Origin of the sequence: Novosphingobium sp. SG751A (genome assembly GCF_013149295.1) — a bacterium.
In the GTDB taxonomy this organism is placed as follows: domain Bacteria; phylum Pseudomonadota; class Alphaproteobacteria; order Sphingomonadales; family Sphingomonadaceae; genus Novosphingobium.
Window position 1 is genome coordinate 285,868 of record NZ_JABGCB010000003.1, and the last position, 81,656, is coordinate 367,523.

Here is an 81,656-nt window from a genome sequence, read left to right on the forward strand (position 1 = left end):
GCCAATACCTGTCGTTCCTAGCCCTTCGAGCGGGCAATCGTGACCGCTGACAAATCTGCCGTACGTCGTCCCGATTATCTTCGCCGATAGCTTGCCGGTCATTCACGTCGTCAAGAAGTGGCCTGATCGTCTGGCCGTGGGGGGGCAACGGGTGGCCGGTTGGCTCGCTTGCTGGAGGATTGGTGCCCGCCCTCGGAAGGCTATCACCTGTACAACCCAAGCCGGCGTCAGACCCTGCCAGCGCCACGCGTGATCGTGGCTGCCCTGCGCTATCGTACCTCGACTGTGCCCTGACGGTCAGCTCCGCGTGGCTGAAACCTTGCTCGGCAGCATCAGCGCGACCACCGGCACGGCCAGCACGGTGGTCACGGCGCTGGCGATGAACACGCTGCGCAATCCGGCCAAGCCCGCCAAGGCGCCCAGCGCCGGACTTCCAAGACCCAGGGTGACATCGAGAAAGGCATTGTAGACACCCATTGCCATGCCCTTGCTGTCCTCGGGCGCGCGGCGCACCGCCTCGCGCCCCAGACCGGGGAAGATGAGCGAGAAGCCACCCCCGCACAGCCCGGCCCCGGCGATCGCAACCCATCCCTGTCCGGCCAGCGCGATCATCAGCAGCCCGGCTGTCTGGACGACCATGCAGACCAGTGCGGTCTGCGCGCCCCCCATCCGGTCGGGCAGATCGCCCCACAGGAAGCGCACCAGGATCAGCGCGGCGGCAAAGCCGGTGAAGGCCAGCGCGCCATGGGTCCATCCCGCCTGCGCGAAATAAAGCGTGAGGAAGGAGGTGACAGCGCCAAAGGTGATGCCCGAGAGGGCAAAGGCGATCCCCGGCAGGATCACGGCGCCCAAAACGGCTCGGACGGACCCTTGCGGCCGGGCCTTGGGCACCAGGGCAGGCTCACGCCAGACCAGCGCGGCCGCCATCGCTGGCAAGAGCAGTGCTGATACAGCGATCCCGCTAAATCCGGCATGGCGATAGACGAGATCTCCCACCGGCGAGCCCACGGCCATGGCCGCGAACATCGCCATGCCGACCCAGGCGATGGCCTTGCCCGCCATGTTGGCCGGCAACAACGCCAGCGCCCAGCTGATCCCGCCGGTGATGATGAGGCTTTCCGCCCCGCCCAGCAGGATGCGCCCGATCAGGATCACCGACACCGCCAGCACCGGCTGTTGGGGGAAGAGCAGGGAGAGGAGGTAGCATCCCCCCCCGCCGATGGCCGCGCACAGCCCCACCAGGACCGCATGGCGGCTGCCTCGCGTGTCGGCCAGATGTCCGGCCCACAGGCGCGAGGCCAGCGCGGCCAGAAACTGCCCGCCCGAGACCAGCCCGACGACAAAGGGGCCAAAGCCCAGATCGTCATGCACATGCAGCGGCAAAACCGGCAGCGCCATGCCCACCACCAGATAGCCGACGAAGACGGCGGCCATCACCGGAAAGGCCGGCGCTAGCGGGTGGCGGGCAGGTGCTTGGCTCACGGGCGCAGGATTGCCTTGATCGCGCGCCGCTCATCCATGGCGCGATAGGCTTCGGCCACCTGCGCCAGTGGCAGGTCGAGATCGAACACCAGGCCGGGGTTGATCTGCTTGTCCCAGACCTTGGCGATGAGGTCGGGCAGGAAGCGCCGCACCGGAGCCGGGCCGCCATGCAGATGGACATGGTAGAAGAACAGCTCCTCGCCGCGCAGCTCCACCCCATGCGGCACGCCCACAAAGGAGGTAAAACCGCCCGGCCGTACCACCTTGAGCGCCTGATCCATCGATTGGGCCGTGCCCACGCATTCCAGCACGCTGTCGGCGCCGACGCCCTTGGTGAGGTCTCGGATGCGGGCAATGCCGTCCTGCCCACGCTCCTCGACGATGTCCGTCGCGCCCAGTTGCCGAGCGATAGCCTGCCGGTCGGGATGGCGACTCATGGCGATGATCCGCTCAGCACCCATCAATTTGGCCGAGAGCACGGCGAGCAGCCCCACCGCGCCATCGCCCACCACCACGGCGGTGGCACCGGGCTGGACATTGGCGGCATCGGCGGCGAACCAGCCCGTGCCCATCACATCGGAGACGGCCAGCAGGCTGGGAATGAGGTCGGCGGAGGGGGTTTCAGGCGTGGCGACAAGCGTGCCATCGGCCAGTGGCACGCGCAGCATCGGCGCCTGCGCCCCGCCGACGAACTCTCGGTTCTCGCACGAACTCTGGTAGCCGTGCTGGCAGTGAGGACAGGTGTTGTCCGAAGCGAAGAAGGAGCCGATGACGAACTGGCCGGGGCGGATCGTCTTGACCGCGTTGCCGACTTCCTCGACGATACCGCAATATTCATGGCCCATCGGCATCGGCGCATCGTGGGGCTGGAGGCCGCGATAGGGCCACAGGTCCGATCCGCACACGCAGGCCGCTGTCACGCGGATCACCGCATCGGTGGGGTGCAGAATGGTGGGCTGCGCGACATCCTCGAAGCGGATGTCATTGGGGCCGTAGAGCATGGTGCCCAGCATGGAAGTCTCCTGTCTGGCTGGCGGCATCGATGGAATGCTGCGAGAATGACGAAGAAGGGGTCAGGCGTCGGGCCCGTAGCCGGGTTGTTTGGTCAGGGTTGCCGGCTTGCCCGCAATGTCGGGCGTGTAGACCGTGTCCATCCAGGCATCAGGGGCGATCTCTTCGACCGCCACCGAGACCAGCGCCTCATCCACCCCCAGCACATCGGTCACGTCACGCACAATGAGATCGGTGAGGCATCGCAGTTGCTCGGGGCTCTTGGCTGAAACCATTTTCACTATGACATGGGGCATCAGAGGCCTTTCACTGTCGGTTGCCGCAAAGCGCTTGCGCTGGACTTACAGGCCCAGCGGCGTCAATTCGCGGATGAGGTCGATGAGCAGGCGCAGCGGCACGGGCAGCTGCCTGCGACTGGGGTAATAGATGTGCATGCCCGGGCCCATCGAGGCCCAGTCGTCCAGCACGATCCGCAGTTCGCCGCGCGCCACCAGATCGGCGATGCCTGGCTGCGCGGCGTAGATCAGCGCCGTGCCGTGGCGGGCCATGGCGATGGCGGTCTCGCCATCGTCGATGGTGATCGCGCCCGGCACGGCCAGTTCCAGCGTTTCCGCGCCCCGGTCGAAGTCCCAGCGGTAGATGCGTTCATCACCCAGCTTGATCTGGATGCAACGGTGGGAGAGCAAATCTTCCGGGTGGTTGGGCACGCCGAAGCGTTCGAGATAGGCGGGCGATCCGGCCACCACCCAGCGGATGTCGGCGGACAGCCGCTGGGCGATCATGTCTTCGGGCACAGTGCCACCATAGCGGATGCCAGCATCAAAGCCGCCATCGACGACATCGACCAGACTGTTGGTGACGGCAAGGTCGATCTCGACATCGGGATAACGGTCGAGAAACACCGGCATCACCGGCGCCAGCAGATGCGTCGCCGCCTGATCGAGCACATTGAGCCGGATGCGCCCCGTGGGCGAGGCGCGGAAACGGTTGAGCACATCGACCGCATTGTCGATCCGCGCGAAAGGCTCGGCGATGTTGGCCAGCAATTCCTCGCCCGCCACGGTCAGCGTCACGCTGCGATTGGTGCGGTTGAGCAGGCGCACGCCGAGGCGCTCCTCCAGCCCGCGCATCGCATGGCTGAGCGCCGAGGTGCTGATCCCCAGCTCCAGCCCCGCCAGACGGAAGTTGCGATGGCGCTCGATCGCCAAGAAATAGCCCAGATTGGCGATGTCCGATCGGTTGAACTTCATGGCGCTATCCTGTGGGGCGGGGCACTCACTTTACCCCCAGCCCCTTGGCGTAATCGGCATCGCTGACCTTTTCCAGCCATTCGACATTCTTGCCGTCCACCGCTTCCTGCACGGAAAGCTGCACCAGCCCGGTGGTCGCCGAGGCGCCATGCCAGTGCTTGACGCCCGGCGGGCACCAGACAACATCGCCGGGGCGGATCTCGACGATGGGCTGGCCTTCCTCCTGCGTCCAGCCCACGCCGGACAGGACGATCAGATACTGGCCCTTGGGGTGGCGATGCCAGGCGCTGTGCGCGCCGGGCTGGAAGGTGACCGTACCGGCCGAGGCCGTGCTGGGCGCATGGGGATCGAACACCGGCTGAACGGTGACCTTGCCGGTGAAACGCTCCGCCGGACCTGCCACGGCAGGGCGGGAGCCCGCGCGAAAGACCTCCAAATGGGCGGTCTGCGCCCACGCTGGCGTGGCGACCAGCGCGGCCAAGGCGAGCAGCACCTTCATTGCCCATGCCTCTTGGCAAACACGTCCTTGGCGACGGGCAAGGCCGACATGGCATTGGGCCAACCGGCATAGAAGGCCAGATGGGTGATGACCTCGGCGGCCTGTGTTTCGGTCAGGCCGTTGTCCATCGCGCGGTTGAGGTGGTAGGGGATCTGCGCCGTCTGCCCGGCGGCAATCAGCGCCGCCATGGTGATCAGGCTGCGGTCGCTCGGGGCCAGATCGGGGCGCAGCCACAGGTCCTTGAACAGATAGTCGGTGGTGTAGTCCACTAGCCCGGGCGCCGTTGCTGCAAAGCTGTCACCCGCCAGCTTGGCGCGGGCGGCCTCGGCCTTTTCGTCTATCGGCAGGAGCGATGGCGCGATGGCGGGCAGTTGATCCGCCCCGATGTGGTGCCGGGCGAACACATCGCCCACCGGCGCAATGGCCGCCATCGCATTGGGCCAGCCCACATAATAGGCCAGATGGGTGATTGTCTCGGAAATCTCAGCGGGTTTCACCCCGTTGTCGAGCGCCTTCTCGGTGTAATAGCCCAGCGCAAAACTCTGCCCGCGCGCGACCAGCGCGGCGATGGTGACGAGGCAACGGTCACGGGTGGAGAGGCCGGGGCGCTTCCACACGGTGCCCTCCAGCCGCTCTTGCGCATAGTGGTCGAGCGCGGGGGCGACCGAGCGCACCTGCTCGCGGGTGACGGGGCGCGCTGCGTCCAGCGGGGTCTGGGCGTGAACTTCGGTCATACTGGCACATCCTGCAAGGACGAGAAGGGAGAGACGGCCCAAGGCCCGCGCGCGACGCATCACGCGGCTCAATGCGTGGTGAAGCCGCCGTCGACCGGCAGCGCCACACCCACGACAAAGCTGGCGCCCGGGCTGCACAGCCACAGCACGCTGGCGGCGATTTCCTCAGCCAGACCAAGGCGGCCGATGGGTTGCAGCTTGAGGAACTCGTCCATGGCTTCCTTCTGGGTTTCCAGCATGTCGGCCACCATCGGCGTGTTGATGACGCCGGGGCAGATCGCGTTGATCCGCACCCCGCGCGGGGCATATTCCAGCGCGGCACTCTTGGTCAGACCGATGACGCCGTGCTTGCTGGCATGATAGGCGGCGCGTTCCGGCAAGCCGACTAGGCCACCCAGCGACGAGCAATTGACGATGGCGCCGCTGCCCTGCTGGCGCATGACCTTCAGCTCATGCTTCATGAAGGTCCAGACGCCGCGCAGGTTGACGCCGTTGACGCGGTCGAAATCCTCGGCCGTTTCGTCGGCGGCGTCGGTCGGCGGCACCTGAATGCCCGCGTTGTTGAACGCCATGTCGAGGCGCCCGAAGGCAGCGACTGTCTGCGCAACAGCGGCGGCGGCCTGCGCTTCATCGGACACATCGCAACCGATGCCGATGGCGCGGTGCCCGGCTGCGACAAGTTTCGCGGCCTCGGCCTGTGCTGCCGCCACGTTGCGGTCGACGATCGCCACGGCGGTCCCTGCCTGCGCAAAGGCCTTGGCCGTGGCCAGCCCCATGCCCGAGGCACCGCCGGTCACCAGCGCCACCTGCCCGGTGAAATCATAGGACACGCTCATGCCTGCAACTCCGAGAGATAGTCCTCGTCGCTCACCTTCTCCATCCACACCACATTAACGCCGTCGAGCGCTTCCTGAACGGCGATATGGGTCATGGCGGTGGTGGCGATCGCGCCGTGCCAGTGCTTGTGGCCGGGCGGGCACCAGATGACATCACCGGCGCGGATCTCGACCTTCTGCTCCCCCTCGCACTGGGTCCAGCCACAACCGGCGGTCACGATCAGCGTCTGGCCCAGCGGATGGGTGTGCCAAGCGCTACGCGCGCCCGGCTCGAAGGTGACCGCAGCGCAGGACACGCGCGCCGGGGCGGGCGGAGCGTTGAGCGGATCGATACGGACGGTCCCGGTGAACCAGTCCTCGGGGCCTTTCATCGAAGGCTGGCTACCTGCGCGTTTCAGTTCCATACATTCCTCACAATGGTCCCGATCTCTGGGACGGGAAGGTCAGGGGCAACGGATAGGGCCGCGTGCCCGCCGACGGGGATATGGACATGTACGCTCGAACAGTGCTTTCGGGGCCATGAGAAAGGCCCAACGGCGCGTTGAATAAAATTCAAGAAGGGCTAACGGATCATACCTTGGCGACGGTCCGGGCGAGCTGCGGTGCGGGAGCCCGATGGCGCACGGGTGCCTGACGCGCGACTGGCAGGCCAGCGACACCACACGTTCGCAAAGCGATGCTTTCGCCCAGCAGATATATGACCAGACTGGGCAACATAACAGCGCGGTGGCCGAGGCCGTCGGTAGTTTGGCGGAGAGCAACGCGGCATCGCGTGCTTGCAGGTGGCCCTGGCGTGGCTGTTGACCAAACCCGCCGCCATCACTGCCCTTAGGCGAATGACCGCTTTCGGCATAGTCAGACACTCCGAGCAGCGGCGGCCACTGGCGGAAATGTCCCAGCCCTCGTCATTCATGAGCCGCGCGGCAACGGTGAACGAACGACTGGTTCCGACGCCCCAATCCGGGGCGCTGAGCGTCGGCTCTGTCAGCGGCAATTCCCATAACGACGAACCGGAAGCAGCCGACCAAATTACGCCGCTACCGGTTTCGGCCAGAGCGTCCATTTCTGGGGCGTAACCGGACGATCTCAGTAGGGGCGCCGACCGGCGGGTTTGTCCCAGACCCGGGCATTCGGCAGCGCTGCCGCCAGCGTGAATGTAAGGCCGGTTTCTCCGTCCCGATCACGAGCTCGGAATGTCGCCTTTTGGGGCGCAAGCGCCCGCCACGAGGCCGAGTGGTGGCGATCTGGCCGTCAAAACTGCGCCATGATGCGATAATCACGCAATTCTCGTGATTGCTCCGTGATTACTTTTGCAAAATTCCTTGTTAATTTTTTCCAATAAATTTATTTATAATCAGTTTATTAAATAGATTCATACCTCAAAGTCTGGTATTTCCGTTATCGGCGTAAGGGCTGATTTCCTTCTAAATCGACGTGTTACAGGCCGCCTCAACTCCGCCGAGTTGGGGCGGTTTTTGCATGCTCGGTCTATAAATTTCATAAAACGTGCATAAATGTGTATTTACAAGCGAAATCGTGCATCGCATGGATCGTTCATGGACAACAACCTGCCCCTTGGCCGCCGCGAGGTGATCGCCCGCCGACTCGATGACGGACAGGCGGTGGTGGCCAATGTGCTGGCCGCCGAATTCGATGTTTCCGAGGATGTGATCCGGCGCGACCTGCGCAACCTTGCCGCCGAAGGGCGGTGCCGCAGGGTCTATGGCGGCGCACTGCCGCTATCGGCCCCATCAACCCCGATCAACCAGCGCATTGGCCAGAGCGATGAGCGCAAGCACGCGTTGGCCGCCGCCGCCGTGGGGCTGATCGAACCGGGCGAGATGATCTTTATCGACAGCGGCAGCACCAATCTGGCGCTGGTCCCCTTGCTGCCCGATGGCATCTCGGTGGTGACCAATTCGGTGGTGATCGCCGGGGCGCTTCAGGCGCGCGGCACCATCGCCACCTATATGATCGGCGGCAAGGTGGACGCGCAGGTGGGTGGCTGCGTCGATGCGGGCGCGGTGCAGGCGCTGGGGCAATTCAACATCGACCGGGCTTTTCTGGGCGCCTGCGCCGTATCGGGCGAGGAGGGCATCGCCGCCTTTTACGCCGATGACGCGGCCTTCAAACGCGCCGCCATCGAAGCCAGCCGCCACAGTGTGGTTATGGCGACCAGCGACAAGCTGGAGAGCCGCACCCATTTCCGCATCGCGCCGCTCGACCGGATCACGCATCTGGTGCTCGAACCGGACGCCGCCGTGCTGGCGCCCGCCCTGATGGCGCAAATCGGGCAAAGGGCCATCCTCGCCCGCGCGCCCATCTGATATTCGGAGTTTCCCCCCCGTGTCTGACATGTCTGACAGCCCTGCGGCGCGGTTTGCCACGCGCCTGTCCTTTCTGGTCGCCGGTTTCGGGATCGCCTGCTGGGCGCCGATGGTGCCCTTTGCCAAATTGCGGCTGGGGGTGGATGAAGGGGGGCTGGGGGCGCTGCTGCTCTGCCTTGGCGCGGGGTCGGTGCTGGCGATGCTGGCCACAGGGGCGCTCAGCAGCCGGTTCGGCACGCGCCCGGTCATTCTGTTCAGCGGCTTTGGGCTTTGCGCGGTGCTGCCTTTGCTGGCGGTGTTGCCCACGGTGGCGACGCTCGGGGCGGCGCTGCTGGTGTTTGGGGCTTCGCTGGGGTCGCTGGATGTGGCGATGAACATCCATGCGGTCGAGGTGGAAAAACACGCCGGACGTCCGCTGATGTCGGGCTTCCATGCCTTGTTCAGCATCGGCGGCTTTGCCGGATCGCTGATGATGGCGCTGTTGCTTTCGCTGGGGGGCAGCGCGCTGACCGGGGCCTTGCTGGGGTCCTTGCTGATGGCGCTGGCGCTGATGATGGCCGCGCCGCGCCTGTTGCGCACGCGGGCGGCGGAGGACGGCCCGCATTTCGCGCTGCCGCATGGCATCGTGCTGTTGCTGACCGAGGGCGGGCTGGTCGATGTGAAGCGGGCCGGGTTCGGCTATATGTTCTTTGCCATTGCCATGACGCTGGGGCGGTTGACGGGCGATGTGCTGACGGTGCGGATCGGTGATCGGGCGGCGCTGCTGTGGGGAGGGATCATGGCGGTGGCGGGCTTTGGCGTGCTGACCGGCGCGCCGGTGGCGGCGGTGGCATGGACGGGGTTTGTGCTGATCGGGTTGGGGGCGGCCAATATCGTGCCGGTCCTGTTCCGCCAGGCCGCATCCCAGAACCAGATGCCCGCCGCGCTGGCTATCGCTTCGATTTCCACCACCGGCTATGCTGGCGTGCTGCTGGGGCCGGCGGCGATTGGGCTGGTGGCCAAATATGCCGGTCTTTCCATGTCCTTTGTCATGCTGGCCGGGCTGGTGTGCCTTGTGCCGCTTTGTTCGGGGCTGGTGGCGAGGGGGAGGGCCTCCGCGTAAATCCCCCTAGGCAATGTCCTTGATTCAATAGGGTTATGTCGAAGAGGATTCTACATCAATTTGTGGCACACGCCGCGCTCGGAAAAAGGGTGGTGCGCTGTGACCGCATATTTTGACCAATCCCCCGATGGTGGATCGCGCGACGTGACGGGGGCTTCCGCCTGGCTTGATCGTCTGCGGGGCGGCATGGGGGCAGGGCGCAAGGACATGACGCTTTGCGACACGTTGCTGGGCCTGTTGCTGCTCTCGCTGATGACGGTGCTTTACGAGCTGGACCGCCATGGCATGAGCCCGATAATTGCCCCGGCCGACCTGCTGATCTCGCGCTTCGTGACGATCGCGGCCATCGCGCTGCTGCTGGGCCTGATCGTATTCAGCCGTCGGCGCATCATGGCCTCGCTGGACACGCTGGAACAGGCGCAGGAGGCGCGTCATCAGGCCGACGAATTGTTCAACCTGACCGATATGCTGCAAAGCGCCGACAGCTATGAGGACGCCACCGCCGTCCTTCAGGTCACCACGCAGCAGATCCTGCCCGACCTTGGCACGGCGCTGTATATTTTCAATCAGGCGGGCGATCAGCTCGAACTGAATGGTGCATGGAACCTGCCGCAGGGCTGCGAACCTTCGCCAACGCTGGCGCCCAACAATTGCTGGGCCCTGAAACGCGGGCGCAGCCATTTGAACGATCCGCTCCATGGCTCGGTCTGTTGCAGCCATCATACAGGCGACACGGTCACGCTGGAATTTCCGATGCAGGCGCGCGGCAGCGTGTTCGGCCTGATCAAATTTATCGGCGAGGGGCAGGAGGGCTGCGTCAAATTGCGCCATGCCGAAAGGATCGGGCGGGCGATTGCCGAATCGATATCGCTGGCCCTGTCCAATATTCAATTGCGCGAAACCCTGCGCCATCAATCACTGCGCGATCCGCTGACGGGCCTGTATAATCGGGGTTATCTGGATGAAACGCTCGACCGGCTCCAGCGGCTGGCCCAGCGCACCCAGTCCCATCTCAGTCTGGTGATGATCGACCTCGATAATTTCAAGGCTTTGAACGACAGCTATGGCCATGCCAAGGGTGATGCGGTGCTCAGCGATGTGGCCCATGTGATTCAGGGCAATCTGCGTTCATCGGATCTGGCGTGCCGCTATGGCGGCGAGGAACTGGTGCTGATCCTGCCTGACTGCTCGCTCGATCAGGCGCTGGCCAAGGCCGAGCAATGCCGGGGGCGGATCGAGGCGCTGTCCAGCCTGCATCATGTTCCGATTTCCGCCTCTTTTGGCGTGGCCACCTATCCGGAAACCAGCAAGAGCTGTGAGGGCCTGATGGGCAGCGCGGATGCGGCGATGTATCAGGCCAAGGCTTTGGGGCGAAACCGGGTGGAATGGACGGCCTGCCCGGCCTAGGGGGTGGGCGCGTCCGACAGCAATTTCTGCATAAAGACCAGATCGAGCCAGCGCCCGAATTTATGCCCGACCTGCGGCATATGCCCGACCTGCGCAAAGCCCATGGCCTGATGCAGGGCAATGGAGCCGGTGTTGCTGGCGTCGATCCCGGCGACCATGGCGTGAAATCCGGCCTCCTTTGCCCGTGCGATCAGCGCATTGAGCAAGGCCCGCCCGATCCCGCGCCGATGCGCGGGCGGGGCGACATAGATCGAATGTTCGACAGTTTGCGAATAGCCCGGAAAGGGCCGAAAATCGCCATAGGAGGCAAAGCCCAGCACCGCATCATCCGCAACCGCCACCAGCACCGGAAAGCCGCGCTGATGCTTGGCATCGAACCAGAGGTGGCGTTCTTCGATGGTGCCCGGCGTTTCGTTCCACACCGCCGTGGTGTGCAGGACGGCATGGTTATAGATCGCCAGAATCGCGGCCAGATCATCCCGGCCCGCATCGCGGATCATCATCGGGCGCATCTCCGGGATGGCCGGCGCGAGGATGATCCCCGCGCCGGCCTCCTTGACTGGATTACCCGGTGATACCAGCCGCCGCCAGCACCGCCAGCGTCAGCACATCAGGCGCAATCGCGGTCATGGGCACGATCTGCACCGGCTTTTCCATGCCGATCTGGATCGGGCCGATGGCCGTATTGCCGCCCAGTTCGCGCAGCAGCTTGGCCGCGATATTGGCCGATTGCAGACCCGGGAAGATCAGCACATTGGCGGGCGCGGTCAGGCGGCTGAAGGGATAATGCTTCATCACCGCCGGGTTGAGCGCAGCGTCGGGCGTCATTTCGCCCTCATATTCAAAGTTCTGCGGCTCTGAATCGAGGATCGAGATGGCGCCGCGAATGGGCTCCAGCCACTTGCCCGTGGGATTGCCAAAGGTCGAGAAGGACAGGAATGCCACGCGCGGTTCATGACCCAGACGACGCGCCACATTGGCGGTTTCCTTGGCGATCACCGCCAGCTCTTCCGAACTCGGACGCTCGTTGCAGGTCGTGTCGGCTAGGAAGGTGGTGTTGTTCTTGCCCACCATCACATGGATGCCAAACGAGAGATGGCCCGGCTTGGGGTCCAGCACATGGCGCACTTCGCGCATGGTCTGGCCAAAGGGGCGGGTCGCGCCCGTCACCATCGCATCGCCCACGCCCATTTTCAGCAGCGCGGCGGCAAAGCCGTTGCGGTCCTGATTGACCATGCGCTTGATGTCGCGTTCCAGATAGCCGCGGCGTTGCAGACGCTCATACAGCATCAGGCCCATGGCGGCGACATGCTCGCTGTCGGCGGCATTGTGGATTTCATAGGAATCCGGCTTGCCCACGCCCAGCTCGATCAGCTTGTCGCGCACGGCCTGCGTGCGGCCCACCAGAACCGGCGTGCCATAGCCGAAATCCTTGAACTGGATGGCCGCGCGCAGCACCACCTCATTCTCGGCTTCGGCAAAGATCACGCGTTTGGGGTTGGCCTTGACCTGTTCATACACATTGGTCAGCACCGAGGTCGTCGGGTTGAGACGGCCCTTGAGCTGATGACGATAGGCGTTGAAATCCTCGATCGGCTTTTGCGCAACACCGCTGTCCATCGCGGCCTTGGCCACCGCCATCGACACCACTTCCATCAGGCGCGGGTCAAACGGGGCGGGGATGATGTAATCGCGGCCAAAGCTATGGTTCTTGCCATAGGCCAGCGCGACTTCCTCGGGCACCTGCTCACGCGCCAGTTCGGCGATGGCGTGAGCAGCGGCGATCTTCATCTCTTCGTTGATCGCGGTGGCGCGCACGTCCAGCGCCCCGCGAAAGATGAAGGGGAAGCCCAGCACATTGTTCACCTGATTCGGGAAATCCGAACGGCCGGTGGCGATGATGCAGTCGGGGCGCGCGGCCTTGGCCTCGGGCGGGGTGATTTCGGGCACCGGGTTGGCCATGGCAAAGATGATCGGCTCAGGCGCCATTTCCTTGACATAGGCTGCAGGCAAAGCACCCGCCGCCGACAGGCCAAGGAACACATCCGCACCCTTCAGCGCTTCTTCGAGCGAACGCGCATCGGTATCGACCGCATGGGCGCTCTGCCACTGGTTCACCGGCTTTTCGCGGCCGCGATAGATCGGGCCGTCGCGGTCGCACACGATCACGTTTTCGTGGCGCACGCCCATCGACTTGATCAGCGAGGTGCAGGCCAGCGCCGCTGCGCCCGCGCCATTGACCACCAGCTTGATGTCTTCGAGCTTGCGGTTGGTAATCATGCAGGCGTTGATGAGGCCGGCGGCGGAAATGATCGCGGTGCCGTGCTGGTCGTCATGCATGACCGGGATCTTCATCCGTTCACGCAGGGCCTGTTCGATCACGAAACATTCGGGGGCCTTGATATCCTCAAGGTTGATCCCGCCAAAGCTGGGCTCCATCAGCGCGATGGCTTCGATCAGCGCGTCGGGATCTTCGGAATTCAGCTCGATGTCGATCGAATCCACATCGGCAAAGCGCTTGAAGAGGACCGCCTTGCCCTCCATCACCGGCTTCGAGGCCAGTGCGCCCAGATTGCCAAGGCCCAGAATGGCCGTGCCGTTGGAAATCACCGCGACCAGATTGCCCTTGGCGGTGTAATCATAGGCGGCGGCGGGATCCTTGGCGATGGCTTCGACCGGAACCGCGACGCCGGGCGAATAGGCCAGGCTCAGGTCTCGCTGCGTGGCCATCGGCTTGGATGCGATGATCTCGATTTTGCCGGGACGGATCGTGTTGTGGTAGAACAGCGCTTCGCGCTCGGTAAACCGGACGTTGGCTTGCTCGGGGCTTTCCTCGGACACCGAAACTTTCTCCTTCTTGCAAGGCTGCCCTAACCAAAGAGAACGCGCCGCGATAGGGGAAAGCGTGGGATGGGGGCATTCCATCGTATCGATTCTGCGGCTAACCCATCAGCATGAGTGAGAAATCCGCCCCCCCAGCCGCAACGCCCATGATGACGCAATACCTTGGTCTAAAGGATAAGGCCGATGGTTGTATGCTGTTCTATCGCATGGGTGATTTCTTCGAGCTGTTTTTCGAGGATGCGAAACAGGCGTCGCAGATCCTCGACATCGCGCTGACCAGCCGGGGCGAACATGGCGGGGCGCCGATCCCGATGTGCGGCGTGCCGGTTCATGCCGCCGAATCCTATCTGGCCCGCCTGATCAAGGCCGGATGCCGCGTGGCAATCGCCGAACAGGTTGAAACCCCCGAACAGGCCAAAAAACGCGGCGGATACAAGGCGCTGGTGATGCGCGACATTGTGCGATTCGTCACCGCCGGAACCTTGACCGAGGAGGCCCTGCTCGAACCGCGCCGGGCCAATGTGCTGGCGGCGGCATGCTTGCTGCGCGACAAGGTGGGTGTGGCGGCGGTGGACATTTCGACCGGCCGCATGGAGCTGGAGGAATGCGCGCCGGACGATATGGGCGCGGCGCTGGCCCGGCTGGGTGCGAGCGAGACGATTGCGCCGGACAATTGGGGCGAGGCGCCTTTCGATTCGATCCCGCGCGGGGCCCATGAATTTTCCAGCGAGGGCGGGGCGGAGCGCCTTTGCGGCATTCACGGCGTGGCCACGCTCGACGGCTTTGGCACATTTACGCGGCCCATGCTGGCGGCGGCCTGCGGCCTGCTGGCCTATCTCGACCATGTTGGCCGGGGCAAATTGCCGCTGCTGCTGCCCCCCGTTGCCCGCCACGGCGAGGCCCATATGGCGATGGACGAGGCCACGCGCGGCAGTCTGGAAATTCTGCGCTCCTCGACTGGTGGCCGTTCGGGCAGCCTGATCGAGGCGGTGGACCGCTGCGTCACGGGGGCCGGCGCGCGGCAATTGGCCGAGGATCTTTCGGCCCCCTTGCTGAATCGCGCGGCCATCGAGGAACGGCTCGAACTGGTGCAATGGCTCTATGATGACGCACTGCTGCGCGAGGATTTGCGGGCGCAATTGCGCAGCCTGCCCGACGCCGGGCGCGCGCTGGGGCGGGTTGTGGCGGGGCGCGGATCTCCGCGCGATCTGGGGCAATTGCGCGATGGACTGGCGGGCGCGGCGCGGCTGGCCGGACGGCTGGCGCGGGTCGAAGGTCGCCCTGCGATGCTTGATGCCCTGCTGCCCGCGCTGGTCGGCCATGACAGGGTGATCGACCTGTTCTCGCGCGCGCTGGTGGCCACCCCGCCGACCGAACGCTCGCAGGGCGGTTTCATTGCCGAGGGTTATGATGCCGATCTTGACGAATTGCGCAGCACGTCCAAGGACGCCCGCGACGCCATTTCCAAGCTTGAGGCCAAATATCGCGATCAGACCGGCATTGCCGCGCTGAAGATCAAATATAATGGCGTGTTGGGCTATTTCATCGAAGTGCCCGCCCGCTTTGGCGATCAGTTGATGGCGCCCGACAGCGGCTTTACCCATCGCCAGACCATGGCGGGCGCAATGCGTTTCAACGCGCTGGCGCTGCATGAGGAAGCGAGCCGGATTGCCGAGGCAGGGGGCCATGCTCTGGCCGCCGAGGAGGCCCATTTTGAGGAGTTGACCGCCGCCGCGATTGCCGCGCGAAATGAAATCGCCCGCACCGCCGCCGCCCTTGCCCGCATCGACGTGGCCGCAGGGCAGGCCGAGCGCGCCGCCGAGGGCAATTGGTGCCGCCCCTCGATCAGTGAGAAATGTGAACTCGCCATCGTCGAGGGCCGCCATCCGGTGGTCGAAAACGCGCTGGGCGCGCAGGGTGAGCGTTTCGTCGCCAATGACTGCACGCTCAGCCAGTTCGATCGGCTCTGGCTCTTGGGCGGGCCGAACATGGGCGGTAAATCGACATTCCTGCGCCAGAATGCGCTGATCGTCCTGTTGGCGCAGGCGGGCGGCTTTGTGCCCGCCCGCGCGGCCACCATCGGCTTGGTCGACCGCATGTTCAGCCGTGTCGGTGCCTCGGACAATCTGGCGCGGGGGCGTTCGACCTTTATGGTCGAAATGGTCGAAACCGCCGCCATCCTGCAACAGGCAACGCCGCGCAGCTTCGTCATCCTCGACGAGGTGGGGCGCGGCACCAGCACCTATGACGGCCTCGCGCTGGCATGGGCGGTGGCCGAGGCGGTGCATGGGGTCAACCGCTGTCGCTGCCTGTTCGCCACGCATTACCATGAACTCGCGCGGCTGGCCGATACGTGCGAGGCGCTGACGCTCCACCATGTTCGCGCGCGCGAATGGAAGGGCGATCTCGTGCTCCTTCATGAAGTGACGACCGGCCCTGCGGAAAGCTCTTTCGGTCTGGCCGTGGCGCGATTGGCGGGCGTTCCGGGGCCGGTGGTTTCCCGCGCCAAATCGGTGCTGGCCAAGCTGGAAAAGGGGCGGGCGGAAACCGGGGGGATTGCCGCAGGCCTTGGCGATCTGCCGCTCTTTGCCAATGTGGTCGAAGAGGCGCCCAAGGGCGACCCCTTGCGCGAAAAGCTGGCGGCGCTCGATATTGACGCGCTTTCCCCGCGCGATGCGCTGGGCTGGCTTTATGAACTGAAGCGCCAGATCGGTTAACCATCCTTGGCGGCGCAAGGTTTACCGAGCCCGGTATAGACCTTGCGCCATGCTTCCCTTCGGCCCCCGCCTGACCACCGTTTTCGCCAGCCGCTGGAAGGCTTTGTTCTGGGCCGCGGGGGTGATGGTGACGGCCTATTTCACGGCCAGCGAAGCCAGGCATGACGGTCCGGCCGACAGCAATGCCGCCCCGACGGTGCAATCTTCGCCCAGCGGCAGCCCGTCCTCGCCCTGGGCCAAATAAAGCCTATTCCTGCGCAGCGGCCGGGCCCAGCGATTCTTCTTCGTCATCGTCATTGCGTTCGCCGCGATAGGCATCCATGTCGATGCGGCCTGATGCCTCCATGTCGCGCATGTGGTCGACCAGATCCTGAACATCGTCGCCGACATCACCGCTGACCGGCTTGCTGCTGTCCCCCAGCACGAATTTCTCACTGTCGAGCTGCTGTGCCGCCTTGCCATAGGTCTGGGCCTGCGTCGGCTCGTCTTCCTGAGACCGGTTGACGGTTTCGGGCGGCGGATCGTCGGTCAGATCGGGCAGGCCGGGGCCGGGCTGCGGCGGAGGGGGCACCTGCGGCTCGATGGCGGGGGGAATGTCGGGCGTCGGTATTTGCGGGACGGGGTTTTCCGGGACGGGTTGGTTTGGTGTGCTGGCCATGGGGCTCTCCTGTCGCGCCCGAAAGGACGCTGCCAACAGGAAAGCCGCCGGGCCGGCCTCAGGTTCCCTTGTCCTTGCGCGTTTCAGCGCGTGGGCACAGGCGTTTCGCCGCTGTAATCGTAAAAGCCGCGGCCCGTCTTGCGGCCCAGCCAGCCCGCCTCGACATATTTGGCCAGCAGCGGGGCGGGGCGATATTTGCTGTCGCCCGTGCTGTTCAAAAGGATGCGGGTGATTTCGAGGCATGTGTCCAGCCCGATGAAATCGGCCAGTTCGAGCGGCCCCATCGGATGATTGAGGCCCAGCTTTGCCCCCGTATCGATGTCCACCACATTGGCCGTGCCCGCGCCAAGGGTGAACACCGCCTCGTTGATCATCGGCATCAGGATGCGGTTGACAATAAAGCCCGGCTCGTCCTGAGAAAGCACCACCGTCTTGCCGAGGTCTGTGGCGAAACTGCGCGTGGCGGCAATCGTTTCGGGGCTCGTGGCAAGGCCGGGGATGATCTCGATCAGTTGCATCACCGGCACCGGATTGAAGAAATGCAGCCCGATGAAGCGCGCCGGATCGGGCGATTGCCGCGCCATGCGGGTGATGGGGATGGATGACGTGTTGCTGGCCAGAATCGCCTCTGAGCCCAGCACCTTGCCCGCCGCCTCATAGATGCGGGCCTTGATGTCCTCGCGCTCGGTGGCGGCCTCGATGATAAAGCCGGCATCGGCCATGGCGGCGTAATCGCCCACCGGGGTGATGCGGGCCAGGGTTTCCTCGGCGGCCTGCGCCGCGATCTTTTCCTTGGCGACGAGGCGTTCCAGCCCCTTGCCGATCTTGGCCTTAGCCTTTTCGGCCAGCTCCACCGACACATCGGCCAGCAAAACCTCATGGCCGAACGCGGCAGAAGTCTGCGCAATGCCCGAACCCATCTGGCCCGCGCCGATCACCCCAACAGTCGTCATTTGCATCAACCCCTTAGTATTCAGGCTCCCCGGCTTGCGCCCGGCACCCATAGTATGTCGTCGGCGCCATTGTTATTGAGCGCGCGCGCCAGCACAAACAGATAATCCGATAAACGGTTGATATAGGCCAGCGCCGCCGGATTGACCGGCTCATCCTGAGCCAGCGCCACGCAGGCGCGTTCGGCCCGGCGCGCGGAGGCGCGGGCGATGTGGGTGCGCGCGGCGCCTTCCGATCCGCCGGGCAGGATGAAGCTGGTGAGGGGATTGAGATCTTCATTCACCGCGTCGATGGCGTTTTCCAGCCAGTCCACCTGCGCGGGCACGATGCGCAGGCTCATCGGGCCGGGCGCAAAATCATCGCCGGGCGTGGCCAGATCCGCGCCCAGATCGAACAGATCGTTCTGGATCCGCAGCAGCGCCGCCCGATGCGCGCCATCGACCGCCAGAACCGCCAGCCCCAGCGCGCTGTTGGCCTCGTCCACGCTGCCGATGGCTTCCATTCGCGCGGCATTTTTGCCCACGCGCGATCCATCGACCAGCCCGGTGGTGCCATTGTCGCCGGTGCGGGTGTAAATCTTGTTCAGCTTGACCAAGGTTATGTCCTGTTCGCCATTATCTAGACGCGGCCAATAGCACCGCCACCACGATCACCGCCAGCGCCTGATATTTGATGCGGGCGAACATCATCTCGTTCTGCTTCAACTGCATCGGGCTGGGGCCTTGGCCGCCGCCGCTTTCCAGATCGTCGCGCGTGGTTTGCAGAAAGGCGATGATCCCCTTGGCCAGACTGACCACGACAAAGCCCATGGCCACCACGATCACCGGAATGAGGATATATTTCAGCATCGCCCGTCTCCCAATTTCTTATGGCCAATCTTTTTTAGGAAACGCAGCCTATGCCCGTTATCAGCGAAAGGCCAGCGGGCAAACGACCATGCCGCAAGTCATCCGCCAGTGCCCGCCCATCCGCTCCACCGCGGCGCATGTCGGCCAGTGACGGGCTGCCCCGCCGCTTGGCCAGTTTGCGCCCGTCGGTCTCGACAATCAGCCCATGATGATGCCAGCGCGGCACGGGCAGGTCGAGCAGGGCCTGAAGCAGGCGATGCACATGGCTGGCCGCAAACAGATCGGCGCCGCGCGTGACCAGCGTGATGCCATCGGCGGCATCGTCCAATGTCGCGGCCAGATGATAGGAGGCGGGCGCCTCCTTGCGCAGAAGCACGATGTCGCCAAAGATCTCGGGCGTGGCGGCCTGCGGCCCGGCCAGCGCATCCTCCCACACCAGCGGCCCGGCGATCTCCACCGCGCGCGCCATATTCAGCCGCCATGCCGCCCCGGCCGAATCAATGTTGCGCCCGCGACAGGTGCCGGGATAGAGCAGGCCATCCGGGCCATGACTTGTCGCCGCCGCCGCGATCTGGGCGCGGGTGCAGCAGCAGGGATAGAGCAGGCCCATCGCCCGCAGCCGATCCGCCGCCGCGCCATAGGAATCCAGCCGCGAGGATTGCCAGACCACCGGCCCATCCCAGCTCAGGCCCAGCCATTGCAGATCGGCCATCATCGCCTCGGCCAGCTCGGGGCGCGAGCGCGTGCCATCGATATCCTCAATCCGCAGCAGGAACTCGCCGCCATGTTGCCGTGCCAGATCATGCGCGACAATGGCCGCATAGGCATGGCCCAGATGCAGCAGGCCGTTGGGGCTGGGGGCGAAACGGGTTCGGATCATCGCATTTTGCCCTCTGGCACCCCTTGACCTTGGCAGCAAGTCAGTGTTGATTGCGCTTATGAATTGTCGCCAAACCGTCATTCCCGCTTGTTATCAGGAGCCATGCTCAAGGCGGAGCTGATAGAGCGCGCGGCCCGGTTCCGCAGCGCCGGGGAGGATCCCTCCCGCCATTTGAGCGATTGTCCGGCATTGGTGCTGAACGCGGACTTTACTCCGCTCTCCTATTACCCGCTCAGTCTCTGGCCATGGCAGACCGCGATCAAGGCGGTCTTTCTGGAAAGAGTCGATATTATCGCCAGTTACGAGCGCGAGGTGCATTCGCAAAGCTGGGCGATGCGGTTGCCTTCGGTGATCGCGCTGCGCCAATATGTGAAGCCTTCGGAGTTTCCCGCCTTCACGCGCTTCAACGTGTTCCTGCGCGACCGGTTCTCCTGCCAATATTGCGGCAATCCGCATCAATTGACCTTTGACCATGTGCTGCCGCGCCGCCTTGGCGGGCGGACAAGCTGGGAAAATATCGTCGCGGCCTGTTCGCCCTGCAATCTGAAAAAGGGCGGGCGCACCCCGCGTGAGGCGCATATGCCGCTTCTGACCCATCCGATCCGGCCGACAAGCTGGCAGTTGCAGGAGCGGGGCCGCGCCTTTCCGCCCAATTATCTTCACGAAACATGGCGCGACTGGCTCTATTGGGATGTCGAGCTGGAGGCCTAGGCCCCCAGCTCGCGGTTGGTCAGCGCGGGATCATCCAGCGGATCGCATTGCTGTAGCTGCCTGCCATCGGCTGGCCGCTTTCGTCCTGCGCCGGGTTGAACCGGGCCCGTTTCGTCACCAGCGTGCAGGTGGCCGCATCCAGTCCCGGCCATCCGCTGGTTTGCACCACGGTGCAGGAGGAGACGCGGCCGTCGCTGCCGATGGACAGTTGAAAGCGCACCACGCCCTCATGGTTCATACGCAGTTCCATCGCGGGATAATCATCCTCATTGGCCCATTCGCCTGGACGCGTGCGCGGGCTGGCGACCTTGGGCTGGCCATGAGGGCGGGCCGGTTCGGGGGTGAAGCGCGGCTCCGGCGTGGCGGTGGGGGTGATCTCGGCCCCCAGCGCGGGCATGGGATCGACCGTGAGTTGCGGCATGGGGGCGAGCGGCAGGGTAATCACGGTTTCGGGTGCCAGAACCGGCTTGGCATCGGCCTTCTGACTGGGCTTGACCTCTGGCTGGGGCAGGGGCGCCAGCGGCATATTGACCGCGTCGGTATGATGCTCGGGCGCGATCACGCGATAGGCGGCAAGGCCTGAGACCAGCACCACCGCCGCGCCGACATGGAGCAGCGCGACCGCACCGAGCGAGGCCATACGGGACTTAAGACTTGTCTGTGCAGTATATGTCATGACAGATCTCCCCTTCTGTCACCCGATCCGGTCCACCCTGTTTTGTTACGTCCGTCAATGCTGACCTGATCGGGTGATGGTGTATCGTAACATAAATTTCATGCCGTCCCAGCGCTAATTTCACGCTTGCGGATTCGGTGCGGCGCGCGCAAATCTGGGCCTATGAACGCTTTTTCCACCCCCATTCTTGCTGTGATGACCGGCCGCGCCGTCCGTTTCCGTGATGCCGACGAACATAGCGCGATTGCCAAGCAGCCTGTTGAAGGCTCCGTGCGCGTCGGCTTTCTGGGCATTGAGGGCGACGAGCAGGCTGACCGCAAGCATCATGGCGGGCCGGACAAGGCGATCCACCACTATGCCTTTGACCATTATCCCACTTGGAAGGACGATCTGGGCGACCACCCCTTGCTGGCCGCGCCGGGCGGCTTTGGCGAGAATATTTCGACGCTGGGCCTGACCGAAGACAATGTCCTGCTGGGCGACCGGTTCCGGCTGGGCAGCGCGCTGATCGAGGTCAGCCATGGGCGTCAGCCCTGCTGGAAACTGGGGCATCGGTTTGGCCATGCGCCGCTGGCCGCGCGGATCGTTAAAAACCGGCGGTCGGGATGGTATTACCGCGTTATCGAGGAAGGCGCGGTGCAGGCCGGCGATGCGCTCGAACTGGTCGAACGGGGCCATGCCGACTGGCCGGTGTCGCGCCTGTTCCATGTGCTGATCGGGGGCGGGCACAAGGCGGACAGGGGCGTGCTGCCCGATCTGGCCGCGATGCCCGTACTAGCGCACGCCTGGCGCCAGCGGGCCGAGGAACTGGCGGCCTAACGTTTCCCGCTCAGCGCTTTCTGGCGGCGGCGCTGCACCGAGGAGCCAAGCCCGATCGCCTCGCGATATTTGGCCACGGTGCGCCGGGCCAGTTCAAAGCCCTTGGCTTTGAGCAGATCGACCAGCGTATCGTCGGAGAGGATCTTTTTGGGGTCCTCATTGTCGATCAATTGCTTGATCGCGGCCTTGACCGCCTCGGCCGAAACGCCTTCGCCATCGGCGCCGGACACGCCGCTGGTGAAGAAATATTTGAGTTCAAACGTGCCGCGATCACAGAGCAGATATTTGTTGCTGGTGACGCGGCTGACGGTGGATTCGTGCAATCCCACCGTTTCGGCCACCGCGCGCAGGGTCAGCGGCTTCAACTGGCTGACGCCGTGGCGGAAAAAGCCTTCCTGTTGGCGCACCAGTTCGCTGGCCACTTTCAGGATGGTCTTTTGCCGCTGGTCCAGCGCCTTGACCAACCAGTTGGCATCGGCCAGCTTTTCCGACAACCAGCCGCGATCCTCTTTGGCCGCGCTTTTCTTGCCCGCACAGGCCCCCCGCATTTCCAGATAATAGCTGCGGTTGAGGATCAGCTTGGGCAGAGTCGCCTGATTGAGCGCGACATTCCAGCCGCCATCGGCGCGCGCCGAAATCAGAATGTCGGGCACCACGGGCGCGGCCGCCCCGCCGCCATAGCGCAGCCCCGGCTTGGGATCATAACCGCGCAATTCGGCCAGCATGTCGGCGAAATCTTCCTCATCCACGCCGCACATCCGGCGCAGGCGGGGCAGTTCGCCGCGCGCGATCATGTCCAGGTTGTCGATCAGCCGGGCCATCGCCGGATCGTAACGGTCCGCTTCCCTGGCCTGCAAAGCGATACATTCCGACAGGCTGCGCGCGCCGACGCCTGTGGGATCGAGCGATTGCACCAGCGCCAGCGCGGCTTCGACCTCGGCGGGCGTGACTTGCAGATCCATGGCGATTTCGCGCAGAGAAACGGCCAGATAGCCCGCATCATCCAATTGATCGATCAGAAAGCGCGCGATGAAGCCCAGCTTGGCGTCGCGCGCCACCGCGCCGATCTGATCGTGCAGATGCTGGGCCAGCGTCTCGTCAAAGGCGCCGTAATCTTCCATCGCCGGGGCCTCGCCCCCACCGGATATGACTGCTTCACCTTCAAAGACGGCCTCGTGTCGTTCAGGCGCATCCCCCGTGTCGTGATCGACGTCCAGCGTCTCGGTGCTGATGTCCAGAGGGCGGTCCTCGCCGCCCATGCCTTCGCCGATCAGTTGGTCGCAGGGGCTGCTTTCAAGGCTGGTGCGACGCACCTCGATTTCCATCGACTCGGCGGGCGCAGCCTCGCCCAGTTCGAGCAGAGGGTTGGCGTCCAGCGCATCGCCGATGAACGCCTCGATTTCCAGATTGGACAGCGTGAGCAGCTTGATCGCCTGCTGCAACTGCGGCGTCATCACCAGCGATTGCGTCTGGCGTAGATCGAGGCGCGGCCCCAGCGCCATAATCCTTTATGCCGCTCCCATTGGCATCACAGCGTAAAGCCCTCGCCAAGATAAAGGCGGCGCACGTTTTCATCGGCCACCAGCGCCTCGGGGGTGCCCGCGAACAAGACCTGTCCACCATAGATGATGCAGCCGCGGTCGCAGATTTCCAGCGTTTCGCGCACATTGTGGTCGGTGATCAGCACGCCGATGCCGCGCTGTTTCAGATCATGCACCAGATGGCGAATATCCGCGATCGACAAGGGATCGATGCCCGCAAAAGGCTCGTCCAGCAGCATGATCGAAGGCTTGGCCGCCAGCGCGCGGGCGATTTCGGCGCGCCGCCGCTCGCCGCCTGACAGCGCCATCGACGGGCTGGCGCGCAGCCGCGTAAGGCCGAATTCCTCCAGCAGCCGCTCCAGTTCGCCCGCGCGCGTCGCCGGATCGGGTTCGACCAGTTCGAGCACCGTGGCGATGTTCTGTTCCACCGTCAGCCCGCGAAAGATCGAGGTTTCCTGCGGCAGATAGCCAAGGCCCAGAATCGCGCGGCGATACATAGGCAGATTGGTAATATCGATCCCGTCGAGCAGGATGCGGCCCGAATCCGGCCGCACCAGCCCCATGATCGAATAGAAGCACGTAGTTTTGCCCGCGCCATTGGGGCCGAGCAGGCCCATGACCTCGCCCTTGGCCACCTCCAGCGAGATGTCGGTCAGGACCGCGCGCTTGTCATAGCTCTTGGCGATGGACACGACCTGAAGCCCGGAAAACGAGCCATTGGGATCGGACTGGCGGCTGGCGTGGCCGGCTTCGGGGGCGATTGTCTGGGTCATCTGAGCCCATTTTAGGCATCGCGGCCGCATTGGGCAAGGGCGATGCGCCCGATTGGCAGGTTTCATGCATGGCTGGGACAAAACGCCCAAGGCGCGCGGCCGATTGCGCTTGATCGCGGCGGGCATCAATGTTTTACTCATACCAAAGGCCAATAGGGCCAAAGGCCAACAGGCCGGGATAGGGGAAGAGGGTTCATGGCCAAGGCACGCCTTGATGCGCATGCCGATGCGTTTGCCGATGCGGCGGTGCATAAATCGCGCCCGCATGCGGATCATGTATGGGCCCCTCGCAAACAGGGGGGCATTTTGCTGGATTGGCGCAAGCGGATCAGCGATCACATCGCCTATGCCTTGCTGGTTTACACCGGCCTGCAGATCTTCGTGACCATTGCCGCCCTGCGCGAGGGCAGCGCTTCGGTGCTGCCGGGGCTGGCGCTGGTGGTGCTGGTGGGGGCGATCATCCCGGCCTGCCGGATGATGGAGCGGCGCTGGACAAGGCTGAGCGATGCCGAGGCGGGCGATCCGGCGCGCGCGGGGGCCTTTTACAAGGACCGGGCGATCGTCTGGGCCGCGGCCATCGGCCTGCCCTTTATCGTCACAGGCGGTTTTCGGCTGGTCGCGATGATGATGGGGTGATTGCTCTTGGCGGGGCGGGGCGTTAGAGCCTGCCCCCTTACCAAGGCTTCAGGAGTTGCCCAGACCGCCATGCTTACCACGCTTCAGGCACAGGAACGGGCGCAGGCCCTGATCGAACGCGCGCGCAAGGCTGGGGCGGACGCCGCCGATGCGGTCTATATCGCCGATGCTTCGGAAAGCGTGTCGGTGCGGCTGGGCAAGCTGGAGGATGTGGAGCGCTCGGAAAGCGAGCATATCGGGCTGCGGGTGTTTGTCGGGCGGCGCTCGGCCTCGATTGGTTCCTCCGATCTTTCCGATGATGCGCTGGCCGAACTGGCCGCGCGCGCGCTGGCCATGGCGCAGGGCGCGCCCGAAGATCCCTATGCGGGCCTCGCGCCCGAAGAACTGCTGTTCATGGGGCCGTTTCCCGACCTCGATCTGGTCGACAGCGGCGAGCCCAGCCCGCAGGAATTGCGCAGCTTGGCCGAAGAGGCCGAGGATGCCGCGCGCGCTATTGCGGGCGTGACCAACAGCGAGGGTGCGGGCGCATCGAGCGGCGGGGCCGTGATGGCGCTGGCCACCAGCCATGGTTTTGCCGGGGCCTATGCCGCCACCAGCCGCTCGATTTCGGCCAGCGTGGTGGCGGGTGAAGGCGGTACGATGCAGCGCGACTATGCGCACCGCATGGCCCGCCACCGCGAAGATCTGATTCCGCCCGCCGAGATCGGCCGACAGGCGGGTGAGCGCGCCGTGGCCCGGCTCAATCCGGGGCGGATGAAGAGCGGCCCTGCACCGGTGGTGCTTGACCCGCGCGTGGGCGGCTCGCTGGTGGGCCATTTGCTAGGCGCGATGTCGGGGGCCTCTATTGCGCGCCGCTCCAGTTTCCTGATCGGGCGGCTTGAGGAGCAATTGTTCGACAGCGCGGTGCGGATTGTTGATGATCCGCTGCGCCTGCGCGGCTTTCGTTCGCGCCCCTTTGATGGCGAGGGTTTGCAGACGCTCCCTCGCGATCTGGTGCGCGATGGGCGGATCACGGGATGGTTGATGGAATGCGCTTCGGCGCGGCAGCTGGGCCTTGCGCCCACCGGCCATGCCGGGCGCGGCGGCGGTGGAGCGCCGGGGGTTGCGCCGGGCAATCTGCATCTGGAGGCAGGCAGCGCCTCTGTGGCCGAGCTGATCGCGGATATTGAAGATGGCGTTTATGTCACCGAGCTGATCGGGCATGGCGTCAATGGCGTGACGGGCGATTACAGCCGGGGCGCCTCGGGCTATCGCATTGTGAAGGGTGAGATCGCCGGGCCGGTGGCCGAATTTACCGTGGCGGGCAATCTGATCGATATGTTTCGCGCCATGACGCCCGCCAACGATCTGGAATGGTATCGCACGATCAACGTGCCGACCATCCGCGTCGACGGCATGACTATTGCGGGGGATTGAGCGCGGGGGATTGAGACGCCCCGCGCTGCGCTCCGGCCAGAGCCTTCATCAGGAATTTGCGGGCCGGTTTCTCGATCAGCAGAAAGACCGCGACCGAAAGAGCGACGGTGAAAACCGGACTGACCACGCGGTCGTAGGGCGAGGGCACCAGCGCCCGGCACAGATTTCTGGCCGGGCCTTGCAGGATATAGAGCGCATAGCTGGCCCCGCCCAGCAGGCCCAGCACCCGCCCGCCCAGCAGGCGCGACAAAAGGCCGCGCCCATAGGCCAGCACCAGCAGCAGCAGGCCCACCAGAATCGCGAAAAGCCCGCTCGCCTGCGGATCGAGATCGCGCGTCAGCAGCCCCAGCGTGGCCAGCGCCAAAAGCCCCTCTACCACCGTTGACTGCACCGCCGAGAGCGGGTTGCGCAGAACCAGAAACAGGCGGCATAGGCCCATGCCATAGATGAATTCGGGCAACCGCAGCACGGGTATCCATGGCGCCACGGAAAATCCGCCCAGAGAAATGGGCAAAGGAGCCGCCGCGCCCAGCGGGGTGCCCAGGCCATAAATCAGCGCGCAGGCAACCAGCATGGCGGCCATGGTCGCCGCCAGATTGAAGCAGCGGCTGATCGGCAGGATCACCGGGAAAAGCGCATAGAAGAACCATTCGACGGACAGCGACCATGCCTGAAATATCCAGTCGTGATCGTGGGTGTCGCCGGGAAGCTGCCATGATTGCACCAGCAGCAGCGATTTTACCACCACCGCCCCCGGCAGGGGATTGGGCAGCACGGGCAGCGCCATCAGCAGGGCGAAGAGATAGACCGGATAGATGCGGGCCAGTCGCGCCACATAGAAGCGGACAATGAAGGCCCGGTCGATCCGCTCATCCTCATGGGCATAGCTCAGGATAAAGCCGGAAAGGATGAAGAACAGGGGCACGCCAAGGCTGCCATTATGCAGGATATTGGCGATGGCCACGGGCGCACCATGGCTTTGGACAAAGGACGAGCCGTAGTGGAAGAGCAGAACGGCAAAGGCTGCAAAGAATCGAATGCCGGTAAGAGCCGGAAGATTGCTTCTGAGGCTGGGGCTTTGCACCTTGAACCTTTGCATTCTAGCCTTTGCATTCATGGCGCGCGCGCGATCACGGCGCCAAAAAAGGGGCGGAAATGATCCCGCCCCTTCTTGCCTCAAGCCTTCTTGCCGGCCTGATAGCGTTCGATCGCTTCGATCACGATCTGGCGTGCGTCGGCCGCATTGCCCCAGGTGCCCACGCGCACCCACTTTTCGGATTCCAGATCCTTGTAGTGGGTGAAGAAGTGTTCGACCTGCTGCGCGATGATGTCGGGCAGATCTTCCTTTTCCTTTACGTTGGCATAGTAAGGGAAGGTCTTGTCATCGGGGACGCAGAGCAGCTTTTCATCGCCGCCGGCTTCGTCTTCAAGGTTGAGCACCGCGATCGGGCGGCAGCGCACCACCGAACCGGGCACGAAGGGCGAACGGGCCACCACCAGCGCATCGAGCGGATCGCCATCGGGCGAGAGCGTGTGCGGCACAAAGCCATAGTTGGCGGGATAGCGCATCGGCGTGTGCAGGATACGGTCCACGAACAGAGCGCCCGAGTCCTTGTCGAACTCATACTTCACAGGTTCACCGCCAGTGGGAACCTCGATGATGACGTTCAGGTTGTCAGGCGGGCTCTTGCCGACCGAAATTTTGCTGATGTCCATGGCACCGTCATTTTTATATGTGAGCGACACCGCCCCTTGCGGGTGCCGCGCAGGAATCTGCGGGGAAAGCCCTAGCCTTGGCCGTATTGCATTGCAACAGCGGTGCGGTCTTAATACCTGCACCGAATTGGTGAAGTGATTAACTGCCCGCCGTGACGTTGATGGTAAAAGCCAGCACCACCAGATTGTAGAAAAACGCCAGCGCACCATGGACCGTTGCCACCCGGCGCAGACGCGGGCTGGTGATTTCCACATCCGATGTGGCAAAGGCCATGCCGATGGTCAGCGCGAAATAGAAAAAGTCCCAGAAATTAGGACAATGCGATGATGCAGGGGCCGATCCGTCTTGGTCCGGCACGGGAAAGCGCAGCCCCCCTTCGTGTTCTGCGCCATAATAGATATGGGCGTAATGTAGGGCGTAGATCAGGTTTGAAAAAAGCCATGCCAGAACCAAACTGGCGAGGATCAGCACCAGCGCCACCCCCTTGGCATAGCCATTATCACTGCGCGCATGGGGCAGATCGACGAAAAGCGCGGTAACGATCACCAGCATGATCATCGTGCTGATCACCAGTACGGCAAAGCGGTTGGCGTCATTCTGGCGGGCATGCAGCCGCATCTGGCCGGGCGTATTGTCGCGTGAGAGCGGCCAGAGCGAGGTGATGAACACCAGCGCCCCCAGATCGAACCCGCCCAGCACCGCCTGACCCCAGCGCAGTCCGTTAAAACCCAGCAGCCCGGTGCCCAGCGCGAACAGGGCCAGAAACAGCGAAAAGCGCGCAGGCAAGGGCCAGCGCAAACCTGCGCGCTTTTTCATTTACTTGCTCGCCGTGCGTTTGGGCGCCAGCAGCAGGTCGAGCCCGTTGGGTTCCTTGCCGTCGCCCACCCGTTCGAGCGAGGGGTAGCGCAGGCCGTCGTGATAATTGAGCGATACGGTCTGCACCTTCTCGCCGCGCTGGGTAACCAGCGTGATGGGTTTGTCGCTGCTGCGGGCGGAGATGATGGCGGTTTTCATCACATCCTCGTTGTAGGTCGCGCCATTGACGGCGACGATCTTGGTGCCGGTCACCAGCGAGGCCTCGAAGGCCGGGCTGTTCCACAAGGTGCTGGTGATCACGCCTTCGCGGTTCACCACGATGCCCAGCGAATGGGCAAGGCTGAGCACCTTGGCGGCGGCAAAGCGGCCCTTGTCATAGGGATTGGGCGTGTCGCGCCAGACGAGCTTGTAGCCGCCCTTTTCGATGCCTGCCAAAGGCGCAGGTTGACCGGGCTGGTTCATATGCTTGTCAAGAAAGGCTTCCCAATCATAGGCATAGATGCCATTCAACGCGGCTGCCACATCCTTGAAATTATAGGTAACCTCGCCCCAGTCGCCATTCCTGATGCCAAAGAACGCGCGGGCGAAATCGTCGAGGCCCTTCTTGCCCTTGGTGCCTTCGCGGATGATCTGGTCCGCCTCCAGCCACATCAGCGCGCCCTCGGTGTAATAATCCTCGTTGCGGTTGATGCTGGCATAGGGCTTGGCGCGGCGGCCCGAGATGACCGGATCGAAGCCGGTGTCCTCGACGCTGCGCCATTCGCGGCCGGGCCATTGGGTGAACATGGCGGCATTGGCGGCAATCGCGCCCAAAATCGCCTCCTTGCTCTGGATGCCCGAACGCGCGGCCAGCACATAGCCCCAGAACTGCGTCTGCCCTTCATAGACCCAGAGCAGATTGCCCTGCATCGGCTGGCGATAATCGGGGGTCCACAATTTGTCCGGGCGGCGGAATTTGCCGTCCCAGCTATGGGTGAATTCATGGCTGATCACATTGCGCGCCCAGTCCATCTCCTTCCAGTCGGTCCAGGCCTTGGGCATCATCGCGTTTTCCGAAGAGCGGTGATGCTCCAGGCCGATGCCGCCCATCCGCTCGGTCAACGCCAGCAGGAAATCGTAATGGTCGAAATGCTGCGCGCCAAAAGTGGCCCATGCCTCCTCGACCAGAGCCTTGTAAGTGCTGAGATTTTCCGAGCGGATGTCGAGCAGTTCGGGTTTGTCGGCCACGACATTCATCGCCACCCCGCGCCCAAGGTCGAAGCGCTTGAAATGCGCCCCGGCAAAGATCGGCGAATCGACCAGCGCCTCATAATCGATGACATCCCATGTCACCTTGTTGCCGCTCACCTGCTTGCCATCCAGAGCGGTGGCGACCTGCCATCCTTCGGGGAAGGTGACTGTCGGTTTATACTTGATCTGGCGGGTGTAATAGCCGGCCGGATAAAGGCTCATCTGGTTCCATTGCAGGTTGAGCATTTCGGGCGTCATCGTGATGCGCCCCTCGCTGCTCTGCAGGGGCGAGGTGTGGACGAATTTGGCCACCACCGCTTTGGCGCCTGCGGGCACATCAATGTGAAAGGCAAAGACTTCGACCGGATCGCGCCACCAATGCAGCGGCTTGCCATCGGCATAGAATTTGACATCGACGAGTTGGTCGATCGAGCCGCGCGGATTGTGGCCGCCCGGAATCCATTGCGGCAATTGCAGGATCAGGCTTTTCGCGCCCGCCGCCACCGGCACGGTCTGGACCACGCGGAACAGGCCGCGCGCAATGTCGGTCGCGTCAATATCCAGCGTGATCGCCCCGCCCGGATAGGGCGTGTCCTTGGCATCGGGCACGCCCTGCACCACGGGAATGGCGGCGGGCGTCGATCTCTCGGCCAGCGCGGGGGTGGAAAACAGCAGGGCGGCGGAAAGGCCCAAAGCGATACGGGCGCGTGAATTCGTAGGTTTTGTCATGACGACTTCATGACGCGAAGCAAAGCCGCCAGCAAGAGGGCTGAACAGGATATTTACCGTATTGTCAGCAAGGCCGGTTTTCGCCCCGGTTCATCAGGGGGGCTTCACCTTGGACGCGCCTGCGTATAGGGGGCAAATCCATGAGCAAGCCCCAGATCGAAACGCCGCAGGCCATCCGCGGCACCCAGGACATTTTCGGCGCCGATGCCGACGCTTTCGCCTTTGTGGTGGAGACGTTCGAGCGTGTGCGCAAATTGTACCGTTTCCGCCGGGTGGAAATGCCGGTCTTTGAAAAGACCACGGTGTTTTCGCGCAGCCTTGGCGAAACGACCGATGTGGTGTCGAAGGAAATGTATTCCTTTGAGGATCGCGGCGGGGAATCGCTGACTTTGCGCCCGGAATTTACCGCAGGTCTGGCGCGCGCCTATCTGACCAACGGCTGGAAGCAATATGCGCCGGTCAAGCTGGCGACGCACGGGCCCTTGTTCCGCTATGAACGCCCGCAAAAGGGCCGCTATCGCCAGTTTCACCAGATCGACGCCGAGGTGATCGGCGCGGCTGAACCCACCGCCGACGTGGAACTGCTGGTGATGGCCGATCAGTTGCTGAAGGAACTGGGCATTGCCGAGGGCGTGACCTTGACGCTCAACACGCTGGGCGATGGGGAAAGCCGCGAGGCTTGGCGCGCGGCTTTGATCGAATATTTCCGCGCGGTGAAGGGTGAACTTTCGGAAGATTCGCAGGAGCGACTGGAAAAGAACCCTCTGCGTATCCTCGATTCCAAGGACCCGCGCGACAAGGCCTTCCTGCCGAACGCTCCGCGCATTGACGATTATCTTTCGGCTGAGGCGCAGGATTTCTTCGCCGCCGTCACGGGCGGTCTGGACGCGGCGGGCGTGGCTTGGACGCGCAACGGTGCGCTGGTTCGCGGGCTGGATTACTATCGCCACACTGCGTTCGAATTTGTGACGGATCGTCTGGGCGCGCAGGGCACTGTCCTTGGCGGCGGGCGCTATGATGGGTTGATGGAAAGCCTTGGCGGCGCGCCGACCCCGGCGGTCGGCTGGGCGGCTGGCGTTGAGCGTCTGGCGATGCTGGTGTCGGGCGAGGGGAAGGTTTGTGAAACTTTGACTGATGTTGCGATCGTTCTGGAAAACGACGAACTATTGTCAGTTGGCATTAAGGCGAGCCGGATATTCCGAGGAGCGGGGGTGTCCGTTGAATTGGTGGCGTCGGGTTCACCCCGAAAGCGTTTTGATAAAACCAAAAAACAAAATCCGCACTTCATCCTTTCCCTGTCGGCGGTGAATAATGCGCCGAATGGTGAATTCGTTGTTCGCTTGGCTCCGATAGCCTCCAATATGCCGCTTAACGTACTGCTTGAAGATCGTCTGTTCTGTAAACTTAAGCAGTTGGTTGAGGCCGAATGGGAAACCCTCGACAGCGAAGGTTTTATGCCGCTGCAAGCGACGATGTTGCGGTTCCGAGCCTAAATGACCATCCCTTCCACCCGTCTTGCGCAAATCTCGGCGCGTTTTGCCGAACTGGAGGCGCGTCTGGCCTCCGGCACGCTGGAGGGGGCTGATTTCGTGGCTGCCTCGCGCGATTATGCCGAGCTGGAGCCGGTGGCCCGCGCCGCCGGGGAAGTGGCGACGATGCGCGGCGAACTGGAAAGCCTTGCCGCGCTGGATGATCCGGACATGCGCGAACTGGCCGAAGAAGAAATCGCCCGCATCCGCGGTGCGCTGCCCGAGGCCGAGCGGGCGCTTTCCATCGCCATGCTGCCGCGTGATGCCGCCGACAGCCGCCCGGCCATGCTCGAAATCCGCGCCGGAACCGGGGGCGACGAGGCGGCCCTGTTCGCCGCCGACCTGTTCCGCATGTACGAACGCTTCGCCGCCGAACAGGGCTGGCGGGTCGAAATGGTCAGCGCCAATGCCAGCGAGATCGGCGGGTTCAAGGAAGTTGTTGCCCATGTCAGCGGGCAGGGCGTTTTCGCCAAGCTGAAATTCGAATCCGGGGTTCATCGGGTTCAGCGCGTGCCGGTGACGGAAAGCGGCGGGCGCATCCATACCAGCGCCGCCACGGTGGCCATCCTGCCCGAACCCGACGAGGTGGATGTGCAGATCGAGGACAAGGACCTTAAGATCGACGTCTACCGGGCGAGCGGAGCGGGCGGGCAGCACGTCAACACTACCGATTCGGCCGTGCGCATCACCCACCTGCCGACCGGCACCGTCGTCACCTGCCAGGATGCGCGCAGCCAGCACAAGAATAAGGACAAGGCGATGCAAGTCCTGCGCGCGCGCCTGTTCGAAGCCCAGCGCGATGCGGCCCAGGGCGAGGAAGCCGAGGCCCGCAAGGCCATGGTCGGCAGCGGGGACCGCAGCGAACGTATCCGCACTTATAATTTCCCCCAGGGCCGCGTCACCGATCACCGGATCAACCTGACGCTTCATCGCCTGCCCGAAATCCTCGAAGGGCCGGGGCTTGGCGAACTGGTGTCGGCGCTGATCCATGAGGATCAGGCCAAAAGGCTGGCGGCATTGGGTGAGTAATGTTGCGGCCATGACGGTTGCTCAGGCCATTCACGCTGCGGCGCAGCGCCTGAGCGCCACCAGCGACACCGCGCGGCTCGATGCTGAGGTGTTGATGGCCCATGCGCTGCAATGCAGCCGCACCGATCTGTTGCTGCGCCATATGGGCGTTCCCGCGCCCGATGGTTTCGATGCTCTGATCGAGCGGCGCGCGCGCCATGAGCCGGTCGCCCATATCACCGGCCATCAGGAATTCTGGGGCCTGCCCTTTCGCGTCACGTCCGCCACGCTGATCCCGCGCGGCGACAGCGAGACGATTGTCGAAGCTGCGCTCGATGCCTGCGCCGCACCAGCCCGCGTGCTGGATTGCGGCACGGGGACGGGGGCCTTGCTGCTCTCGGTCCTGCATGAACGGTCCGGGGCGCAAGGCGTGGGCATCGATGCCTCGAGCGATGCGCTGGCCGTGGCGCAGGGCAATGCCGAGGCGTTGGGGCTGGGCGCAAGGGCGCAGATGGTGCTGGCCGATTGGACACAGGGGGGCTGGGCCGATGGGCTGGGGCGTTTCGATCTCATTCTGGCCAATCCGCCCTATGTGGAATCCTCTGCCGCGCTCGATCCCAGCGTGCGCGATTATGAACCGGCCAGCGCGCTGTTTGCCGGGGCCGAAGGGCTCGATGATTATCGCATCCTGATTCCCCAATTGCCCGAATTGCTCCATCCGGGCGGGGTGGCTGTCATCGAAATCGGCTATCAACAGGCGCAGGCGGTTGGACAAATCGCCACACAGGCCGGTTTTGCCGTAAAATTGCGGCTTGATCTGGCCGATCGGCCCCGCGCGCTGGTCCTTTCGCAGGAAAGACAGGCGATGGTGTAAGATTCCGCTTGGCTTTTGCGGGCGGGGCTTTTAATTGAACAACAGGACCGCCGAGGGATGGGATCTTCCCCTCTGGCTGGTGCTACTCCAGCATCTTCGTCAGGATAAGCCGATTAAGGCTGGACCCGACGAAACAGGGCCACGCCGCGATTTCGCGGTGAGGCGTAAGACAGGACGAGGAGCACGCCGGCAAAGAGGCCGAGCGGCGATCCGGGGTTAAGGAATACTCACCCTTGAACAACAATCGTGGGAATAACCGCCGCCGTGGCCGGGGCAACAACAATGGTCGGCCGCAAAATGGTGGTCAGCAGCTTAACCGGATCGATAGCCGGGCGCGGGGCAATGCTCCGCAATTGCTGGAAAAATATCGCAAGCTGGCACAGGACGCCCATCTTAATGGCGACCGTGTTCAGGCCGAATATTATCTGCAATTCGCGGACCATTACTTTCGCGTGATCGCCGATACGCGCCTGCGTCAGGAAGAATCGCGCGCACGGCGCGATGATCGCTGGCAGGACAATGGCGATGCCGGTCGCGACGATGGCGACGATCAGGGCGACTTTGGCGTGGACAGCGATTTCCCCGCTTTCGACGCGCCGCCGGTCTATACTCGCCGCGAACGTGAAGAGCGACCCGAACCTCGTCAGGAAGCGCCGCGCCGCGCCGAGGAACCTGCGCAGGAAGCCAGCGAAGAGCAGGCCGAGGACGCAGGCGAAGCCGGTGGCGAGACGACCGCCGATGCGCAGGGCAATATTTATGAGCCGGCGGAAAATCCGTTCCTGCGCGAAAATCGCAGCCCGCGCGCGCCGCGTGGTCGCCGCGAGGAACGCCGCCCTCGCCGCGATGATCGCCCGCGCGAAGAACGCGCGCCGCGTGATGATCGTGCGCCCCGTGAGGAACGCGCGCCCCGCGAAGAACGTGCGCCGCGTGAGGAACGTGCTCCCCGCGAAGAACGTGCTCCCCGTGAGGAGCGTGCTCCGCGCGCGCCGCGCGCCGTGGTGGAAAAGCCTGCCGTTTCGGTGGATGGTTCGGGGCTGGAAGCCTCTCTGCCGCCCGCCATTTCGAGCAGTCCTCGCAAGGCCGCCGAGCCCAAGGCGCCCAAGGCTGAAGCTGCGGCTCCCGTGGTTGAAGCTCCGGTTGCCGTTGAGGCCGAAGCCGCCCCGGCGCCCAAGCGCCGCGCGCCGCGCCGCAAGGTGGCCGCGCCCAGCGAGAGCGCAGAGTAATCTGCGCCAATGATGCCAAGGCGGGGTGACGGCATAGGCCGCCCCCGCTAAAGCATGCCGCCATGGATGATGCGGCAAAGCCTTGGCACGACAAATATTTCGGTAAATACAAGCGCAAGGCGAAGCTTTTCGCGCGCGCCTGCTGGCATTGGGGCTGGCGCGGCGCGGCTTTGGCCGCCGTCGGCGCGGTTGGCGCGCTTGGTTTTCAGCCGCTTGGCCTCTGGCCGCTCACCTTGCTCAGCCTCGGCGTCCTGTTGTGGATTGCCGCGCGTCTGCCCCATGCGGGCTGGGCGGCGCTGGCGGGCGGGCTGTGGGGTGTGGGCCACTTCACGCTGGGGCTGAACTGGATTGCCACGGCTTTCACCTATCAGGCCAAGATGCCGCCATGGCTGGGCGGGCTGGCGGTGTTTCTGCTCTCGCTCTATCTGGCGTTGTTTCCGGCCATGGCGATGGCGGGGGGATGGTTCCTGCGTGGAAAAGGCGTCTCGCGGGTGCTGGGCTTTGCCGGATGCTGGATACTGGCCGAGGCTTTGCGTGGGTTTCTGTTTACCGGCTTTCCTTGGAATCCGTTGGGTGCGGCGCTGCTGGGCGGCGATGCGCGGCCCGGTCTGGCGCTGTTGGCGCCATGGCTGGGTACATATGGCCTGTCGGGGCTGGTGGTGGCCATGGCGGGCGTGGTGGCCGAGGGGCGGATGCTGTGGTTTGCGGGCCAGCGGCGAGGCGGCGGGGCGATGATGGCGGGGCCATTCGCTGCGGGCCTGCTGGCCATGGTCCTGCCCGGCCCGGCCACGCCGCAGGGCCATGTCGCCTACACGTTGATCCAGCCCAATATCGCCCAGGAGGACTTGGACGATCCCACCCATTTCGAGGCGCAATATGTCGCCTCGGCCAAATTGTCCGCGCCGCGCGCGCCGGGGCAGAAGCGGCTGGTGCTGTGGCCCGAATCGGGGGTGCCCGATTATGTCCGCGATGGCTATCCGGCGTGGTACTATCAGTTCACCTTTGGCGGCGATCCATGGCTGGCGCGCTGGCGTCTGGCGCGCACGATCGGGGCGGGGGGGCTGCTGCTGACCGGCACGGTCGATCTGGACCTGAATGGCGTGAATGCCACCGGGGGCCAGAATGTCATCGCCGGGATCGACGATCATGGCCGGATCACCGCGCATTACGCCAAGGCGCATCTGGTGCCTTTTGGCGAATATCTCCCGCAACGCGACTGGCTGAAACAGATCGGGCTGGAGCGGCTGGTGCCGGGCGATTTCGATTTCAGGCCGGGGCCGGGGCCGGAAACGCTCGATCTGGGCGCGCTGGGCAAGGCGGGAATGCAGATCTGTTATGAGATCATCTTTCCCGGCGCGGTGGTCGACCGGGCGCATCGGCCCGATTATATCTTCAACCCCTCCAATGACGGCTGGTTCGGCAGTTGGGGCCCGCCCCAGCATCTGGCTCAGGCGCGTCTGCGCGCGATTGAGGAGGGGCTGCCGGTGCTGCGTTCGACCACCAACGGCGTGAGCGCGGTGGTCGATGGGCATGGCGTGATCCGCCAGAAGGCTCTGCGCGGGCAGGCGGCGCGGCTGGACGGAATGGTGCCGCCCGCGCTGGCGCCCACGCTGTTTGCGCGTTGGGGCAACATGCTTTCGATTGGGATCGGATTAGTTCTTCTTATGCTGGCCGCCCTTGTGTTGCGGCGCACTCGAGGCTAGTAGGGGGCTCGCATAAAGAAACCTTTATATGGCAGGATTTCCATGTCCGATAACGTGCGCAGCGATTACCTCTTCACCTCCGAAAGCGTTTCGGAAGGCCATCCCGACAAGGTGGCGGACCAGATTTCGGACGCCATCGTCGATCTGTTCCTGTCCAAGGACCCCGAGGCGCGCATCGCCTGCGAAACGCTGACCACCACGCAATTGGTGGTGCTGGCCGGTGAAATCCGCTGCAAGGGCGTGTATGAGAATGGCGCATGGGCGCCGGGCGCGCAGGCCGAAATCGAAAAGGCCGTGCGCGATACGGTCAAGCGCATCGGCTATGAACAGGATGGTTTCCACTGGGAACAGCTTGAATTCATCAACCGCCTGCATGGCCAGTCGGCGCATATCGCGCAGGGCGTGGACGCGGGCGACAACAAGGACGAGGGTGCGGGCGACCAGGGCATCATGTTCGGTTACGCTTGCGATGAAACCCCCGACCTGATGCCTGCCACGCTGTATTACAGCCACAAGATTCTGGAACAGCTTGCCGCTGACCGCCACTCGGGCGCGGCGCCTTTCCTTGAGCCTGACGCCAAGAGCCAGGTCACGCTGCGCTATCACCATGGCAAGCCGGTGGGCGCGACCGCCATCGTCGTTTCGACCCAGCACAAGGCGGGCTATGACGAAGGCGCGAAGAAGGCCGAACTGGAAGCCTATGTGAAGCAGGCCGTTGGCGCGATCCTGCCCGAAGGCTTCATCACCGGCGAGACGGTGTGGCACATCAACCCCACCGGCAGCTTTGAAATCGGCGGCCCGGATGGCGACGCGGGTCTGACAGGCCGCAAGATCATCGTGGACACCTATGGCGGCGCGGCCCCCCATGGCGGCGGCGCGTTCAGCGGCAAGGACCCGACCAAGGTTGACCGCTCGGCCGCCTATGTCTCGCGTTATCTGGCCAAGAATGTCGTGGCTGCCGGTCTCGCCTCGCGCGTGACGATCCAGCTTTCCTACGCCATCGGCGTGGCGCGCCCGCTGTCGCTCTATGTCGATACGGACGGCACCGGCACTGTGACCGATGCCGCGCTGGAGGCCGCGATTGCCAAGGTGGCCGAAGACAAGCTGGGCGGGCTGACGCCGCGCGGCATTCGTCTGGGTCTGGGCCTGAACAAGCCGATCTATGGCCCCAGCGCTGCCTATGGCCACTTTGGCCGCACGCCCGATGGCGACTTCTTCCCGTGGGAACGCGCCGATCTGGCCGATGCGCTGAAAGCCGCTCTGGTCTGAGCGTCTGACAGGTGAAAATTGAAGGCGGCGGTGCATCGCGCATCGCCGCCTTTTTTCATGGCGCCTCTATTGGATGCGGCGGCTTGACCTGAGTCATGGTAGGTTACTTTTGCGGGAGTATTGTGGCCCTCACGGATGGGACACGGTCCATAGAAAAAGGGAGACCGAATATGCGCTCTATTCTGGTTTATGCCGACCAAACCGAGGAAACCCCCGCAAGGCTGGAGACGGCGCTCTCGCTGGCGCGCACCACGGGCGGCCATGTCAGTGTTCTGATCGATACACCGGTGGCCCGGTTCATGGCGATGGATGCGCTGGGCGGCGGCTATCTGGCAGCGGACGCGGTGCGCGAGGCGGTCAAGCGCGACGATGAATTCGCCGAGGAACTGGCCGAGCGGCTGCGCGGCGAGGATGTGCCTTTCGACATCCTGCGCGGCGAGGAGGAGCCGGTCGATGCGATGACCGAGGCTTCGCTGCTGTCCGACGTGATCGTGCTGTCGCGCGGGTGTGAATTTGCCGGGCAACTGGCGGTGGATGGCAAGGCGCCGATTCTGGTCGTGGATCAGGACCGTCCGTTGACCACGCCGGTCAATTGCGTGGCGGTGGCCTGGGATGGTTCGCATGAGGCGGCGGTGGCGCTGCGCGGGGCCTTGCCTTTGTTGCGGCTTGCCGAATCGGTGCATGTCTTGACCGTGGGCGACAAGGCGGGCGTGTTTCCGCCGCTGGACGCGGTGCAATATCTTTCGCGCCATGGCGTGAAGGCGGAGATCGATTCGCTGGTCCGAGTCGGTTCGATCGAGGAAACTCTGGCGGCGGCGGTGGCCCGGTTGCAGGCCGAATTGCTGGTGATGGGGGCCTTTGGCCACAGCCGGTTGCGCGAATTCCTGTTGGGCGGGGTGACGCGCTATTTCCTCGACCTCAAGGAAGGGCCGAGTCTGCTGTTTGCCCATTGATGATGAGCATCGTTAACATTGGGGGCCGGAGCATGTGGGGGCATGCTTCGGCCTTTGATTTGTCTTGCATACGTATTGCAAAATAATGCATCGTGACGGGCGATTGGTAACGCGATGATTTACCTAAGGAAATCACTGAAAGTTTGATTGTTGCGATTCTCGCAATCGGCCATGATGAATGTGCATTTGCTGCAAAGCACCACGATAGGCATAGAGACGAGGCCTTTCAGGCATCCTCTCCCAAAACTTCCACGGCCCGACCGGCAACGGTCGGGCCTTTTTTTGCGCCATCGCTTTTGCGGTGCAGCGTGGGGATGCGCAACGCATCCGTGGGCCATAAAATTGCAGATTCCCGCCATTTTCTAAGATTGCACTATTTGCAACAAGCATCCCGCATTTCGCACTTGCACAAAAGCGGGGCTGAGGTCATAAAGAACATGCCTTTCAGGCATCCTCTCCCAAACTTCCAAGCCCGGCTTCGGCCGGGTTTTTCTTTGCCCGCGTTCCGCGCAACTACGGCGGAGCAAATGATTGCGCGCAGATGCTCTGCGCGCAATCAGGTTTCTGTGCAAAGCGCATCGGGCGCGTTAACCCGCAGCCATTCCAGCATCACCTCGCGCAAACCGCTGCGCAAAGCGCCAAGGTCGGCCGGGTTGGCGGCGCTCACCAGCAGTTTGAGTTCAACCGAGCCAACGCGCGACTCTGACACCACCAGATCGCCGGTGCGCCGGTCCCATGCCTCCATCTCGTCAATCGCGGCGCGAAAGGCCTGACGGATCGGCTCGATGGCAAAGCCGGGGCGAATCGGCAGCACCACCGAACCTGTAATCCCGCCCACGCGGGTCCAGTTCTGAAAGGTGGCGTCGAGGAATTTGACCGTGGGCACGATGAGGCGCCGCTCGTCGCCGGTGCGCACCACGACATAGGACAGGCGAATGTCCTCGACGCGGCCCTGCTCGCCTTCGACCACCACGAAATCGCCGATGCGAATCGGTTCGGTCAGCGCGATCTGCAAACCGGCAATCAGCGATTTGAGCGCTGGCTGGGCCGCGGCGCCGACCGCCAGACCCATCAAACCGGCAGAAGCGATCAGTGTTGCGCCAATATGACGCACCGCCGGCACCCCCAGCAGCATCAGCGCCACGGTGATAAAGACGATGACAAAGGCCATCGAGCGCGAGATCAGCGCGATTCGCGTGGTGCGGCTGCGCGCGGTCAATTCGTCGCCCGACGTGATCGCGCGGCGGGCCATCAATTCCGCGCCGGTCTTGACCAGCGCGTATAGCACCCAGCCGGTGAGCGCCGGGACGACAAAACCCTCGATCCCGCTCCACAGCTTGCCGATCAGCTTGTTGCCGCCCGCCGCCGAGGCCATGCCGCCCGCCAGAAAGGCCCAGCGGAAGGCATGGTACAATTGCGCGGCGGCGACTGCCTCGGCAGGGTTTTCGCTGCGCCGCGCCATGCGCCGCAGGAAAGCGAAGCAGGCCAGATGCAGAACCAGCGCCACGCCCAGCCCGATGCCCAGCACGACGGCGGCATGGGTCATCCGGCTGGACCAATGCATCACCTCGTCGATCGAGGGCCATTGGTCGGGATCAAGCGCATCGGCGGGCAGCGTCAGCGGCAATTTGCCCTTGGTAAGGTTGGTGATGGTGATCATCAGTGCGCCGCGCCCCAACTGGCCCCCACGCCGATTTCCACGCCCAGCGGCACGGAAATCGCCACGGACGGCCCGGCTGCCTCCTCCATGACAGCGCGGATGACGGCTTTGGCGGCCTCGACATCGCCCTCGGGCAATTCGAAGACCAATTCGTCATGCACCTGAAGCAGCATCCGCACATGGGGCAGGCCGGCCGCGACCAGCGCGGGCTGCATCCGGGCCATGGCGCGCTTGATGATGTCGGCGCAGGTGCCCTGAATCGGGGCGTTGATCGCGGCGCGCTCGCTGCCCTGCCTTTCGGCCTGATTCTTCGAATTGATTCGCGGGAACCAGCATTTGCGGCCAAACAGCGTTTCGGAATAGCCCCGCTCGCGCACGGTCGAGAGCGTTTCGTGGATATAGCGCTGAATGCCGGGGAAGCGGGCGAAATAGGTGTCGATCATTGCCTGCGCCTCATCGGAGGTCACCCCCAGACGCGGGGCAAGGCCCCAGCGCGAGATGCCGTAGAGGATGGCGAAATTGATCGTCTTGGCCCGCCCGCGCGTCTCGCGGTTGACCTCTCCGAACAATTCCTGCGCGGTGGCGGCGTGAATGTCGGCGCCGCTGGCAAAGGCTTCCTTCAGGGCGGGCACATCGGCCATATGCGCGGCAAGGCGCAATTCGATCTGGCTGTAGTCGGCGGCCATCAGGACGTTGCCCGGTTCGGCCACAAAGCAATCGCGGATCTGGCGGCCGATTTCGGTGCGGATCGGAATGTTCTGCAAATTCGGCTCCGTCGAGGAAAGACGGCCCGTCTGTGCCCCAACAAGGCTGTAGCTGGTGTGAACGCGGCCCGTGACCGGGCTGATCGCGGCCTGAAGCGCCTCGGTATAGGTCGAGCGCAATTTGGCGAGCTGGCGCCATTCCAGCACCTTGCGCGCGATGGGTACGCCTTCGCCCTCCAGCTTTTCCAGCACCGAGAGGTCGGTCGAATATTGGCCCGACTTGCCCTTCTTGCCGCCTTTCAGCCCCATCTGGTCAAACAGGATCTCGCCCAACTGCTTGGGGCTGCCGATGGTGAAGGGGGTGCCCGCCAGCGCGTGGATTTCCGCTTCCAGCGCGGCGATGGCCTCGGCAAACTGGTGCGAGAGGCCCGCAAGGCGCTCGCGGTCGACCTTGATGCCATGGCGCTCCATCTGGGCCACCACGGGCACCAGCGGGCGATCGACGCGCTCATAGATCCGGCTGGCGCCCTCGGCGGCCAGGCGGGGTTTCAGCAGGCGATGCAGGCGCCAAGTGACATCGGCGTCTTCGGCGGCATAATGCGTGGCGCGCTCCAGCGCGACTTCGGCAAAGCTGATCTGCTTCTTGCCGGTGCCGCACACCTCCTTGAAGGCGATGCAGGTGTGGCCAAGGTGGCGCTGGGCCAGCTCGTCCATGCCATGGCCGCCGCCGATGCCTTCCTCGCTGCGCCCTGCGTCCATATCAAAGCTGATGACCATCGTATCATCGATGGGTGAAACGGTGATGCCGAAACGCGCCATGACATTGAGGTCATATTTGATGTTCTGGCCAACCTTGAGCACGGCATCGGATTCGAGCAGCGGCTTCAGGCGGGCCAGCGCCTCTTCCCGGTCGATCTGCTCGGGTTTTTCGGCAAACATATCGCTGCCCCGATGGCCCAGAGGGATATAGCAGGACTGATTCGGTCCGACCGACAGGCTGATGCCCACCAGATCGGCACCAATCGCGTCCAGCGCGCTGGTTTCGGTGTCAAACGCCACCAGCCGCGCGGCAAAGCCCCACTCGATCCAGCGGTCCAGCGCCTCAAGGCTTTGCACGCATTCATAGGCGGCAAGGTCGATCGCGGGCATTGCCGCGGTGTCCTGCCGCGCGGCGCCGGTGGCGGGCGTATTGCCCGCCGTGACGGCCTTGGGGGGATGCAACTGGGTGGCCCGCTCCGGGCTGCCCCGCCCGCCATCGAGGCGCTTGAGCAGGCTGGTAAAGCCATGTTCGCCAAGGAAGGCCGCCAGAGGCTCCGGCGGGATCGCGCCCAGCTCGAAAGCGTCCAGAGGCAGAGGGAGAGTGCAATCTTCCTTCAAGGCCACCAAAATCCGGCTCAGACGAGCCATATCGGCATGTTCGATCAGGTTCTCGCGCAGCTTGCTGGGTTTCATCGTGGCCGCAGCCGCCAGCGCATTATCCAGATTGCCATGTTCCTGGATCAGCTTGGTCGCTGTTTTGGGACCAATGCCGCGAATGCCGGGCACATTGTCCACCGCATCGCCCATCAGCGCCAGCACGTCGCCCACCAGATCGGGCGTCACGCCGAATTTCTCGCCCACCTCGGGGATGAAGATGCGCTGGTTCTTCATCGTGTCGAGCATATCGACTCGCGAACCATCCGGGCCATCGCCCACCAGCTGCATCAGATCCTTGTCCGAGGAAACGATGGTCACATCCCAGCCCTGCGCCTGCGCCGCGCGGGCGTAGGAGGCGATCAGATCGTCGGCCTCCAGCCCCGCTTCCTCGATGCAGGGCAGCGAAAAGGCGCGCGTGGCATCGCGAATCAGGGGAAATTGCGGAATCAGGTCCTCGGGCGCGGGAGGGCGGTTCGCTTTATAGGCGGGAAAGATGTCATTGCGGAAACTTTTGCCCGCCTTGTCGAGAATCACCGCAAGGTGAGTCGGCCCATCGGCCTTGTGCAGATCCTCGGCCAGTTTCCACAGCATCGTGGTATAGCCAAACACCGCGCCAACCGGGGTCCCTGCCGGATTCGTCAGGGGGGGAAGCCGGTGATAGGCGCGGAAAATATAGGCCGAACCATCGACCAGATAGAGATGGGGGCGGCGCGGTGTCGTGTTTTCCATCGCCCATTCATAGGGGTAAGGCGCGCTCACGAAAAGGCGCAGGGCAGCCGGATTCGGGGGGAAAATGACCCGAGCCAACCCGGTTATCTTTATGCAAATGCGATGGGATGCACAGGTAAATGCGACTAGAGCTTGCATCGAATGAACAAGCCGTTTATTTGGCGCGTGAAGTCTACTCCTGCGGTAGGCTTTCCGCACGGCGCGACCACCCCGGTGGACAGTGTCGCGCGTGGTCCACTCGCTGTTCAAGGATACACACATGCGCAAGATCATTCTCGCCGCTGCCGTTGCTGGCGCTGCTCTGTCGCTCGCCGCTTGCTCGAAGACCGAAGAAGCCGCTACCTCGGCTGAATCGGTTGCTTCGGACGCTGCTTCGGTTGCTGACTCGGCTGCTTCGGTTGCTGACTCGGCTGCTTCGGAAGTTGCTTCGGCTGCTTCGTCGAACTAATTCTTCTGCGCGAAAGCGCGAAGTTTTAGAGGTCAGGGCGCGTGGGGTTTCCTGCGCGCCTTTTCCTTTGCCTGAAAACGGCAGATTGGCTCCGAACAGGGCATAGGCGCCGATCCGCGCCCCAAAGGCCGGGACAGGCCATAAAAAAGGCGCCGGGCGATAAATCGCCGGCGCCTTTTTTCTAACTTGTGCGATGCGCCCTAGCGCGAGCCCCCGATCATCGCCAGATCGCTGGCCATCGGTTCGGCCTGATAGCCGTCATAGATCGCGCGGGTGATGCTGGCGATGCGCTGATCGCGACCAGGCTTACCGCCCTGACCCGTCACATAGATTGCCACGGCAATCGTGCGGCCATCAGTGCTGCGGATCAGGCCAACGTCGCTCGACGTATTCGACAGCGTGCCGGTCTTGTGGCCCACCATCGCATCGCCGGGCAGGGCGGCGCGCATCCGGTGAACGCCCGTGCGGCAACGCGCCATCGCGCCCAACAGCACTTCGCGGCTCTGCGCGCTCAACCACTGGCCCTGATACAGGCCCGCCAGCAGCACGGCCATGGCCTGAGGTGTGGTCGAATCGCGCAGGTCGATCTTGCGGGCGGGATCAACTTCGCCATCGTCGCGCACCATCGTGGCAATATCGCGGTCCAGCCGGATGCCGTTGATGCCATTGCGGCGCAGCCAGCGCGTCACCACCTGCGGCCCGCCCATCGCGGCCAGAAGCGCATCGGTGGCGTGATTGTCGCTGCGGGTAATGGCCAGTTCGATCAATTGTTCGGCCGAAAGCATCGCGCCGGGGCGCACGGGGGCCACGGCGGTCGAGAATCGGGCCGAGGGCACCGGCATCATCAGCGGGAATCGGTCGGACAGCTTGTAGCGCCCCTGATCCACCCCTTCGAGGAAGGTGGCAACCACGGCGATCTTGCCCGTGCTGGCCAGCGGGAAGGGCTGATCGCCCATCACCGAGACGCCGCGCCCGGAGGAAAGGTCCACCGCCGCCACGCCGATCCGGCCCTGCGAAGCGCCCGCCAATTGGGCCAGACGTGCTTCGAAGCCGCTGATGCTGGTGGGGTTTTGCCGGGGCAGCAGGGGCGCCGGTTGAGGCGGTCGTGTGACATTGCCGCTGAACACACGGTCGAAAGCCTGTTCAAGACCATCGACATCGCCTTTGGCCAGCACAGGGGGAGCGGCAATTGCCACGGTGAGCGCCAAAGCGCCGAGAATCGCGTTCTGAGCTTTTAGCATGTTCTGGAAATAGGCCCGTTTAAGCTAATTTCCCGTAAACTCCAATTTCTGTCCAATGTCATCCCGCCTGTCGATGAAGCGCCCCGTGCCTGCGATAGACCTAGGGAACCTCCCTAAACATAAGGAAAAACCCGAGGGGATCGCTCCCCCCGGGTTCCTCATTTTGCCTTGGATAAAGCGTGGACTTAGAAGTCCATGCCACCCATGCCGCCGCCCGGCATCGCGGGCATGGCAGGCTTGTCTTCAGGCTTTTCCACGATACCGGCTTCGGTCGTGATCAGCAGGCCCGCCACCGACGAAGCGTTCTGCAGAGCGGTGCGGACAACCTTGGTCGGGTCGATCACGCCGGCAGCCAGCAGGTTTTCGTAGGTTTCGGTCGCAGCGTTGAAGCCCAGCGTTTCGTCGGCCTGATCCAGCAGCTTGCCGGCCACGAGGACGCCATCGACGCCGGCGTTTTCAGCGATCTGCTTGATCGGAGCGGTGATCGCCTTGCGGACGATGTCGATGCCGCGGGTCTGGTCTTCGTTCGCGCCCTTCAGGCCTTCAAGAGCCTTGGTGGCATAGAGCAGAGCCGTGCCGCCGCCGGGGACGATGCCTTCTTCGACAGCCGCGCGCGTGGCGTGCAGAGCGTCGTCAACGCGATCCTTGCGTTCCTTGACTTCCACTTCGGTCGAACCGCCGACCTTGATGACGGCCACGCCGCCGGCCAGCTTGGCCAGACGTTCCTGCAGCTTTTCGCGGTCGTAGTCGCTGGTGGTGACTTCGATCTGCGCCTTGATCTGTTCAACGCGACCCTTGATGTCGTCAGCCGAACCCAGACCGTCGACGATCGTGGTGTTGTCCTTGTCGATCGTGACCTTCTTGGCCTGACCCAGCATGCCAAGGGTAACGGTTTCCAGCTTGATGCCCAGGTCTTCCGAGATCATTTCGCCGGCGGTCAGCGTGGCGATATCGCCCAGCATGGCCTTGCGGCGGTCGCCGAAGCCGGGAGCCTTGACGGCAGCGATCTTGAGGCCGCCGCGCAGCTTGTTGACCACCAGCGTGGCCAGCGCTTCGCCTTCGATGTCTTCGGCGATGATGAGCAGCGGACGGCCCGACTGCACCACGGCTTCAAGGATCGGCAGCAGCGTCTGAAGCGACGAGAGCTTCTTTTCGTGGATCAGGATATAGGGATTATCCAGTTCCACGATCATCTTTTCGGGGTTGGTGACGAAGTAGGGCGACAGGTAACCACGGTCGAACTGCATGCCTTCGACGACATCGAGTTCGAACTCGAGGCCCTTGGCTTCCTCGACGGTGATCACGCCTTCCTTGCCGACCTTTTCCATCGCTTCGGCAATCTTCTGGCCGACTTCGGTGTCGCCATTGGCCGAAATGATGCCGACCTGAGCGATCTGGGCCGAATCGGTGACGGGCTTGGAACGAGCGGCCAGATCGGCAACCACAGCGGCCGAGGCGGTGTCGATGCCGCGCTTCAAGTCCATCGGGTTGATCCCGGCGGCAACAGCCTTGAGGCCTTCGCGCACGATGGCCTGAGCCAGAACAGTCGCGGTGGTGGTGCCGTCACCGGCCTTGTCATTGGCCTTGCTGGCCACTTCGCGCAGCATCTGCGCGCCCAGGTTTTCGAACTTGTCCTTCAGTTCGATTTCCTTGGCGACCGAAACGCCGTCCTTGGTGATGCGCGGAGCGCCGAACGACTTTTCGATGACGACGTTGCGGCCCTTGGGGCCCAAGGTCACCTTGACGGCGTCGGCAAGCGTGTCCACGCCCTTGAGAATGCGTTCGCGAACGTCGCGACCAAATTTCACGTCCTTAGCGGCCATGATATAATCCTTTAAAATGAGGTTGTTAAAAGACGCGTATCAACTCAGCCGATGATGCCGAGGATATCGCTTTCCTTCATGATCAGCAGGTCTTCGCCGCCAACCTTGACTTCGGTGCCGGCCCACTTGCCGAACAGCACGCGATCGCCGGCCTTGACTTCCAGCGGGGTCACAACACCGGCTTCGTTGCGGGCGCCGGTGCCGGCCGAAACGATGATGCCTTCAGCGGGCTTTTCTTTGGCGCTGTCGGGGATGATGATGCCACCGGCGGTCTTTTCTTCGGCTTCGACGCGGCGGACCAGCACGCGATCGTGCAGAGGACGGAACGACATGGGAGTGTTACCTCTCTCAAGTTGAAAATGCTTCTTGGCACTCCCACCCTGAGAGTGCCAACGCGCTGGATATGGGTGCAGGGCAAAGGGGCGTCAAGGCGCCCTTCGATAAAAAATTTAGCCCCGCGTGTGCAGCAGCCCCAGCGCTTCACGCCGGTTCCAGCGCCACAGCAGCATCGCGGCCACCACGGCAAGGCCCGTGGCAAGGCCAATCCACACGCCAAACCCGCGCAGCCCCGTGCCCAGGCCTAGCATCACCGAAACCCCAAACCCCGGCACCCAATAGCCCAGCAGCGCAATCGCCATCGGCACCTTGGTGTCCTGCAATCCGCGCAACGCCCCCGCCAGAATGACCTGCGTGGCATCGACCAACTGAAACGCGGCGGCCACCACCAGATAGCGCACCGCCAGCGCCACCATCACCGCGCGCTCGGCCGCGTTTACGTCAATATAGGCCGAGAGCAGCAGGCGCGGTGCCACCACCATCAGCGAGGAGGAGAACATAGCGATGCACAGGCCGATCTGCAGCGAGGTCCAGCCGGCACGCCCCATCGCCGCCCGGTCGCCCGCGCCGTAATGGTATCCCACGCGGATGGTCGCGGCCTGGCCGATGCCCATAGGGATTTGAAACGTGAAGGCGGCAATCTGAAGCGCCACCGTATGCGCGGCCAGTTCCGCCTCGCCAATCCGGCCCATCAGGAAAGCGGCCGCCCCGAACAGGCCCGCCTCGGCCAGCACCTGAAAGAAGATCGGTGCGCCAATCGCGGCAATTTCGCGCAAGCGCTGCCAGTCGGGCCGCCAGAGATGGCCGAACAGATAATGCCGCCGCAGCCGCCGATTGGCGAAAATCGCCCCCGTATAGGCCAGCGCCGTCACGCATCCGGTAATCACGCTGGACAGCGCCGAACCTTGCAGCCCCAGCGCGGGCATGCCCCAATGGCCGAACACCAGCGCATAATTGCCCGCCGCATTCACTGCGATGGCCAGCGCCGTGATGAAAGTGGCAAACACCGGCCGCCCCAGCGCCGAAACCACCGAGCGCAGCACATTGGCGATCAGCATCGGCACCATCGCCCATTTCAGCACATGCAGAAACCCTCCCGACAGATCCGCCACTTCGCGCGCCTGTCCGGTCAGCAGCAGGATCTCGCGCCCGAAACTGCACAGCACCATAGCCAAAGCCCCGGTGCCCACCGCCAGCCACAGGCCCATGCGCGTAGACCGTCGCACCGAACGCACAGCATGATTGCGTGCGCCCAGTTCGGCCGCCACCAGCGCCGAAACCGCGCCCGTCAGGCCCGACAGGCTCCACGCCAGCAGGCCGAACAGGCTGACCGAGAGGGAAGATGCGGCCAGCGGGGTCTGGCCCAGCCGGGCGACAAAGATCACGTCAATGGCGTAAACCGCCATTTGCAACAGATTGGCTGCCGCCAGCGGCACCGCCAGTCGCAGCGTGGCCAGCGCTTCGCCGCGCCAGAGTCCCGTGTTCGCCCCCGTCGTCATCACGCGCGGGCATAGGCGCGCTTTGTTGCGGGACAAAGCAATTTCGTGTTGCTGAAAAGAAAAGGGGCGCCCCGGCTGAGCGCCCCTTCGCATTATTTCTGGCCGGTTCCGCCGCCCAGCGATTGGTAGAGCGCGACGGTATCAACCAGCCGTGCCGCGCGGGCCTGAACCCATGTGCTGCGCGCCTCGGCCCTTGCGGCCAGAACCGGCAGCAGGGTGAAAGTGCCCACCGCGCCCAACTCATACTGGCGGCGGGTAAAGTTCAGACTGTCGGCCGAGGCGCGATTGCCCCGGTCGGCGGCGGCCAGCGCGTCGCCATCGGTCTTGATCGCGGTCAGCGCGTTCGAGACATCGGCAAACGCCTGAAGCGCGGTCGAGCGGTACTGCGCCTGTGCGGCCTCCAGCGCGGCCCTGGCGGCGTGGCTCTGGTGCAGCAGGCTGCCCGCATGGAAGATCGGCGCCGATACCCCGCCCAGCAGCGTCCAGAACGGATTGCCGCTGGCGAACATATCGGCAAAGCGGTTGGCCGTGCCGCCATATTCGGCGCTGAGCGTGAAGGAGGGCAGGCGGGCGGCGACCGCTGCCTTCACGTCGGCGGATGCGCCTTCCATGATCGCGGCGGCGCTGCGCACATCGGGGCGATGGGCAACGACCTGCGCGGGCAGGCTCAAGGGCAATTGCGCGGGCAGGGTCAGTTCATCCATGCGCGGCACGGGGGGCAGGGGCGAGCCCGGCGCTACCCCAATCAGTACGGCGATCTGGGCCTCCTGTGCCTTGCGCGCGCGTTCCAGCCCCGGCAATTGCCCCTCGATCGCGGCCAGCGCGGTTTCCTGCGCCGCCACATCCGATGCGCCCACCGCGCCGATCTTTTGACGCAGCTTGATCAGCGCCAGCACATCGCGATAGGCGGTGACCGCATCGCGCGTGGCCTCGATTTCCTCGCCCAAGGCGGCATATTGGATCGCGGACTGGACCAGATTGGCCACCACCGTCGAACGCGCCGCATCGGCCCGTGCTGCCTGCGCCGTGGCCGCCGCCCGCGCCGAGCGTACCCGCGCCCGCCCGCCGCCGAACACATCGGGCGACCATGACAGGCTGACCTGTGCGGTGTGGAGCGAATAGAGCATCACGCTTTGATCAGCCAGCGGCGGGGCGATGGTGTTGCTGGCCCGCAGGCGCGAGGCCTGATAGCCCGCATCGACCTGAGGCAGCAGCCCGCCCACCGAGGCGCGCGCCAGTTCCTGCGCCTGACGCAGCGTGGCATCGGCTGCGGCAATATCGGGATTGGCCTTGAGGCCGCGCTCGACCAGCGCATTGAGCGCGTCATTGCCGAATTCGCGCCACCATTGCGCGGGGACCGGGGCCCCCACGGCGATGGCCTGCGCCGGGCCGCCCTCGGGGGCGACCGGGGCGCTCAGCACCGAGGCGGGCGCATTGCCCGCAGGCGTCGGGGGCAAAGGCAGAGCCGGCACCGTTGCTGCCAGCAAAAGGGCGGTCATGCTCATGCCGTTTCTCCCTCATGATGATGGGGCAGATCACGCTCATCCTTGCCATGGGCCACCGCATATCGATTGGGCACATGCTTGGAATAGCGCCCGATCAGCAGCGGCAGCACCAGCAGGATCAGCACAGGGGCTAGCGTCATGCCGCCCACCACCACCAGAGCCAGCGGCTTTTGCACCTGAGAGCCGATACCGGTGGCAACGGCGGCAGGCAGCAGGCCGATAGCCGCCACAAGGCAAGTCATCAGCACAGGGCGCAGCGAATTGCGCGTTGTGGTTGTGAGCGCATCCTCGCGGCTTTGTCCTTCGTTAAGCGCGGTGTTGAAATTGTTGACCACCAAAATCCCGTCCATCACCGCAATGCCGAACAAGGCAACAAAGCCGATGGCGGCCGAAATCGAGAAGGACGTGCCCGTCAGCACCAGCGCCAGCACGCCCCCGATGATCGCCATCGGAATGGAGGAGAGCGCAAGGCAGGCATCGCGAATATTGCCGAAATTGGCATAAAGCAGGGCAAAGATGATCAGCAGGCTGATCGGCACCACCACTTCAAGCCGCGCCACGGCATTCTTCAGGTTCGACATTTCGCCCGCCCATTCCAGCGTATAGCCGGGCGGCAGCGTGATCTTCTGGGCGATGCGCGACTGTGCCTCGGCCACGGCGCTGCCCAGATCGCGGTCGCGCACGCTGAACTTGATCGGGACATAGCGGGTCTGATGCTCGCGATAGATGAAGCTGGCGCCCGAAACGAGGCGGATGCTGGCCACCTCGGACAGGGGAACCTGCGTCACACCGCCGGTGGCATTGGGCGTGGCCACGGTGATGTGGCTGATCGTATCGATGCTGTCGCGCTGTTCGGGGCGGAAGCGCACGATGATCGGGAAGTGCCGGTCGGTGTGCGGTTCGTACAATTCGCCCGGCGATGCGCCGCCCACGGCTGCCGCCACGGTCTGGTTGATGTCATCCGGGGTCAGGCCATAGCGGCCCGCCTTTTCTCGGTCGACATCGATGCGCACCGTGGGCTGGCCCAGCGACTGGAACACGCCAAGATCGGCAATGCCCTGAATTTTGGACATTTCATCCTTGATCTGGTTGGCGATCTTTTGCAGCGTTTCCAGATCAGGCCCAAACAGCTTGACCGAATTGGCGCCCTTCACCCCGCTCGCCGCCTCGGACACGTTGTCCTCGATGATCTGCGAGAAGGAGAAATCGACGCCGGGGAAATGATCGGCCAGATCCTTGCTCATCGTGGCGACGAGCTTGTCCTTGTCCATCCCGGCGGGCCATTCCTTCTGCGGCTTCAAAGGCACGAAGAATTCGGCGTTGAAGAAGCCGGTCGGGTCGGTGCCGTCATCCGGGCGGCCTTGCGTCGAAAGCACATTCTGCGTTTCGGGATAGGAGGCGATGCGGCGCCGGATCGCATTGGTGGTGGGCAGGCCGGCCTCCAGCGAGATCGAAGTCGGCAATTCGCCGCGGATGAACAGGTTGCCTTCCTCCAGATGCGGCAGGAATTCGACGCCCAGCGTGCGCACCCCCACCATGGCCGCGCCAAACAGCAGCAGGCCGCCACCCAGCGTCACCACCGGATTGGCCAGCGCAAAGCTGGAGGCCGGTTCATAAACCCGGCGCAAACGCTGGACGATCCAGGTTTCCACCTCCGACAATTTATCGGGCAGCAGCAGCGCCGACATCACCGGCGCCACGGTAAAGGTGGCGATCAACCCGCCCGCGATGGCATAGGCATAGGTCTTGGCCATCGGGCCGAAGATATGGCCTTCCACGCCCGTCAGGGTGAAGAGCGGCAGGAAGGAGGCGATGATGATCGCGGCGGCAAAGAAGATGCCGCGGCTCACTTCGCTGCTGGCATGCAGGATCGAGCCAAGGCGCGTGGCGAAGGAGAAGTGACTCTCGCCCCGCTCCACATGTTCGGATCTCTCGACCATGTGGCGGAAGATATTTTCCACCATGATAACCGTGGCGTCCACCACAAGGCCAAAGTCGAGCGCGCCCACCGAGAGCAGGTTGGCGCTCTCGCCCTGAAGCGTCAGGATCAGCACCGCAAAGGCCAGCGCGAAGGGAATGGTGGTGGCCACGATAATCGCGCTGCGCAGATTGCCGAGCAGGCCCCATTGCAGCGCAAAGATCAGCGCAATGCCGACCACCAGATTTTCCATCACGGTATGCGTGGTGACATCGATCAGCTTGGAACGGTCATAGTTCGAAACCAGCGTCACGCCCGGAGGCAGGATGCCGCCCGCATTGATCTTCTCGACCTCTTCCTTGACCGCGTTGATCGTGGGCATGGACTGCGAACCGCGACGCATCAGCACGATGCCCTCGACGATATCGTCCTCATTGCCAAGGCCCGCCACGCCAAAGCGCGGCTGGTTGCCCACCTGAACGCTGGCGACATCGCGGATATAGACCGGCACGCCCGCATTGTTCGTCACCAGCGTGTTCTCGATCTGGCTGGGCGACTGGATCAGCGCCACGCCGCGCACGATGGCGGCCTGAGGGCCAAAGTTGATCGTCTGCCCGCCGACATTGGCGTCGCCCTTGCCCAGAGCGGCAATTACGGCCGCCACGCTGGTCTGATGTGCGGTCAGCTTGGCCGAATCGACCACCACCTCATAGGCGCGCTCCTTGCCGCCCCAGCCGGTGACGTCGATCACGCCGGGAATGGCCTTGAAGCGCCGTTCCAGAATCCAGTTCTGGAGTGTTTTGAGGTCCATTACCGAATAGCCCTTGGGGGCCTTGATGCGATAGCGATAGATTTCGCCGATCGGGCTGGTGGGCGAGAGTTCAGGCACCACGCCGCCGGGCAGGGTGCCCAATTGCGACAGGCGGTTGATCACCTGCTGCTGGGCTTGTTCAAAGGTGAAATCGTAGGTGAACTGCACCTTCACGTCGGACAGGCCGAACAGGCTGATGGTGCGGATCGCCGTCATATGCGGCAGGCCCGCGAGCTGCACCTCGATGGGAATGGTGACGCCGCGTTCCATTTCCTCGGCGCTGGAGCCGGGGGACTGGGTGATGATTTCCACCATCGGCGGAACGGGGTCGGGATAGGCCTCGATGTTCAGGTTGTAAAAGGCAATGCCACCGGCCACCAGCATCCCTGCCAGCAGCCCCATGATCAGCATGCGCGAACGCAGCGCAAAACGGACAAGACTGTTCACGCGCCAAATCCCGCTTCGTTCACAAAGATCGCGCCCGAGGTGACGACCTTTTCGCCGCCCTTGAGGCCCGAGGTCACATCGACCCGGCCATTATGGCTTTCGCCCAGCGTGACATCGACACAGCGGAAGCGGTTGGCCGAAATCTGGATCCACACGCGGGCATTGTCGCTTTCGCGGATTACGGCCTGCGCGGGAACCGACATCACCGGGCGGCCATTTGCGGGGGCGCTGTCCTGATGGCGGATGGTGAAATTGGCGAACATCTGGGGCTTCAAAGCGCCGTCCGGATTGGCAATCGTGGCGCGCACCGGCAGGCGGTGACTTTGCGGATCAAGCGCGCTGGCGATATTGTCGACCACGGCCTGAAACACGCGGCCGGGGAAGGCCGAAACGGTCACGTCCACCCGGTCGCCCATATGCACATGGGGCGCATCGCTTTCGGCCAGCTGCGCCACCAGCCACACCCGGCCCGGATTGGCGATGGTCAGCACGGGCGTGGTGCCGCCCACCTGAACGAACTGGCCCGGGCTGACCGCGCGGCTGGCGATCACGCCGCCGATGGGCGCGCGGAACGTGGTTTCGGGGTGATAGCCGTTGACGTCATGCGCGCCTTCAAGGCGGGCGATCTCGCCCTGGCTCTTGCCATAGATTTCCAGCTTGTCACGCGCGGCGCCAAGGGCAGCCTCTGCGCTGCGCAGCGCGGCCTGTGCGGCGACGGCGTCATTGCGGGCCTGCTCATAATCGCGCAGCGCACCGCCGGCGGTGCGGTAGATCTGTTCCTGACGCTTGAGGTTTTCCTCGGCCAGCTTGGCCGCAGCAAAGGCGCTGGACCGGCTGGCCGCCGCGCCGAACAGCGCGTTGCGCGCGTCCACCACATCGCTGGTGCGCAAGGTCAGCAGGGGCTGGCCCTGAACCACCGTGGCGCCCTGCTGGACCATGACCTGCGTGACCTGTCCCGAATAGGGCAGAAAAATCGGCGTGGCGCGGGTTTCATCCACCGCGATCATGCCGGTGGCCGACGTCTGCAGCCAGCCATCGCCCCCGCCCACGGCCTCGACCTTGAGCGTGGCCAGTTGCGAAGGCGACATTTCGACAATGCCTTCGGGCAACGGCGCGGGCGCCACCGGCTCTTTATACGTGAAATGGCGATAGGCCAGCACCAGAAGCGCAACCGCCCCCACTGCCAGCACCGCCTTGAGCAAAAGGCCAAGCTGATGCTTGACCGAAAGCGTGCCACCCGCTTGATTATCCGTCACTTTTATTCCTCGCCTGCATCGTGCCGCCAATCCCTATCAGCCCCTAGCACGCCCAGCTCTTCGAGTTTGCTCCAAGCACGGGGGGCGCTGAATTGAGGATGAACGGATATAAATTTTTTATATAAACACAAGGGCAACCCCTTAGGCTGCCACCGAAACCTCGCCTACCATCTGATTTCCAAGCTTCTCTCGGTCATTGCCCATTCACTCTTTTGCGCTAGAAAGGTCAATTGGAAGAGATAAGAGCAGAAGATGACCGAAGAAGAAAAACGACTGTCTCGCCGTTTTTATAAGGCCGAGCAGGAAGCAGGCTTTGTCGAAAAGCACGCAACCCGCACCGCCCAGACCCAAAGCGCAAGCTACAAGCTGGCTTTTCGCGACACCGAATTTCTGCTGCGCGAGGAATTGCGCCCGGTGCGCTTTCAGCTCGAACTGCTGAAAACCGAAATGCTGCTGGACGAGGCCGGGATCGGCTCGACGCTGGTGTGCTATGGCTCGGCGCGTATTCCGGCGCCTGAAAAGGTCGAGGAACGCATCGCGGCCGCCACCACGCCCGAGGAAAAGGCGATTGCCGAGCGTCTGGCGGCCAATGCCCGCTATTATGACGAGGCGCGCAAACTGGCCCGTATCGCCAGCCAGTGTGCGATCGTCGAAAAGGGCATGAGGCAATTCGTGATCTGTTCGGGCGGCGGCCCCTCGATCATGGAAGCGGCCAATCGCGGCGCATCCGAGGTGGGGGCTGAAACCATCGGGCTCAACATCGTGCTGCCCCATGAACAGGCGCCCAATCCCTATGTCACGCCGCGCCTTGCGTTTCAGTTCCACTATTTCGCGCTGCGCAAGATGCATTTCCTGCTGCGCGCGCGGGCGGTGGCGGTGTTTCCGGGCGGGTTTGGCACGTTCGATGAATTTTTCGAACTGCTCACCCTCATTCAGACCGGCAAGATGAAGCCGATCCCGATCCTGCTGTTCGGCGGCGAATTCTGGAACCGCGTGGTCAATTTCGAGGCTCTGGTCGAGGAAGGCGTGGTCAACCGGCGCGATCTGGAACTGTTCACGCCGGTCGAAACCGCCGAGGATGCGTGGGAACACATCACCGGCTATTACGGGATCGACTGTTTCCCCAAATTTGCCGAATGATCAGAGCCTGACGGCCTGATGCAAGCCTGATGCCCCAGCGGCCCATGGCCCGCGCCGAAACCCGGCGCGGCCAAAAGGGCGGCATGAACGAAATTGCCTGCGCGGGCCACTGCTTCGACCATGCTCATCCCTTGCCCCAGCCCGGTGGCAATCGCGCTGGCCAGAGTGCAGCCGGTGCCATGGGTGTGGCGGGTGTCGATACGCTCGCTGGTGAATATGAACTCGCCATCGGGAGTGTGCAGGCGGTTTTCGATTACCGCTCCCTCGCCATGGCCGCCTTTTATCAGCAAGGCTTGCGTTTTGGCCCACACCGCTTCCTCACCGCCCAGCGCGGCCAGTTCGGGCAGATTGGGCGTGGTCAGCGCGGCCAGCGCCATCATCCGGTCAAAGGCTGCCACGGTATCGCTATCGGCCAGCAGGCCGCCGCTGGTCGCAACCATCACCGGGTCGAACACCACCGGTGCGGCGATCCTCTCCAGTCGGTCGGCCACGATATGCGTGATCGCTGCGCTGCCCAACATGCCGATCTTGACCGCATCAACGCCAATGTCATCGATGCAGGCGTCGATCTGCGCCGCCACCATTTCGGGCGAGAGCGGCTCGACGGCAAACACGCCGAGCGTGTTCTGGGCGGTGATCGCGGTGATCGCACTCATGCCATAGCCGCCCAGCATGGTGATGGTTTTCAGATCCGCCTGAAGCCCCGCGCCGCCGCTGCAATCCGAACCGGCGATGGTGAGAATCCGAGCTGGCTTCATCCCTTATAGTGCCGCACCGTCGAGGGCGGGTTCTTGGCATGGTGCTTTTTCGCGCGGGTGGGGCGGTCCATCAATTCGCCGCTGCAATTGGGGCACAGATCGTCCAGCGCCTCGGTACATTCCGCGCAAAAGGTGCATTCAAACGAGCAGATAAAGGCGCCGGGGGCCTCGGCCGGGAGATCACAGCCGCATTTTTCGCAATCGGGGCGCATTTCGAGCATTGTGGAGATCCAGTGGAAAATTGAGAATGCGAGGGTCTAGACCCTCGCGCTCCCCTTACTGTCATTGTTGCGTCACGGGTTCAACCTTGGCGCAACGCCGCCGCGCCGCAGGCCTTATAAACCGCTTCGCAGATCGCGCCTTCCGGCCGACTATCCAGTACCCAATTAAAGGGATTGCAAAGGGTCGAGACCCTTTGCCCGCCGGAGGCAAACTTACTGCCTTATGCCGCAGCCGCCTTCACCGCCTCGCAAATGGCATCCACCACCTGCTCGACCTCGGCCGCATCATCGCCCTCGGCCATCACGCGGATGACGGGTTCGGTGCCCGAAGGCCGGATCACCAGACGCCCGCGCCCCGCCAGTTGCGCCTCGGCGTCCGCGATCACCTGCTTGACGCTTTCGGCCTCCAGCGGCTTGCCGCCCGAGAAACGCACGTTTTTCAGCAATTGCGGCACGGGGTCGAACAGGTGGAGCAATTCGCTTGCCTTCTTGCCCGATTGCACCAGCGCCGAGAGCACCTGAAGCGCGGCCACTGTGCCGTCGCCGGTCGTGCCATGGTCAAGCATGATCATATGGCCCGACTGTTCGCCGCCGACGTTGAAACCACCTTCCTTCATGCGCTCCAGCACATAGCGGTCGCCCACCTTGGTGCGCTCCAACGTCAGGCCCAGTCCGTTCAGATAGCGCTCCAGCCCCAGGTTCGACATCACCGTGGCCACCACGCCCCCGCCGCGCAATTCGCCACGCTGGTGCAACTGCGTGCCGATCAGCGCCATCAACTGGTCACCATCGACCGTCTGGCCCATTTCATCGACCACGATCAAACGGTCCGCATCGCCATCGAGCGCAATGCCGATGTCCGCGCCCGAGGCCACCACGGTTTCCTTGATCAGGTCAAGGTGGGTTGAGCCGCATTTGTCGTTGATGTTCTTGCCATTGGGCGACACGCCGACCGCGATCACCTCTGCGCCCAATTCCCAGACCGCCGAAGGGGCCACCTGATAGGCCGCGCCATTGGCGCAATCGACCACAATCTTCAGGCCATCAAGGCGGATATTGTGCGGCACCGAACCCTTGACCGCGTGAATATAGCGCCCGCGTGCGTCCTCGATGCGCCGCGCCCGCCCGATCTGGGGGCTGTCGGCCAGAGGCAGCGCCTGCCCCAGCATCGATTCGATGGCCAACTCGTCCTCGTCCGAGAGCTTGAAACCATCGGGGCCGAACAGCTTGATGCCATTGTCCTCATAGGGGTTGTGGCTGGCCGAAATCATCACGCCCACGTCGGCGCGCAATTCGCGCGTCAGCAGCGCCACGGCAGGCGTCGGCATCGGGCCCAACAGCACCACATCCATGCCCACGCTGGTGAATCCGGCCACCATCGCGTTTTCCAGCATATAGCCTGAAAGCCGCGTATCCTTGCCGATCACCACGCGATGGCGATGCTTGCCGCGCAGGAAATGCGTACCGGCGGCCTGTCCCACCTTCATCGCGATTTCGGCTGTCATCACCCCGGCATTGGTCCGTCCGCGAATGCCATCGGTGCCGAAAAACTGTCGTCCCATTCGTCTGTCCCCAAACCGATCCGTCTTTTTGCGCATCGCTCATACTGTTCCGGGCATGGCACACGCAGCTTGCCTTGCTATGTGACGCGGCGAAGTTAATGTCACGCAAACAATGGTAAACCACAGGGGCATTCGTTGACGGATCAGGTTGAGCAGGCGGAAAAGGGCGGTTTCAACCTGCCGGAAATCCGGGTGGCCTCGCTGGGCGCTTTGGTGGCGCTGGGGGCCGGGCTGGTGTGCGGGCTGGTGCTGTCGCGCTTTCCCGCCGCGCTGCCGGTGGTGCGGGTGATCGAGCCTTTGGGCACCTTGTGGCTCAAAGGTTTGCAGATGACGATCCTGCCGCTGGTAGTGGCGCTGCTGGTGTTGGGGCTGGTCCAGACGGCCGCCGCCGCGCGGGCAGGGGCCATGGCGCGGCGTGCGATCTTCTGGATTCTGGGCTTCTATCTGGTCAGCGGGGCGGTGGCCGTGGTGGTCATGCCGCTCTGGCTGGACATGTGGCCGATCCCCGGCGCGGCGGCGGGCGCCTTGGCGGGCAGCGCGGCGCAGAATGCCGGGCCGGTGCCGGGCCTGTCGGAATTTCTGCTGGCGGTGCTGCCCTCCAATATCGCCTCGGCGGCGGCGGGGGGCGAGATGCTGCCGGTGGTGGTGTTCTTTGCCGTTTTCGCGCTGGCCATGGGCAAATTGCCCGAGGGGCCGCGCCGCCACATGATCGGTTTTTTTGAAGCGCTGGCGGGCATCATGATGGTGATGATCGGCTGGGTGCTCTCGATCGCGCCGATCGGGGTCTTTGCGCTGGCGCTGGGGCTGGCGGTGAAGACCGGCACGGCGGCGCTGGGCGCGCTGGCGCATTATGTGATGCTGGTGGCCGGGATCGGCGGCCTGGTGCTGCTTTCGGCGCCGGTGATCGCGGTGGTGGCGGGGCGTCTGGCGCTGGGTCATTATCTGCGCTCGATGCTGCCGGTTTCGGTGGTGGCGGCGTCCACGCAAAGCTCGCTGGCCAGCCTGCCCGCGATGCTTTCGGCCTGTTCGCGCCTTGGCATCCGTTCCTCCAGCGCGGAATTCAGCCTGCCTTTGTGCGTGGCGCTGTTCCGCGCGACGGGGCCGGCGATGAATCTGGCGGTGGTGATCTATGTCGCCCATCTGACGGGCACGCCGCTGGGCGTTTCGGCCATGCTGGCGGGGATCGCGGTGGCCGCGCTGACCGAGCTTGGCACGCCCTCGCTGCCCGGCTCGATCAGCTTTGTGCTGTCCATCGGCCCGGTGGCGATTGCCATGGGCGTGCCGGTGGGGCCGCTGGCGCTGTTGGTGGCGGTGGAAATGCTGCCCGATCTGATGCGCACGCTGGGCAATGTGTTCATGGACGTGGCCGTGACCAGCAGTGTGGACAGGGCCGGGCCTCAGGATTAATCCTTGGGCGTGATCCGGTCGAGTTCGGCCATCAGCGCGCGGCTGCTCTCGCTGGCATTGCCGCGCGTGGGGATGCGGCCTTCCTCGATCATCGCGGTTAATTGCGCGCGGCCACGGCCCACCCGGCTCTTGATTGTGCCCACCGCGCATCCGCAGATCGCGGCGGCTTCTTCATAGGAAAAGCCGCCCGCGCCCACCAGCAGCAGCGCCTCGCGCCTTTCGGCGGGCAATTCCATCAGCGCGCGCGACAGATCGGCCAGATGCAGCGGCGCCTCCTGCCCCGCGGGCGAGGTCAGGATGCGGTCGGCCACGGCCTCGTCATAATCGGCGCGAAAGCGGTTTCGCCGCATTTCGGTAAACCATGCATTGCGCAGGATCGTGAAGGTCCAGGCCCGGATCGAGGTGCCCGCCACAAAGCGCTCACGCGCCGCCCATGCGCGCAGCAGCGTGTCCTGCACCAGATCGTCGGCCAGATCGGGGCGCCCGCAAAGCCCGCGCGCAAAGGCGCGCAGATGCGGCACGACCTGAGTCAGCTCACGCTTGAAATCGGGCTGTTGGGTCTGGGACGCGCTCATTCGTCGTCGCGGTCGAGCCGGGACAGCAGGTCGGACAGGAAATCGGGCAGGGGTTCTTCGACCACCTGCTGATACATATCGCGCAGCGGCGCGGCCCATGGCGGCGCTTCGTCGGAGCCGCCATCTTTCTGATCGTGTTCCCTGATTTCATCCTCGATTTCGGGCGTCGCGCCGGTTTCGTCGGAAACGACCGCCTTGGCCAGATCTTCGCCCGAACCGGGCGATCGGGCAACAACATCGCCCGTTAAATCAGCATTGCGTGGCTTTTGCTCGCGATTCACATCAACCTGCCCAATTTGAGCGCCCCGCCCAATTCGCCAATCTCACATAAACTAACTGGCACGGGAACGAAGCTTGCCCAGCTTGGTTCCCACGCGCAACCGTTTGTTGCATGATAGCGTTGCAAACTGGCACAATTGGCGGGGCAAGGGGCGGATTTTGGATCGAATCATCGCACATAGGGTTGGCACGCAAGGCTGGTATGAACGCATGCCGCGCGCGTTGCCGATAGCCGGTTTTGTGCTCGCGATGCTGGCTACTCTGCTCTACGCCTATACCACCGAACGCACCGAAAATCGTCAGCGCCGACAACAGGCCCGCGCCGCAGCCAGTGTGGTGGGGGCCTCGCTGGGGCGGCGGGTCAATGCGCATACGGCCTATCTGCGCGCGACGGCGCTGTTGCTGGAAAAGCGCAATGATATGACGCAGGCCGCATTTATCGCGCTGTCGCAGGAATTGTCGGGTGACGATGAATATCGCGGTTCCGAGGGTATCAGTTGGGCCGAGGCGATCACGCCGGGCCAGATCCCCGCCTTTGAGGCCGCGCGCCGCGCGGAGGGGATGACGAATTTCACCGTCCATCCCGCCCCCGCGCCGGGCGCGCGGGTTTTGATGCCGGTCACCTATCTGGGCGATCCCACGCCGCGTCGTCGCCTGTCCTATGGCTATGACATGTATTCCGAAATCCAGCGCCGCACCGCCATCGACCGGGCCGAGCATGAAAAGCGGCCCATCGCCACCGGCCCGATCCGGCTGGAAATGGACCGGGGGCGGCCTGCATGGCCCGGTTTTCTGATCTATATGCCGCTGTTTGATAAAGGGACGGGGCGGATACGCGGCGTTCTGGGCGCGCCTTTCAATGCTCAGGTCTTTTTGCAATCGGTGATCGAACTGGAGCCGGTGAATGATTTTGCCGTGTCGCTCTATGATGGTGCGGTGCGGCCCGATCGCCTGTTGGCGCAGGTGGGGCCGGCGAGGGGCGGGGACGGGGCCAAGGATGGGCAGGTGCAGATGCCGGTGATGGTGGCGCATCGCCCGATGGTGCTGGTGGTCAGCCCGCCTGCGGCGCCCGGCCTGTCCAAGGTGGCGATCATCACGCTGGCGCTGGGGTCGGTGGTGGCCGGGCTGCTGGCGGGGATGGCATGGCTGGTCGCGCGGCAGGCTTCTGAGGATCGCGCCTCTTTGGCATGGCTGCGCGAACAGGCCTCGATCCGCGGTGTTTTGAGCCGCGAGTTGAACCACCGGGTCAAGAACACGCTGGCCAATGTGCTCTCGATCATCGCCCTGACTCGGCGGCGGAATCGTGATCCGTCATCGCCTGCGCTCAATGAATTTGCCGACGCGCTGGAAGGGCGCATCAGGGCGCTTTCGGCAACGCATGATCTGCTGATCGCCAGCAATTGGGGCACTACCCCCTTGCGCGGCGTGATCGAGGCGGAACTGGCGCCCTATGCGCGGGGGGATACGGTGATGCTCGAAGGGCCGGACGTTGAACTGGCACCCAATGATGCGCTCTCGTTGGGGCTGGCGATGCATGAATTGGCCACCAATGCCAGCAAATATGGCGCGCTATCGGTGGAAGGGGCGTGTGTCTGTATTCGCTGGGCGCTCTATGGCGCAGACCGGGTTCGGGTCAATTGGGAGGAGTGCGGCGGCCCGCCGGTGCCGCAGCAGCGCCAGCGCGGCTTTGGCACCGAATTGATCGAGCGCATTCTGGCCCATGAGCTGGGCGAGCGGTTCGAACTGGTCTTTGCCCGCGAGGGGGTGCGCTGCGAGATGCTGCTGCCCTTGCGTTCGCCCGCCATGTTCAAGATGCGGGCGAAACGTGGGGAAGGCGCCGATCAGCTCTGACGGAAGAACAGCGCCTGCGCCATGGCCGCCTGTACGGCATCCTCGCGAAAGGGTTTGGTGATCAGCCAGGTCGGCTCCGGCCCGTTGCCGGTCAGCAGTCTTTCGGGAAAGGCGGTGATGAAGATCACCGGCACATCGGCCACGGCCAGCAGATCGGCCACGGCATCCAGCCCGGATGATCCGTCGGCCAGTTGAATGTCGGCCAGCACCAGTCCCGGCACGCCCTGCGCCACCAGTTTCTGCGCCTGTGTGCGCGTGGCGGCTGTGCCGAAAATACTGTGGCCCATGCTGGTGACCAGCGTTTCAAGCTGCATCGCGATCAGCGGTTCATCCTCGATCACCAGCACGCTGGTCGCGCTGTCGCGAGCGATGTCGGCCACCGCACCGCGCGCGAGATCGGCGGTTTCCTCGGGCGTCAGGCCAAGAATTTGCGCAGCCTGCGATGGGGTGAAATCCTCGATCGTGGTCAGCAACAGCGCCTGACGGGCCAGTGGGGCGATCCGGCCCAGCCGCAGATCGGCGGGTGCGCGTGCAGGGGAAAGCGCGGGGGCGTCCTGGGTGATGAACAGATCGGAAAAGGCGCGATAGAGCGGCAGGCGTCCCCCACCCAGCCGCGCGCGCAAGTCGGGCTCGGCCAGCGCGCTTTCCAGCAGGCGGCGCACCAGACCATCGCCCGTCTGCTGATCCCCGGTCAGCGCGCGCGCATAGCGCCGGAGAAAGGGCAAATGCGATGCGATTTCAGTTCCCAAAGGCATATTGACCCTCAACCAGCGGCAGGTGCCCGTCTTTTCCAATACATAGAGCGGATTGGACAGCCTTGCATCCTAGCAATTGCGATCATTTGCGCCATGGCGAAAATAATTTTCAAAAAGGCGGGAACCAAATTTTGCGACGTGAGTTTTCCCTTTGTCACCGTTGCAGACCCCCCTCCCGTCCTAGCGCGGCGGTGGCGCGATCCCGTGAAGGCCCTTGCTCCCCCCAGAGCAAGGGCCTTCTAATTTCTGCCGGGTCACAGGTCCTTTTGATAGATCTGATATTCCTTGTTCACCGTCGAATGGATTTCGCGAGCAATGGAATTCATCCCCTGATTATCGTCCAGAATCCAGCCGATTTCGCCCCGGCTGGCGCCGTAATTGGCCACCGAATTGCGGCGGATATATTCGATCATCATAAAGGCCAACTGGCTGGCCATACGGCTCGATTGCAGCCGTTTGCGCACGCCCATCAAAGGCACGCGCATCGTGCGGACGCGCGGGCGCCAGATCCACAGCAACAGGCGGATCCAGCCCAGCGGCGAGGGCTTGGGCCCGATCTTTTTCAGGATCTCGTTCATATCGGGCAGGGTCATCATGAAGGCGACCGGTTCGCCGTCATATTCGGCAATCTGCACCAGATCGGATTTTACCAGCGGCTTCAGCTTCTTGCCCGTATAGGCCACTTCGCTGTCGGTGATCGGAACAAAGCCCCAATTGTCGCTCCACGCATCGTTGAGGATGTCGAGGATGATGGCGGCTTCCTTGTCGAATTCCTTCAGATTGACGCCGCGAATGTTGATACGCGGGTTCTTCTCGCCCGATTTGACGATGCGCTGGATCAGCGGCGGGAACTCCTGCGTGATGTCCAGCTCATAGGTGTTGAGCATCTTGGCGGGCGTATAACCGGCGGCTTCGATCCAGGGCTGGAACTTGGCGTTCTGGTGGCCCATCATGACTGTTGGCGGATGGTCATGGCCCTTGACCAGCAGGCCCGGCTCTTCCCAAACCGACAGGTTCATCGGCGCCAGCACCCGGTGCATGCCCTTCACCCGCAGCCAGTCCTCGGCGCTGGCGATCAGGATATTGGCGATTTCCTGCGTCTCGGCCTCCAGCGCGCCCCAATTGCCGGTACCCGGGCCCATGCCTTGTTCAACCGGCTGGCTGGTGGCCTGATGGTCGATGATCGCGGCGATGCGGCCCACGATCCGCCCGCCGCGCCGCGCCAGCAGCAATTGGCAATCGGCATGTTCATGGAACGGATTGCCGCCTGCAGTAACCTTCTCGATTTCCTCCATCCGCAATTGCGGCACGAAATTGGGATCGCCTGCATTGGCCACATAGACGTAATCCACCCATTGCGCGCGCTCGGCCTTGGTGTTGGCGGGCGTGATGGTGATGGCGGTCATCTGGCGGTTCTCCCTTGATCTGCGGTGCGATGTGTAGCGGGGCGTGCTGGGAATAAAAGAAAAATGCGAGGGCGGTCAGGCCCTCGCATCATCAACTTTGTATCAGGCCAAGGCTTGGAGCCGGTGTTTCAGGCCTCGGTGTCCATGCCCACCGCTTCGGCGGCATGGGCCAGAATCTGTTCCTCGGTGGGGGCTTCGGCCTGCGCGGCCAGTTTCTTGGCATTGGCGATGGCGCGGCGGCGGGGATGGTCGCTGGCGATGCCGCCCGACAAGTCCTTCACCCAAGGATATTTCTTCGCCACTTCCTCGGTATAGCCAAGGTTGAACACGGTGGGGCTGCGGCCCGGGCGATCCTTCTTTTCGTAATAGGTGCCCAGCACGTGATCCCAGAAATAATTGGTGATCCCGAAATTGCCGTCCTCGTCCACATAGTGGTGTTCGTTGTGGCGCTGCTTCATGTGCTGCACCCATTTCCACTTCGGTTTGAAGGCCAGATGCTGGATGCAATGCATGAATTCATAATAGCAGGTGGTCAGGATGCCGATCGAGAAGGCGAGCGCCGCCCCGCCGATACGATGTCCGTCCTCGGCAATCAGCGCGCCGACCGGGGCCGTGGCGATGAAGATCGTGGGCACGGTGGTGTGCAGCGCGCCGAACAGAACCTCCAGATGGTTGGGGTCCTGATGGTGGTCATAGTGGATGCGCTTCCACGTGCTGGCCAGCAGCTTGAACTTATAGGGCCACTGACCATGCAGAATATATTGGTGCAGCAGATGCCAGACCAGCGGATAGACCGCCGTTGCCGCCGCCACGATGGCAATTGCGCGCCACAGGCCGGTGGGGTTCCACCCAAACACGGCAAAGCCCGCCACGGCCAGCGCCAGATAGGCGATAATCGTGTAATGCTGGAAATAGGCGAACACCAGGTCGCGCAAATTCATGCGGTCGAGATAGTGCGAACGCTTCCAGAAGGGCAGCTTGGCTTCGTCCAATGCGGCGTTGTTGATGGCCACGTGATCGGTTCCTCGAAAGTCTTGGCGCATATTTAAAGGTCGGAGGCGGGCGGGGCAAGGGCCTCTGCCTTTATGGGAAGCAGGGCGCGCTCGTCTCTTGCGCGCCCTAGACCATGCAATTGGGGCATAAACGGGGCAAGGCGGGGGGTGGGGCGTTTTATGCCAACGCCTTTGACCGGCCTATTCCTCGGTGCGCACCAGCACGGTTTCGCCCACCAGCAGGAACAGGATGAACGGCGCCCATGCCGCCACCAGCGGCGGATAACCGCCAAAATTGCCGACTGCGAGGCTGAGATTGTCGACCACGAAATAGGTAAAGCCCAGCGCCATGCCCAGAATCGCGCGGATGAACAATTGCCCCGAACGTGCCAGCCCAAAGGCCGCCACCGAACCAAGCAGCGGCATCAGCAGCGCCGACAAAGGCCCCGAAATCTTGTGCCACCATTTGCTTTCCAGATCCGAAGTCCGCCGCCCGCCCGCGCGCAGCGCCTGGATGGTCCGGTGCAACTGGAACAGGTTCATGCGGTCGGCGTCGGCCTGAGTGATGTCGATCTGGGCCGGGGTGATGCCCTTGGCCACCACCATCGGGCCGGGGCGGGTCAGCACCGCGCTGGCAACATCGAAGCTTTCGGGCTTGTCCAGCCGCCAGCCCGGCGCGGCATAGGTGGCCAGCGGCGCGATCACGCGGCGGGTGATCAATCCCTGAGGGTCGCGTTCATACCATGTCACCCCGTGCAGGCGGATCGCCTTGCCGCTGCCGTTCATCGTATCGGCGCCAAGGATGTTGTGCCCATCGGCCAGATAGAGATTGGTGCGTTCAGCCGGCTCGTCGGGAATTTCGCCAAATTGCACATTCTGCCACGCTTTGAGATCGGCGGTGGCGCGGGTGACGACCATCTCGTTGAACATAAAGCTGACGCCCGAGACGACCAGCGCGGTGGCCAGCATCGGGGCGAGAATCTGATGCGCGGACAGGCCCGCCGCGCGCATCGCGATCACCTCGCTGTTCTGGTTGAGCGGAAAGAAGGTGAAAAGTGTGGCCAGCAGCACCGAATAAGGCAGGAAGCGCGCCACCAACTGGGGGCTGCGCAGCGTGACATAATGCCAGATCTGCGCTTGGCCATTGCCGGGATGGGCCAGAATATTGCCGCTTTCCGAGAGCAGGTCCAGCACTTGCAGCACCAGCACCAGCATCACCAGCACGCCCAGAATGCGCGTGATGAACAGGCGCGACAAATAGAGTGTGAGCGTGCGCGAGGGGAACAGGTCCATCATGCGTCGGCCTCGCTCTTGCGGGTGCCTTTTTGCGCCGCGGTGCGGTCCAGCAGGCGCGTGATCGCCTTGCCCAGCGTGGCGGCAAAGCGTTCGAGTGCGCCGATCGGCTGCCCCCCCGGCACATAGGCCAGCGTGTAATACATCCACGCAATCATTCCGGCAAAGACCGTAAAGGGCACCCACAGCGCCAGCGCCGGATCGATCCGGCCCAGTTCGGCCACCGATTGTCCATATTCATTGACCTTGTGATAGGCCACGACCATCACAATCGAGACAAACACCCCCAGCGAGGAGGATGAACGCTTGGGAGGCACCGCCAGCGCCACGGCCAGCAAGGGCAGCATCAGGATCATCACCACCTCGACCAGACGATAGTTGAGGCTGGCCTTGACCACGGTCTTGTCATGCTCGCTGCTGCCCTTGTCCCAGCCGATTTTCAGCAATTCGGGCAGCACATATTCGCGCTCGCGCCCGCCGCGCTTGCGGAATTTTTCCAATGCAGGCAGGTCGATAGGCAGGTCATGCGTGCTGAAGCTGAGCACGCGGGGGGTCAATCCCTTGGGGCTCTGCACGATCTGGCCATCGGTCAGGCGCAGGATCACCGTATCGAGATTCTCCTGAAGCGCGAGGAAGCGGCCCCGGCGCGCGCTGATCGAGAGAACCTCGCCATTAGCCTCGGTGACGCGCGCGAAAATGCCGACCAGTTCATGGCCATCTTCGCGGCTCTGCTCGATGCGCAGGCTCATTCGGTCCTTCAGCGTGTTGAATTCGCCCACCTTGATCGAGGCGCCCAGCGCCCCGGTGCGCAGTTCGAAATCGAGCTGTTCATAATAATAGCGCGCCATCGGCTGGACATAGCCGACGATGACCAGATTGATCGCAGCCATCAGCAGCGCCATCAGAAACGGCACGCGCAGCAGGCGCGTATAGGACAGCCCGACCGCGCGCATCACGTCCAATTCGCTCGACATGGCCAATTTGCGGAACGCGAGCAAAACCCCCAGCATCAGGCCCAGCGGAATCGCCAGGCTGGCATATTCGGGCATCAGATTGGCCAGCATCTTGAACACCACGCTGACCGGTCCGCCTTCGGTGGAGACGAATTCGAACAGGCGCAGCATCTTGTCGACCATCAGCAGCGAGGCCGCGATGACAAACACCGCCAGCATCGGCATCAGCACCAGCCGGAAGATATAGCGGTCGGCCGCCGTAAAGAATTTCATGCGCGCCCCGCAGCGGCGGTCTGGCGACAGAGGGGCGGGCGGGATTTCACGCGATGGGGGCTCTCTTCACACAGCGGGCCGGGCGCGCCAATGCAAAGGCGCACCGCAACCCGAGTTTTGCGGTTCAGTTAAGCGGGGGAGCGGCCCGGCGCAAGGGGGCGCGAGGTCGCCTGTCGCAAATCGGCTGCGAGGTGTGGCCTTAGGCCTTTTCCAACGTGCATTGCAGCGGGTGCTGGTTCTGCCTTGCGCAATCCATCACCTGATTCACCTTCGTTTCGGCGATTTCATAGGGAAAAATGCCGCAGACGCCCACGCCGCGCTGATGCACATGCAGCATCACACGGGTGGCCTGTTCCAGATCCATGTTGAAGAAACGCTTGAGCACCATGACGACGAATTCCATCGGCGTATAATCGTCATTCAGCATCAAAACTTTGAACTGGCTGGGCTTTTTGGGCCGCGCGCGGGTGCGCGTGGCAAGGCCGATCTGTCCCTGACCGCCGCGATCATCATCCTCACCGGCAAAGATGGGGCGCGCATCGGCGGCATGATGGGGATGCGCGGCATCCAAGCATGGGGCCGCCAAGCCACATGTGGCCGAGATAGGGGAACGGGAGAGAATCATCCGGCCCAAATACCGCGAATCAGGGGGGCAGGACAAGCGCTTCTATGCGCCAATCTGTCGCATATTAGGTCAAAACCATAACTGACGTTCACAAAGTTGGCGCATTATCGCGCGTCATGCAAACGGAAAGTCGGCCTGCGCAGATCGCAAAAAGCCCGGCAATCCGGTGAGAGGGCGGAAAAGCCGGGCTTTGCAGGCAAGGGCGGCGCAGGGCCGCCCCGCATTAATGGATCAGGCGGCAGCCTTGATCTTTTCGACCGCCAGCGTCACGCGGGTCGAGATCGGCTGAGCCGCTTCGTTGGCCAGCTTGACCAGCGCTTCGGAATGCTTCGAAGCGGCGGCGACGGCGTCGTCGAAGTGCTTCTTGGCCAGATCGTTCTGCAGCTTGAGGAAATCGGTCGGGCTCTTGGCAGCGGCCAGTTCCTTGACTTCAGCGGTCAGCGTTTCAAAGCCGGCGCGGCCTTCCGAAACATAGGCCGAGGTCAGTTCCTGAAGGCCGGCGGCCAGGATCTTGCTCGATTCAACCAGAGCTTCGACGTTGCCCTTGGCGAATTCGCTGTAATCGCCAAACACCGAATTGCCCTTTTCATAAGCAGCCTTGGCCTTTTCCTGGAAGTCGGAAAAAGCGGTCTGGAAGGGGGCGGCGAAATCGAAGCTGGGGAACGTGGACATGGCAAACTCCTTGGCGAAGATATTGGGCCAGCGCGGCGGCTGTGCGGCGGTTTCGGTCGGCTGCGGGGCTTGGGCGCTCACCTCCACGGTGGGAGCTTCAACCTCGGGAACAGAGGTGGGGGATACGGTTTCGGCCTTGGCTGCAACCTTGCGCGGGGCAGGCTTGCGGACGGGCTTGGCCACCGGTTCTTCGGCGACGATGGGCGCAACCGGCGCCTCGATCTTGGCCTCGGGCTCGGCAGCAGGTGTTTCTTCGAAGGGAGCTTCGACAGCGGTCGTTTGGGGAGCGGCCTCGACTGGTGCTTCCTCGGCAGCGGGTGCTTCTTCAACCGGCGCGGCTTCTTCGGCCACCGGCGTCACTTCGATCTCAGGCTCAACGGCTGCGGTTTCGATGGCAGGCGATGTCTCAACAGGGACCTCAACAGCGGTTTCCGGAGTGATGGACGGCGCGGCGGGCTTGGCAATGGGTGCGCGCGTGGTGCGAAAGGTAGCCTTGGTAGTGGGCTTCTTGCTCATTGGACCTGCTTCCCGTTCAACCGACTGTTGAATTGGTGCATAATCCCAGTGCGTCCGATATGATCGGGCCTGCCGAGATCCTCACCTTTGTTGCGATGCACAATGATGATTCGGAGCCTCGGAGTCAAGCGCTTTTTGTGCGTCGCAGCATATGATTACCCCGTATCGGAGACGATTTCGCCCAAGTTTGATGAAAATCAAACAAATAAGGCGTTTTCGTAATAGATTTGCGGCGCGAAAAGCTCATCAGGCTCGCGGGTAAAAATCCAGCATTTCGCACTTGCAGCATAGAAAGGGCTGGCAGCCCCTCCTATCGTGCCCTTACGTAATCGCCCGGCGCATCGGCCAGAACCTTGTCGCCACGCCCCCCCGGAACGCGCTTGCCCTTGGCTGCCACCTCTTCCGGCGCCCGCTCCTGCAACCAGCCCAGCCAGTGATTCCACCAGCTGCCCGGCGTTTCCTTCGCCTGTGCGACAAAGGCAGCCAGATTTTCAGCCTGCTCATCATTGGTCCAAAACTGATACTTCTTGGCCGCAGGCGGATTGACCACGCCCGCAATATGCCCCGACCCGGCCAGAACGAACACATGCGGGCTGTTCTTCAACTGCCCGCTCAGACGCCAAACGCTTTCGGGCGGCGCGATGTGATCCTCGCGCCCGGCCTGAATATAGGCGGGCGTGGTGATGCGCGACAGGTCGATGGGCGTGCCGCAACCGCTCAGCGCGTCGGGCTGAACCAGCAGATTGTCGCGGTATAGGTCGCGCAGATAGGATTGATGCCAGCCTGCGGGCAGATTTGTGCTGTCGCCATTCCAGAACAGCAGGTCGAAGGCCGAATAGTCCTCGCCCAGCAGGTAATTGCGCGTCACATAGCTCCAGATCAGATCCTGCGAACGCAGCAGGTTGAAGGTCGCGGCCAGATAGCGCCCGTCGATCACCCCGTTCTGCGCCAGCGCGCCGATCGCGGCCAGTTGCTGATCGTCGATAAAGGTCTTGAGCTCACCCGCCTTTTCAAAATCTACCTGCGCGGTAAAGAAAGTCGCGCTGGCCACTTTCTCGGCCTCGCCCCGCCGCGCCAGCACCGCCAGCGTGGCCGCCAGCGTCGTGCCCGCCACGCAATAGCCGATGGTGTGGACGCTGGGCACTTTGAGCCGTTCGCGCACCACGTCGATGGCCTCGATCTGGGCGCCGATATAATCGTCCCATGTCACCGCGCCCCAATCCATGTCGGGGTCCTGCGGATCGGCCGATTTCCAGCTCACCAGAAACACGGTGATCCCCTGATCCACCGCCCATTTGACGAAGCTCTTCTTCGCATTGAGATCGAGGATGTAGAACCGGTTGATCCAGGGCGGAAAAATCAGCAGCGGCGTGGCCATCACCTGTTCGGTGCTGGGCGAATATTGGATCAATTCGTAAAACGGGGTGCGATGCACGACCTTGCCGGGCGTGGCGGCAATATTCTCACCCACCTTGAAGGCGTCGCGGTTGGTATGGCTCAACTGCCCGCGCTTCACGTCCTCCAGCAGATGTTCGAGCCCTTTGACCAGACTTTCGCCGCGCGTCTCAATCGCCTTTTCCATCACCAGCGGATTGGTCAGCGCGAAATGGTCCGGGCTGAGCGCCTCGATCATCGTGCGCGTATAGAAGCGCAACTGCTCCTTGCGCGGTTCGTCCAGCCCTTCGACCGAATCGGCCATCGCCGTGATCTGTTCGGCCATCAACAGATAGGTCTGATGCACCAGCGCGAAATAGGGCGTTTCGCGCCATGCCGCATCGGCAAAGCGGCGGTCGCTGCGAGGCAGGGCGGCGGTCTGCGCCTCGCCCTTTCCGGCATGCAGCCCCCATTGCGCCAGCACGCCCTCCCACAGTTTCATCCCGTCGGAGAGCAGCTTTTGCTGGGTTTCGGGCCGCACCAGCGGGATCTGTCGGCCCCATTGCGCCAGCATCTCGTTCATCGCGGGCGATAGCGAGGCCAGGCCGTTCAATTCGGCCTTGAACAGATCGCCCGAAAGCAGGCCCGACATGGCCTTGCCCGCCTGCTGGGTCTGAAATTCCATCCATTTGGCCTGCATCCGCCCGGCCACATCGGCCCATTGCGCGGCATCCTCGCCATTGCCCAGCGGGGCCCCGCCGGCAGCTCCGGCATCGATTATCGCGCCGGCCTGTTCCAGCACATCGGGAAGCGCGATCTTGGGGTTAAGCCATTGATCCATCGTCTGACTGGCCACCTCGAACGGGAGCATCATCAAACTCGACAGCGGATCGAGGGAGGGGGCCTTGGTGGCGGCGCCTTCGATGCCATCGGTTGTGCTGCTCATGCGCTTGTTCTCCCGGTCGCCTCAATTCCGGCCCAGCATGATACGACTGTGCGCCTGCGGCAAGCATTTGATGCGCCAGCATGGCGTAAAATTGATGACGGTCTTTTCCTGATTTTGCGTCCGCGTCGGGGGGCCGTGCAAATTTTTTGCATCCCGCTCTCGCGTTTCGGGGCAAAAAGGCGCATGGGAGCGGCCTCCCCCGCCGTGGTGGCGCCGCTTGGGCGCCCGCACTTCGCCATGGTGGCGTATGTGTCGATGCGTGTTCGTGGGGAAAAATACAGGAAAGGTCCGATGTCCGAAGAATTCTACCGCATGAAGCGACTGCCGCCCTATGTCATCGCCGAAGTCAATGCGATGCGGGCCGCAGCACGAGCTAGCGGGCAGGACATCATCGACCTTGGCATGGGCAATCCCGATCTGCCCCCGCCGCCCCATGTGATCGAGAAACTGTGCGAAGTGGCGCAAAAGCCCAGCGCGCACGGCTATTCGGCCTCCAAGGGCATCCCCGGCATCCGCAAGGCGCAGGCCAATTATTATGGTCGCCGGTTCAACGTGGATCTCGATCCCGAAACCGAAGTCGTGATGACGATGGGCTCGAAGGAAGGCCTTGCCAGCCTGGCGACCGCGATTACGGCGCCCGGCGATGTGGTGCTGGCGCCCAACCCGTCCTATCCGATCCACACGTTCGGCTTCATCATCGCGGGCGCGACGATCCGTTCGGTGCCCACGACGCCGGATGAGCGTTATTGGGATTCGCTGGACCGCGCGATGAAATATTCGGTGCCGCGTCCCTCGGTGCTGATCGTCAATTATCCGTCCAACCCCACGGCCGAAACGGTCGATCTGGCGTTCTATGAGCGGCTGGTGGCCTGGGCCAAGGAAAACAAGGTGTGGATCCTGTCCGACCTTGCCTATTCCGAGCTGTATTTTGACGGCAATCCGACGCGCTCGATCCTCGAAGTGCCGGGCGCCAAGGATGTTGCGGTGGAATTCACCAGCATGTCCAAGACCTTCAGCATGGCCGGCTGGCGCGTAGGCTTCGCGGTTGGCAACAAGCAGTTGATCGCGGCGCTGACGCGGGTGAAGTCTTACCTCGACTATGGCGCGTTCACCCCGATTCAGGCGGCGGCCTGTGCAGCGCTCAACGGTCCGCAGGATATCGTTGAACAGAACCGGCTGCTGTATCAAAAGCGCCGCGATGTGATGGTGGAAAGCTTTGGCCGCGCCGGTTGGGATATTCCCAGCCCCAAGGCCAGCATGTTCGCATGGGCGCCCCTGCCGCCTGCGCTGGCCCATCTGGGCAGCCTTGAGTTTTCCAAGCAATTGCTGACTCATGCCGAAGTCGCCGTGGCGCCGGGCGTGGGCTATGGCGAGGATGGCGAAGGCTATGTCCGCATCGCCATGGTCGAAAACGAACAGCGCCTGCGTCAGGCCGCGCGTAACGTAAAGCGCTATCTGACCAGCATGGGGGTTAATGTTCCCTCGGGCAAAACAGGCTGAAATTTTTAAGATTTTGGAACTAATGTGACGCTCGGTGCAGAGATGCGCCGGGCGTTTTTGTTTAATGTTTTCTTTGCCATGCGCGCTTCAAATGCACCGCCTATGCCTAAATGGGCGTTAACTTTTTGGCATTACCAATGGCTCAGCTATTATGCCCACTGTTCCCGATGATGAATTGTTTTTCTGTTTGGGGGATACGCGGTGCGGTGTTTTCACTGGCTGGCCGGACGTTCGATTTTCGGGGACGTCGATCTGCGGATCTCTGGGTGGCGCATGCAGTCGGACGATATCAATTCGCCCGAAGCCATTCGTGCACTGACGCCTGACACTCCGATTCTGATTGATCATGAAACGGTAGACGCCGGTGTTTGGCGCTGGCTCAACGGCGCGCGCGGCGTGCGGTTGCGGCGCTGGGCGCTGGTGATCGGCATGAGCGACGGGCAGGAACGGGCGCGTCTGTTGCGGCGCGGATTTGGCGATACTTGCGATTTGGCGATCGGCCTGCCCGAACTGCATGCGCGTGCCTTGCGCATCACCCAACAGGCCGAGGCGCTGGTGCGCTGGCGCCAGCACGGGCCGCTGCGGCTCGATCTGATCGAGCGCGACGCCTTTGTCGGCGACAAGTCGGTGGGGCTGCATCCGCGCGAATTTGCCGTTTTGTGGCGGTTGATGGATTCGCCGGGCGAGGCGGTGGGCAAGCGCGAATTGCTGCGCGATGTGTGGAACCTGTCCTTTGTACCGGAAACCAACAGCGTGGCGGTTCATACGAGTCGTTTGCGTTCGAAACTGGCCGTTGCAGGCTTGCCGGGCTGGATTCAGACGGCGCCCGGGGGGGGGTATCAACTGGTTGGACGTGCTGAAATGGACTCACCAAATGACGAAAATATCCAAATAGGCGCATAAATAATGGTTTAAGCCAATTTGGATTTCAATAGCATTTAATATATCCAAATAGGAATTTCAAACAATTCTCACCTTGCCGATCGGGCCATTCCAGCCCATATAGGATCTGCCTTTCAGGCATCCTCTCCCAAACTTCCACGACCCGGCTTTGGCCGGGTCTTTTTTTGCCCGCTGGACGGGCGAATTATCCATTATGGTTATATGACGTAAAAACGCCCCGCAAACCCTTGGGCGCGAGGCGTTGAAAAGCGACCTTAGAGAACGCGCCTATGCCCCGACTTGGCGCATCCAGTCGGCCAGATTGTAATAGACGCCGACCCGCGCGATCAGCCCATCGCGAAAGCTGAAAAATGCGCCCGCAGGCAGGACGTAACTCTGCCCCTTTGCCTCTGGCAATCCTTCGTCCGTGGCCAGATATTGCCCATGCACGGTAAATTCCGCCGCCCCGCGCTCGCCCTGAACATCTGCCATCGGCACGATATCTTCCAGCCTTTCGCGATAGCAACGATCCATATGGATGAGGAACTGGCGAAAGGCCTCCTTGCCGACCTGCCGCGCGCCCTGATTGATGTCATGCGCGACATCAGGCGTCAGGCAATCCAGCATCGCTTCATTATCACCGGCATTGAAGGCGGCATAATAGCGCCCCAGCAGGGCCAGCGCTTCATTCTGGTTCATCTTAGGCCTTTGCGGTCACGATGCCCACCGCTGCGCGGGCGATTTCGGACAATTGCGTGTGATCGGCCTCCGCGATCCCCGCCTTCATGCGCGGGTCCCAGAAGTCGATGATATGCTGGGCCGTTTCCCGGATCGCCGCCTCCTGTCCTTGCGCGGCAAGGTTGGCGGCGATCTGGTTGGCCATTTTGATCAGATGATCTGTGGTGTTCATTCGGCTGCCTCGATCCTGCGCGCCTGCTGGGCCTGCGCCTCATAGTCACGCTGCCATGCGGTCGGCCCGTTCGAAGGCATGACCTGCACCGCCGTCACTTTATATTCCGGGCAATTGGTGGCCCAGTCTGAGTTCTCGGTGGTCACCACATTGGCCTGCGTGTCGGGATGGTGGAAGGTGGTGTAGACCACGCCCGGCGCCACCCGATCCGTCACCAGCGCGCGCAGGGTGGTTTCCCCCGCCCGGCTGGCCAGTTTCACCCAATCGCCGCTGGACAGCCCACGATTTTCCGCGTCCGTCGGGTGGATTTCCAGCACATCCTCGGCATGCCACACGCTGTTGGCGGTGCGCCGCGTTTGCGCGCCCACATTATACTGCGAGAGGATTCGCCCCGTGGTCAGCAGCAGAGGATAGCGCGGCCCGGTGCGCTCGTCGGTGGGGATATATTCGGTCACCACGAACTTGCCGCGCCCGCGCACGAAGCCATCGACATGCATGATCGGGCTGCCATCGGGATGAGCCTCGTTGACCGGCCATTGCAGCGATCCTTCGGCATCTAGCCGTGCATGGGAAACCCCGGTGAACGAAGGTGTCAGGCGGGCGATCTCATCCATGATCTGGCCCGCATCGCTGTAATCCCAGTCCAGATCCATCGCGCGGGCCAGCAATTGCGTGACCTGCCAGTCTTCATAACCGTTCGCCGGGTCCATCACGCGGCGCACCATCTGGATGCGTCGCTCGGCATTGGTGAAGGTGCCGGTCTTTTCCAGAAACGTGCTGCCCGGCAGGAAGACATGGGCGTAATTAGCCGTCTCGTTGAGGAAGAGGTCATGCACGATCACGCAATCCATCGCCGCCAGACCCGCCGCGACATGATGCGTGTTGGGGTCGGACTGCAAAATATCCTCGCCCTGAATATAGATCGCGCGGAACGAGCCATCGACCGCCGCATCCAGCATATTGGGAATGCGCAGACCCGGTTCAGCATCGAGCGTCACGCCCCAATCCGCCTCGAACAAAGCGCGCGTGGCGGCATCGGAAATATGGCGATAGCCGGTCAATTCATGCGGGAACGAACCCATATCGCAGGCGCCCTGCACATTGTTCTGCCCGCGCAACGGGTTCACCCCCACGCCGCGCCGCCCGATGTTGCCCGTCGCCATCGCCAGATTGGCAATCGCCATCACGGTGGAGGAGCCTTGGCTGTGCTCGGTCACGCCGAGGCCATAATAAATGGCGCCGTTTGGTCTGTTTCTCTGGGCTGACGCCCAACCGGGTCCCCCCGTGGCGAACAGCCGCGCCGCCGCACGCAACTCGCCCGCCGGAACCCGCGTTACCGGCTCCAGCGTCTCGGGGCTATGGTGCGGATCGGAAACAAACCGCGCCCAATCCTGATACTCATCCCAATCGCAACGCTCGCGTATGAAGGCCTCATCGGCCAGCCCCTCGGTCACGATGACATGGGCAATCGCGCTCAACACCGCGACATTGGTACCCGGTTGCAGCGCCAGATGATGCGCGGCCTCGATATGGGGGCTGCGCACCATGTCGATCCGGCGCGGGTCGATGACGATCAGCTTGGCGCCCTCACGCAGCCGCTTCTTCATGCGCGAGGCGAAAACCGGATGCCCATCGGTGGGGTTTGCGCCGATCAGCAGGATGACATCACTGTCCTCCACACTGTCAAAATCCTGCGTCCCCGCGCTTGTGCCAAAGGTCGTCTTCAACCCATAGCCGGTGGGCGAATGGCACACGCGTGCGCAAGTATCGACATTGTTCGAGCCAAACCCGCCGCGCACCAGTTTCTGGACAAGGAAGGCTTCCTCATTGGTGCAGCGGCTCGATGTGATCCCGCCCAGCGCGCGCGCGCCATGTGTCGCCTTGATCGCCTTCAAACGCGCGGCGGTAAAGCTGATCGCCTCGTCCCACGACACCTCGCGCCATGGCTGGGTGATCGCCTCGCGGATCATCGGCTTGGTGATGCGGTCGGCATGGTTGGCATAGCCCCAGGCAAAGCGGCCCTTCACGCAGCTATGCCCCCGGTTGGCCTTGCCATCCTTCCACGGCACCATGCGGACGAGTTGATCGCCGCGCATTTCCGCGCGGAAGGTGCAGCCCACGCCGCAATAGGCGCAGGTGGTGACCACGGCGCGCTCCGGCTTGCCGATCTCCGCCACCGATTTTTCATTCAGCGCCGCCGTCGGGCAGGCCTGAACGCAGGCCCCGCAGGAGACGCATTCGCTGGAGAGGAAATCGTCGCCCTTGGCCCCCGCCGAAACGCCCGAATCAAACCCGCGCCCTTCGATGGTCAGCGCAAAGGTGCCCTGCACCTCCTCGCAGGCCCGGACACAGCGCGAGCAGACGATGCATTTGCTGGCGTCAAACGCGAAATAGGGGTTGGACAGATCGGGCGCCTGACCCAGATGGTTCTCGCCCGCATAGCCATAGCGTACATCGCGCAGGCCGACTTGGGCGGCGGTGTCCTGCAACTCGCAATCATTGTTCGCGCTGCATGTCAGGCAGTCGAGCGGGTGGTCGGAGATGTAAAGCTCCATGACCCCGCGCCGGATCTTTTCCAGACGCGGCGTCTGGGTTTTCACCACCATGCCCGCCGCGACCGGTGTGGTGCAGGAAGCGGGCAGGCCGCGCGCACCCTCGATTTCCACCAGACACATACGGCAGGAACCGAAAGCCTCGACATTGTCGGTGGCGCAGAGTTTGGGGATCGAACCGCCAATTTCCGCCGCCGCGCGCATTACGCTGGTGCCCGTGGGCACGGTAACGGCGCGGCCGTCGATGGTCAGGGTTACCGGAGCGCCATCACGCGCCGGGGTGCCGAAATCAGGCTGAATTTCATAGGCCATGGATTGCCTCCTCGCATTGGGCGAGATCGTCGGGGGAATTGATATTGGCGGGCGGGCGGGGCAGCGTAACGCCCCTTGCGCCGGTCGTCTCGACCAGCGCGCGCAGCGAATGTTTGCCTTGGCCGCGCAAAATGGCCTCAACCGCATCGGCGGCGCCGGCGGGCCACAGGCCGATCACGGGCTGGCTCTCGACAAAGGAGGGCGAGGGGAACATCCGCCCCAACAGCCGATCATCCAGCCCCACCGCATCGACCGCCACACACAGCACATCGGTAAACCCATTATCGCGCGCATGGCGCAGCGCCGCGGCCAGCCCTCCCAGCGGCCCCATCCCCGGCGCGGGCCAGTCGGGGATGCAGGGGGCGGGGGCTTCCTCGCGGCCCACCACCACCACCGCGCTGCATTGGCGCGCCAGCAAGGCGACGGCGTGGGCGATCAGCGTTTGCCCATCGAGGACGGCCAGCGCCTTATCGCTGCCAAAGCGGGTGGAGCGGCCACCGGCAAGGACTGCGCCCAGGATCATTGGAAATCCTCCGGCCAATGGCGCAAGGCCGACAACACCGGATAGGGTGTGAACCCGCCCAGCGCGCAGAGCGAGCCGAATTTCATCGTCTCGCAAAGCTCCTCCAGCAGGGCGATGTCCTGATCGGCGGTGCGCGCCAGTTTGGGCGCGTTATGCATTTGCGGCAGCGCGCCCACCGGGTCGAGCACCTTCGCGCCCGCACGAATCCGGTCGAGCAATTCGACCCCGCGCGTGCTGCCAATCCGGCATGGCGTGCATTTGCCGCAGCTTTCCACCGCGCAGAACTCCATGGCAAAGCGCGCCAATCGGCCCATGTCCGCGCCATCGTCCAGAACCACTACGCCGCCATGGCCGATCAGCGCATCGGCGCGGGCATAGGCTTCATAATCAAACGGCAGATCGAATTGTGCGGGCGGGATATAGGCGCCCAAAGGCCCGCCCACCTGCACCGCTTTTACCGGACGCCCCGAGGCCGTGCCGCCGCCGATGGTATAGACCAGATCGTGGAGCGAAATGCCAAAGGCCGTCTCGTACAGCCCGCCGTGCTTGATATTGCCCGCCAGCTGGATCGGCTTGGTGCCAAGGCTGCGGTCAACGCCCAGCGCGGCATATTCCGCCGCCCCGCCTTCGAACAGGATATGCGGGATGGCGGCTATGGTCAGCACATTGTTGACCACGGTGGGGCAGCCGAACAGGCCCTCAAGCGCTGGCAGCGGCGGCTTTGCGCGCACCACGCCGCGCTTGCCCTCGATGGAGTTGAGGAGCGAAGTTTCCTCACCGCAGACATAGGCGCCCGCGCCTTCGCGGACTTCCATATGGAGCGGGGCGATGATGCCCTGCGCCAGCTCTATCGCCGCGCGCAGCTTGGCAATCGCATGGGGATATTCGCTGCGGGTGTAGATATAGGCGGCCTGAGCGCCCACGGCATGGGCGCAGATCGCCAGACCTTCGATAAGCTGGAAGGGGTCGCCCTCCATCAGCATCCGGTCGGCAAAGGTGCCGGAATCGCCCTCATCGGCGTTGCAGACGACATATTTGCGCGAGGCCGGCGCCTTGGCCACGGTGTTCCACTTGATCCCCGCCGGAAAGCCTGCCCCGCCGCGACCGCGCAGGCCGGATTGGGTGACCTCGGCAATCACCGCCTCGCCGGACATGGCTTGGGCGCGCCGCAGGCCCGCCCAGCCGCCGGTGGCTGCGTAATCCTCAAGGCTGAGGGGCCGGGTTTTGCCAGCGCGGGCAAAGGTCAGGCGTTGCTGGGGTTTGATGAAAGGATGTTCGGTAATCGGGCCGATGCTTAGCGCGCTGGTCCCATCAAGGATCGCAGGCACATCATCGACCGTGGCCGGACCATAGCCGATGCCATCGACCTCGACCAAGGGTTCGAGCCAATGCATACCCCAGCTCGACACGCGTTCGACCACGCAACCCGCCGCTGCAAAGGCCGAGGCCAGCCCGTCAGCCCCCAGCGCCAGCGCGAGCGAATCATCGGAAATGCGGACGATCATCATGCCGCCTCCACCAGCTTGACCAGTGAGGCCGCGTTCAGCCGCGCATGGAGCGCGTCCCCGATCCTTGCCGCCGGACCGACGCTGCACAGGCCAAGGCAATAAACGGGCGAGATCCGCACCCGGTTCCCTGCGGCGGCCTCTGCGGCCTCGACCAGTGCCTCAACCCCGCGTGCCTGACAGGCTTCGGCCCGGCAGAGCTGCACGCAGGGGCGCGTGTCGGCCTCCTCGGTGAAATCGTGATAGAAACTTACCACCCCATGCACCTCGGCACGGGATAGGTTAAGCGCCTGCGCGATGACCTGCTGCATGTCGGGCGACACACAGCCAAAGGCCCGCTGCACGTCATGCAGGATGGGCAGGAGTGGACCTTCGCTCTGCCCATGGCGGGCGAGGATCTCTTGCAGGCGCTCGTTGGTCATTATGCCTTATCCAGGTCTACAAAGGCGCAGATCTTGTTGCCATCAAGGTCGCGCAAATAGGCGCCATACAGGTTTCTGCCCGGCATCGGGCGCGGCCCGGGCGCGCCTTCGCAGGTGCCGCCATTGGCCAGACCCGCCGCGTGCCATGCCTCGACCATGTCGGCGCTGGTCGCGGCAAAGCCGATGGTGCCGCCGTTGGCATAGCTGACCGGCTCTCCATTGGCGGGCAGGGTAAAGCCAAAGGCTCCGCCATTATGCTGATAGAAGGCGCCCTTGCCGGTGTCGAAACCGGGGGGGCCGCCCAGCGCGCCAAACAGCGCGTCATAAAGAACCTTGGTCTTTGCCGGATCGCTGCAACCGACCATGATATGGGTAAACATCATTCTTTCTCCCGGTTCAAAATACGACGACGGAGCGGATCGACTTGCCTTCGTGCATGAGGTCGAAGGCGGTGTTGATGTCTTCAAGGCCCATGACATGGGTGATCATG

Annotated in this window: 73 protein-coding genes; 22 read left to right on the plus strand and 51 right to left on the minus strand. The window is 63.5% G+C overall.

The features are described 5' to 3' along the window. Nucleotides 1-297: 297 nt before the first annotated feature. From FHW96_RS05780 to FHW96_RS05815, 8 genes are all read right to left on the minus strand, one after another. A complete protein-coding gene (locus FHW96_RS05780; RefSeq protein WP_216650789.1) occupies nucleotides 298-1,482 on the minus strand; it encodes an arabinose transporter in 1,185 nt (394 codons plus the stop codon). Next, nucleotides 1,479-2,495, minus strand: a complete 1,017-nt coding sequence (locus FHW96_RS05785) for a zinc-dependent alcohol dehydrogenase family protein (protein WP_172339572.1) — start codon at nucleotides 2,493-2,495, stop codon at nucleotides 1,479-1,481. Before FHW96_RS05785 ends, FHW96_RS05780 begins: the two co-directional genes overlap by 4 nt. A 60-nt stretch (nucleotides 2,496-2,555) precedes the next feature. Next, on the minus strand, nucleotides 2,556-2,789 hold the full coding sequence (locus FHW96_RS05790; protein ID WP_172339573.1) for a tautomerase family protein: 234 nt from the start codon (nucleotides 2,787-2,789) through the stop codon (nucleotides 2,556-2,558). Nucleotides 2,790-2,834: 45 nt separating this feature from the next. Further along, nucleotides 2,835-3,743 carry a LysR family transcriptional regulator gene (locus FHW96_RS05795; protein WP_172339574.1) on the minus strand — a complete coding sequence of 303 codons (909 nt, stop codon included), beginning with the start codon at nucleotides 3,741-3,743 and terminating at the stop codon, nucleotides 2,835-2,837. Nucleotides 3,744-3,768: 25 nt separating this feature from the next. Further along, entirely contained in the window at nucleotides 3,769-4,242 is a 474-nt protein-coding gene (locus FHW96_RS05800) for a cupin domain-containing protein (protein WP_172339575.1), read from the minus strand. Further along, a complete protein-coding gene (locus FHW96_RS05805; RefSeq protein WP_216650791.1) occupies nucleotides 4,239-4,976 on the minus strand; it encodes a carboxymuconolactone decarboxylase family protein in 738 nt (245 codons plus the stop codon). Before FHW96_RS05805 ends, FHW96_RS05800 begins: the two co-directional genes overlap by 4 nt. A 68-nt stretch (nucleotides 4,977-5,044) precedes the next feature. After that, nucleotides 5,045-5,812, minus strand: a complete 768-nt coding sequence (locus tag FHW96_RS05810; protein ID WP_172339577.1) for a glucose 1-dehydrogenase — start codon at nucleotides 5,810-5,812, stop codon at nucleotides 5,045-5,047. Next, on the minus strand, nucleotides 5,809-6,216 hold the full coding sequence (locus FHW96_RS05815; RefSeq protein WP_172339578.1) for a cupin domain-containing protein: 408 nt from the start codon (nucleotides 6,214-6,216) through the stop codon (nucleotides 5,809-5,811). Before FHW96_RS05815 ends, FHW96_RS05810 begins: the two co-directional genes overlap by 4 nt. A gap of 1,152 nt (nucleotides 6,217-7,368) precedes the next feature. Between FHW96_RS05815 and FHW96_RS05820 the strand changes: the two genes are divergently transcribed. The 3 genes from FHW96_RS05820 to FHW96_RS26680 all read left to right on the plus strand — a co-directional run bounded on the left by FHW96_RS05820 (nucleotide 7,369) and on the right by FHW96_RS26680 (nucleotide 10,648). After that, nucleotides 7,369-8,139: a DeoR/GlpR family DNA-binding transcription regulator gene (locus FHW96_RS05820; RefSeq protein WP_172339579.1), complete on the plus strand. Its 771-nt coding sequence runs from the start codon at nucleotides 7,369-7,371 to the stop codon at nucleotides 8,137-8,139. Between the two features lie 28 nt (nucleotides 8,140-8,167). Then, a complete protein-coding gene (locus tag FHW96_RS05825) occupies nucleotides 8,168-9,241 on the plus strand; it encodes an MFS transporter (RefSeq protein ID WP_172339580.1) in 1,074 nt (357 codons plus the stop codon). Between the two features lie 99 nt (nucleotides 9,242-9,340). After that, nucleotides 9,341-10,648 carry a GGDEF domain-containing protein gene (locus tag FHW96_RS26680; RefSeq protein ID WP_172339581.1) on the plus strand — a complete coding sequence of 436 codons (1,308 nt, stop codon included), beginning with the start codon at nucleotides 9,341-9,343 and terminating at the stop codon, nucleotides 10,646-10,648. Here the strand turns inward: FHW96_RS26680 and FHW96_RS05835 are convergent. Next, nucleotides 10,645-11,151: a GNAT family N-acetyltransferase gene (locus tag FHW96_RS05835; protein ID WP_172339582.1), complete on the minus strand. Its 507-nt coding sequence runs from the start codon at nucleotides 11,149-11,151 to the stop codon at nucleotides 10,645-10,647. The two genes, FHW96_RS26680 and FHW96_RS05835, sit on opposite strands and share 4 nt — an antisense overlap. 61 nt (nucleotides 11,152-11,212) lie before the next feature. Next, complete coding sequence (locus FHW96_RS05840) at nucleotides 11,213-13,489, minus strand: NADP-dependent malic enzyme (protein ID WP_371815640.1); 2,277 nt, start codon at nucleotides 13,487-13,489, stop codon at nucleotides 11,213-11,215. Nucleotides 13,490-13,638: 149 nt separating this feature from the next. Here FHW96_RS05840 and mutS point away from each other — a divergent pair, with 149 nt between their 5' ends. Beyond that, nucleotides 13,639-16,209, plus strand: coding sequence for a DNA mismatch repair protein MutS (mutS, locus tag FHW96_RS05845; protein WP_172339668.1), 2,571 nt, complete (start codon nucleotides 13,639-13,641; stop codon nucleotides 16,207-16,209). A gap of 49 nt (nucleotides 16,210-16,258) precedes the next feature. Further along, nucleotides 16,259-16,453, plus strand: coding sequence for a hypothetical protein (locus tag FHW96_RS05850; RefSeq protein WP_172339584.1), 195 nt, complete (start codon nucleotides 16,259-16,261; stop codon nucleotides 16,451-16,453). A gap of 3 nt (nucleotides 16,454-16,456) precedes the next feature. Here FHW96_RS05850 and FHW96_RS05855 read toward each other — a convergent pair whose 3' ends face one another. The 5 genes from FHW96_RS05855 to gluQRS form a co-directional block, all read right to left on the minus strand. Next, nucleotides 16,457-16,867, minus strand: coding sequence for a hypothetical protein (locus FHW96_RS05855; protein ID WP_172339585.1), 411 nt, complete (start codon nucleotides 16,865-16,867; stop codon nucleotides 16,457-16,459). Nucleotides 16,868-16,950: 83 nt separating this feature from the next. Next, nucleotides 16,951-17,820 carry a 3-hydroxyacyl-CoA dehydrogenase NAD-binding domain-containing protein gene (locus FHW96_RS05860; protein WP_172339586.1) on the minus strand — a complete coding sequence of 290 codons (870 nt, stop codon included), beginning with the start codon at nucleotides 17,818-17,820 and terminating at the stop codon, nucleotides 16,951-16,953. A 20-nt stretch (nucleotides 17,821-17,840) separates the two neighbouring features. Then, the gene (locus FHW96_RS05865; RefSeq protein WP_172339587.1) at nucleotides 17,841-18,413 is read right to left on the minus strand and encodes a cob(I)yrinic acid a,c-diamide adenosyltransferase; all 573 of its coding nucleotides are present in this window, start codon (nucleotides 18,411-18,413) and stop codon (nucleotides 17,841-17,843) included. 19 nt (nucleotides 18,414-18,432) lie between these two features. Then, nucleotides 18,433-18,663 (minus strand): HIG1 domain-containing protein, encoded by a 231-nt coding sequence (locus FHW96_RS05870; RefSeq protein ID WP_172339669.1) that lies wholly within the window; start codon nucleotides 18,661-18,663, stop codon nucleotides 18,433-18,435. 37 nt (nucleotides 18,664-18,700) lie between these two features. Next, nucleotides 18,701-19,546, minus strand: coding sequence for a tRNA glutamyl-Q(34) synthetase GluQRS (gene gluQRS / locus FHW96_RS05875; RefSeq protein ID WP_172339588.1), 846 nt, complete (start codon nucleotides 19,544-19,546; stop codon nucleotides 18,701-18,703). 102 nt (nucleotides 19,547-19,648) lie between these two features. Between gluQRS and FHW96_RS05880 the strand changes: the two genes are divergently transcribed. After that, nucleotides 19,649-20,257 (plus strand): HNH endonuclease, encoded by a 609-nt coding sequence (locus FHW96_RS05880; RefSeq protein ID WP_172339589.1) that lies wholly within the window; start codon nucleotides 19,649-19,651, stop codon nucleotides 20,255-20,257. Nucleotides 20,258-20,276: 19 nt separating this feature from the next. Here FHW96_RS05880 and FHW96_RS05885 read toward each other — a convergent pair whose 3' ends face one another. Beyond that, the gene (locus FHW96_RS05885) at nucleotides 20,277-20,897 is read right to left on the minus strand and encodes an energy transducer TonB (RefSeq protein ID WP_172339590.1); all 621 of its coding nucleotides are present in this window, start codon (nucleotides 20,895-20,897) and stop codon (nucleotides 20,277-20,279) included. A gap of 198 nt (nucleotides 20,898-21,095) precedes the next feature. Here FHW96_RS05885 and FHW96_RS05890 point away from each other — a divergent pair, with 198 nt between their 5' ends. Then, the gene (locus FHW96_RS05890) at nucleotides 21,096-21,752 is read left to right on the plus strand and encodes an MOSC domain-containing protein (RefSeq protein WP_172339591.1); all 657 of its coding nucleotides are present in this window, start codon (nucleotides 21,096-21,098) and stop codon (nucleotides 21,750-21,752) included. On the opposite strand, the gene rpoN is transcribed toward FHW96_RS05890, so the two are convergent. Both rpoN and lptB read right to left on the minus strand, forming a co-directional pair. Then, on the minus strand, nucleotides 21,749-23,254 hold the full coding sequence (rpoN, locus tag FHW96_RS05895; protein WP_172339592.1) for an RNA polymerase factor sigma-54: 1,506 nt from the start codon (nucleotides 23,252-23,254) through the stop codon (nucleotides 21,749-21,751). The genes FHW96_RS05890 and rpoN overlap by 4 nt on opposite strands. A 26-nt stretch (nucleotides 23,255-23,280) precedes the next feature. Next, entirely contained in the window at nucleotides 23,281-24,066 is a 786-nt protein-coding gene (gene lptB / locus FHW96_RS05900) for an LPS export ABC transporter ATP-binding protein (protein WP_172339593.1), read from the minus strand. Between the two features lie 195 nt (nucleotides 24,067-24,261). Here lptB and FHW96_RS05905 point away from each other — a divergent pair, with 195 nt between their 5' ends. After that, nucleotides 24,262-24,702: a hypothetical protein gene (locus tag FHW96_RS05905; RefSeq protein WP_253950752.1), complete on the plus strand. Its 441-nt coding sequence runs from the start codon at nucleotides 24,262-24,264 to the stop codon at nucleotides 24,700-24,702. A 69-nt stretch (nucleotides 24,703-24,771) separates the two neighbouring features. Then, nucleotides 24,772-26,118, plus strand: coding sequence for a TldD/PmbA family protein (locus FHW96_RS05910; protein ID WP_172339594.1), 1,347 nt, complete (start codon nucleotides 24,772-24,774; stop codon nucleotides 26,116-26,118). Here the strand turns inward: FHW96_RS05910 and FHW96_RS05915 are convergent. The 4 genes from FHW96_RS05915 to FHW96_RS05930 all read right to left on the minus strand — a co-directional run bounded on the left by FHW96_RS05915 (nucleotide 26,102) and on the right by FHW96_RS05930 (nucleotide 30,610). Continuing rightward, a complete protein-coding gene (locus FHW96_RS05915) occupies nucleotides 26,102-27,217 on the minus strand; it encodes an acyltransferase (RefSeq protein WP_172339595.1) in 1,116 nt (371 codons plus the stop codon). The two genes, FHW96_RS05910 and FHW96_RS05915, sit on opposite strands and share 17 nt — an antisense overlap. A gap of 77 nt (nucleotides 27,218-27,294) precedes the next feature. Beyond that, nucleotides 27,295-27,834, minus strand: coding sequence for an inorganic diphosphatase (gene ppa / locus FHW96_RS05920; protein WP_168602945.1), 540 nt, complete (start codon nucleotides 27,832-27,834; stop codon nucleotides 27,295-27,297). Nucleotides 27,835-27,973: 139 nt separating this feature from the next. Continuing rightward, nucleotides 27,974-28,651, minus strand: coding sequence for a DUF1345 domain-containing protein (locus FHW96_RS05925; RefSeq protein ID WP_172339596.1), 678 nt, complete (start codon nucleotides 28,649-28,651; stop codon nucleotides 27,974-27,976). Next, nucleotides 28,652-30,610, minus strand: a complete 1,959-nt coding sequence (locus tag FHW96_RS05930) for a M61 family metallopeptidase (RefSeq protein WP_172339597.1) — start codon at nucleotides 30,608-30,610, stop codon at nucleotides 28,652-28,654. 140 nt (nucleotides 30,611-30,750) lie between these two features. Between FHW96_RS05930 and hisS the strand changes: the two genes are divergently transcribed. The 7 genes from hisS (at nucleotide 30,751) to FHW96_RS05965 (ending at nucleotide 39,169) form a co-directional block, all read left to right on the plus strand. After that, on the plus strand, nucleotides 30,751-32,103 hold the full coding sequence (gene hisS / locus FHW96_RS05935) for a histidine--tRNA ligase (protein ID WP_253950753.1): 1,353 nt from the start codon (nucleotides 30,751-30,753) through the stop codon (nucleotides 32,101-32,103). Beyond that, the gene (gene prfA / locus FHW96_RS05940) at nucleotides 32,104-33,168 is read left to right on the plus strand and encodes a peptide chain release factor 1 (RefSeq protein ID WP_172339598.1); all 1,065 of its coding nucleotides are present in this window, start codon (nucleotides 32,104-32,106) and stop codon (nucleotides 33,166-33,168) included. 10 nt (nucleotides 33,169-33,178) lie between these two features. Then, entirely contained in the window at nucleotides 33,179-34,021 is an 843-nt protein-coding gene (prmC, locus tag FHW96_RS05945; protein WP_172339671.1) for a peptide chain release factor N(5)-glutamine methyltransferase, read from the plus strand. Between the two features lie 233 nt (nucleotides 34,022-34,254). Continuing rightward, entirely contained in the window at nucleotides 34,255-35,244 is a 990-nt protein-coding gene (locus tag FHW96_RS05950; protein ID WP_172339599.1) for a DUF4167 domain-containing protein, read from the plus strand. 62 nt (nucleotides 35,245-35,306) lie between these two features. Beyond that, a complete protein-coding gene (gene lnt / locus FHW96_RS05955; RefSeq protein ID WP_172339600.1) occupies nucleotides 35,307-36,947 on the plus strand; it encodes an apolipoprotein N-acyltransferase in 1,641 nt (546 codons plus the stop codon). A gap of 54 nt (nucleotides 36,948-37,001) precedes the next feature. After that, nucleotides 37,002-38,216: a methionine adenosyltransferase gene (metK, locus tag FHW96_RS05960; protein ID WP_371815650.1), complete on the plus strand. Its 1,215-nt coding sequence runs from the start codon at nucleotides 37,002-37,004 to the stop codon at nucleotides 38,214-38,216. A gap of 170 nt (nucleotides 38,217-38,386) precedes the next feature. After that, the gene (locus tag FHW96_RS05965; protein ID WP_172339602.1) at nucleotides 38,387-39,169 is read left to right on the plus strand and encodes a universal stress protein; all 783 of its coding nucleotides are present in this window, start codon (nucleotides 38,387-38,389) and stop codon (nucleotides 39,167-39,169) included. A gap of 556 nt (nucleotides 39,170-39,725) precedes the next feature. Here FHW96_RS05965 and FHW96_RS05970 read toward each other — a convergent pair. Both FHW96_RS05970 and polA read right to left on the minus strand, forming a co-directional pair. Beyond that, nucleotides 39,726-40,829, minus strand: coding sequence for a mechanosensitive ion channel family protein (locus tag FHW96_RS05970; RefSeq protein ID WP_172339603.1), 1,104 nt, complete (start codon nucleotides 40,827-40,829; stop codon nucleotides 39,726-39,728). Continuing rightward, entirely contained in the window at nucleotides 40,829-43,678 is a 2,850-nt protein-coding gene (gene polA / locus FHW96_RS05975; protein ID WP_172339672.1) for a DNA polymerase I, read from the minus strand. Before polA ends, FHW96_RS05970 begins: the two co-directional genes overlap by 1 nt. A 259-nt stretch (nucleotides 43,679-43,937) precedes the next feature. On the opposite strand from polA, the gene FHW96_RS05980 reads away from it, so the two are divergent. Next, nucleotides 43,938-44,126, plus strand: a complete 189-nt coding sequence (locus FHW96_RS05980) for a hypothetical protein (protein ID WP_172339604.1) — start codon at nucleotides 43,938-43,940, stop codon at nucleotides 44,124-44,126. A 200-nt stretch (nucleotides 44,127-44,326) separates the two neighbouring features. Here FHW96_RS05980 and FHW96_RS05985 read toward each other — a convergent pair whose 3' ends face one another. The 7 genes from FHW96_RS05985 to FHW96_RS06015 form a co-directional block, all read right to left on the minus strand. Next, nucleotides 44,327-45,367, minus strand: a complete 1,041-nt coding sequence (locus tag FHW96_RS05985) for a serine hydrolase (protein WP_172339605.1) — start codon at nucleotides 45,365-45,367, stop codon at nucleotides 44,327-44,329. Between the two features lie 185 nt (nucleotides 45,368-45,552). Beyond that, entirely contained in the window at nucleotides 45,553-47,190 is a 1,638-nt protein-coding gene (gene groL / locus FHW96_RS05990; protein WP_172339606.1) for a chaperonin GroEL, read from the minus strand. Between the two features lie 44 nt (nucleotides 47,191-47,234). After that, nucleotides 47,235-47,522: a co-chaperone GroES gene (locus FHW96_RS05995; RefSeq protein ID WP_172339607.1), complete on the minus strand. Its 288-nt coding sequence runs from the start codon at nucleotides 47,520-47,522 to the stop codon at nucleotides 47,235-47,237. Nucleotides 47,523-47,639: 117 nt separating this feature from the next. Then, on the minus strand, nucleotides 47,640-49,025 hold the full coding sequence (locus FHW96_RS06000) for an MATE family efflux transporter (RefSeq protein WP_172339608.1): 1,386 nt from the start codon (nucleotides 49,023-49,025) through the stop codon (nucleotides 47,640-47,642). A 92-nt stretch (nucleotides 49,026-49,117) separates the two neighbouring features. Then, a complete protein-coding gene (locus tag FHW96_RS06005; protein WP_172339609.1) occupies nucleotides 49,118-50,530 on the minus strand; it encodes an efflux transporter outer membrane subunit in 1,413 nt (470 codons plus the stop codon). Further along, nucleotides 50,527-53,706: a CusA/CzcA family heavy metal efflux RND transporter gene (locus tag FHW96_RS06010; RefSeq protein WP_172339610.1), complete on the minus strand. Its 3,180-nt coding sequence runs from the start codon at nucleotides 53,704-53,706 to the stop codon at nucleotides 50,527-50,529. Before FHW96_RS06010 ends, FHW96_RS06005 begins: the two co-directional genes overlap by 4 nt. Next, on the minus strand, nucleotides 53,703-54,962 hold the full coding sequence (locus tag FHW96_RS06015; RefSeq protein WP_172339611.1) for an efflux RND transporter periplasmic adaptor subunit: 1,260 nt from the start codon (nucleotides 54,960-54,962) through the stop codon (nucleotides 53,703-53,705). Before FHW96_RS06015 ends, FHW96_RS06010 begins: the two co-directional genes overlap by 4 nt. 252 nt (nucleotides 54,963-55,214) lie before the next feature. Between FHW96_RS06015 and FHW96_RS06020 the strand changes: the two genes are divergently transcribed. Continuing rightward, a complete protein-coding gene (locus tag FHW96_RS06020) occupies nucleotides 55,215-56,102 on the plus strand; it encodes a TIGR00730 family Rossman fold protein (RefSeq protein WP_172339612.1) in 888 nt (295 codons plus the stop codon). On the opposite strand, the gene thiD is transcribed toward FHW96_RS06020, so the two are convergent. From thiD to glmM, 3 genes are all read right to left on the minus strand, one after another. Further along, nucleotides 56,066-56,860: a bifunctional hydroxymethylpyrimidine kinase/phosphomethylpyrimidine kinase gene (gene thiD / locus FHW96_RS06025; RefSeq protein ID WP_172339613.1), complete on the minus strand. Its 795-nt coding sequence runs from the start codon at nucleotides 56,858-56,860 to the stop codon at nucleotides 56,066-56,068. The genes FHW96_RS06020 and thiD overlap by 37 nt on opposite strands. Continuing rightward, complete coding sequence (locus FHW96_RS06030) at nucleotides 56,857-57,081, minus strand: DUF1272 domain-containing protein (RefSeq protein ID WP_172339614.1); 225 nt, start codon at nucleotides 57,079-57,081, stop codon at nucleotides 56,857-56,859. The genes thiD and FHW96_RS06030 overlap by 4 nt, the downstream gene beginning before the upstream one ends. 221 nt (nucleotides 57,082-57,302) lie before the next feature. Then, nucleotides 57,303-58,643 carry a phosphoglucosamine mutase gene (gene glmM / locus FHW96_RS06035; protein WP_172339615.1) on the minus strand — a complete coding sequence of 447 codons (1,341 nt, stop codon included), beginning with the start codon at nucleotides 58,641-58,643 and terminating at the stop codon, nucleotides 57,303-57,305. Nucleotides 58,644-58,778: 135 nt separating this feature from the next. On the opposite strand from glmM, the gene FHW96_RS06040 reads away from it, so the two are divergent. After that, entirely contained in the window at nucleotides 58,779-60,050 is a 1,272-nt protein-coding gene (locus FHW96_RS06040; RefSeq protein ID WP_253950754.1) for a dicarboxylate/amino acid:cation symporter, read from the plus strand. Here FHW96_RS06040 and FHW96_RS06045 read toward each other — a convergent pair. Further along, the gene (locus FHW96_RS06045) at nucleotides 60,047-60,625 is read right to left on the minus strand and encodes a sigma-70 family RNA polymerase sigma factor (protein ID WP_172339616.1); all 579 of its coding nucleotides are present in this window, start codon (nucleotides 60,623-60,625) and stop codon (nucleotides 60,047-60,049) included. The genes FHW96_RS06040 and FHW96_RS06045 overlap by 4 nt on opposite strands. Continuing rightward, nucleotides 60,622-60,906: a NepR family anti-sigma factor gene (locus tag FHW96_RS06050; protein WP_253950755.1), complete on the minus strand. Its 285-nt coding sequence runs from the start codon at nucleotides 60,904-60,906 to the stop codon at nucleotides 60,622-60,624. Before FHW96_RS06050 ends, FHW96_RS06045 begins: the two co-directional genes overlap by 4 nt. Nucleotides 60,907-61,063: 157 nt before the next feature. On the opposite strand from FHW96_RS06050, the gene FHW96_RS06055 reads away from it, so the two are divergent. Next, entirely contained in the window at nucleotides 61,064-62,755 is a 1,692-nt protein-coding gene (locus FHW96_RS06055) for a CHASE domain-containing protein (protein WP_172339617.1), read from the plus strand. Here the strand turns inward: FHW96_RS06055 and FHW96_RS06060 are convergent. From FHW96_RS06060 to FHW96_RS06095, 8 genes are all read right to left on the minus strand, one after another. Beyond that, a complete protein-coding gene (locus tag FHW96_RS06060; RefSeq protein ID WP_172339618.1) occupies nucleotides 62,746-63,510 on the minus strand; it encodes a response regulator in 765 nt (254 codons plus the stop codon). The genes FHW96_RS06055 and FHW96_RS06060 overlap by 10 nt on opposite strands. Nucleotides 63,511-63,764: 254 nt before the next feature. After that, entirely contained in the window at nucleotides 63,765-64,916 is a 1,152-nt protein-coding gene (locus tag FHW96_RS06065) for an N-acetyltransferase (RefSeq protein WP_172339619.1), read from the minus strand. Between the two features lie 128 nt (nucleotides 64,917-65,044). Continuing rightward, nucleotides 65,045-65,857, minus strand: coding sequence for a sterol desaturase family protein (locus tag FHW96_RS06070; protein WP_253950776.1), 813 nt, complete (start codon nucleotides 65,855-65,857; stop codon nucleotides 65,045-65,047). Nucleotides 65,858-66,109: 252 nt separating this feature from the next. Then, a complete protein-coding gene (gene lptG, locus FHW96_RS06075; RefSeq protein ID WP_172339621.1) occupies nucleotides 66,110-67,204 on the minus strand; it encodes an LPS export ABC transporter permease LptG in 1,095 nt (364 codons plus the stop codon). Continuing rightward, complete coding sequence (gene lptF, locus FHW96_RS06080) at nucleotides 67,201-68,427, minus strand: LPS export ABC transporter permease LptF (protein WP_172339622.1); 1,227 nt, start codon at nucleotides 68,425-68,427, stop codon at nucleotides 67,201-67,203. The genes lptG and lptF overlap by 4 nt, the downstream gene beginning before the upstream one ends. Before the next feature lie 199 nt (nucleotides 68,428-68,626). Beyond that, nucleotides 68,627-68,956, minus strand: a complete 330-nt coding sequence (clpS, locus tag FHW96_RS06085) for an ATP-dependent Clp protease adapter ClpS (protein WP_172339675.1) — start codon at nucleotides 68,954-68,956, stop codon at nucleotides 68,627-68,629. Between the two features lie 327 nt (nucleotides 68,957-69,283). Continuing rightward, the gene (gene phaP, locus FHW96_RS06090; protein WP_172339623.1) at nucleotides 69,284-70,240 is read right to left on the minus strand and encodes a phasin family protein; all 957 of its coding nucleotides are present in this window, start codon (nucleotides 70,238-70,240) and stop codon (nucleotides 69,284-69,286) included. A 310-nt stretch (nucleotides 70,241-70,550) separates the two neighbouring features. Further along, the gene (locus FHW96_RS06095) at nucleotides 70,551-72,560 is read right to left on the minus strand and encodes an alpha/beta hydrolase (protein WP_253950756.1); all 2,010 of its coding nucleotides are present in this window, start codon (nucleotides 72,558-72,560) and stop codon (nucleotides 70,551-70,553) included. A gap of 291 nt (nucleotides 72,561-72,851) precedes the next feature. Here FHW96_RS06095 and FHW96_RS06100 point away from each other — a divergent pair, with 291 nt between their 5' ends. Together FHW96_RS06100 and FHW96_RS06105 are read left to right on the plus strand one after the other, a co-directional pair. After that, nucleotides 72,852-74,060 carry an LL-diaminopimelate aminotransferase gene (locus FHW96_RS06100; RefSeq protein ID WP_172339624.1) on the plus strand — a complete coding sequence of 403 codons (1,209 nt, stop codon included), beginning with the start codon at nucleotides 72,852-72,854 and terminating at the stop codon, nucleotides 74,058-74,060. A gap of 273 nt (nucleotides 74,061-74,333) precedes the next feature. Then, nucleotides 74,334-74,963, plus strand: a complete 630-nt coding sequence (locus FHW96_RS06105) for a winged helix-turn-helix domain-containing protein (RefSeq protein WP_172339625.1) — start codon at nucleotides 74,334-74,336, stop codon at nucleotides 74,961-74,963. A 267-nt stretch (nucleotides 74,964-75,230) separates the two neighbouring features. On the opposite strand, the gene FHW96_RS06110 is transcribed toward FHW96_RS06105, so the two are convergent. The 7 genes from FHW96_RS06110 to FHW96_RS06140 are packed head-to-tail and all read right to left on the minus strand — an operon-like array spanning nucleotide 75,231 to nucleotide 81,549. Next, complete coding sequence (locus FHW96_RS06110; protein WP_172339626.1) at nucleotides 75,231-75,641, minus strand: ketosteroid isomerase-related protein; 411 nt, start codon at nucleotides 75,639-75,641, stop codon at nucleotides 75,231-75,233. A gap of 1 nt (nucleotide 75,642) precedes the next feature. After that, a complete protein-coding gene (locus FHW96_RS06115; RefSeq protein ID WP_253950757.1) occupies nucleotides 75,643-75,852 on the minus strand; it encodes a formate dehydrogenase subunit delta in 210 nt (69 codons plus the stop codon). After that, nucleotides 75,849-78,716 carry a formate dehydrogenase subunit alpha gene (gene fdhF, locus FHW96_RS06120; RefSeq protein ID WP_172339627.1) on the minus strand — a complete coding sequence of 956 codons (2,868 nt, stop codon included), beginning with the start codon at nucleotides 78,714-78,716 and terminating at the stop codon, nucleotides 75,849-75,851. Before fdhF ends, FHW96_RS06115 begins: the two co-directional genes overlap by 4 nt. Next, nucleotides 78,706-79,239: a molybdenum cofactor guanylyltransferase gene (locus tag FHW96_RS06125; protein ID WP_172339628.1), complete on the minus strand. Its 534-nt coding sequence runs from the start codon at nucleotides 79,237-79,239 to the stop codon at nucleotides 78,706-78,708. The genes fdhF and FHW96_RS06125 overlap by 11 nt, the downstream gene beginning before the upstream one ends. After that, complete coding sequence (locus FHW96_RS06130; RefSeq protein ID WP_172339629.1) at nucleotides 79,236-80,747, minus strand: NADH-ubiquinone oxidoreductase-F iron-sulfur binding region domain-containing protein; 1,512 nt, start codon at nucleotides 80,745-80,747, stop codon at nucleotides 79,236-79,238. The genes FHW96_RS06125 and FHW96_RS06130 overlap by 4 nt, the downstream gene beginning before the upstream one ends. Next, entirely contained in the window at nucleotides 80,744-81,166 is a 423-nt protein-coding gene (locus tag FHW96_RS06135) for an NAD(P)H-dependent oxidoreductase subunit E (protein WP_172339630.1), read from the minus strand. The genes FHW96_RS06130 and FHW96_RS06135 overlap by 4 nt, the downstream gene beginning before the upstream one ends. Further along, nucleotides 81,166-81,549: a VOC family protein gene (locus tag FHW96_RS06140; protein WP_371815642.1), complete on the minus strand. Its 384-nt coding sequence runs from the start codon at nucleotides 81,547-81,549 to the stop codon at nucleotides 81,166-81,168. Before FHW96_RS06140 ends, FHW96_RS06135 begins: the two co-directional genes overlap by 1 nt. Nucleotides 81,550-81,656 lie beyond the last annotated feature (107 nt).

What these genes read in the sequence shown, in the direction of transcription:
- FHW96_RS06095 (WP_253950756.1), bottom strand. Translation starts at nt 72,560, where the DNA reads ATGAGCAGCACAACCGATGGCATCGAAGGCGCCGCCACCAAGGCCCCC.
- FHW96_RS06135 (WP_172339630.1), bottom strand. Translation starts at nt 81,166, where the DNA reads ATGACCAACGAGCGCCTGCAAGAGATCCTCGCCCGCCATGGGCAGAGC.
- FHW96_RS06125 (WP_172339628.1), bottom strand. Translation starts at nt 79,239, where the DNA reads ATGATCCTGGGCGCAGTCCTTGCCGGTGGCCGCTCCACCCGCTTTGGC.
- lnt (WP_172339600.1), top strand. Translation starts at nt 35,307, where the DNA reads ATGGATGATGCGGCAAAGCCTTGGCACGACAAATATTTCGGTAAATAC.
- FHW96_RS06020 (WP_172339612.1), top strand. Translation starts at nt 55,215, where the DNA reads ATGACCGAAGAAGAAAAACGACTGTCTCGCCGTTTTTATAAGGCCGAG.
- FHW96_RS05930 (WP_172339597.1), bottom strand. Translation starts at nt 30,610, where the DNA reads ATGACAAAACCTACGAATTCACGCGCCCGTATCGCTTTGGGCCTTTCC.
- groL (WP_172339606.1), bottom strand. Translation starts at nt 47,190, where the DNA reads ATGGCCGCTAAGGACGTGAAATTTGGTCGCGACGTTCGCGAACGCATT.
- FHW96_RS05905 (WP_253950752.1), top strand. Translation starts at nt 24,262, where the DNA reads ATGGCCAAGGCACGCCTTGATGCGCATGCCGATGCGTTTGCCGATGCG.
- FHW96_RS05785 (WP_172339572.1), bottom strand. Translation starts at nt 2,495, where the DNA reads ATGCTGGGCACCATGCTCTACGGCCCCAATGACATCCGCTTCGAGGAT.
- hisS (WP_253950753.1), top strand. Translation starts at nt 30,751, where the DNA reads ATGAGCAAGCCCCAGATCGAAACGCCGCAGGCCATCCGCGGCACCCAG.
- FHW96_RS05815 (WP_172339578.1), bottom strand. Translation starts at nt 6,216, where the DNA reads ATGGAACTGAAACGCGCAGGTAGCCAGCCTTCGATGAAAGGCCCCGAG.
- FHW96_RS05855 (WP_172339585.1), bottom strand. Translation starts at nt 16,867, where the DNA reads ATGGCCAGCACACCAAACCAACCCGTCCCGGAAAACCCCGTCCCGCAA.
- FHW96_RS05805 (WP_216650791.1), bottom strand. Translation starts at nt 4,976, where the DNA reads ATGACCGAAGTTCACGCCCAGACCCCGCTGGACGCAGCGCGCCCCGTC.
- FHW96_RS05890 (WP_172339591.1), top strand. Translation starts at nt 21,096, where the DNA reads ATGAACGCTTTTTCCACCCCCATTCTTGCTGTGATGACCGGCCGCGCC.
- FHW96_RS05795 (WP_172339574.1), bottom strand. Translation starts at nt 3,743, where the DNA reads ATGAAGTTCAACCGATCGGACATCGCCAATCTGGGCTATTTCTTGGCG.
- FHW96_RS06105 (WP_172339625.1), top strand. Translation starts at nt 74,334, where the DNA reads ATGCAGTCGGACGATATCAATTCGCCCGAAGCCATTCGTGCACTGACG.
- thiD (WP_172339613.1), bottom strand. Translation starts at nt 56,860, where the DNA reads ATGAAGCCAGCTCGGATTCTCACCATCGCCGGTTCGGATTGCAGCGGC.
- FHW96_RS05820 (WP_172339579.1), top strand. Translation starts at nt 7,369, where the DNA reads ATGGACAACAACCTGCCCCTTGGCCGCCGCGAGGTGATCGCCCGCCGA.
- lptB (WP_172339593.1), bottom strand. Translation starts at nt 24,066, where the DNA reads ATGACCCAGACAATCGCCCCCGAAGCCGGCCACGCCAGCCGCCAGTCC.
- FHW96_RS06030 (WP_172339614.1), bottom strand. Translation starts at nt 57,081, where the DNA reads ATGCTCGAAATGCGCCCCGATTGCGAAAAATGCGGCTGTGATCTCCCG.
- FHW96_RS05835 (WP_172339582.1), bottom strand. Translation starts at nt 11,151, where the DNA reads ATGATGATCCGCGATGCGGGCCGGGATGATCTGGCCGCGATTCTGGCG.
- mutS (WP_172339668.1), top strand. Translation starts at nt 13,639, where the DNA reads ATGATGACGCAATACCTTGGTCTAAAGGATAAGGCCGATGGTTGTATG.
- lptG (WP_172339621.1), bottom strand. Translation starts at nt 67,204, where the DNA reads ATGATGGACCTGTTCCCCTCGCGCACGCTCACACTCTATTTGTCGCGC.
- FHW96_RS05810 (WP_172339577.1), bottom strand. Translation starts at nt 5,812, where the DNA reads ATGAGCGTGTCCTATGATTTCACCGGGCAGGTGGCGCTGGTGACCGGC.
- FHW96_RS05880 (WP_172339589.1), top strand. Translation starts at nt 19,649, where the DNA reads ATGCTCAAGGCGGAGCTGATAGAGCGCGCGGCCCGGTTCCGCAGCGCC.
- FHW96_RS05825 (WP_172339580.1), top strand. Translation starts at nt 8,168, where the DNA reads ATGTCTGACAGCCCTGCGGCGCGGTTTGCCACGCGCCTGTCCTTTCTG.
- FHW96_RS06070 (WP_253950776.1), bottom strand. Translation starts at nt 65,857, where the DNA reads ATGAATTTGCGCGACCTGGTGTTCGCCTATTTCCAGCATTACACGATT.
- FHW96_RS05915 (WP_172339595.1), bottom strand. Translation starts at nt 27,217, where the DNA reads ATGCAAAGGTTCAAGGTGCAAAGCCCCAGCCTCAGAAGCAATCTTCCG.
- ppa (WP_168602945.1), bottom strand. Translation starts at nt 27,834, where the DNA reads ATGGACATCAGCAAAATTTCGGTCGGCAAGAGCCCGCCTGACAACCTG.
- FHW96_RS05860 (WP_172339586.1), bottom strand. Translation starts at nt 17,820, where the DNA reads ATGACGACTGTTGGGGTGATCGGCGCGGGCCAGATGGGTTCGGGCATT.
- fdhF (WP_172339627.1), bottom strand. Translation starts at nt 78,716, where the DNA reads ATGGCCTATGAAATTCAGCCTGATTTCGGCACCCCGGCGCGTGATGGC.
- prmC (WP_172339671.1), top strand. Translation starts at nt 33,179, where the DNA reads ATGACGGTTGCTCAGGCCATTCACGCTGCGGCGCAGCGCCTGAGCGCC.
- FHW96_RS05925 (WP_172339596.1), bottom strand. Translation starts at nt 28,651, where the DNA reads ATGAAAAAGCGCGCAGGTTTGCGCTGGCCCTTGCCTGCGCGCTTTTCG.
- FHW96_RS05970 (WP_172339603.1), bottom strand. Translation starts at nt 40,829, where the DNA reads ATGATCACCATCACCAACCTTACCAAGGGCAAATTGCCGCTGACGCTG.
- FHW96_RS06045 (WP_172339616.1), bottom strand. Translation starts at nt 60,625, where the DNA reads ATGAGCGCGTCCCAGACCCAACAGCCCGATTTCAAGCGTGAGCTGACT.
- FHW96_RS05885 (WP_172339590.1), bottom strand. Translation starts at nt 20,897, where the DNA reads ATGGCCTCGCTCGGTGCGGTCGCGCTGCTCCATGTCGGCGCGGCGGTG.
- FHW96_RS05850 (WP_172339584.1), top strand. Translation starts at nt 16,259, where the DNA reads ATGCTTCCCTTCGGCCCCCGCCTGACCACCGTTTTCGCCAGCCGCTGG.
- FHW96_RS06100 (WP_172339624.1), top strand. Translation starts at nt 72,852, where the DNA reads ATGTCCGAAGAATTCTACCGCATGAAGCGACTGCCGCCCTATGTCATC.
- FHW96_RS06005 (WP_172339609.1), bottom strand. Translation starts at nt 50,530, where the DNA reads ATGAGCATGACCGCCCTTTTGCTGGCAGCAACGGTGCCGGCTCTGCCT.
- polA (WP_172339672.1), bottom strand. Translation starts at nt 43,678, where the DNA reads ATGGAAAACACGACACCGCGCCGCCCCCATCTCTATCTGGTCGATGGT.
- FHW96_RS05790 (WP_172339573.1), bottom strand. Translation starts at nt 2,789, where the DNA reads ATGCCCCATGTCATAGTGAAAATGGTTTCAGCCAAGAGCCCCGAGCAA.
- FHW96_RS06060 (WP_172339618.1), bottom strand. Translation starts at nt 63,510, where the DNA reads ATGCCTTTGGGAACTGAAATCGCATCGCATTTGCCCTTTCTCCGGCGC.
- FHW96_RS05980 (WP_172339604.1), top strand. Translation starts at nt 43,938, where the DNA reads ATGCGCAAGATCATTCTCGCCGCTGCCGTTGCTGGCGCTGCTCTGTCG.
- FHW96_RS05910 (WP_172339594.1), top strand. Translation starts at nt 24,772, where the DNA reads ATGCTTACCACGCTTCAGGCACAGGAACGGGCGCAGGCCCTGATCGAA.
- gluQRS (WP_172339588.1), bottom strand. Translation starts at nt 19,546, where the DNA reads ATGATCCGAACCCGTTTCGCCCCCAGCCCCAACGGCCTGCTGCATCTG.
- FHW96_RS05995 (WP_172339607.1), bottom strand. Translation starts at nt 47,522, where the DNA reads ATGTCGTTCCGTCCTCTGCACGATCGCGTGCTGGTCCGCCGCGTCGAA.
- FHW96_RS06110 (WP_172339626.1), bottom strand. Translation starts at nt 75,641, where the DNA reads ATGAACCAGAATGAAGCGCTGGCCCTGCTGGGGCGCTATTATGCCGCC.
- prfA (WP_172339598.1), top strand. Translation starts at nt 32,104, where the DNA reads ATGACCATCCCTTCCACCCGTCTTGCGCAAATCTCGGCGCGTTTTGCC.
- FHW96_RS05800 (WP_172339575.1), bottom strand. Translation starts at nt 4,242, where the DNA reads ATGAAGGTGCTGCTCGCCTTGGCCGCGCTGGTCGCCACGCCAGCGTGG.
- FHW96_RS06115 (WP_253950757.1), bottom strand. Translation starts at nt 75,852, where the DNA reads ATGAACACCACAGATCATCTGATCAAAATGGCCAACCAGATCGCCGCC.
- FHW96_RS06140 (WP_371815642.1), bottom strand. Translation starts at nt 81,549, where the DNA reads ATGATGTTTACCCATATCATGGTCGGTTGCAGCGATCCGGCAAAGACC.
- FHW96_RS06065 (WP_172339619.1), bottom strand. Translation starts at nt 64,916, where the DNA reads ATGACCGCCATCACCATCACGCCCGCCAACACCAAGGCCGAGCGCGCG.
- FHW96_RS06000 (WP_172339608.1), bottom strand. Translation starts at nt 49,025, where the DNA reads ATGACGACGGGGGCGAACACGGGACTCTGGCGCGGCGAAGCGCTGGCC.
- lptF (WP_172339622.1), bottom strand. Translation starts at nt 68,427, where the DNA reads ATGAAATTCTTTACGGCGGCCGACCGCTATATCTTCCGGCTGGTGCTG.
- glmM (WP_172339615.1), bottom strand. Translation starts at nt 58,643, where the DNA reads ATGGGACGACAGTTTTTCGGCACCGATGGCATTCGCGGACGGACCAAT.
- phaP (WP_172339623.1), bottom strand. Translation starts at nt 70,240, where the DNA reads ATGAGCAAGAAGCCCACTACCAAGGCTACCTTTCGCACCACGCGCGCA.
- FHW96_RS06130 (WP_172339629.1), bottom strand. Translation starts at nt 80,747, where the DNA reads ATGATGATCGTCCGCATTTCCGATGATTCGCTCGCGCTGGCGCTGGGG.
- FHW96_RS05965 (WP_172339602.1), top strand. Translation starts at nt 38,387, where the DNA reads ATGCGCTCTATTCTGGTTTATGCCGACCAAACCGAGGAAACCCCCGCA.
- FHW96_RS05985 (WP_172339605.1), bottom strand. Translation starts at nt 45,367, where the DNA reads ATGCTAAAAGCTCAGAACGCGATTCTCGGCGCTTTGGCGCTCACCGTG.
- rpoN (WP_172339592.1), bottom strand. Translation starts at nt 23,254, where the DNA reads ATGGCGCTGGGGCCGCGCCTCGATCTACGCCAGACGCAATCGCTGGTG.